This is a genomic window from Streptomyces sp. NPDC055243, assembly GCF_044544025.1.
In the GTDB taxonomy this organism is placed as follows: domain Bacteria; phylum Actinomycetota; class Actinomycetes; order Streptomycetales; family Streptomycetaceae; genus Streptomyces.
Genome location: NZ_JBITWR010000001.1, coordinates 783,937 through 896,614 on the forward strand (window position 1 = coordinate 783,937; position 112,678 = coordinate 896,614).

The window sequence follows — 112,678 nt, forward strand, 5'->3', positions numbered from 1 at the left end:
GCAGATCGGCGAGGTGTTCGCCGCGGTGGCGCCGGACGAGAGCAACAAGAGCGCGCTGCGCGAGGCCTTCATGCTCTGGTGGGACGTCCTGGGCGAGGCCGGCGCCCCTGATGCTCAGGGCCGCGTCGGGCGCCAACAGTTCATCACCGCCATGCGCTCCCATGTCGCCGCCGATGCCCAGACCGTCGAACGCCTGGTGACGCCCATCATCGACGCCCTCATGCGCGCCCTGGACACCGACAAGAGCGGCATGCTCACCGCTGATGAGTACGTCCGCATGTACGAGGCCCTCGGTATCGACCCGGCCACCTCCAGCGCGGCCTTCCAACGACTCGACCGCAACGGCAGCGGCACCATCACCCACGACGAATTCCGCACCGCCATCGAGGAGTTCTACCTCAGCACCGACACCGAGGCACCCGGCAACTGGCTGCTAGGCTCGCCACTGCCGAGCAGCTGATTGGTCCCGATCAGCACCCAAGCACCCATCTTCATGCCGCTGCGGTGGCCGTGCCGGATCGCCGCGTACAGCTCGACCTTCGATACCTACGGCATGACCAGGACCTTTCACCAGCCACATCCCGCTGCTGCCCTGACCAAGGAACCTGTTGACTCGGGCAGTTCCCAGTAGACGTGCCGCCGCGGGTCCGCACTGTTCAACACCCGGAATCCACGAACCCGTTCGCTTCCGTCTTCGACATCCTCCAGCTCCGCGACGAAGTATTGCTCAAGCGCCCCCTGCGGGAGCGCCGGGCACTCCTGGAGTACTGTTCGCGCGCAGTGCGCTTACGGCGCCGTGGACACTGTGCTCGGCTATCACCGGTCCCGGTCAGGCGAGGCAGTGACTGGTCTGGCCTGGGCCGCCATCGGCGTCGAGGGCGCGTCAGGAACACGTCTAGGCCCGCAGTTGCATTCCAGCCGATCATGTCCCACGCTGAGCCAGATCCGGGATGCCCTGGGGGCGCCGCAAATGGTGCGGCCCTCGTCCATGTCTCCGTTGGCGGCACGTATCCGCACCCAGACGTGAGCGATCGATACCCGACACTCCGCACGCTGCTTCCAGCTTGCCGAGCCTGGGGCAATCGGGGTGCGGACGCCGGGCGAGGTCGCCAGAGACCCGCCTCTTCGGACGGCGCCGAGAGTGCTCTCGGTGAACTACGCCCTCGACAAGGGACCACACGCGCGCCTATCGCGTGGCAATTGCGCAACCCCGCTCGCCCGGACAAGCGACTGTGGCGACTCTGTGGACCCTGGCTGTAAGCCCAACGGCAGAGGCGCCGGTGACTCACGAGGTGCCGGTCGGCGGGGGCGCTGGACTAGGTATGCCCTAGAAGTGTCTGCGGCCATTGTCTGCGCCGCTGTAGTCGTCGGTCGAGTGTGCGCCCCACCCGGGTTCCGCACCGGCAGTCAGTGGCAGGAGATGCCGGAGGGCGGACGTGGAGACGTGCGCAGAGGAATTAGCATGCGCCGAACGGGGACGCGGGGTGCGGTGCGGGTTCGCCAAGCTCGTGACGTGAGGCTCGAAGTGCCGGGCAGTGGAGCGCAGTTGGCGCGAGCGCGACCGTCGCCGCTTACGTGGCGGAGGTCACCGCAAAGGCGAGGCGGCCGGGTCGATGGCGCGACTGACGCCGGGTCGCGCACGGCGGAGGTCCCGTGCCGCCAGGGCGATCATCACGGCGGGGATGAGGATGTCGTTGGCCAGGATGCCGCCCGTGTTTCCGGCGGCGTGGTCGCCGTGGGCGAGCCACTGGTAGACGTGGCCGATCGCCGCTCCCCACAGGAACGCGGCGGCCGCGAGCCCGCTCGTGAGGCGTTCACGGGGTGACGCGGACGCGCCGCGGAAGCCCAGCAGGGCGAGGCCGAGGTTGGCAAAGGCGATCTCGAACTGGAACGGCGAGTGGGCGAAGCCGATCGTGTCGGCCATGCCGTCCGGGAACGCCAGGAACGAGAGCGTGATCCACAGGCTTCCGATGCCGAGGGCGCCGACGGACCACCAGCGCTGCCAGACCTCCGCCGCGGGCCTGCCGGGGTTGCGGCGGCAGCTCAGCAGTGACCCGAGGGCGGGCACCAGCATGAAGAGGAGCGGGAACGTGGTCTGAACCGCGTACGGGAGAGTGTCCATGCATTGAGTGTTGCATGGTTAATATTAACCATGCAAGTATCCGGTAGGGTGGGGCTCATGGACGAAGGACTGGCAGAGCTTCTGTACCGCGTGGTCATGCTGATGGGCGAGGCGGCCCGGCGCCGCTCCGGCCCCGAACAGCGCCTATCCCCAAGCCAGTTGCGACTGCTTGGCACCCTTGAGGAGATCCAGCCCGCCACCCAGCACCAGCTCGCCGAGGCGCTGAACCTGTCCGACCCGGCCATCAGCCGCGCGCTGCGCCCGCTGGAGGGGGAGGGGCACGTGACGATCAGCGTCGACCCCGCCCACCGGCGCCGGCGCCTGGTCTCCCTCACCCCGATGGGCCAGGCCGCCTTCCTCGCCGAGGGAAAGCCCCTCGAGGAAGAACTCCGCACAGCCCTCCTGAAGGCCGGCTTCCCCTATGAGCGCTATCTGGCAGACACCCTTCGGCTCGCCGCCCTACTGACACCCACTGAACCCCGGCGCAGATCCGCACCCCTCAACGAACGCTCGTGACGCCGAAGCGGCCACAGAGGGCGAGGCCGAGCGCCCCTCGCCAACCCCATGCTCTTGGCCGCCTCGACCTGGGCTGCCGCGATCTGCTCCTTGGTGGACTCGATGGCATCCGCCCCCCCCAGGGCGCGTCAGCAGGTCCGCGAGAGCCTGCTTGTGAGCAGGGTGCGTGATCGGTACGGCGTCGAGGGCGGTGTTTATCAGCCAGTCGAACAGCGCGATGGCGTCAGAACGCGACAGGCGGAGCTCGACGCTTGGCGTCGCCCTCAAGGGAACCCGGATTCCATGCGGGCATCTTGCCAGGTCAGCGGGCCACACCCAGGACCTGATCCGGCACCGGCAGTGCGAGAGCGCACGAAGTCGGAGACCGACCCACCCGCAGACCCAGGCCGCCGCAGAAAGACCCGATCATCGAACCCGTGGTCGACGACGTGGTGCACGTAGTCGTCTTTCAGGAGGCACGACGCGGTCGTTGTCCAGCTTGTGTGCGTCGTCAGGGTAGGGGTCGGCGGGGCCGCCTGGTCCGCCTGGTCCGCTACTGGCCCGGGAGAATTCGCTCGAGTCGCCCATCGTGGCGCGAGGTGCTGAGGTGCTGAGGTGCTGAGGTGCTGAGGTGATCGCGGGGGAGCGGCGTACGTGTAGAGGTTGCCTGGAGCGGAACGGAGCCTCCAGGCAACCGACTTGAGGCTCTAGAAGAACCCAAGCTTCTGAGGGCTGTATGAACAAAGAATGTTCTTCGTCTGCTGGTAGTGCTCCAGCATCATCTTGTGGGTCTCGCGCCCGATCCCGGACTGCTTGTAGCCACCGAACGCCGCGTGTGCGGGGTACGCGTGGTAACAGTTCGTCCAGACCCGGCCCGCCTGGATCGCGCGGCCCGCCCGGTAGGCGGTGTTCATGTCGCGCGTCCACACTCCGGCGCCCAGGCCGTACAGCGTGTCGTTCGCCGTCTTGATGGCGTCGTCGAAGTCGCTGAACGACGCGACCGAGACGACCGGGCCGAAGATCTCCTCCTGGAAGATCCGCATGCGGTTGTCGCCCTCGAAGATCGTCGGCTGGACGTAGTAGCCACCGGCCAACTCGCCGTCGTACGTGATGCGCTGGCCGCCCGTCAGGACCTTCGCGCCCTCCTGCTGGCCGATGTCCAGGTAGGAGAGGATCTTCTCCAGCTGGTCGTTGGAGGCCTGGGCGCCGATCATCGTGTCGGTGTCCAGCGGGTGCCCCGGCACGATCTGCTCCGTGCGGGCGACCGCCGCTTCCATGAACTCGCTGTAGTGACCCCGCTGGACCAGGGCACGCGACGGGCAGGTACAGACCTCGCCGTTGTTGAGGGCGAACATCGTGAAGCCCTCGAGTGCCTTGTCGCGGAAGTCGTCGTTGGCGGCCCACACGTCGTCGAAGAAGATGTTCGGCGACTTCCCGCCCAGCTCCAACGTCACCGGCTTGATGTTCTCCGAGGCGTACTGCATGATCAGCCGCCCCGTCGTGGTCTCACCGGTGAAGGCGACCTTGGCGACGCGCGCGCTGGAGGCGAGGGGCTTGCCCGCCTCGACCCCGAAGCCGTTGATGATGTTGACGACACCCGGCGGCAGCAGGTCGGACACCAGGCTCATCCAGTAGTGGATGGAGGCCGGGGTCTGCTCGGCGGGCTTGAGGACCACCGCGTTGCCCGCCGCGAGGGCCGGCGCGAGCTTCCATGTCGCCATCAGAATGGGGAAGTTCCACGGGATGATCTGCGCGACGACGCCCAACGGCTCATGGAAGTGGTACGCGATGGTGTCCTCGTCCACCTCGCTGAGCGACCCCTCCTGGGCGCGGAGGACCCCCGCGAAGTAGCGGAAGTGGTCGATGGCGAGCGGGATGTCGGCGGCCAGCGTCTCGCGTACCGGCTTGCCGTTCTCCCAGCTCTCGGCAACCGCGAGGCTCTCGAGGTTCGCCTCCATCCGGTCGGCGATCTTCCGCAGGACGTCCGCGCGGTCGGTGGGGGAGGTGCGGCCCCAGGCCGGTGCGGCGGCGTGCGCCGCGTCCAGGGCGCGCTCCACGTCCTCGGCCGTACCGCGGGCGATCTCGGTGAACGGCTGCCCGTTGATCGGGCTCGGGTTCTCGAAGTACTGGCCGCGGGCGGGCGGGACGTACTCGCCGCCGATGAAATGGTCGTAGCGGGCCTCGTAGGAGACAACTGCTCCGTCGGTACCGGGCGCTGCGTAACGGGTCATCTTGGTGGCCTCCCGGGGAAGGCTGCCCGCCGTTGGGCAGCTCTCGCCCGGAGAGTAGGAGCGCGGACGTTGCAGGTACGTTGCGGGAGCTGATCGGCGGTGGCTGATCGGAGGTTCGCAGGGGGCGGGTTCGGTCAATCTCGTCTGCGCCTGCCCCCCCGGGCGCCTGCGCCGGCACGCCGAGTTCGGCCCACACGCGTCGACCAGCAGCCCACCCGGCGGGTTCAGCTCGCCTACCCCGCGTCAGTCAGCTCCGCGTCCAGCTCGCGCAGCCGGGCCAGCACCGGCGGGGTCGCCCGTACCTGCGCCAGCGCCCGCCACACCACCAGGTCGTCCTCGCCCCACGGGGTGTGCGCCCAGTCGGCCAGGAGGTCGGGGTCGCGGCGAGCGATGAGCGCCGCCCGCAACTGATCGGCCAGCCTGCGCCGCAGCCGCGCCACGGCAGGTGCCTGCGAAGCGGGCAGGAGCGGACCCGCGTACGCGGCGGCGGCCGCGGCGACCGCCCCCGAACCGAGCCGCCGCTCGACGGCGTCGACGTCCGACTCGACGGGCAGCGCGAGCCGGTATGGGCGTGATCGCAGCAACTCCGGCCCCAGCAGTCGCCGCAGCCGGGCCAGCTCGGCCCGCAGCGTCACCGGGGTCACCGACTCGTCCTCGTACAGCGCGCACAGCAGCTCGTCGCCGGTCAGCCCCTCCGGGTGGCGGGCGAGCAGGACGAGGATCTCGCTGTGCCTACGGCTCAGCCGCACCTTGCGACCGCCGGTCAGGAGCAGCGCCTCATCACGGCCGAGCGCGGTGAGACCCACCGTGTCCCTGGTCTCCACCGGTGGCGACAGCAGGGCCAGTTGGGACTCCGCCGCCCGGGCGACCGCCTGCACGAAGGCCAGACTGTGCGGATGCGCGAGCCCGTCGCCCCCGGTGATGTCCACCGCCCCGAGCAGCCGCCCGGTCCGCGGATCGTGCACCGGCGCCGCCGCGCACGTCCACGGCTGGACGCGCCGGATGAAGTGCTCGGCGGCGAACACCTGTACCGGCCGGTCCAACGCCACCGCCGTGCCCGGAGCATTCGTGCCCATCGCGGACTCCGCCCACCGAGCGCCCGGCACGAAGTTCATCCGTCCCGCCTTCTGCCGGGTCGCGGAGTGGCCCTCGACCCAGAGCAGCCTGCCGTGCGCGTCGCACACCGCGAGGAGATGCTCGCCGTCCATCGCGAACGTGCCCATCAGCTCACGGAACAGCGGCATCACCCCGGCAAGCGGATGCTCGGCCCGATACGAACCGAGGTCCCCGTCGGTGAGTTCCACCGCCGCGCCGGTGTCCTCCGGGCTGACCCTGGCCCTGGCCGAACGGCGCCACGAGTCGGCCACGACGGAACGCACCGGTCGCGTGACCGTCCCCGCCTCGGTGAACCTCTCATGGGCACGCCGCAGCACCCGCACCCGCTCGGCCGGATCGGCACCGGCCTCCAGGGCCACCCATGGTTCGGTCAATTCGGCCTCCCGGGACGGCGATGCGGTGCTGCCATCGTCACCCCGTGAGCGTGCCCGAACAAGCGCCCCGACAAGCGCCCGGACACGCGCCACGGGATGAGGAGGCCGATGTCAGGTGGAATTGACCAGGCGGATGTAGCGCGTCCAGTCCCAGTGCGGCCCCGGATCGGTGTGGTTGCTCCCGGGCACTTCGACGTGCCCGATGATGTGCTTGCGGTCCTTGGGGATGCCGTACGTATCGCAGATGGCCGAGGTCAGCAGCGCCGACTGCTCGTACATCGCGTCGGTGAAGTACTCGGGCTGATCCACCCATCCTTCGTGCTCGATTCCGACGCTGCGGGTGTTGTAGTTCCAGTTGCCGGCGTGCCAGCCGACGTTCCGTTCGCGGACGCACTGGGCGATGTGGCCGTCCTGAGAGCGGACCACATAGTGGGCCGACACCTTCTTCGCCGAGTTCTGGAAGATGGCGAGCGTGTCGGCGTAGGTCTCCTGGGTGACGTGGACGATCACGTAGTCGACGGGGTAGGTGCTGGGGCGGTTGGCGGCCGTGTAGTTGGAGGTACTTGCCGGGACCCACTCGGCGAGCGGATAGTCGACCGCCCGAGGCCCGGCCGTGGCCCGGGTGGCGGGGAGGAGCGCGGCAGGGAGGGCGGCGAGGGCCGCTCCCTGCAACAGCCTGCGCCTGCTGGGGAATCGTCTTGCTCGATCCATGGCTGGCCTGCCTCTCGGTGGGGGGAACAGCTGGAGTTCTCAGTGGGGCAGCACCTTGGCCGTCTCGCGCAGCCGCGCGTGCAGCCCCCGGTGAGTTTCGCGCGCGGGCAGCCACTCCTTGCGGATCTTGGCCACGCACGTGTAGTTGGTGTCGCAGACGTTGGCGAGCGGCGACTCGACGGTCTGCGTCGCGAACTGGTAGGCGTCGAGCTCGCTGAAGCCGTAGTCCCGCACCAGCCACTGCACCAGGTCGAGTTGGGATATTCGGAACGCGTTCTCAAGGGGGCGTGCCGAGCCGGTGGAGATGATGTGGGTGTCGGACTCCAGGCGCGGCCAGGGCGTTGCGATCCCCTTCAGGAGTTCGACGATCACGACTGTGTTCATGGCGCATTCGACGGCGACTCCGCAGGTCTCTCCCTCGCCCTGCCGCGCGTGTCCGTCGCCCAGGCTGAGGAGAGCGCCCTCCACATTCACCCCCAGGTAGCAGGTGACCCCGGCTCGCATCTCGGGGGTGTCCATGTTGCCCCCGTGCGCGTCGGGCACGAGCGCTGAGCGCACCTCCAGATTGGCCGGTGCGACGCCGACCGTGCCGTGCATCGGGTCCATCGGCAGCGCGATCTCGAAGTCGCCGTCATGTGCGCTGAACTGTGCGGTGCGCCGGTCCCGGTCGAGTTGCCATATCCAGACGGTCTCGGGCAGCGGCGGCTGGAGCGATGCGGTGGTGTGGGTGGAGGTGAGCGCCCCGAAGAGAGGGACCGTGGTGGACGCCGCCCAGTCGCGGGCCGGTTCGATCGACACGAAGTGCACGGCGACGGTGTCGCCCGGCTCCGCGCCCTCGACATGGAAGGGACCGGTCTGCGGATTCAGGAACGGGAACTGGCAGACCTCGGACACCAGGTCCTTCTCGGAGCGCACATTCCCCGCGAAGCAGTCCTCCGTGTACAGGTCGAGGACCGTGCCGGGAGCGATCCGTGCCACGGGTGGCGCACCGCCGAACGTCCAGGCGAACTCACCCGGTTCGGGGCGCACGGTCAAGATCCGAGGCTGGTTCATGGCAGGCTGCTCCGCTCTGTCTCTTTGTCGCTGTGTGGGGAACTTGGGGAACCTTGTGCGGCCCGCAGACCCCGTGCGCAGCCCAGGATGGATTGCCCCCGACACCTGAATCCCCCGATCCGCGTGGACACGAAACCGCCGCCAGAGCGATGGTGTCCCGCCTCAAATACGTTACGGCGAGGGCTGGTTGAGCCGGAAGGGTGTGAACTGAATCTGTGTACAGCACCGTGAATGTGGATAACGCGGCCACCCTGAAGGGGACCGGGGCCCTTGAGGTGCGCACGCGCATGAACGCCCGCGCATGAGCGATCCGTACGCAGCCGCAGCCGCAGCCGCAGCCGCATTCGCATGTGCAGCCTGAGCAGCCTCAGCCCAACGCAGCCGCCCCCACAGCAGCCTGCTCCTCGGCCCGGGCGCGGGCGGCCGCAGCCTGGCCCGTGTCTCCGAGCCGGTCGGCCAGCCTGGCACGAGCTCGCCAGTTGTACGGGCAGATGGGACGCAGGTTGACGCGTTCGCTGAGCAGGGTGCGCGCCAGATCGTGCCGGCCGGAGCGGATGGCTGCTTCCACCAGCGTGCGCTGGATGGCGTCGCGCTGTGCGTGGCTGCCGCCGAAGGAGTTGAGGTGGTAGCGGATCGGGGCGAGCAGCTCGACCACGCGGTCGTACTGCCGCTGCCGATAGGCGATGAGGGCGCGGCACACCGGGATACCGATTTCGCGAGTCATCGCGTGGTTGGACACGGCGGGGTCGGTTCGGACGAGCCATTGCTCGCGGTCCTTCACCAGCCGTTCGGCGTCGGAGAGCCGCCCGGCCCCCGCGTACGCCATCACGGCATGGACGTCGTTGAAGGCGTAATAGGCGCCGTCCTCGCGCCCCGCCCATGCCTGGGCGAGCGCCGCCCAGCGTCCCTCGACGTCGATGTCGGTGAGGAGCAGCCGCCACAACAGGGCGGAGGCGTCCAGGAGTTCCATGGCGACCGCCTGCGACGCCTCGTTGTGGAGGGTGTTGTCGTAGACGCCGAGGACGCGCTCGATGCTCCCCGCCTCCAGCGCGTACAGGGCGTAGTGCCATGCGTTGTGCACGGAGAGATAGTTGCCGTCGGCCCAGTCTTCGGTCCGGGCGTCCAGATAGCGGATCCCCTCGCCGAACAGTCCCCGCATCTCGTACGTGTGGACGACCGCATGGATGCCCCACACGTCCCGCGGATGACGTTCGACCGCCCGCACTCCGATCTCCTCGGCGTGTCCGTAGTGCCCGGCCTCTTCAAGCCCGAAGGCGTACATCCCCAGCAGCGGGCCGAAGTGCGGATCGTCGCCGTCCCACGCGGAGAGCGCGCCGCCGACCCGGTCGCGCAGCCGCTGCGCATCGCCCGTGAAGAAGTCGATCTGGTGGCCGACGGCCAAGGCGAGGGCGTCGCGTGGGAACTCGGTGCTGACCTCGCCGAGGATCGCGCCGGCGCGCAGCATGTCCCCGTCCAGCCATGCCTCGGCAGCCGCCGCGTGCATCCTCTCGCGCGGCGAGAGCCCGGCAAGATCGACCGCGCCCCGGAACGCGCCGAAGGACCGCCGGGCCTTGGCCGCCTCCTTCTCCTCGGTACCGAGGAGAAGGAGATAGGCGCTGAAGACGTGTGCCATTACGGAATCAGGAGACGCGGCCACCATCGCCTGCGCCTCGTCGGCGACCTCCGCACGGAAGAACAACAGCGCGTCGAGCGCCCGCTCGTAGTGGCGTGCGGCTTCGCCGCTGGTGCCACTCAGGACGTGGGCCTGCCGGTCCATCTCCATCGCTGTCCCCTCGTCCGTCGGCTCTGTCCGCTCTGTCCAGTCTCGCGATTCTGCCCGCGCGACACGAGCGCGACGCTCGGTTCACCGGAACGACATATTGCCGCGATGCGCCCCGGCAGTTCGAGGCCCTGGGATCGTCACGGCGGCCGTGCCCGCGTGACCACCAGGACCAGCACAAGAGTGGCCGTCAGATGCACGGCAAGACAGCCCAGCAGGACCGGACCCGGGGAATGGCGGTCGATGAGTCGTCCGCGCAGGGGAGCGGTGACACCTTGGCCGATCGCCAAGCCGCTCACCGCAAGGCCTGCCGTGCCGTAGGAATGGTCCCGGCCGACCAGGAGCAGCAGGCTCAGGCCGGCCATGCTGGGCGGCAGTTTCGACGCCATGCCGATCGTGGCTAGGCGCCAGAAGCCGGGTACGTCCGCCAGGACCCGGTAGCTGGAGAGGAATCGACGCTGTGCGGCATCGGCTGGTTCGGTGAGGTGGGCGGCGCGGATCGATCTCGGCCGGCTCACTACCGGGGCATTCGGGCGCGCAGGGCTCGTACGGCCCAGTCCAGCACCGGCGCCAGACTCTCCGGCGCCGGCCACCCGTTGATCACCGCGAGCAACGTCAGATAGCGGTCCCTGCGGGGGTCGTCCATGGTCTCCAGGCGAGTCACCAGGCGTCGGCGGAGGGCGGTGTCATCGGGCAGTCCGAGGATGTGCGCGTAGTGCGCCGAGAGGCTCGCGACGACGGGCTCGGCTTCGGGCGATGCCGGATCGGTGCCTGCGTCCAGGGCCGGGGTGACCTGGGTGCGCACGGCAGCGGCGAGGACGCGTGGCAGGCCTGTGACGTCGTCCGGGGCGCGGTCGGCCGCCAGATCCCTGGCCATGCCCTGCATGGTGGAGCGGAACCCCGAATCCTGAAACAGCTCGGCCAGCTCCACCCATGCCTCGACCTGCTCGGCCTCGGGGGTGTCGGGCAGTTCCGGAGTGAGGGAGCGGGTGACCGCAGCGAAGGCGGGGTGGTCGCGGAGACCATCGAAAACAGTGCCCAGGAAGTCGTCGATCAGACGTCGGCGTTCGTCCTCGGAGAGCTTGGCCAGCTTGTGCATGAGATCCAACTCCTCAGGTGTGGACCCGCGCTTGGCCACCGCTGTCAGAACCGCGCGCCGCAGGCGCAGCACATGGATCTGCACTTCCAGCGCCTCTGCGTGCGCCGCGGCGACCTCGGGCAGCGAGACCTCCCGGTCCACCACCTTCCGGATGGTGGCGAGGTCAAGCCCCAGATCGCGAAGGGTGCGTACGAGATCGAGGCGGGCGACGGCATCGGCGCCGTACAGGCGGTAGCCGGCCGGGCTGCGGTCGGCGGGCGGCACGATCCCCGCGTCGGAGTAGAACCGGACGGTTTTGACCGTCAGTCCGGTCCGCCGCGCCAGATCACCGATCGAGTAGAGCGTGTCGCCGTTCATGCCCCTACCTTCACGTCTCCCCCTACTGGAGACTCAAGCCCCACCACCCACGGGGACGGGTCACAGGACCTATGACGCATCCATGGGCTTCAGCGCAGTGAGCAGATGCCGGATCGCGGGGGACAGCGGCCCTGGCCGCACGGCAAGGCTGACGGCCGATCGCGCGCCGAGGAGCGGCCGGAAGGCGACGCGGCGGGCCGAGGGGAGCCCGCCCACGAGGTCGAAGACCGTCCACGAGTCCGCGCCGCTCGCGGAGTCCGCGGCGATCGCCGCCAGAGTCCCCTGCAAGGTGGTGAAGTGCGGGCCGGTCGGCACGTCGATGCCGGAAGTCCGCAGCAACCCCGTCACCAGGTCATGAAAGGCAGGGTTGCGGTCCCGCGGCGCCAACCGCAGCGGCAGGTCGGCGAGATCGGCCGGTTGAAGACGGGGCAGAGCTGCCAGTGGGTGCGTCACGGGCAGCGCGACGATCAGTGGATCGTCCCAGACCCGCACCGCCGCCAGGCCCGGCAGCAGTCCGTCGCCCCGGACGAGCGCGGCATCCAACTCTCCGCTCCGTAGCGCGTCGATACGCCGCTCGCGAGCTTCCTGGACCAACCGGACCCGAAGCCTCGGCACCCGCTCAGCCAGCACGTCGAGAGCCGGATGCACGCGCTCCGCGAACGCCCGGGCGGTGCCCAGCCGCAGCACGCCCTCCCCACCGGAGACGATCTCGGCGGCCACATGGCTCACGTGAGCAGCGGCCGCGAGCGCGGCCCGCGCCTCCGGCAGCAGCCGCTCCCCGGCCGCCGTCAGACCCACTCGACGGGTGGTCCGGTCGAAGACGCGTACACCCAACTCCCGCTCGAGACGGGCGATCTGTTGGCTCACCGAGGCCTGCACGACGTGCAGCCGCCCGGCCGCCCGGCCGAAGCCGCCCTCGTCGACGACTGCCACGAAGTACTCGAGCTGCCGAAGCTCCACAGCCGTCGCCCCTCCCGTGTCCGGTGCCCATGTCCGTTCCGCACTTCACGCATTCATCAGCGCAAGTGATCACTGCCTTCATGAACGGCTTCTTGGACGTGCTGTGTTCCCGCGATGGACTGGTCCCTCGCGCACGCCCACCACAGAGCTCGAAGGAGTACGGCATGCCCCGCAATCCGCAAGCCCTGATCGTCCACGAACTAGACGCGGAGGAAGTGCCGCTGCCTGGGGGCGGCCGGTTCCGTTTGCTGGAGGACAGCCGGGCGACCGGCGGACTCCTGGGCGCCAACCGGCTCGTCCTGCCCGCCGGTTCCGACGGCACGCGTCCGCACCACCACCGCCTGTCCACAGAGATCTTCTACGTGCTCGACGGCACGATGGAGTTCCTTCTCGACGGCACCCTGACGGGGGTGGGCAAGGGCGGTCTGATCGTGGTGCCGCCCGGCACAGTGCACGCCTTCGGAGCGTCGGGCGACGGCTCGGCGGAGTTTTTCGCCGTGCTCACTCCGGGGATCGAACGGTTCGGCTACTTCCGGCAGCTGGGGCGCATTGCGCGGGGTGAGGCGGGGTGGGACAGCATGGACGAGCTCCATGACAGGTACGACGTGCATTTCGTCGGGGGACCGCAATGGCGCTGACAGGAAGGCGGCCGCAACGCGGCGGCATGCAAGGAGGCGGCTACAACGCGGCGGCGCACAAGGAAGCGGCCCACAAGGAAGCGGCCCACAAGGAAGCGGCCCACCAGGAGGCGGCCCACAAGGAAGCGGCCCACCAGGAGGCGGCCCACAAGAAGTCGGGCCCCAAGGAGGCAGCCGTCAGCTACCTAGCGTGCGCCGGGGGACCAGCAGACCCTACGCCGCCGCCCCCGCCGGATCATCGAGTACCGCCCGTACGACCGAGTGCGCCGCCCCCAGCAACGGACCATCGGAGCCCAGCCCGGAGACAGCGACATCGCACGTCGTACTGGCCGTGCGGCGCCCCAACTCGGCCTCCAGCGACGGCAGCAGCCACGGCGCGAGCCGCGACAGGGCTCCGCCGAGCACCACCGAGCGCGGGTCCAGCAGATTCACCGCACCGGTCAGCGCGATGCCCAGTGCGGCCCCGGCGTCGTGCAGCGCCCCTCGTACGTCCTCGTCGCCCTCAGCGGCGCGCTCCGCGAGCAGCCCGACGCGGTCCGTGCCCGGATCAAGGCCCGCCGCGCGCAGCACCGCCTCCTCGCCCGCGTACTGCTCCAGGCAGCCACGGCCGCCGCAGGGGCACGCCGGGCCGTCCGGCCACACCGGCACATGGCCCAACTCCCCGGCGAAGCCACGCGTCCCGCGCAGCAGCCGGCCGTCGACGACCAGCGCGGCGCCGATGCCGATCTCCGCCGAGACGTGGAGGAAGTCCTGCGGCACCGAGTCGCCGAGCCACAGCTCGGCCAGTGCGCCGAAGTTGGCCTCGTTGTCCACTGTCAGTGGCAGGCTGCCCGGCAGCAGAGTGCCGAGGTCGACGTCGTGCCAGCCGAGGTTGGGGGCACGGACCACCGTTCCTGTTCCGCGGGCGACGAGCCCGGGGACGGCGACGGCGAGTCCCGCCGGACGCAGCCCGGCCTGGTGGGCTTCGTTGCTCACCTGCCGTATCAGGGCGATGAGTTCCTTGACGACGGGCTCGGGGGCACGCCCCCGGTTGTCGCCCTGCCGCACGGCACGCGCGCGTACCTCTCCACGCAGGTCGACGGCGCAGACCGAGAGGTGATCGACACCCACTTCGGCGCCGATGCCGGCCGGTCCGCTTCCGCTGACCGCCAGTGCGGAACCCGGGCGCCCCACCTTGCCGGGACGCTCGGGGCCCAGCTCGTCCAGGAGCCCGGAGCGGATCAACTCGTCCACCAGGGTGGAGACGGCGGCCCGCGTCAGGCCGATCCGGGTGGCCACGGCGGCACGGGACAGCGGCCCGTGCGCCGCGACGGCGTGCAGGACGCGGGAGAGGTTGCGGCGGCGCATCCCCTGCTGGGTGTCGGGCAGCCGGGCTTCGGACGTGCCCTGGCGCGCGTCGTGCGGTGGTGCGGTCATGCCCCCGTCAGCCCCTGCTCTTGCGTCCTCATGGCCGTGTGTCCTCCTGGCCCGCGCTGCCGAGCAGCGGCGCCGCGTCGGAGACTACCCCGGCGATCCGGGCGAGAGCCGATTCGTCCCGCTCCACAGAGGGCAGCACGGGCCCCTCGGCCGTACCCCAGCGGCGCGCGACAGCTGCCGGGTCCTCGCCCGTGAGGAGGCCCGCGGCCTGTGCGGCGGCGCCGAGCGCGACCAGTTCCCGGGCCTCGGGCACCTGAACGGGGCGTCCGGAAAGGCGCCGCACGGTGTCCTGCCAGGCCGTGCCCCGTGCTCCGCCGCCGATGAGCAGGAGCGGGGCCGAACGGTCCGCGTCCGCGTCCAGGACCAGATCAAGGGCGCCGAGCAGCGAGTGCACGGCCCCGTCGTAGGCCGCCTGTAGGAGCTGACCCGGCGTCGTGTCGTGCCGCAGTCCGTGCAGCAGCCCCGACGCGTGTGGCAGGTCAGGGGTGCGCTCGCCGTCCAGATAGGGCAGCAGGGTGACGGCGCCGCCCGCCTCCACCGCCTCGCGATCCAGGCTCAGCAGGGCGGCCACCCGGTCCACTGCCAGGGTGCAGTTGAGGGTGCAGGCCAGCGGGAGCCAGTCGCCGCGTGCGTCGGCGAAGCCGGCCACCGTCCCCGTCGGATCCGCGGGGCGCCGCGTGGAGACCGCGTAGACGGTTCCCGACGTTCCCAGGCTCAGCACCGGGGTGCCGGGGCGCAGGCCGAGTCCGAGTGCCGCGGCCGCGTTGTCGCCGGTGCCGGGCGCGACCAGCGTGCCCTTGGAGAAGGGCAGTTCGCCGCTTCCGCGCACAGTGCCCGCGACCTCACCGGGGCGGACCACGCGCGGAAGGAGTTCGGGGTCCAGGCCGATCAAGCCCAGGACCTCTTCGTCGTACGCCTCCGTCCCTGATGCCCACCATCCCGTACCGGAGGCATCGCCCCGGTCGGTCGTGCCGGATCCCGTGAGGCGTTCGGTGAGGTAGTCGTGGGGGAGTCGCACGGCCGCGGTGGCGCGGGCCGCCTCGGGCTCGTGCTCGCTGAGCCAGGCCCACTTGGTCACCGTGAAGGAGGGCCCCGGCACGCTGCCGACGCGCTCGGCCCACGCCTTCGGTCCCCCCAGGCGGTCCACCAACGAGCGGGCCTGCGTCGCCGAACGGACGTCGTTCCACAGCAGCGCGGGCCGCACCGGCCTGGACTGCGCGTCCAGCGTGACGAGCCCGTGCTGCTGGCCGCCGACCGATACGGCTGCGGCCTCGCGCGCCGCGCTGCCGCACTGGTCCAGCGCCGCGCACAGGGCGTTCCACCACTCCTCGGGATCGCTCTCGCGGGCGCCCCCCGAGCTGACGCTGTGCGGGGCCTGACCACTGGCCACCACCCTGCCCGTGGCGGCGTCGACGACCAGAACCTTCGTGGACTGCGTGGAGCTGTCCACGCCGACGACGAGGGGGCCGTCGGCTGCTGGTGCTGAGGACATCGAGGGTCTCCGTTCCCGCGGCTCTTTCCGGGCACGCCCGGACTTCTTTCCGTCCGACCTTCCCAGGGATGCCTCCGGATACTAATTTGTTAAGCGCCATGACGAAATAGTCGCGGCAGCCGTACATCACGGGCACGCAGTCATGCCCGGGTCGGCCACGCAGTCGTGCACCAGTCATCCAGGGAGCCGCACATGACGTACCAGCCCACTCCTGAGGACAAGTTCACCTTCGGCCTGTGGACCGTCGGCTGGCAGGGAAGGGACCCGTTCGGGGACGCGACCAGGGCGGCCATCGACCCGGCCGACTCCGTGCGTCACCTGGCTGAACTGGGTGCCTACGGAGTGACCTTCCACGACGACGACCTGATCCCCTTCGGCGCCACGGACACCGAGCGCGATTCGCACGTCAAGCGCTTCCGCCAGGCGCTCGACGCGACGGGCCTCGTCGTCCCGATGGCGACCACGAACCTCTTCACGCACCCCGTCTTCAAGGACGGGGCGTTCACCGCCAACGACCGCGACGTGCGCCGTTACGCGCTGCGCAAGACGATCCGCAACATCGACCTCGCGGTGGAACTGGGCGCCCGTACCTACGTCGCGTGGGGCGGCAGGGAAGGCGCGGAGTCCGGTGCGGCGAAGGACGTACGCGTCGCTCTCGACCGCATGAAGGAAGCCTTCGACCTCCTGGGCGACTACGTGACGGAGCAGGGATACGACCTGCGCTTCGCGATCGAGCCCAAGCCGAACGAGCCGCGCGGCGACATCCTGCTGCCCACCGTCGGGCACGCCCTCGCCTTCATCGAGCGCCTGGAGCGTTCCGAACTCTTCGGCGTCAACCCCGAAGTAGGCCATGAGCAGATGGCCGGCCTCAACTTCCCGCACTCCATCGCCCAGGCCCTGTGGGCGGGCAAGCTCTTCCACATCGACCTCAACGGCCAGACCGGCATCAAGTACGACCAGGACCTGCGCTTCGGGGCGGGCGATCTGCGGAGCGCCTTCTGGCTGGTCGACCTCCTGGAGAGGGGTGGTTACGAAGGACCGCGGCACTTCGACTTCAAGCCTCCGCGTACGGAGGACTACGCGGGTGTGTGGGCCTCGGCGGCCGGCTGCATGCGCAACTACCTGATCCTTCGGGATCGTGCTGCCGCGTTCCGCGCCGACCCGGACGTCCAGGAGGCCCTGCGGGCATCCCGTCTGGACGAGCTGGCCCTGCCGACCGCGGAGGACGGCCTCTCCGGGCTGCTCGCCGACCGCGCGGCCTTCGAGGACTTCGACGTGACGGCCGCCGCGGACCGTGGCATGGCCTTCGAACACCTCGACCAGCTGGCCATGGACCACCTCCTGGGGGCGCGGGGCTGACCGGAGGCTCCACTCCGAAGGCATCAACTTCCGCACAGGGGTCGCATCCTGACCCTTTCGAGGCGACTCTTGACGGTATGGCCATGCCGCCCGTACCGCCGCCTCCCCCTCCGCCGGGCGACACGCCCCCTCCGGGCGATGGTGGCTTCGGCCCGCCCGGAGGAGGGTACGGTCCGCCTCCGGGCGGCGGGTACGGGCCGCCCCCGGACGGCGGGGGGTGGCCTCCTGCGGGTGGCGGTGTGCCCCCTGGCGGTGGCGGGTGGCCGCCTCAGCCGCCGCCGGGTGGGCCCTCCGGGCGGCGCGGCGGCCTGTTCGTCCTGCTCGCCGTGCTCGTCGCGATCGGAGTCGTCGCCGCAGTGGTCCTCGTGGTCAGCAGCGGTGACGGTTCCGGTGACAAGAAGGGCCCCTCGGGGGCCAGCGAGAGCTCGGAAGGCAAGCCCACCCCGTCGCTGAGCATCCCCTCGGAGCTTCCGTCCGAGCTTCCGACGGAGCTGCCCTCTGACCTGCCCAGCGGCCTGCCATCGGACTTCCCCAGCGATCTGCCCAGCGACCTGGACTCCCTGGTCCCCTCACGTGTGGACAGTGAAGTGCCCTACTACTTCTTGCAGGTGGGCGTCACCAGACCACTGTCCTGACCGGGGTGTCGAGCGTGGGGCCGACGGGCTCAGATGCCCTTCGGCAGCCGCACGTACGTCACCGTGGTCTCCACGTCGCTGTCCACGAGCCGGCCGTCCTTGTCGAACGCCTCTGCCCCGTCGGTCATCCCGAAGTCGTTGTCGTTGATCAGGGCGAGGGTGCGACTGTTCACGCGAGCCACGCCTTCGATCTTGTCCGGCACTCCGTCGATGGTGTCCAGGTCGACCAGGAGACGCTTCTTGAGAACGGGCACTCCGGAGGCCGCCGGATCGTCGAGCTGCTCCAGGGAGGGCTTGGTGGCGGCGTCGTCCCACCGCTCTCCGAGGATGTCGGAGCGGCGGTCGAGCTTCACCATCTGCAGCCGCGCGGCCTTGTCGGTGCGCTCCTCGACGAGGAGCCGGCCACGGCCGACGGCCACCACGGAGGAGATCTTCAGCTCGGACGTGTCGTCCTCGCCCGGGTCGACGACATCCACCGCGTCGAAGCGGTACGCGTACTCGGCGGTGACCGCCTGCTTCTTCGGTGAGAAACGCAGCAGCCGCGCCGTCCGCGATGCGTCCCCCGCGTCCTCGTCCGGGAGGGACAGCGGGCTCTGGACCGCCATCACCAGGTCGCCGCCCGGCAGTTGGGCGAGCCCTTCGAAGCCGCGGTTGCCCTTGCGGTGCAGCAGGACGCCGGGCAGCGCCTCGACGACCGGGTAGTCGGCGCCCGACAGCTTCAGGCCCTGGGGAACATAGCGCTTGAGTACCTTCCCGCGAGCGGAGACATGCACGAGTGAGGGCCCGTACTCGTCGACCAGCCAGAAGCTGCCGTCGTGCGCCCGCACGATGCCCTCGGTGTCCAGGCCGTTCGGGTCGTACGTCAGCGGGGTCTTCGCGTCGTAGGTGTAGGGCGCCTCGTCGCGCCCCTTCTGGTTGGGCAGTCCGGTGACGGGCTTGCCGGAGGACGTCGTCAGGGGGAGCGCGTCGATGACCTTCACGGTGTCACCGGAGACGCGGACCTTCACGATCGCCGGGTCGAAACCGGGCACGGGGAAAGTGCGCCGCTTCTTGCCGTCCACCTTGATCTGGCCGTTCGGGCCTCGGTCGGTGACCGTCCAGAACTCGCCCTTGCGGCCCGCCGGATAGATGTCGCTGCCGATGCCGCCGAGATCCACACCGCGGTCGTCGTTCACCGTCCCGGGCAGCAGGGAGTTGCTGAACCTGCCCAGAGGGACGTCGCCCAGGGTCGCCGTCGAGGTGATCCGGGGCGCCTTCTCCTTGCCGCCGGTCGGGGCCCCCGTGGCGGTCCCGGTCACCGCGATCGCGGTGAGCACGGCGATCGGCACACCTGCTGCGACGGAACGGCGGACGCGACGCTGACGGGCGGCGTGCGGGGACATGAGTGCCTCCTGGGGCGCAAGTGTTCGGTGACAGCGATCAGACTTCGCCGTCGCCACGAACACAGGGAGGCAGAGAGGTGAACGTGAGGGGGCGTGCTGACGGCGCCTCCCGCGAGGGGCAGGAGGCGCCGCCGTCACCCACAGGCCGGTCAGCGGTCGTTGGGCACCTGGCCCTTGTCCTCCCCCTTCGCCTGGATCACGCTGACGTACTCATTCACTCCGGGGCCCTGCGGGAAGGGGGAGGCCAGTCGCGGTCGGTACCCCCTGAACCGGTGTGATCCACAGTCGCGGATGACATGCTCGCGCTCAATCGCTGGTCAGGGGGAGTGCACGTGCCGGTGTTCCCGGCGCGTGTGTGAGCGGCGTGGACACGCCGGTGGCCGCCGTTCCGGCCAGGAGGTGCGCTGCGGTGGCGTGAACGCGTGGGGTGGCGCGCTCCGTAGGGGCGACGGTGCGGACACGCGGGGGTGCGGGCACGCGACGGTGCGGGCACGCGGGGATGCCCGCACCGGATCTGCCTGCCCCTACTCTCCGCTGGTCACCGCGGCCAGTGCCGTCGCGGGGTCGTGGGCCGCGGGGCCCGCCGGGGTCCAGCGGCCGCGCTCCTTGCGGTAGGGCCACCAGCGGCCGTCGGACCCGTGCCGCAGCTGGGCATCGCTCCCGACCACCGTCCAGCGATTGCGGGCGGCCCGAAGCTGTGGCCGCTCGTCGTCGTCCCAAGCCGCGTCCAGCGCCGCACGCGCGCGTGCCAGTGCGTCCGCCTCAGGAGTCCACTCCTCCTCCAGGACGGCCAGCGCGGCAGGACCTCCGAGCTCCCAGGCCCGTACGGCCAGCGCGAGCCCGTCCTTGCCGCGGCCAGCGGCGGTCGCGAGACGTCCGGCCACCGCCGCGGGAGCTATGACGGAGAGGCGCACGGCATCCTCGTCCAGCGTCAGTTCCTGCTCGACCGGCTTCTGCTCGTGCCCGGAGGAAAGCGCCTCGGCCAGCATCCGGTGCGCCTCCACGGCCGCCTGCGCCGCCAGGAACTCCAGCGCTGCCACATCGAGACCGGGCGCCGGCTCCGCCTCCGTGTCGAGTGAGGGCGGCAGGCCCGGCTCTGACGGCAGCGGAGGGAGGTCGGGCAGCGGAGGGAGGATGGCCCCCTCCGCGTACGCCTCGTCGGCGTCCACGCCCTCCTGGGCCCCCTCCTGCTCCTGCGCCGGCTCCTCCTCGGCCTCCGCCGGTGCCACGCTGCGTACTTGCAGCTCGTCCAGCAGCTCGCGCTCGGCACGGCCCCGCATCAGGAACAGCACGAACGGATCCTGGTCGAGCAGCCGGGCCACCTGATAGCAGAGCGCGGCGGTGTGGCCGCAGTGGTCCCACGCGTCGCAGTCGCACTCCGGCTCCAGGTCACCGATGCCGGGCAGGAGTTCGACCCCCGCTGCCGCCGCGTCCTCCACCAGATGCGGCGGCATCTCGCGGTCGAGCAGCGCCGCGATGTGGCCGGCCCGCTCCACGGCCATGCCCAGGAAGCGGTCCCACTCGTCCTCGCTGAGCTGCTGAAGCAGTACGTCGGAGCGGTGCGGCGTGCCGTCAGGGTCCTGGACGACCGCGGTGATCCGGCCAGGGCGTACCGAGACCGCGCCCACGGCCCCCGCGCGCGCCAGTCTGCGTCCGGCCTTCAGCTGCGCGAGGTCCAGCGCCGTGTCCTCCAGTGCCTTCAGCCAGGCCTGGCCCCACCAGCTCTGCGCGAACCCCCGCCCGTGCGCGGGCGGCAGTGCCGCGAAGGTGCGCTCGTGCTCGTCCGCGCCCTCCCCGTGACGGCCGTCCCCGTGTGTGTCGCCATTCGACTCGTTGTACATGTCGCTCATCGCGTCCCCCCTCGCAGCTCCACCAGATCCGACAGCTCGGCGTCGGTGAGTTCCGTCAGCGCCGCCTCGCCCGAACCGAGGACCGAGTCCGCCAACTCCCGCTTGCGCAGCAGCATGTCGGCGATGCGGTCCTCGATCGTCCCCTCCGCGATCAGCCGGTGCACCTGGACCGGCTGTGTCTGCCCGATGCGGTACGCCCGGTCGGTGGCCTGCGCCTCGACGGCGGGGTTCCACCAGCGGTCGTAGTGCACGACGTGCTCGGCCCGCGTCAGATTCAGTCCCGTGCCCGCGGCCTTCAACGACAGCAAGAAGACCGGGACTTCACCGTCCTGGAAGCGCTCCACCATCGCCTCGCGCGCCGCGATGGGCGTACCGCCGTGCAGGAACTGGGACGGGGTGCCGCGGGCTGCCAGGTGCTGCTCGATGAGGCGCGCCATCTGCACGTACTGCGTGAAGATGAGCACGCTCGCGTCCTCGGAAAGGATCGTGTCGAGCAGCTCGTCGAGGAGTTCCAGCTTCCCGGAACGGCCCTCGATCCGCGGCTCGTCCTCCTTGAGGTACTGCGCGGGATGGTTGCAGATCTGCTTGAGACCGGTGAGCAGCTTGACGATCAGACCGCGGCGGGAGAAGCCGTCGGCGCCGGCGATCTCCGCGAGCGTCTCGCGCACCACGGCTTCGTAGAGGCCCGTCTGCTCTGTGGTGAGCGACACGGCCCGGTCGGTCTCCGTCTTGGGCGGCAGCTCGGGCGCGATGCCCGGATCGGACTTGCGCCTGCGCAGCAGGAAGGGTCGCACGAGCTGGCCGAGTCGCTCGGCCGCTGCCGGGTCCTTGCCGCTCTCGACGGCCTGGGCGTAGCGGGTGCGGAAAGTGCCGAGCTTGCCGAGCAGGCCCGGTGTCGTCCAGTCGAGAATGGCCCACAGCTCGGAGAGATTGTTCTCCACGGGGGTGCCGGTGAGAGCCACGCGCGCGCGTGCCCCGATGGTGCGCAGCTGCTTGGCGGTGGCCGAGTAGGGGTTCTTGACGTGCTGGGCCTCGTCGGCGACGACCATCCCCCACGGCGTGTGGGCCAGGCTCTCCGCGTCGAGTCGCATCGTGCCGTACGTGGTGAGCACGAACTCCCCGTCGGCGAGGCCTTCCAGGCTGCGCCGGGCACCGTGGAAGCGGCGTACGGGCGTGCCGGGGGCGAACTTCTCGATCTCGCGCTGCCAGTTGCCCATGAGGGACGTGGGGCAGACGACCAGGGTGGGGCCCGCGGATTCGCGGTCCGACTGCCGGTGCAGATGCAGGGAGATGAGCGTGATCGTCTTGCCGAGACCCATGTCGTCCGCGAGGCAGCCGCCCAGGCCCAGGGAGGTCATCCGGGCCAGCCAGTTCAGGCCGCGCAGCTGGTAGTCGCGCAGGTTCGCGGCGAGAGCTTCGGGCTGTCCGACGGGCTCCATGCCCTCGGGGTCCGCGAGGCGCTCGCGGAGGGTGGCGAGCCAGCCCGTGGGCTCGACGTCCACGCGGCGCCCCGCCACTTCCGTGGTGCCCGTCAGAACGGCGCTCAGGGCATCGATCGGCGTGACCTTGTGGTCCTGGTGCGCGCGAGCGCGCCGGGCCTCTTCGGGGTCGATGAGAACCCACTGGTCGCGCAGGCGCACCACGGGGCGGTTGGCTTCGGCCAGACGGTCGAGCTCCTCGCGGGACAGCTGCTGACCACCCAGCGCGAACCGCCAGTTGAAGGTGAGCAGCGCGTCGGCGGAGAGGTAGGACGGCGTGTCCGACGACGGCTTGTCCGGGTCCTTGGCCTCGTCGTCGGGCGGGCCGATGACCGCGCGGGCGGTCAGGTTCCGTGCCAGCTCCCTGGGCCAGTGCACATCGACACCCGCGGTGGCGAGCATCCGGGCCCCCTCGCCCAGGAGCGAGGTGACCTCTTCGTCGGCGAGCTCGATCGCATCGGGCACGGTGGCCGAGAGCAACGGGGCGAGCGGCGGCCACGCGCGCGTGGCGCGACGCAGCGCGAGCAGGGCATCCATCCGGGACCGAGGCCCGAAGGCCTGCCCCGATGCGCCGGAACCGGCCCACACCTCGGCCGCGTCGGCGACGAGCGAGGGGTCGCTGACGCTGTGCATCTGCAGCACGGCGCGGAACGGCAGTCGGGTCCCCTCGGAGGTGTCCGACACCAGGCCGGGCACCTCGACGCGCAGCGAGATGCGTACGCCGGCGTCGTGTCCTGCGGCGACATCGGTGGCCCAGGGGCGCTGATCGGGGATGTGCTGGGGCTGCGGGGAGGCGAAGGCGGGCGCTCCCGCGGCCAGCGTCGCGGCGGGGGAGCGCGGCAGCGCGTCGGCCACCGCGTCCAGGAACTGGCGCAGCAGCCGCTCGGGTTCGGGCAGCCGCGGCGGTTCGGTGTCCGCCAGCGGGAGGGCGTGCGCGGCAGGGGGCATCGCGGCGGCGAGGTCGCGCAGGCGTCGCAGGTCGTCGGCGCCCAGCGGACCCGAGCGCCATGCGTCGTGATCACTCGGCGTCAGTCCGGGCAGCAGCAGGCCGCGTGCGGCGAGTTGCAGCGCGAGCACCCCCGCAGCTCCCCAGAACGCGGCCGTCGGATGACTTCCCGACGCGGCACGCGCGCGCGTCAGGACCGGCAGCGCGACCCGCACCGGGAGCATTACGGCCGACACGTCGTTGAGCTGTACTCCGTCGTCGCCGGGCACGGCGACGGTCAGCTCCTCGACGGTGCCCGCGGAGCAGGCGGGCGGTGCGTCCCCGTCGGGGCGCCAGAAGGCGACCCGGCCCATGCGTGCCGGGTCGGCGGATACGAACAGCACAGAGCAGCGGGACAGTTCGGAGAGCTCGGAAGGTGACGCGGCAAGGGGCCTCAGCACGGCGATGGCGCATTCCTCAAACTTGACTACTAGGGGCGGAGTCGCCGAGGGTACAGCACGCTCGGGGCAAGGTGTGAGTGATCAAGGAGTGATCCCGGTCACGCCCCTCCCGTGGTGTACTTAGCCCCCCTTCCAGACGGTGCTGACCCCCTTACAAGACGGGTGAAGGCGCCATGGTTGCCCCAGGTCACCGGCTCATACGTTGATTGGCGTCAGCCCGACCCAGTCAGAGACCGGAGACCTCACCATGTCCCAGGCCGCCGCCGTTGTCGCGGAGCGTTCCCCAGTCACCACCAAAAGACAGCCCGCCGGGAGCGACTTCGCGCCTCTCCTGCGCACCGTCAAGGAACAGGGGCTGCTGGGCCGCCGCACCGGCTGGTACGCCCGCACCATCGTGGTCAACACGGTGGCGCTGGCCGCCGTGGCGACGGGCATGTTCCTCATCGGAGGCTCCTGGTGGGTGCTGCTCCTCGCGCCCGTCCTGTCCGTGCTGTGCGCCCGGACGGCGTTCATAGGCCATGACGCGGGGCACTCCCAGATCACCGGTGACCGCCGGGTGAGCAATGCCATCGGCCTCATCCACGGCAACCTCCTCCTCGGCATGAGCTCTGCCTGGTGGAACGACAAGCACAACCGGCACCACGCCAACCCCAATCACCTGGAGAAGGACCCCGACGTCGCCGCGGACGTCCTTGTGTGGACCAGCAAGCAGGCCAAGGTCCGTGTGGGCTTCCGGCGCTGGATCACCCGCAACCAGGCCTGGCTGTTCTTCCCGCTGACGCTGCTCCAGGGCATCGCCATGAAGATCTACGGCTTCCAGGATCTGCGCCGCCAGGCCCCGCGCGAACGCGTCTTGGAGGGCCTCCTGCTGGTGGCCCACCTCGTCGGATACGTGACACTCCTGCTCGTCACCATGCCGGTGGGCCACGCCCTCGCCTTCGCGGCCATCCACCAGGCGCTCTTCGGCCTGCATCTCGGACTGGCCTTCGCGCCCAACCACAAGGGCATGGAGATGACCGACTCCGACGGAGAGCGCTGGGGCCACCTCAGCCGCCAGGTCCTGACCTCGCGCAACATCCGTGGCAGCGCGCTGACCGACTGGTTCCTGGGCGGACTGAACTACCAGATCGAGCACCACCTGTTCCCGAGCCTGCCTCGTCCCAGCCTGCGCCGCGTTCAGCCTCTGGTCCGCGCCCACTGCGCCGAACTGGGCATGCCGTACACAGAGGCCGGGTTCATCGACTCCTACCGGCAGGTACTGCGCCACATGTACGAGGTCGGCGAGCCGCTCAGGGTCGAGTAGTCGCTGACCCGCGGCGCTCCTCAGGGTTGCGTCAGGGTCGCTCCTCAGGGATCTATCAGGGGAGCAGACTGGAACCGTGGGCGGCCTGATGCCGTTTCTCAAGACAGAGAGCGGCAACAGCCGCGAAGGAGGCGTCGCACATGTCGAAGAACGCGAAGATCGCCGCAGGAGGTGTGGCGGTCGGCATCATCCTGTTGTTCTGGCTGCCCTGGTGGGCCGCCCTCCTGATCGTGCTGGGTGTCCCGGCGGCGGCCTATCTGACCCTCGATCCCGGGCAGCGGCGCAGGCTGCGCCGCGTCTCACGCAAGGAGCTGGGCCACTGACCCCGCCGCCGGAGTGACGGCGCTCGCCCTCGTGTGCCCCGCGCGTCAGGCGGGGCGCACGGCCATCTTGTCGAGCGCGTCGAGAAGCGAGGGGAGTTCGGGCCCGCGGCCCACCGGCAGCACTTCTCCAGGCTCTTCGTCGAGGAGCACGAACGCGATGTCGTCGGTCCTGGCGACCATGGACCAGCCAGGACCGTCGGCACGCAGGGTGCGGGCCTCTCCGGAGGCGAACGACGACCGCACGCGACCCAGGGGCGGCGGAGTGTCCACGTACGCCCGTGCTTCCGCCAGGACGCGTCGTACGCCGGTGAGATGGCCCTGATCGGCGTCGGCATCGGTCTCGGGGGCGTCGCTGTTCCGCGGGCCGGGGTCCTTGTCCCCCTGATCCGCGACGGCCTCGGCTCCGTCGGTCAAGAAGTCGGCGTCGTCGATCCGATCCCGCCAGGCCGCCCACTGGAGCGCGATCTCGTCGGCGCCGAGCCGTCGCTGAGCGGGACCCCAGGTGTCGGACTGAGGAGGCGAGAGCGGCTTCTCGTCCGCCTCCTCGGGCTCGGGATCGTGCGGCGCGGGCACGTTGGGTGCCGCCACGGCGACCGCGAGCGGCCAGCCGGGAAGCGCGGCGACCACCGTGCGCTCGTCGGGCGACAGGTCGTACTCCATGCCGCAGTCCCAGGAGGCGATCGCGACGGCCACAAGGGAGACGTCGTCGATGACGACGGTCCACCGGGCACCCGCACCGTCCTGACCGAGCACCAGACCGTACCCGTCGGCGAGCGGCGCGAGCCCCAGAGCCGCGCACGCCTCCGGATAGTCGTCACCGAGCACACTCGGGAACTTCGCGGGTGTCAGCAGCACCGCGGTCAGCACGTACAGCGCGTCGTCATCGGCGGCGACAGCGTCGTCCGTTCCGGCCATGCCAGCCTCCCCATCGCTTCATCCGTCGGCGCACCCTAACCACAGGTCCGCTTGATCGTCGAGGGGCGCGTGACCGGGACGTCAGGCGGCGGGCAGGCCGAGGAGCGTTCGTGCCACGTCCGTCGGCGACTCGTCGCGCTCCCGGGCGAGGGCGATGACCGCTCGACAGGCGAGCTCGCTGACGCCAAAAGACAGAGCCTCCGGTGACACCCAGCCCGTGGCCTCGTCCATGCGGTCCTGGTCGTCCTCGGCGCTCGCCGCCACGTAGACGGCTGCCGCCTCGAAGAGGTTGTGCGGACGCTTCTCCTTGCTGCGAACAGCTTCGTCCGTGCGCCACAGCTTGCGGATCTTGTCGAACATGTGGGCCACCTTCCCCCTGTGGTTGCCGCTGATGATCACTCATCTGTTGTACCCCAACGTAGAGTTGGAGCTCCAACGACAGAAGGGGGTCCGTGCGGTGAAGCGCTATGACCGGCTCAAGGAGATTCGGCGTCTGGACCCGGAGAAGGACGCCCTGGCGATCTACCGGCTCACCGCGACGTACGAATTCCCCTGGGACTACACCCGCGCTCTTGAGCTGGCGCTCTACCGCACGTACGCCGTGCCCAGCATCGGCCGGCTCCTCGCCGAGACGGCGGAACTGACGGATCGTACGCAAAAGCGGTACGACGACACGGCCCTGCTGCTCGACACCGTCGTAGAGCACGGCTTCGGCACGGACGAGGGCCGCACCGCCATCCGCCGCATCAACCAGATGCACCACAGCTACGACATCAGCAACGAAGACATGCGCTACGTCCTGTGCACGTTCGTCGTCATGCCCAAGCGCTGGATCGACGCCTACGGATGGCGCACGTTGTCACGCCATGAGACGACCGCTGCCGCCGTCTACTACCGCACCTTGGGGCGGCACATGGGGATCCAGGACATCCCGGACACCTACGAAGCCTTCGAGAAGTGTCTCGATGCCTACGAAGAGGCCCACTTCGCTTGGGACGAGGGGGCGCGCAAGGTCTCCGACGCGACCCTCGATCTCATGGCCTCCTGGTATCCCGGCCCGCTGGCGCCCCTGTTGCGCGCCTCGACTCTCGCCCTGCTCGACGAGCCCCTCCTGCGCGCCTTCCGCTACGAACCGCCGGGCGCCGTCACCCGCACGCTGGTCAGGCGCGCTGTGCGGTTGCGCGGCCGGGCCGTGCGCCTGATGCCGCCTCGTACCGCACCGCACTACGCCCGGCAGAACTGGGAGATCAAGGGCTACCCGAAGGGGTACCGCGTCGGTGAGCTCGGCACGTTCCCGGTGCCCGGCGTCCGGGGCTGCCCGGTGGCGCACACGGACGAAGCGGCCCCCTCCTCAGCGGAGTGAGCTCAACGTCGTCCGCAGCCAGGCGAGTTCGGCACGGCTCGTCGCACGCGCGACGGTGAGGATGCCGCGTCGGAACGGGTCGTCCAGTTCCTCGGCGCGCAGTGGACGCTCGCCGTCGTAGAAGAAGCTGGCCGGCTCCTCCAGAAAGGCCAGGCGGCGCTCGAGGACCGCGGCCTGGGCCGCCTTGTCGTCCACGTGGCGCAGAAAGGCGAGGACCGTGAACCAGCGGTTCTCGTCGGTGATGTCGGCCCGCTGCGGCTCCGTGAGCCTGCGGCGCAGCTCGCTCCTGCCCGCCGCGGTGAGGTTCAGGACGTGACGCGGGGCCGCCACGGAGCCCGGCTGCGTCTCGCGGGCCAGCAGGCCGGCCTTCTCCAGCCGTTTGATGGCGGGGTACAGCGTGCTCTCCGCGACCGGTCGTACGTGCCCGGTCAGCGCGGTGATGCGCTTGCGCAGCTCATAGCCGTGCAGGGGCGTGTCGTAGAGGAATCCGAGGATGGTCAGTTCGAGCATGGAGGGCATTCTGTCGCACCAGCGGTGTACCTCTGATCCGCCATACATCGTGACCGATGTATTCTTCTTCGGAGCACCGGCATACGAGTGGGGGAGCGACGATGCGACAGGCACGGTTCGACGCACAGGGCAGCTGTATCCGCTGGACGGAGAGTGAGGGATCGGACCCTGCCCGGGTGTATGTGCACGGGCTCGGGGCGGCGTCGGCGGTCTATCACGCGCATATCGCGGCCAGGCCCGAACTGGCCGGACGCCGATCGCTCTTCGTCGATCTGCCGGGCCACGGCATCAGCGACCGGCCGGCGGACTTCGGCTACTCCCTGGAGGAGCACGCGGACGCCCTGGCCGCGGCGCTGGACGAGGCCCAGCTGACCGGAGCGGAGATCGTCGCGCACAGCATGGGCGGCTCCGTGGCCATCGTGCTGGCGCACCGCCGCAGCGACCTGGTGTCACGGCTGGTCCTCACCGAGGCCAACCTCGACCCCAACCCCGCCGCGACGGAGGGCAGCAGCGGAATCGCGGCCTACGAAGAGGAGGATTTCGTGGCCGACGGGCACGCGCGCGTGCTCGAGAGGGTTGGCCCCCAGTGGGCGGCGACCATGCGGCTCGCCGATCCCCGCGCCCTGCACCGCAGCGCGACGTGCCTCGTGCGAGGGACGAAACCGACGATGCGCGCGATGCTCATGGACGCGCCCGTGGAGCGTGTCTTCTTGCAGGGCGCGCGGAGCGGCGAACTTGTGGGCGCAGACCAGCTGGTGGCGTCCGGGGTGCGGGTGGTGACCGTGCCGCAGGCGGGGCACAACGTCATGTTGGACAACCCGGAGGCGTTCGCCGCGGAAGTTGCCGGACGCCAGTGATCCGTCGGCCCGTTTGGTTGGGCTTGCGGCTCAGTCCTCCCGTACGGCCATTGCGAGGAACCGCGCGTCCTCGTCGACGTACGAAGTCATGCTCCATCCCGAAGCGGCGAGCAGCGGGCGGAGGTTCTCCTCGGCCCGCAGATCGTCCGGGGTGATCTGACGGCCCTGCCGCGCCGCGAGCGCCGCCCGGCCGATGGGGTGGAACAGGGCGAGGGTCCCTCCGGGACGCACCACGCGCCTCAACTCCCGCAGATTCTCGGCCGGATCGGGCAGATGGGAGATCAGGCCCGCGCCGAACACGGCATCGAGCGACGCGCCCCGCAACGGAAGCCGGGTCACGTCAGCGAGCAGGAGCCGCCCTTCGCGGTCCCTGCCCGCCCGCGTGGCGGTCTCCAGCATGGCGGGAGTCAGATCGACCCCGAGCACGACTCCGGAAGGCCCCACGACCTCCCTGAGCGCGGGCAGCGCCCGCCCGGTGCCGCACCCGGCGTCGAGGACACGACCGCCGGGGCGCAGGCCGAGCTCGGACGCGGCGGCCCGGTAGGCGGGCCCGTCGTCGGGGAACCGGCTGTCCCAGTCGGCCGCTCGGGCGGAGAAGAAGTCACGGACACGCGTGTGGTCATCGCTCATGTGGCCATGATTGCTCAACGACGTGCATGCGCGTTGGGGGCACACGTTCGAGCGTCATGCGATCGTTCAGGATCCTCTCTCTGTCAGATTCCAGCAGCTTTCGAACTGCGCCCCCGTTGTGCGCCCCTGCCCGGACTAGCGTCCCGGAGCCATGGGACACCTGGACCACGCCGCCTTCGGCTGGCTGACCCCCGTGCTGTCGTACGCGATGGCCTGTATAGGCGCCGCCCTCGGGCTGCGCTGCACCGTCCGTGCGCTCGGCGCCACGGGCACCTCGCGCCGCAACTGGCTCATCACCGCGGCCTCCGCCATCGGCACCGGCATCTGGACGATGCACTTCGTGGCCATGCTCGGCTTCGGGGTCACCGGCACCGAGATCCACTACAACGTGCCCCTGACGATCCTCAGTCTGATCGTCGCGATGGCCGTCGTCGGAGCCGGCGTCTTCGCCGTCGGCTACGGCCGTGACCGCGGGCGTGCGCTCGCGCTCGGCGGGCTGACCACCGGGCTCGGCGTCGCGAGCATGCACTACCTGGGCATGGCCGCGCTGCGACTGCACGGCGACGTGCGCTACGACCCGGTGCTGGTCGGTCTCTCCGTGGTCATCGCCGTCGTCGCGGCGACCGCGGCGCTGTGGGCGGCGCTCAACATCAAGTCGCCTCTCGCGGTCGCCGTCGCGTCGCTCGTCATGGGCGGGGCGGTGAGCAGCATGCACTACACCGGAATGCTGGCCGTGAGCGTGCGGGTCACCGAGTCCGGTGCGGCACTGCCCGGGGCCACGACCATGCAGTTCATCTTCCCCCTCGCGGTCGGCCTCGGGTCCTATCTCTTCCTGACCTCGGCGTTCGTCGCGCTCTCCCCGACCTCGGGGGAGCGTGAGGCCTCCGTGGCGGCCCAGCGACCGGTGCAGCGCGCCGCCCGATAACGGCGTACCCGGACCGGCCACGGCCGGGCGGGCACACGCCCCGACATCTTTCCGAGCGAGGAGGCCATGCGCACACCCCGTAGGACCCCCGACCCGGCCGACGGCACGGTGCCGCCGCAGCCCGGGGCCCCGGCACGTGGTCGCCGCGCACACGCGGGACCACCCGCCGACGAACGGCCCGACGCAAAGGCCCCACCGGAGCCCGCGCCGCCGACACCGTCCGCGCGCGGGCGGTCGAGGTGGCCACGCCCCCGCACCGTACGAGCCAAGATCGTGTGCCTGCTGATGGTGCCGGTCGTCTCCCTGCTCGCGCTGTGGGGGTACGCCACGGTCACCACGGCCCAGGACGTGGCGCACCTGCGTCAGTTGCAGCGTGCCGACGCCCAGGTGCGCGGTCCCGTCGACACGGCCATCGCCGCGCTGCAGGCCGAGCGAGTGGCGGCCGTGCGCTACGCGACCGAACCCACGCCCACCCGTGACAGCGCCCTCCAGAGGCAGGCGGGCCACACGGACCGCGCGCTGGCGAAACTGCGCCGCGGTGAGGGCCGGACGGTCGCCGACGGCGCGGATCTGCCCACCGGCGTGGAGTCCCGGCTCGAAACGTTCCTCCTCGCAGCCGAGGACCTGAGCACGGTGCGCGCCGACGTGCTCGACCGCCGCACGGGCTGGGACGCGACCTACGGCCAGTACACGAAGACCATTTCGGCTGCCTTCGGAGTCGGCGGCGCCCTCACCGGCATCCAGGACTCCGAACTCGGCTCCCACGCGCGCGTGCTGCTCGAATTCTCCAGGGCCGCCGAGATGCTGGCACGCGAGGACGTCGTCCTGTCCAGCGCCCGGCTCGACGGTTCCCTGGACGGCGAACGACTGCGCCAGTTCACCGGAGCCGTCGACACCCGGCGAACCCTGACCGACACGGCGGTGGCGGATCTTCGCGGACCCGAGCGAGCAGCCTGGCAGGACCTCGTGGAGGGGAGTGCGTACGCCGACGTGCGCGCCGTCGAGGACAAGGTGCTCGTCGCACCGCCCGGCCGCGAAGCCGCCGACGCGGCATCGGCCGCCAAGTGGGACAGCTCCCATGCGGCGGTGCGGGACGGACTTCGCGCGATCGACGCGGGCGCGAGCCGCAGCGCGGCCGACCGGGCCGACCCGTTCACCCGAGGGTTGCTCACCCCGGCAGGCGCCGCCGTACTGCTCGGCCTCGTGGCCGTCGCCGCCTCGCTGGTCATCTCCGTACGCATCGGGCGAGGCCTGGTCGTCGAGCTGGTGAGCCTGCGCAACGGAGCCCTGGAGATCGCCCGCCACAAACTCCCGCACGCCATGCGGAGGTTGCGGGCCGGCGAGGAGATCGACATTCACGCCGAAGCGCCACCCGGTCCACCCGCGGAGGACGAGACGGGGCAGGTCTACGAAGCGCTCGGCACGGTGCACAGGGCGGCCCTGCACGCCGCCATCGAACGCGCGGAACTCGCCAGCGGCATCTCAGGAGTCTTCGTCAACCTCGCCCGCAGGAGCCAGGTTCTCGTGCACCGTCAGCTCAGCCTCCTCGACAGCATGGAGCGAAGGTCGGACGACCCGAACGAACTCAGCGACCTTTTCCGGCTCGACCACCTCACCACCCGGATGAGGCGGCACGCCGAAAGTCTGATCATCCTCTCCGGCGCCGCACCGGGGCGCGCCTGGCGCATGCCCGTCTCCCTGACGAACGTCGTCCGAGCGGCCGTCTCCGAAGTCGAGGACTACGCGCGCGTGGAGGTACGGCAACTTCCCGCCGCCGCGGTCGTCGGCACGGCCGTCGCCGACCTCACCCACCTCCTGGCCGAACTCGTCGAGAACGCGGCCCAGTTCTCGCCGCCCCACACCAAGGTGCGGGTCAACGGCGAACCGGTAGGCAACGGCTACGCCCTGGAGATCGAGGACCGCGGCCTTGGAATGGGCGCGGAGACCCTGGCCGAGGCCAACCGCCGCATCGAGCAGTCCGAAGCGCTCGACCTGTTCGACAGCGACCAACTGGGACTCTTCGTGGTCAGCAGGCTCGCCGCGCGACACGGGGTCAAAGTGCACCTTCGCACGTCCCCCTACGGCGGGACCACCGCGGTCGTCCTCCTCCCCACAGCACTGCTGCAGAGCACCACACCGGAGAGCCCCGGAGCCCACACCATGGAACGTGACCGCAAGCAGGACGCGCACGCGCGCGTGCCCGACACCGCGCCGCTGAACGGAAACTCCGTTCCTGCCCCGACCGCCCGCCCCGCACTGTCCGCCTCGGCGGAACCTCCGGAGACCACGCCCCCAGGCGTCACCGCACTCCGCCTGCACAAACCCCCGGACACGGGACCCGACAGTGCCCCGGAGCCTTCGGACGACCTCCCGCGCCGCGTGCGCCAGGCCAGCCTGGCCCCCCAACTGCGCGAGCGGCACACCGACGACGCGGCCGGTTCCGTGAGCGTCCGCGCAGACACCGAACGCAGCCCCGAAGCGGTACGGGACCGCATGGCCGCCTACCGCGACGGCTGGACCCGAGGCGGCGGACGCCGACCGGGCATCGTCGGCGCGGTCCCCGACATTCCAGGGCCCGCACCGGCCAGTGACAGCACCGAAGGAGACCACGCATGATCCAGGATCAGAGCATCACCGCCGGCCGGTCCGGCGAACTCGACTGGCTGCTGGATGACTTGGTCTTGCGCGTCGGCGAGGTACGGCATGCCGTGGTGCTGTCGAACGACGGACTCGCCGTCGGCGCGTCGACCGCCCTCAGCCGCGAGGACGCCGAGCACCTCGCCGCGGTGGCCTCAGGATTCCACAGCCTCGCCAAGGGCGCGGGAAGGCACTTCGGGGCCGGAGGCGTGCGCCAGACCATGGTCGAGATGGACGACGGCTTCCTGTTCGTGGCCGCGGCGGGCGACGGCTCCTGCCTCGCCGTACTCAGCTCCGTGACGGCCGACATCGGCCTGGTCGCCTATGAGATGGCACGCCTGGTCAAGCGGGTGGGCGAGCATCTCTACACGCCACCGCGCTTCGCGGCGCAGCCACCGGCCGCCGGATGACACAGGGCGGTCGACACAGATGACCGAGGACAGGAGCGGCGTCCCGCGCGACGCCGGCAGCCAGTGGTACGACCACGAGGCCGGGCCCCTGGTCCGCCCCTACGCGATGACGGGCGGGCGGACCCAACCGGGCCCCGGCGGAGAGCACTTCGACCTGATCGCACTGGTCACGCTGGACGCGAACGCGCCCGGCCCCGGGGACGACACCGCGCTCGGACCGGAACACCGGTCGCTCATCGAGCTGTGCCGCACCGAGACCCAGTCGGTGGCCGAACTGGCGGCCGACGCCGATCTGCCCGTGGGCGTGGTCAGGGTGCTGCTCGGAGACCTGCTGGAAATGGGCTGCGTGAAGGTGAGCCGACCCGTGCCACCCGCACAGCTGCCCGACGAGAAGATCCTGCGAGAGGTGATCGATGGGCTCCGAGCGCTCTGACGTCGACGGCGGCGACACGACCGCCATGGCGTTGAAGATTCTGGTCGCGGGCGGCTTCGGGGTGGGCAAGACCACCCTCGTCGGCGCGGTCAGCGAAATCCGCCCGCTTCGTACCGAGGAACTGCTCAGCGAGGCGGGCCAGTCGGTGGACGACACCGGCGGAGTCGACCGCAAGACCACGACGACCGTCGCCATGGACTTCGGCCGCATCACCATCAGATCGGGCCTGTCGCTGTACCTCTTCGGTACGCCGGGGCAGGACCGTTTCTGGTTCCTGTGGGACGAGTTGTCCCAGGGCGCGCTCGGAGCCGTCGTCCTCGCGGACACCCGACGGCTCGAGGACTGCTTCCCCGCCGTCGACTACTTCGAGCACCGGCACATCCCGTTCGTCGTGGCCGTCAACTGCTTCGCGACCGCGCGTACGTACGGTGCGCACGAAGTGTCACGGGCCCTGGACCTCGACCGCGGAACCCCCGTGGTGCTGTGCGACGCACGGGACCGCGATTCGGGAAAGGAGGTGTTGATACGCCTGGTCGAGTACGCCGGGCGGATGCATACCGCCCGGCTGCTCGACACCGTGGGCTGAGGTCGGACGGTGGTCTGCGGCGTCAGTCGGAGACGGCGCCGCGCGCGACCACCTTGTCGATCCTGACGCGCACGAGGAGCTCGCCGGGCACGCCATTGCGCTCGCCGAACTCCTCGGCGCGCCCCTCACCCATGTAGCGGGCGCCGAGCCGTGTCGCCCAGTGCCGCACTTCGTCGAGATCCTCGCTCAGTCGGGCCTGTCCCTGCAGGACCACGAACGCGAACGGCGGCTTGTCGTCGTCCACGCACAGGGCGACACGCCCGTCCCGCGCCAGATTCCGCCCCTTGACGGTTTCCGCCCCGGTGTTGAACACCAACTCGTCCCCGTCCAAGAGGAACCAGATCGGTGCGATATGTGGGCTGCCGTCCGCTCGGACGGTCGACAGTTTGCCGGTGCGGGTGCCCTGGGAGACGAAAGCCCGCCACTGGTCCTCGGTCATCTTCTGTGCCATGTCCCCATCATGCTTGCCGGGGCGCCGCCGGTGGGGAAGGCTGGCAGGTCAGTTCCTCCAGCCAGGGGGAACAGAAGGCGGGGAGACGGGAACATGGTGCAGAACACGGGGCTCGGTTGGCTGCTCGACGACTTGACCAAGCGCATGGAGTCCGTGCGGCACGCGCTGGTGCTGTCCAACGACGGCCTGGTGACCGGCGCGAGCTCGGAACTGAAGCGGGAGGACGCGGAACATCTGGCCGCGGTCTCATCCGGTCTGCACAGCTTGGCCAAGGGCTCCGGACGCCACTTCCGGGCGGGTGCCGTGCGCCAGACGATGATCGAATTCGACGACGCGGTCCTGTTCGTCACCGCGGCCGGCGACGGCAGCTGCCTGTGCGTCCTCAGCTCCGCGGAGGCGGACATCGGTCAGGTCGCGTACGAGATGACACTCCTCGTCAATCGTGTCGGTGAGCATCTCGGCGTGGGCGCCCGACAGCCGGAGAGGACACCGGTCGTAGACCTCTGACCTGCTGGAACATCGAGGCTGCGAGAGTTATCCACAGGCTCGGCGCGGGTTGCGGTGATCGCGCTACGGTTTTCCCGAGAGCAAAGACGCCTCACGGGGGAGAACCACCATGACAGGTCACACGATCACGCAAGAAGCCGCCGACACGGCAGCGCAGACCACGGTCACGCAGAGCCGCGCGGCACGGGAACTGGGACTGAAACGCGGCGAGTTCGAGCTCGCCGTGATGCTGGGGCGCATCCGCACCGTCAGCGACACCGTGGGCGGGTGTCGCCGCGTCACACGCGAGGAGATCGAGCGTGTCCGTGCCGCGGAGGGCTTTCCCGAGGCATGGGTGGAGCGCATCAGAGCCGTGGGGACCACCGAGGGCGCGGCTCTCATGGACATTTCCACGGCCCGGTTCACCCGGCTGACCCGCGCGGGCTTCGTCACCCCGGTGAAGTTCTACCTCAACCGCTATCGAGCCGTGGTCTGGCTCTATCTGGCCGAGGAACTGACGCAGTTCGCCGAGGCCGAGGTCCACGCCGGTCTGCTCACCGGCCGAGCCCCGAGCACGATTCGCGCCCAACTGGAGGCGGGCGTCGATCTCAGGGCACGGAACTGGCGGGGCCGCCACGCGGGAGCGCTGTTGCGGCAGTCCGACGACCCCTGGGAGCGTGCCGCGGCCGTGGCCTCGCTGCTCGACCCGGTGCAGATCGCGGAGATCATCAAGGATCCGTACGAACGCGCCTATGTACGTAGGCTCGTGCCCGAGCCCTTCGGACAAGGCGCACCCGAGTCACCGGCGGTACGGATCATTCAGAAGATCACGACCGCGGACGACCCCGACGAGATCCGCTGGCTGCGGGCGAACCTCACCATCAGCCTCTCCCAGGCCCGGGGACACCGCCCGGCACCCAGGCCCGGGCCAAAGCCGGGGCCTGGCCCGGGGCCGGTGGACTCTGCGCCGGAGCCCGCTTCCGGTCCTCAGGCAGAACTCGATGCTCGGCCGAGCCCTCACCCCTCGCCCGATCGCGAGGCGACACGTACCGGACTCCCCGCCGCACTGCCCGAGGAAGAGCCGCGAGAGCAGGCATCGGAGCCGCGTGGCCTGCTCAAGTGGCTGCGCCGGAGGGGAACGTGACCGGGCAGACGGGCGAGGAGGTCGCCTACTCCGTCGCGTCGAGATCCTTCGCATAGTGCTCGATCGCGGGCCGGTAGCTGACGATGTCCGGGTCCTGGCTCGTGGAGGCGAGCACGGTCAGCAGGATCTCCATGGCGTCGTGTGCACGGCCGGTGTTGTAGAGCGCCATGGCCAGAAAGGTCTTGAGAGCGGCGTCGTCGGGGAATTCGGCCACCGCGTCACCCAAGGTCACGACGGCCTCCGGATACCGGCCGAGGACGCGATAGGTGCTGCCCAGACCGAGAAGGGCTCCCCGGCGGTCATCAGGAGAAAGGCCCGACCCCGCGCCTCCCTCGACCGCGCGTACGTAATGCGGCACCGCCTCGGCCTCCAGGCCGAGTGCGTCGTGCACCCACGCGGTCTGGTAAGCCACCTCCGGGTCCGTGGGGAACTGCTCGCACAGGGCGAGCAGTCGCTGCCGTGCCTCCTCGCGGCGACCGCCCTCGCGAAGTCGCACGGCCTCGGCGAGCAGGTGGTCGCGGTTCCCGGTCATGTCGTCATCCCTCATCGCTGCCCCATCACTCTCTCTGTTCTCTGCCCTGTCCGAAGCGATCGGAGGCACGAATGTCATCCTGCCTGGAGCGAACCCAACGAACCCAACGAACCCAACGAACCCAACGAACCGAACGAACCGAACGAACCCCCTCCGGACAACCCGGCGGGACCCGGCTGCTCCTGAAGGCCCGCGAACGGCTGCGGCAGCTACTGACGTCTCGGTGGCGGGCCCGTGGAACCCCGTGGCGTGAGCGTGGGCGTGGGGACCTGGTGAGGGGCGACGCGCTTGCCGGACAGGACCTCGTAGAGAGCACGGGCGACATCGGCGCCGAAGGCGTGGATGTCGTGGCTCATGGCGGAGAGTGTCGGGTGGGTCAGCTCGCACAGCTGCGAGTCGTCCCAGGCCAGGAGGGAGATGTCGGAGGGCACCCGCAGGCCCATCTCGGCGGCGACCGACAGCCCTGCGACGGCCATCAAGTCGTTGTCGTAGATGATCGCCGTGGGCCGCTCGGCCGCGGCGAGCAGCGAGCGCGTGGCCCGGGCCCCGGCCTCTCCGGAGAAGTCCGTGGCCAGCTGGCGCCCCTCCGGGAGCCCCAGGTCGGCCATGGCCGCGGTGAAGGCGGCGCCGCGCATCACGCTGTGCCCCAGCTCGGCCGCCCCGCCGACCCGGGCGATGGACCGGTGGCCCAGGGCGGCGAGATAGCGCACCGCCTCAGTGACGGCCGTGGTGTCGTCGGTCCACAGCGAGGTGAACGGCCCTGTCAGAGAAGGGTGGGCGACGGCGACCACGGGCATCCCGAGCTGAGAGAGCACGGGTACGCGCGGGTCGTGCTCACGGAAGTCGACCAGGACGGAGCCGGCGATCTGCCCGGACCGCCACCAGTGGCGCTGGAGCTCGATCTCCTCGTCCAGGCTCTTCACCAGGCGCAGGAGCAGGGCGCTCGACTGGTTGGACAGGACGCTTTCCAGGCCGGAGATGAACTCCATGTAGAAGGGTTCGAGGCCGAGTTGACGTGCGGGGCGGCTGATCGCGAGCCCGATCGTTCCCGTCCCTTGCTTGTTCAGCGCTCGCGCCGAGCGGTTCGGCTCCCAGCCCATCGACCGGGCGACCTCCATGATCCGGGCCCGCGTCGCCTCCGACACCCCTGGTTTGTCGTTGAACGCCAGCGATACGGCAGCCCGTGAAACCCCGGCGCGGGCGGCGACGTCCCGGATGGTCAGCCTCTGCTCACTCATGCGGGCTCCACCGCGAACAGGGCTGCCTCGACGGCGGCGAGGTTGTGTGTGCGATCAGAGGCCGGAGTCCAGCCGCTTACACCGATGGTCACGCTCTCACCGGGCAGCAGCGTCACAAGTCCTCGGTCCGCAATGGCCGTCGGCGCGAGTCGGTCGGCCTGAAGCAGCAGGTCACGCAGCAGCGTGCGGGCAGTTACCACGACATCGACCCTATCCTTGTGCCGGACCACGTCCACCTCATCGGCCTCATCGGCGGGAACGGGATACGCGACCTCCTTGTCCGCCCCGGCATCGGGCAGCAGCTCGTCGGGGACGTCCGCGCACGCGACCGAGCGCCCGGCGGCCGTACCGCGACGGTCGTCTCGGCCAGACCGGCCAGCAGTCGTTGAGCTGCCAGGCGACGGTGCCCGCGCAGCGCGGCCAGTGGGAGCGCCGGTGCTCGATGCCGGTGGCGATGGCGCCGGCTTGGTTGGGACCGCTGGCCTTGGCGCACAACCTAGACAGGAATTCTGGAGCTCGTCCATAGACCGGTCCAGTTTTCTACAACCAGTAAGCCAAAGGCATCAGTCCTAGATTGCTAAACCTTTACTTAAATTGACAGACATCTAGACGACGTTGTCTCCGGTGGGCAGAGTGTGCGCTCGACCGCGGGCCGCTCCGGTCTCGCATCCCCGACAGAGGGGCTTTCCCATGCGTAGAAAACGCGTCATCGCGATGCTCACCGCCGCACTCCTGGCGCTGTGCCTCACCCCCGACGCACAGGCGTTCCCCAGTAGTTCCAAGCAGCAGGTGATCAATTACCTGCGCTCCATCACGGGATCGGGGATCGTGTCCGGCCAGCACAACAAGGAACCCGCCGGCAACCCGGGCCAGTACACCCAGCAGGTCAAGGACGTCACCGGGCAGTACCCGGGCTTGTGGGGCGGGGATCTGATGTTCCGGGCCGAGGACGTCGCCAACCGACAGCGGATCGTCGATCAGGCGAAGACGGAGTGGGCCAACGGCTCGCTCGTGTCGCTGACCTGGCACGTCTGCCCGCCGACCATGGGCAGCTCCTGCGAGTTCGAGGGCGGCGTCAAATCACGCATCACCGACGCCCAGTTCTCCCAGGTCGTCACCGACGGCACGGCGCTGAACAACGCGTGGAAGCGCCGTCTGGACGAGGTCGTCCCCTACCTCCAGCAGTTGAAGGCGGCAGGAGTGCCCGTGCTGTTCCGGCCGCTGCACGAGATGAACGAACAGTGGAACTGGTGGGGTCACCGACCGGGTGCGAACGGTGGTGCACGGCTCTACCGCATCACCCACGACTACCTCGCGGGCAAGGGCCTGGACAATCTCATCTGGGTGTGGAACGTGCAGGACAACCCGGAGGGCGGCTGGTCCAGTTACTACCCGGGGGACAGCTACGTCGATGTCGCGTCGCTCGACGTCTGGTACAAGAACCACCCGAGCTCGTCCGACTACCAGCAGCTCCAGAGCATCGCGGGCAGCAAGCCGATCGCCCTGGCGGAGATGGGCAAGGTCCCCAATGCCGCACTGCTCAACAGCCAGACCCGCTGGTCGTACTTCATGATCTGGTCGGAGCAGCTGAAAGGGAACAACACCAACGCCGAGATCCAGGCCTGCTACTTCCACCCACGTGTTCTCAACCAGGGTGAGGTGAAGCTCCCGGTAGCCCGGAGCGGCGCCCCGACGTAGGGAACCACCTTCCTGCGTGCGGGACCGGGGCCGGATCTCCCGAGCCCCGTTCCCGCATCGCGCGCGCCCCCGCCCGGCGGAACGCCGAGCCGTCACCCGTTTCCCCTGCCCTGGGTGCCGACAGCGCTGCCGTTGAGTTGAATCCGAGAGGACTGATGCCTCCGGGAGCGAGCATGTCTGTGCCACATGGGCCGCACGAGCCACGGCCGACCGACTCACCCTCACAGCAGGGTCGCCTCCGGCGGACAGGGCAGTGGTGCGCCCGTCACTGCGTGATCGTCATCGTGGTGTGGCTGGCCGCCCTGGTTGGGCTACAGGTCCTGAACCACGCCTACGGCGGTGAGTACTCCGACGACTTCTCCCTGCCCGGCACCCAGTCGCAGGCGGGCCTCGACGTCCTTCAGACACACGAGCCCGCAGCCGGCGGTTACAGCGCCCAGGTCGTCCTGCACGACGCCGACAAGCCACTCAGCGACGAGAGCGACCAGGTGAGCTCGGCCGTCAGCAGCCTGCAGAAGCTTCCCCACGTGCTGTCCGCGCAGAGCCCGCTGCCCGCGCAGCAGCAGCCCGCCGGGACGCCGAACCTCGGGCCGCTGTCCTCCGACGGAAAGACGGGCTACATCACCGTCCGCTTCGACGTGCAGCCCTCCACCCTCGGCGACGGCTATCTGGACGGCGTCGACAAGGCGGTGCAGCCGCTGCGTGCCGCCGGTGTCGAAGTGGAGTACGGAGGTCCGCTTGGCGAGCTGGCCCGGCCGGAGCCGAACGACCTGACGAGCGAGGCCATCGGATTCGGTGTGGCGATCGTGGTCCTGCTGATCGGCTTCGGCAGTGTGCTGGCCGCGCTGCTGCCCCTGGTGACGGCACTGATCAGCGTGGTCTGCGGCCTGGCCTGCCTGGGCCTGCTCGCGTCGGCCTTCACCTTCGCCACGGTCTCCCCGACGTTGGCCACGATGATTGGAATCGGCGTCGGGATCGACTACGCCCTCTTCCTGGTCACCCGCCACCGGCAGAATCTCCTGGGCCAGGACCCGTTCACGGCGGCGGGACACGCGACGGCGACCAGCGGCCGGGCGGTACTCGTCTCCGGCTGCACGGTGATCATCGCCCTGTCCGGCCTGTGGGTCTCCGGGATCTCGTTCATCGGCAAGCTGGGCCTGGCCGCCGCGGTCACCGTCGTCACGGCGGTGCTCGGCGCGCTGACCCTGGTGCCCGCGCTGCTGGGACTGATCGGACGGCGGATCGACAAGCTCCGGGTGCGGACCCCGATCGCCGAGACGGACACCACGACGGGCGCGGCCTCCCAGGGCGGCTGGCACCGATACGCCCAGCGCGTGGAGCGACGTCCCTGGTGGTTCTTCATTGGCGGGGCCCTCGTGCTCGCCGTCCTGTCGGTCCCGGTCTTCTTCATCCAGCTCGGGCACATCGGCGACGGGGCGGACCCGAAGTCCTTCACCGACCGGCGCGCCTTCGATCTGATGTCGTCCGCCTTCGGACCCGGTTCGAACGGCCCGATGACCCTGGTCATCGACCAGAGCGAGGTGCCGCAGTCGGACAGGGCGGCGCTGGCCAGCCAGGCGCAGAAGGCGCTCACCGGCGTACCCGACGCGGCGGCGATCACCCCGCTCCAGGCCACGTCGGACGGCGACGTCCTGATCTCCACGGCCTATTCCGTGGCAGCTCCGCAGGACGAGCGGACCACCGACCTGCACGAGAATCTGAGCGACGACGTGCTGCCGCAAGCGGTTTCCGGGACGAAGGCGAGCACGTATGTCACCGGGACGACCGCCGCGCAGGCCGACTTCCTGGAGATCGTTTCCCAGAAGCTGCCACTGATCATCGCGGTGGTCGTGGCCCTGGCCTTCCTCGTCATCCTGGTCGTGTTCCGCGGGCTGCTCGTCGCGGTCAAGGCCGCGGTGCTCAACGTGCTGTCGATCGCCGCCTCGTACGGGGTCGTCGTGGCCGTCTTCCAGTGGGGATGGGGCGGCCCCGCACTCGGGGTCTCGGGGAAGGTGCCGATCGAGAGCTACGTACCGATGATGATGTTCGCGATCGTCTTCGGACTGAGCATGGACTACGAGATCTTCCTGCTCTCCCGGGTCCACGAGGCCTGGTTGCGCACCCGGGATGCCAGAGCGAGCGTCGCCCACGCACTGGAGATCACCGCACGCGTGATCACCTGCGCCGCACTGATCATGGTGAGTGTCTTCGCCGCGTTCATCCTCAGCGACAACATCGTCGTGAAGATGCTGGGGCTGGGCCTCGCCGCCAGCGTCCTCATCGACGCCACCGTGGTCCGCCTGCTGCTGGTGCCCGCGGCCATGACCCTCTTGGGCAAGTCGGCCTGGTGGGCGCCTCGTTGGATGGACCGGCTGCTCCCGCACATCGACGCCGAGGGCGAGAGCGAGGGCGAGCAGGCGCGCCCGGTCAGGAAGCCGGGCTGACACAATCGCTCACGGGCAGTGGGCCGCGAGCGGCGATGGTGAGCCAGGAGACTGCCGAGATCGGAGTGAACCATGAAGGCGGCCCGTTTCGAGCACTTCGGGGACCCGGAGGTCCTTGAGGTCGTGGATCTCCCCGACCCGCATCCGGGGCCCGGACAGATCCGGATCGCGGTGCGCGCGGCCGGCGTCAATCCGAGCGACGGGAAGAAGCGCAGGGGCCTGATGGATCAGGAGCTTCCGCAGACCATGGGCCACGAGGCGGCGGGCGTGGTCGACGAACTCGGCGAGGGCGTCGCGGACGTGGCCGTCGGCGATCGCGTGTTCGGCTTCTCCGCCACGGAAGCGGCCCAGGCCGAGCTGGTGGTGCTGTCCCACTACGCGCCGATCCCGCCCTCCCTCGACTTCGCCGGCGCGGCCGGGCTGCTGGCCGCCGTCGAAACGGCCACGCGCGCGCTCGACCGGCTCGGCGTCCAGAGCGGCAGCCAGCTGCTTGTCAGCGGAGCCTCCGGAAGCGTGGGCAGCGCCGTGGTCCAGCTCGCCGTGGTGCGGGGTGCGCGCGTGATCGGCACGGCGAGTCCCGCGAACCACGACTACCTCCGCTCCCTGGGAGCCGAGCCCGTCGCCTACGGAGAGGGTCTCGTCGAGCGGGTGCGTGCGCTCGCGCCCAAGGGCGTCGACAGGGCGCTCGACGTCGCCGGGAGCGGTGTCCTGCCCGACCTCATCGGCCTCGTGGGCGGCCCGGAGCACGTGGTGACGATCGCCGATTTCGCCGGTGCGCAGCAGTACGGGGTGACGTTCAGCCGCGGGGACGACGGCCGCGCGCTGCACGCGCTCGCCGATGTCGGCGGGCTGATCGAGGCCGGGCGCTTCTCGCTCCCGGTCGCGCGGACCTTCCCGCTCGCCGAGGTCGCGAAGGCGCACCGCGTCATGGAGGACGGTCAGGCGCGAGGGAAGCTCGTGCTGCTGGTCGGCTGACGGGACTGACGGGACTGGCGGGACTGGCGGGACTGACAGGACTGGCGAGGCTGACAGGGCTGGCCGGGCCGACGGGACCACGAGACCCCGTCGCTCCCGGCCCGCCTCCTCGCTCGACGATCCTTGCCGCTCCCGGCCCGCCGCTCACGAACCCCTCGTTCCCGGCCCGCCGCTCACGAACCCCTCGCTCCCGGCCCGCCGCTCACGGACCCGCCGCTCACGACCCCCTCGCTCACGCCCCAGTCGACGGGCGCCCGTCCATGTGCCGCTCCCCATAGGCCCGGAAGAGCCCCTCCTGTACGACCGAGACCAGCAGCCTGCCCTCGATGTCGTAGATACGGCCGCGCGCCAGACCGCGGCCGCCCGTGGCGATCGGGGACTCCTGGTCGTAGAGGAACCACTCGTCCGCGCGGAAGGGACGGTGGAACCACATGGCGTGGTCCAGCGAGGCCATGTCGAAGCCGCGTGGACCCCACAGCGGTTCCACCGGGATGCGCACGGCGTCCAGGAGCGTCATGTCGCTCGCGTACGTCAGCGCGCAGGTGTGGACGAGGGGATCGTCGCCGAGCGGGCCGACCGCGCGCATCCACACCGCGCTGCGCGGCTCGGCGTCCTTGATCTCCTCGGGCGTCCAGCGCAGCCGGTCCACGTAGCGGATGTCGAAGGGCTGGCGTCTGGCCATGCGCTCAAGAGCCTCGGGGAGCTCGCCCAGGTGCTCGGTGATCTCCTGGGCGACCGTCGGCAGCGACTCGGGGTCGGGGGCCGTGATGCGCGGCGGCAGCTGGTGCTCGAACGCGCCTTCCTCGGGCTGGTGGAAGGAAGCGGTGAGGTTGAAGATGGTGCGGCCCTGCTGGACCGCGGTGACCCGGCGCGTGGTGAACGAGCGCCCGTCCCGCACCCGCTCGACCTGGTACACGATCGGCACGCCCGGACGGCCGGGCCGCAGGAAGTAAGCGTGCAGCGAGTGCACCGGGCGCTCGCCCTCGGTGGTGCGCCCGGCCGCCACCAGGGCCTGCCCGGCGACCTGCCCGCCGAACACCCGCTGAAGGGACTCCTCAGGGCTGCGGCCACGGAAGATGTTGAGCTCGATCTGCTCCAGGTCCAGCAGGTCGACAAGACGGTCGGCGGGATTGTTCATGGCGGTTCCTCGACTCCTGTCCGGGGGAAGCTCGGTGCGCTCGGTGTCGGCGTCAGAGGTCAGAGCTGGCCGACGTCGGTGACCCGGACGACGGCGAGGCCTTCCTCGTCGGAGGCCGCGAGATCGACCTCCGCGCTGATACCCCAGTCATGGTCGCCGTTCGGGTCGGCGAACGTCTGCCGGACGCGCCACAGACCGTGCTCCGGGTCCTCCTCGATGAGCAGCAGCTTGGGGCCACGGGCGTCGGGACCGGTGCCGAGATCGTCGTACTCGTCCCAGTACTTGTCCATGGCCGCGCCCCACGCGTCCGCGTCCCAGCCGGAATCGGCGTCCAGTTCGCCCAGCTCGTCGACGTGGTCGAGGGCGGCGAGCTCGACGCGGCGGAAGAGCGCGTTGCGGACCAGGACGCGGAAGGCGCGGTGGTTGGTGGTGACCGGCTTGACCTGGTCGGCGCGCTCCTGGGCCTCCTCGGCGGTCATGACCTCGGGGTTGGCGAGCTGCTCCCACTCGTCCAGGAGGCTGGAGTCGACCTGACGGACCATCTCGCCGAGCCAGGCGATGAGGTCCTCCAGGTCCTCGGACTTCAGGTCGTCCGGGATGGTGTGCTCGAGCGCCTTGTACGCGCTCGCCAGATAGCGAAGGACGATGCCCTCGGTGCGGGCGAGTTCGTAGAAGGAGGTGAACTCCGTGAAGGTCAGCGCCCGTTCGTACATGTCACGGATCACGGACTTGGGGGAGAGCGGGTGGTCGCCGACCCACGGGTGGCTCGTCTTGTAGGTGTTGTACGCGTGGAAGAGGAGCTCCTCCATCGGCTTCGGGTACGTGATGTCCTGGAGCCGCTCCATGCGGTCCTCGTACTCGACGCCGTCCGCCTTCATCACGGCAACGGCCTCGCCGCGGGCCTTGTTCTGCTGGGCGGCCAGGATCTGGCGCGGGTCGTCGAGCGTGGACTCGACGACGGACACCATGTCGAGGGCGTACGAAGGGGACTCCGGGTCGAGCAGCTCGAAGGCGGCGAGGGCGAACGTCGACAGCGGCTGGTTGAGCGCGAAGTCCTGCTGGAGGTCGACCGTCAGACGCACGATGCGGCCCGAGGCGTCCGGCTCGTCGAGCTTCTCCACCACGCCGCCGTCCAGCAGCGAGCGGTAGATGGCGATGGCGCGGCGAATATGCCGCAGCTGCTGCTTGCGCGGCTCGTGGTTGTCCTCAAGCAGGTGACGCATCGCCTCGAAGGCATTGCCCGGACGGGCGATCACCGCGAGGAGCATGGTGTGCGTGACGCGGAAGCGGGAGGTCAGCGGCTCGGGCTCGGCGTTGATGAGCTTCTCGAACCCCTCCTCGGTCCATCCCACGAAGCCTTCTGGCGCCTTCTTGCGCACCACCTTGCGGCGCTTCTTGGGGTCGTCGCCCGCCTTGTTGAGCGCCTTCTCGTTCTCGATGACGTGCTCGGGCGCCTGGGCCACGACCAGGCCCGCCGTGTCGAACCCCGCGCGTCCCGCGCGGCCCGCGATCTGGTGGAACTCCCGGGCGCGCAGTGTCCGCACGCGCGTGCCGTCGTACTTGGTGAGGGCGGTGAACAGCACCGTACGGATCGGGACGTTGACGCCGACGCCGAGGGTGTCCGTGCCGCAGATGACCTTCAGGAGACCGGCCTGCGCCAGCTTCTCGACGAGGCGCCGGTACTTGGGCAGCATGCCCGCGTGGTGCACGCCGATCCCGTGGCGCACGTACCGCGAGAGGTTGCGGCCGAACTTGGTGGTGAAGCGGAAGCCGCCGATCAGGTCGGCGATCTTGTCCTTCTCCTCGCGCGTGCACATGTTGATGCTCATCAGCGACTGCGCGCGCTCGACGGCCTGTGCCTGCGTGAAGTGGACGATGTAGACCGGCGCCTGCTTGGTCTCCAGGAGCTCGGTGAGCGTCTCCGTGATGGGCGTCAGGCGGTACTCGTACGAGAGGGGCACGGGGCGGGTCGCGGAGCGGACCACGGAGGTGGGGCGTCCCGTGCGGCGCGTCAGGTCCTTCTCGAACATCGAGACGTCGCCGAGCGTGGCGGACATGAGGATGAACTGCGCCTGCGGAAGCTCGAGGATCGGGATCTGCCAGGCCCAGCCGCGGTCGCCCTCGGCATAGAAGTGGAACTCGTCCATCACGACCTGGCCGATGTCGGCGTTCTTGCCGTCCCGCAGCGCGATCGACGCGAGGACCTCGGCCGTGCAGCAGATGACGGGGGCGTCGGAGTTCACGGACGCGTCGCCGGTCAGCATGCCGACGTTCTCGGTGCCGAAGAGCTTGCACAGGTCGAAGAACTTCTCCGACACCAGCGCCTTGATCGGAGCCGTGTAGAAGGTGACCTTGTCCTGGGCCAGCGCAGTGAAGTGCGCACCTGCCGCGACCAGGCTCTTTCCGGAGCCGGTCGGCGTGGACAAGATCACGTTGGCTCCGGAGACCACCTCGATCAGCGCCTCCTCCTGAGCCGGATAGAGAGTGATCCCCGTGTCCTCGGCCCATGAGGAGAAGGCTTCGAAGAGGGCATCGGGGTCGGCATCCGGCGGCAGCTGATCAATAAGTGTCACACCCCCATCTTGCCTTCCTTCTCACCCGATGAGGGAACCGGCGGTCCGTACGAAGATCACGAACGCTACGCTGTGTCGCCAACGGGGCGTCAGTACAACGGAAATGAGGCGGGGAACAGCCATGATGGGTCCGGCACACTCACTGTCGGGGGCGGCGGCCTGGCTCGGCGTCGGAGCGGCCGCGGCGGCGGCGGGGCACACGATGCCCTGGCCGGTTCTCCTCGTCGGAGCCTTGATCTGCGCCGGAGCCGCGCTCGCACCCGACCTCGACCACAAGTCGGCGACCATCTCGCGGGCCTTCGGGCCGGTCTCCCGGGGCCTGTGCGAGATCGTCGACAAGCTCTCGGCCGCCGTCTACAAGGCGACGCGCAAGCAGGGCGACCCGCGCCGGGCCGGCGGGCACCGCACCCTCACGCACACCTGGCTGTGGGCGGTCCTCATCGGGGCGGGCGCCTCCGCCCTGGCCATCTTCGGGGGCCGCTGGGCGGTGCTCGCGCTGCTCTTCGTCCACATGGTGCTCGCCATCGAAGGCCTGCTGTGGCGGGCGTCGCGCGGGTCGAGCAGCGATGTCCTGGTGTGGCTGCTCGCCGCGACGAGCGCCTGGATCCTCGCCGGAGTCCTGGACAAGCCCGGCAACGGCGCGGACTGGCTGTTCACCGCGCCGGGCCAGGAGTACCTGTGGCTGGGCCTGCCGATCGTGCTCGGCGCCCTGGTGCACGACATCGGGGACGCGCTCACGGTCTCCGGCTGCCCGATCCTGTGGCCCATCCCCATCGGCCGCAAGCGCTGGTACCCCATCGGACCGCCGAAGCCGATGCGGTTCCGGGCGGGCAGCTGGATCGAGCTGAAGGTCCTTATGCCGGCCTTCATGCTGCTCGGGGGAGTGGGCGGCGCTGCCGCGCTCAACTTCATCTGAGGGGATGGGCGGGGACACGTGAGCATCCGACGGATGGGCTCTGCCCCCTACACGTACCCCGCAAGTCCGTCCGCCAGCTCCTCCGCGTCGCCGTCGCGGTACGCGGCCAGCGCCTGCTGCAGGGCGAAGGTGCCGCGGATCGTGGCGGCGCGTGCGCCTACCCCGGTGTCCGCCCGCGACCAGCCGCCCAGCGCGAGCACCCGGTCCAGCAGCTCCTCGCCGTAGTCGGCGTCGATGGCCGCGAGATCCTCCGCCGGATCGCCGAGCGCGGCCTCGTCCCAGTCGACCACTCCGCTGAGCCGCGGTCGTCCTCCAACGTCGTCCCACAGCACGTTCTCCCCGCCGAGGTCACCGTGCACCAGCGCCCCGGTGAGGTGGGGGAGGCCGTCGAGCGCCGCGAGCTGCCGCTCCGCGCGCAGCCGCCCGGCGCCGGACATGAGGCCGAACAGCTCCGCGCGGACATCCGCGGCGAACCTCCGCCACTCGCCCTCGGGCGCACGCGGCAGCGCACCCCGAGCCCTCTCGTCGGCGCCCGCCCGCGCGAGGGCGGTCAGCAGCGTGGCGTACTGCGCCGCCACCGAATCGGCCACCTCGGGGTGGTCGAGCACGCCGTCGGCCAGCGGTGCTCCGGGGACACGGCTGAGCACCAGGTACGGCGGCTCGTCCGTGCCGTGAGCGCCGCCGGCCAGCAGGGGCTCGGGTGTGCGGAAGCCGAGGCCGAGTCCGGCCAGCGCGCGCAGCGCGGTCGCCCGCGTGGTCAGCCGCGCGGCTGCCGCCTCGGTGCGGGCGAAGCGCACCACACGGTCCGAGCCGATCACCACATGGTGGAACTGCCCCTGCACCAGGGGCAGTTCGGCCACCTCGTCCCCCGGCAGCAGGCGGCCGAGCAGGGCCCGATGCGATACGCGGGGATCGAAGCCCGCAGGGCCAAGGCCCGCTGCCGGTGGCGGACTATCCATGCCAGGACCGCCACAGGGCCGCGTACGCACCGCCCGCACCCACCAGCTCGTCATGGCTGCCCAGCTCGCTGATCCGGCCCTTCTCGACCACCGCGATGACGTCCGCGTCGTGCGCGGTGTGCAGCCGGTGGGCGATGGCCACGACCGTGCGGCCGTCCAGGACGCGGGCGAGGGAGCGTTCCAGGTGGCGTGCCGCGCGCGGGTCGAGGAGGGACGTCGCCTCGTCGAGGACCAGCGTGTGCGGGTCGGCGAGGACCAGACGGGCAAGGGCGATCTGCTGGGCCTGCGCCGGGGTGAGGGCGAACCCGCCCGAGCCCACCTCGGTGTCCAGGCCTTCGCCCAGAGCCTCTGCCCAGCCGTCCGCGTCGACCGCGCCGAGCGCCGCCCACAGGTCGGCGTCCCGCGCCCCGGTCCTGGCGAGGAGGAGGTTGTCGCGCAGGGAGCCCACGAAGACGTGGTGCTCCTGGTTGACCAGCGCCACGTGGGAGCGGACCTCCTCCGCGGGCATGGCCGACAGCTCCGCCCCGCCCAGCGTCACGTGGCCGTCGCGCGGTGCGTAGATCCCGGCGAGCAGCCTGCCGAGGGTGGACTTGCCCGCGCCGGACGGGCCGACCAGGGCGACGCGCGAACCGGGCTCGACGGCGAGTGACACCTCCCGCAGGACGTCGACGCCCGCGCGGTAGCCGAAGTGCACGTCGTCGGCGAGGACATGGCGTCCCTCCGGCGTGACGGAGCCGTCGCCCGCGTCCGGTTCGATGTCCCGCACGCCCACCAGGCGGGCCAGCGAGACCTGGGCTACCTGTAGCTCGTCGTACCAGCGCAGGATGATCCCCAGCGGATCGACGAGCATCTGCGCGATCAGGGCGCCGGTGGCCAGCTGGCCGACGCCGATCCAGCCCTGGAGGACGAACACGCCGCCGATCATCAGGACGGAGCAGAGCACGATCGTGTGGGTGAACGTGATCACCGGGAAGAGGACCGAGCGGAGGTACAACGTGTGCCGTTCCCACGCCGTCCATTCCTTGATGCGGCGCTCGGACAGGTCCACGCGCCGCTGCCCGAGCCGGTGCGCCTCCACCGTGCGGCCCGCGTCGATGGTCTCGGCGAGTGCCGCGGCGACGGCGGCGTACCCCGCGGCCTCCGAACGGTAGGCGGAGGGCGCCCGCTTGAAGTACCAGCGGCAGCCGACGACCAGGAGCGGCACCGCGATGAGGAGAGCGGGCGCCAGCGGCGGCGCGGTCACGGCGAGACCGCCGACCAGGAGCGTGGCCCACACGACGCCGATCGCGAGCTGCGGCACAGCCTCCCGCATGGCGTTCGCCAGCCGGTCGACGTCCGTGGTGATCCGCGACAGCAGATCGCCCGTCCCGGCCCGTTCGAGCACGCCCGGTGGCAGCCCGACCGACCGGACGAGGAAGTCCTCGCGCAGATCGGCCAGCATCCTCTCACCGAGCATCGCGCCGCGCAGCCGCACCTGGTGGACGAAGAAGGCCTGCACGACCAGGGCGACGGTGAAGAGCCCGATGGTGCGTCCCAGATGGAGGTCGCGGGCGCTGTCCGAGACGTTCTCGACCAGATCGCCGAGGAGGTAGGGGCCGGCCATCGAGGCGATCACGGCGCAGGTGTTGACCGTGATGAGCAGGGCGAAGGCCCGGCGGTGCCGCTTGACCAGCTCGCGTACGTAGGCTCCCACCGTCGCGGGCGCGCCCACGGGCAGGGTGTCCGCGGTGGTCGGGGCCGCCGGGTCGTACTCCGGTGGCGCCAGGCCGATCATGCCGTCTCCTCGATGTCGATGTGGATGTCGGATCTGATGTCGGTCGGTGTCTGCGGCGCCTGTTCCTCGTCCGTCTCACGCGTCACCACCGCCCGGTAGCGCGGTTCGCTGTGCACCAGTTCGCGGTGCTCGCCCACCGCCACGACCTCGCCCTCGTGGAGGAAGACCACGCGCTCGGCCCGGTCGAGGAGAAGCGGCGACGACGTGAGGACCACGGTCGTACGTCCCTTGCGCAGACCCTTGATGCCCTCGGCGATCCGCGCCTCGGTGTGCGAGTCGACGGCGGACGTCGGCTCGTCGAGCACGAGGACGTCGGGGTCGGTGACCAACGAGCGTGCCAGCGCGAGCCGTTGGCGCTGCCCGCCCGACAGGGAGCGCCCGCGCTCGGTGACATGGGCGTCCATCGGGGCCTCGTCCACCGAGGCCTGCGCCAAGGCGTCCAGGACGTCCGCGCACTGCGCGGCCTCCAGGGCGTCGTCGGCGCTCACCGCTCCCGACGCGGGTACGTCGAGGAGCCCGCGCAGCGTGCCGGAGAGCAGCACCGGGTCCTTGTCCTGTACGAGGACGGCGGTACGGGCGGTGGCCAGCGGTACCTCGTCGAGCGGCACCCCGCCGAGCAGCACGGACGGCAGCTCCTCCGCGTCGTCGAACGCCGCGTGCCCGCCGAGGCGTTCGGCGAGCCGCCCCGCCTCGTCCGGGTCGCCGCACACGACGGCGGTCAGACGGCCCGAGGGGGCAAGGAGCCCGGTGACCGGGTCGTAGAGATCACCGGCGGGCGTCTCCACGGGGGCACGCCGTTCGTCACCCCCGACGTGACCTCCGAGGTCACCCCCGACATGCGTCGTGCGCTGGAGCGAGAGCACCCGGGCGGCGCGCTTGGCCGAGGGGCGCGAGAAGCTGTAGGCCATCGCGATCTCCTCGAAGTGCCGCAGCGGGTAGGTCAGCATCGTGACCGCGCTGTAGACGGTCACCAGCTCGCCGACGGTGATCCGGCCCTCACGGGCCAGGTTCACGCCGTGCCAGACGACCGCGATCAGCAGCAGTCCCGGCAGCAGCACCTGGACCGCCGAGATCACCGCCCACATCCGGGCGCTGCGCACGGCGGCCGTACGCACCTCCTGCGAGGCACTGCGGTAGCGGTCGAGGAAGAGTTCCTCGCCGCCGATGCCACGCAGCACCCGCAGGCCCGCCACGGTGTCCGAGGCGAGTTCGGTCGCACGCCCGGCCTTCTCCCGCTGGTGGTCGGCACGCCGGGTGGCGCGCGGCAGCAGCGGAAGAACCGCCAGCGCCAGTACCGGAACACCCACCGCGACGACGACGCCGAGAGCGGGCTGGTAGACGACGAGCCCCACGCAGACGAGAACGACCGTGAGCGCGGCCGCCGCGAACCGCGAGGCCGCCTCGACGAACCAGCCGATCTTCTCGACGTCACCGGTGGAGACCGCGACCACCTCACCGGCGGCGACGCGCCGCGTGAGGGCCGAGCCGAGCTGCGCGGTCTTGCGGGCCAGCAGCTGCTGGACGCGGGCGGCAGCGGTGATCCAGTTGGTGACCGCCGTGCGGTGCAGCATGGTGTCGCCCAGCGCGATGGCGATGCCGCACAGCGCCATCGCCGCGCCCGCCACGGCGAGCCGTTCCCCGGAGCGGTCGATCACGGCCTGTACGGAGAGGCCGACGAGGTAGGGGAGTACCGCGATGGAGCCGAAGTGCAGCAGGCCCCAGGCGAGCGATTTCAGCTGGCCGCCGAGCTGGTTCCGCCCGAGCCAGCGCAGGAAGTGAGGGCCCGAGCGGGCATCCGGCATGCCCGGGTCGGTGAACGGAAGATCGCGAATCTGCATGACGTGTGACGTCCCAGGGTCGGAGCGACGGACCGTCGGTTCGGCGGAGCGCGCCGGCGTGAACGGACGGTGGTGAACGGGGTGAACAACGTGAACGGCGTGCAGGGGGTGAACGGGCGGAAGCAACAAGCAAGAAATGACGAGCAAGAGGGGGACAAGCTGCGGTAACAGGCCGTGAAAGGTTCGCCTCGGACGGTGGCGCGAAGCAAACGATTTTCCGTCGGGAAGTAAAGATTCGGCCCCTTCTCCGCCCGGGGCCGGGTGCCGGGGCGGCTCACGTGAACCGGGTGCGACCATGGACGGATGCGTATAGCCGGTGCGGTGCGAGCGGTGGCCGCAGTCGCGGCCTGCGGTGTTCTTCTGACGTCCTGTGGCAGTTCGGACGACGGGGCGAAGGCCGGAGCGAAGAACGACGAGGGCGCGGGCCGGGCGAAGAAGGCCGAGGCGTCGGCGACGACCGACCTCAAGCGCATCCCCGACGTGGGCGACGGCCTCCAGAGCAAGATCCCCAAGAACTCCCGGCAGGTCGTGGCGGTCTACGGAGAGGGCGAGGACTCGGCGAAGTCCACCGTCGCCCTGTACACGAAGTCCGGATCGACGTGGGACAAGACCCGCGGCTGGGACGCGCACAACGGCAAGAAGGGCTGGACCACCGACCACCGCGAGAACGACAAGCGCAGCCCGGTCGGCGTCTTCACGCTCACCGACGCGGGCGGTGTCCTCGCCGATCCCGGCGCCGAACTGCCGTACACGCAGAGTGAGTCGATGCAGGCCCCGCACTACTGGCCCAAGACGCACTGGCACGACTTCGACTACGTCATCGCCATCGACTACAACCGCGCCAAGGGCACCCCGCCCAACGACCCGACGCGCCCCCAGGGCCAGTCCAAGGGCGGCAGCATCTGGCTGCACATGGACCACGGCAGCGGCACGTCGGGCTGCGTGAGCCTGCCGAAGCCGGGCATGGAGTATCTGCTCAAGAACCTCGACCCGAAGCAGCACCCGGTCGTGGTGATGGGCGACAAGGCGAACTTGAAGAACTAGCCCGGCGCGGCTCTCCACGCGTACGCGGCTCCCACACGCACACGGCTCCCCACACGACAGACATCGAGCAGGCACCCGGCACGGTGTACCGGGCTGCGCTGTTGGGATCCGCGCTGCCTTCTTGCGATTTGGAGCAAGATCCAAGATTTACGTCGATGTGATCTGGAGGTCTTTTGCGGAAGCAGGCACTCCGCCATAGTGACGCCTCGCGGAAAGAAATTTCCGTATGGCAGAAGTCAGTTGACGCCTCACTACAGGAGTGCCCGTGCCGCAGTCCGTACCGTCCCTACCGCGACGCGTAGCACGCACATTGCGAACCTCACTGTTCGCGCAGGTCGCCTGCGCGCTGGTGCTCGGAGTCCTCGTCGGAAGGCTCTGGCCCGACGTGGGCACCGCCGTCCAGCCGCTCGGCGACGGCTTCGTACGTCTGATCAAGGCGATGATCGCCCCGCTCGTCTTCTGCGTGGTCGTCGCCGGAATCACCAAGGCCGGAGACCTCAAGGCCTTCGGCCGCATCGGGGTCAAGGCCCTCATCTGGTTCGAGGTCGCGACCACGGTCGCCCTCGTCGTCGGCCTGCTCGCCGGGAACCTCGTCAGCCCCGGCACCGGCATGAACGTCGACCCCTCCACTCTCGACGCCTCGGCCGTCGACGAGAAGACCGGCGGCGGTGAACTGCCCTCGACCAGCGAGTTCATCCTGCACTCGCTGCCCGACAGCGCGATCGGCGCCTTCGCCGAGAACTCGCTGCTCCAAGTCCTCGTGCTGTCCTGCCTGGTGGGCGCGGCCCTGCTGCACCTGGGCAACACGAAGGTCCCCGCGATCCTGCCCGCCATCGAGCAGGGCCAGGAGATCGTCTTCGCGATCGTCGGCTTCATCATGAAGCTGGCGCCGCTCGCCGTCTTCGGCGCGACGGCGCACCTGGTGGGGGAGTACGGGCTCGGCGCCCTGTCGACCTACGGCAAGCTCATCGGCGTCTGTTACGCGGTCGCCCTGATCTTCCTCGTCCTGCTCGGCGTCGCCCTGAAGGTTCTGACGGGCCTGAGCCTGTGGAAGTTCGTCCGCTACACCCGCGAGGAGATGCTGCTCGCGCTCGGCACGGCCTCCAGTGAGGCCGTCATGCCGCGCATGATGCAGAAGCTGCGCCAGGCGGGCTGCCGCGACGACGCGGTGGGCCTGGTCCTGCCGACGGGGTACTCCTTCAACCTCGACGGCGCCTCGATCTACCTCTCCGTCGGTACGTTGTTCATCGCGCAGGCCGTGGGCGTGGACCTGAGCCTGGGCCAGCAGGTCACGGTCGTCCTGGTCCTGATGCTGACCAGCAAGGGCATGGCGGGCGTGCCCGGTTCGGCGTTCCTCGCGCTGTCCGCGACCGCCTCCGCGCTCGGGGTCATCCCGGCCGGTGCGGTCGCCCTGCTGCTCGGCGTGGACCGCATCATGGACGCCATGCGCGTCGCCACGAATTTGCTCGGCAACTGCGTCGCCGTCTTCGTGGTCTCGCGCTGGGAGGGTGCGCTGGAGACGGCGCGGGCCAAGAAGGTCCTCTCCGGAGAGATCGCCTTCGTGCCGGAGCAGACGGAGCAGGCGGAGTCGGCCGACGCGGCCGAGTCGGCGAAGGAGCCCGGCAGTGCCGACGTGAGCACCGCCGGGCCCGAACGGCCCAAGTCCCTTACATCTGAGGCCCTTACGCCTGCGGCTTCTCCGAGTCCACTCCCGGACGCTCCTTCTTCCACAGCCCGCGAGTGAAGTCCGGGATCGCCTGCGGCGCGCCCTTCGCCTTGATCGACAGATGGCTCAGGGGGACGGGCGACGTCCAGACCGCGGCGTCGTAGACGTCGAAGTCCGGCACGAGGCCGAGCTGCATGGTCTGCATCAGACGGAAGATCATGATGTAGTCCATGCCGCCGTGCCCGCCCGGCGGGTTGGAGTGCTCCTTCCACAGCCAGTGGTCGAAGTCCGCGGCGTACTTGCCGAAGTCGCCCCACTCGTCGTTCGTGTGGTCCGGCTCGATGTAGATGCGCTCGGGATAGTCCTCGAAGACGCCCTTGGTGCCGCCGAGGCTGTTGATGCGGCTGTACGGGTGGGGTGTGGAAACGTCGTGTTCGAGGCGAATCACCCGCCCCTTCGCCGTCTGGACCAGGCTGATGGTCCGGTCGCTCTCGATGTACGTCTCTTTCCAGCTCGGGTCGCCGGCGGGCATGTGTGCCTTGCGGTACTCGGCGAGACCGAGGGCGGGTGTGCCGAAGCTGGAGATGTGCGTGACGCGGTCGCCGCGGTTGATGTCCATGTAGTTGGAGACCGGGCCGAAGCCGTGGTTGGGGTAGAGGTCGCCGCGCAGCCGCGTGTGCCACAGGCGCCGCCACGGGCCTTCGTAGTAGTCCGGGTCGAACATCAGGCCGCGCAGGTCGTGGTTGTAGGCGCCCGCCCCGTGCAGCAGATCGCCGAACTTGCCCGCGTGCGCCATGCGCAGGACGCGCATCTCGTTCTTGCCGTAACAGCAGTTCTCCAACTGCATGCAGTGTCTGCGGGTCCGCTCCGAGAGGTCGACCAGTTCCCAGAGCTGGTCGAGCTGGAGGGAAACGGGACACTCCACGCCGACGTGCTTGCCGTTCAGCATCGCCGTCTTGGCCATGTCGAAGTGCCAGTCCCAGGGCGTCGCCACGTACACGAAGTCGACGTCCCCGCGCTTGCACAGGTTCTCGAAGTCGTGATCGCCCTTGGTGTACGTCGCCGGGGCGGGCTGGCCCGCCGCGGTGACCTTCTTCGCGGCGGCCGCGGTCTTGTCCTTGACCGGGTCGCAGAGCGCGACGACCTTCACTCCCGGGATCGCCAGGAAGAGGTCGATCATGCTGCCACCGCGATTGCCGAGCCCGACGATGCCGACGCGCACGGTGGAACGCCGCTCGAACGGTACGCCGATCATGGTCTTGCCCTTGCGGGGCGGTGCATCGGCGGCCGAGGCCGCGGCGGCGGGCGCGGTGGGCGCGCCCTGCGGGGCGTCGGCGTGGGCCGTGCCGCCGGTGAGGGCGCCGAGGCCGAGCCCGGCTCCGGCGAGGCCCGCGGTGCGGATCACGGCACGGCGGGAGGCGCCGTCGGCGGAGTCGTCAGGGTTCGGTATCGCGTGCTCGTCGTGCATCGGACCTCCGTGGCTTGGATGCCTGCGCTGGAACGGATGCCACCCTGATGGGGGGATGGGCGTGGCGCAAGGGACCGAAGTGGCCAGGGAGTTGGATTTATTTCGCGCCCCCGTCAGCGGGGCGTCGAGTCCGGCAGCTTTGGCACGGCGGCGCTCACGGACGCGTCGCGCGCTCCAGCTCCTGGAGCACGGAGTAATAGGAGCGGCCCGTGGCGTGGTCCATGCCCACCTCGCACATGCGGTTCGCCGAGAGATGCGCGTCGAAGGGACGGGCGGTGACCTCGGCCGCCTCCTTGCGGGTGGCCGACTCCGTCAGCTCCTTGTGCAGCATGCCGCGGTCACCGGCGAAGGCGCAGCAGCCCGCGTCGTCCGGGACCACCACCTCGTCCGCGCAGGCCTCGGCGACGGCGCGCAGCTGGGCCTCGTCCCCGAGGTGGCTCATCGAGCAGGTGGGGTGCAGAACGGCGGAGCCGACCGTGCGGTGCACGGTCAGGTGGGGGAGCAGCTCGTCCGCGGCCCAGACCAGGGAGTCGACCACGGTAAGTTCCCGGTGCAACTGCCGGTTGTCGGCGGTCAGGTAGGGCACGACCTCGTGCGCGATGCCGAGCGTGCAGGACGAGGCGTCCACCACCAGAGGCAGCCTGCCGCCCGCCGTCCAGCCCCAGGCCGCCTCGACGATGCGATTGGCCATCACCGCGTTGCCCTCGCCGTACCCCTTGGAGTGCCAGATCGTCGCGCAGCACGTGCCCGCGACGTCGTCCGGAATCCAGACGGGCCGTCCCGCGCGCGCGGAGACGGCGACCACCGCCTCGGGCAGGGAGCGGTCACCGGGGCTCCCGAAGATGCGGTTGACGCACGCCGGGTAGTAGACGGCGCTCGCGCCCACGCGCGTGGTGCGCGGCAGCTTGCGGGCGGCGGCTCCCGGGATGTCCGGCAGCCACTCGGGGACCAGATCGGGGCGGACGGCCTTGCGCGCGGCGCGCGTCACCGTGGTCAGGAGCCGGTCGCTGATCCGGCTCGCGGCGCCCACCGCGAGCCGGGCCGCGGCCTCGACCGCCTTGAAGTTCTTGGCGGTGAAGGCGGCCGTCCTCTCCTCGCGCGGCGAGTGCCGCGCGTGCCGGAAGTCCTTCATCAGAGCGCCCGTGTCGATGCCCACCGGACAGGCCAGCTTGCAGGTCGAGTCGCCGGCGCAGGTGTCCACGGCGTCGTATCCGTACGCCTCGACCAGGCCGTCCTCGACCGGCGAGCCGGGCTCCTGGCGCATCATCTCGCGGCGCAGCACGATCCGCTGGCGCGGAGTGGTCGTCAAGTCCTCGCTGGGGCAGGTCGGTTCGCAGAAGCCGCACTCGATGCAGGGGTCCGCGATCAGCTCCACCTTGGGGATCGTCTTCAGGCCGCGCAGGTGGGCCTTCGGATCGCGGTCGAGGACGATGCGCGGCGCGAGCACGCCGTCCGGGTCGATGACCTGTTTGGTGCGCCACATCAACTCCGTGGCCTTCGGGCCCCATTCGAGCTCCAGGAACGGGGCGATGTTGCGGCCCGTCGCGTGCTCGGCCTTGAGCGAGCCGTCGAAGCGCTCGACGGTCAGTCGGCAGAAGTCGTCCATGAACGCGGCATAGCGCTCCACGTCCGCCGGCAGTCCCGCGTCGAAGGCGAGCAGGAAGTGCAGATTGCCGTGCGCGGCATGTCCCGCGACGGCCGCGTCGAAGCCGTGCCGCGTCTGGAGCTCAAGGAGGGCCTGGCAGGCGTCGGCGAGCCGGGAGGGCGGCACCGCGAAGTCCTCGGTGATCAGCGTCGTCCCGGAGGGGCGCGAGCCGCCCACCGCCGTCACGAACGCTTTGCGGGCCTTCCAGTAGCCCCCGATCACCTTCGGGTCGCGGGTGAAGGCGTTGGTCACCGAGGCCACCGGCGCGACGAGTTCGAGCTCCTCGACGACCTTGGCGGCCGCCGCTTCGTACGCCTCCTGGCGCGCTTCGTCCGGCGCGCGGAACTCCACCAGGAGCGCGGCCGTCGACTTCGGGAGCCGCGCCCAGTCGGCGGGCACCCCCGCGATGCTGGTCGACGCACGCAGCGTGTTGCCGTCCATCAGCTCGACGGCCAGCGCGCCCGCCGCGTTGAACAGCGGGACGGCCGCCGCGGCGGCCGGCAGGGACGGGAAGAACAGCAGGCCCGTGGTCACCTGCCGGTCCAGCGGAAGCGTGTCGAAGACGACCTCGGAGATGAAGCCGAAGGTGCCCTCGGAGCCGACCATCAGGCCGCGCAGGATCTCCACGGGCGTCGAGCCGTCCAGGAACGCGTCCAGGCGGTAGCCGTTCGTGTTCTTGATCTCGTACTTGGCGCGGATGCGGGACGTGAGCTCCTGGTCCGCCTCGATCTCCCGCTTGATCGCCAGCAGGCCCTCGCACAGCGCCGGTTCGGCATGCGCCAGCTGCTCGTCGGCGTCCGGGTCCGCCGTGTCGACGACCGTGCCCGTCGGCAGGACGAAGGTGAGCGAGGCCACCGTGCGGTACGAGTTGCGGGTGGTGCCCGCCGTCATTCCGGACGCGTTGTTCGCGACGACCCCGCCGATCGTGCAGGCGATGGCGCTCGCCGGGTCGGGGCCGAGCACGCGCCCGTGCCGGGCGAGCGTGGCATTGGCCCGCAGGACGGTCGTGCCGGGGCCGATGCGCGCCCGCTCGCCGTCCCCGATGACCTCGACGCCCGCCCAGTGCCTGCGCACGTCTACCAGGATGTCCTCGCCCTGGGCCTGGCCGTTGAGCGAGGTGCCGGCCGCGCGGAAGACGACCTCGCGCATCCTGCCGTGCGCGTACGACAGGACGGCGGAGATGTCGTCGATGTCCTCGGCGACGACCACCACCTGGGGCACGAAGCGGTAGGGGCTGGCATCGGAGGCGTACCGCACGAGGTCGGAGATCTTCGTCAGGACCTTGTCCGCGCCGAGCAGCGCGGACAGCTCCGAGCGCAGCGGCTCGGGGGTGCCCGTGGCCCGCCGGTCCGGCACCCGGTCGTGCGCCGGTCCCTCGGGGCGCGAGGCGGGACGCAGGGCTTCCGGCGTGGGCTCCAGCAACGGCATGAGCTCTCCTCGGCGGGTCGGACGGTCGGGCGGTGCCGGACGGTCGGCCAAAGTCAGCAGCGGCGGACGTCCGGCACGTCGAACAGCGCGTTCAGCAGGCCGCCCAGCTGCTCGCGCTGCTCGGCGTCCAGTGGAGCCAGGATGTCCTCCGCGGCGGCCCGGCGCGCGCTGCGCAGCTCCCTGAGTGACTTGCGCCCCGCGTCCGTGAGCTCGATGCGGATCACCCGGCGGTTGGTGGGATCGGGGACGCGACGCACGAGATCACTGGCCTCCAGGCCGTCGACCAGGCTCGTCACGGCGCGCGGCACGACTTCGAGGCGCTGGGCGAGGTCGGCCATGCGGGGCGGGGTCTCGTAGTGCACGAGGGTGCGCAGCAGGCGCGACTGGGCCGGGGTGATGCCGATCGGCACCAGATAACGCTTCTGGATGCGGTGCAGCCTGCGGGTCAGCCGCAGCAGCTGTTCGGCGAGCAGGCCGTCGGCGTCCGGGGTGTTCATGCGGGAACATTATCAGGACCTTGTGCATTGTGAGTATAGGTAACAGTGAGCTATGCTCCATCAGTCATCGTCGGCTGAATGTCGACCGTCATCGCCGGCCCGCGCCGGCGGCCGTCACACCTCCCGTAGGAGCCCATGCGTCCCGACGAACCCAAGTGGACACCGCAGCCCCCGGCCCCCGGCCAAGAGGAACAGCCGCGGCAGATCCGCCGCATCCTGCGCCTCTTCCGCCCCTACCGCGCCCGCCTCGCGATCGTCGGCCTGCTGGTGGCCGCCGCGTCCCTGGTCTCGGTCGCCACCCCTTTCCTGCTGAAGGAAATCCTCGACACCGCCATTCCGCAGGGACGGACGGGCCTGCTGAGCCTGCTCGCCCTCGGGATGATCCTCAGCGCGGTCGTCACCAGCATCTTCGGCGTCCTGCAGACCCTGATCAGTACGACGGTCGGGCAGCGCGTCATGCACGACCTGCGCACCGCGGTCTACGGCCGCCTGCAGAGCATGTCGCTCGCCTTCTTCACCAGGACCCGCACCGGTGAGGTCCAGTCCCGCATCGCCAGCGACATCGGCGGCATGCAGGCGACGGTCACCTCCACCGCCACCTCCCTGGTCTCGAACCTCACCAGCGTGATCGCCACCATCGTCGCGATGCTCGCCCTGGACTGGCGGCTCACGGTCGTCTCGCTGCTCCTGCTGCCCGTCTTCGTGTGGATCAGCCGCCGCGTCGGCCGCGAGCGCAAGAAGATCGCCACGCAGCGCCAGAAGCAGATGGCCGCGATGGCCGCGACGGTCACCGAGTCGCTCTCCGTCAGCGGCATCCTGCTCGGCCGCACGATGGGCCGCGCCGACTCGCTCACCAAGTCCTTCGCCGACGAGTCCGAGCGCCTCGTCGACCTCGAGGTCCGGTCGAACATGGCCGGGCGCTGGCGCATGGCCGTCATCTCGATCGTCATGGCCGCCATGCCCGCCGTCATCTACTGGACCGCGGGCCTCGCCTTCCAGACGGGCGGCCCCACGGTCTCGATCGGCACGCTCGTCGCCTTCGTCTCGCTCCAGCAGGGCCTGTTCCGGCCCACCGTGAGCCTGCTCACCACCGGTGTGCAGATCCAGACCTCACTCGCGCTCTTCCAGCGCATCTTCGAGTATCTGGACCTGCCCATCGACATCACCGAACCCGAGCACCCGGTGCGCCTGGACAAGATCAAGGGCGAAGTCCGCTTCGAGGACGTCGAGTTCCGCTACGACGGAGACGACGGCCGGAGCCGCCCGATCCTCGACGGCATCGACATCACCGTCCCCGCCGGCGGCAGCCTGGCCGTCGTCGGCCCCACCGGCTCGGGAAAGTCGACCCTCAGCTATCTGGTGCCGCGGCTGTACGACGTGACGGGCGGCCGCGTGACGCTCGACGGCGTCGACGTGCGCGACCTGGACTTCGACACGCTGGCCCGCGCGATCGGCGTCGTCTCCCAGGAGACGTATCTGTTCCACGCCTCGGTCGCCGAGAACCTGCGCTTCGCCAAGCCCGACGCCACGGACGAGGAGCTGATCGCGGCCGCGGGCGCCGCCCAGATCCACGACCACATCGCGTCCCTGCCCGACGGGTACGACACGGTGGTCGGCGAGCGCGGCCACCGCTTCTCCGGAGGCGAGAAGCAGCGTCTGGCCATCGCCCGCACGATCCTGCGCGATCCGCCCGTGCTCATCCTGGACGAGGCGACCAGCGCCCTGGACACCCACACCGAGCACGCTGTGCAGGACGCCATCGACGCCCTGTCCGCCGACCGGACGACGCTCACGATCGCCCACCGGCTCTCCACGGTCCGCGGCGCCGACCAGATCGTGGTCCTGGACGCGGGCCGGACCGTCGAGCGCGGCACCCACGAGGAGCTCCTGGAGAGGGACGGCCGTTACGCCGCCCTGGTTCGGAGAGACGCCCAACTGGAGCCAGCAACATGAAGATATGCACGGAATGTCGGCATTTGCGGGATACCGTGCCCGCATGCTGCAGACCAAGACTCCGCGCCGGGGCACGATTCGACTGACGCGTCGGGGCCGGATCGCCCTGATCGCGACCGGAGCCGTCGCGGCGGTCACCGCCGTTGCGGTGCCGCTGCTGCTCCCGGACGACGACGCACGCCCCGAGTCCCTGACCATCCCGGAGGGCTGGCGCTCGGGCCAGGTGTACGGGGCCGTCGACAAGGCCCTCGGCGTGCCGGACGGCACCACGAAGAAAGCCATTCCCCAGGCCGCCCTCAGACTCCCCAGAGACGCGGGCGGAAACCCGGAGGGCTACCTCTTCCCGGCGACCTATCCCATCAGCAACCAGTCGACTCCCGCGTCCGTGCTCTCGTACATGGTGAACACGGCCACCAAGAAATTCAGCGGCGGCCAGGTCACGGCGGGCGCCGACCGCAACGCGGTGAACGTCTACCAGACCGTCACCATCGCCAGCATGATCGAGGCCGAGGCGGGCTCCAAGGCGGACATGGGCAAGGTGGCCCGCGTCATCTACAACCGCCTCGACCAGGGCATGCCGCTACAGATGGACTCCACGATCAACTACGCCCTGAACCGCTCGACGCTGAACACCCGCGACCGCGACACAAAGATCAACAGCCCGTACAACACCTACACGCGCATGGGTCTGCCCCCCACCCCGATCGGCAATCCCGGCGACGAGGCGATGCGCGCGGCGACCAGCCCGGCGCAGGGCGACTGGCTGTACTTCGTGACGGTGAAGCCGGGGGACACCCGCTTCACGTCGAGCTTCGAGGAGCAGCAGAAGAACGTGGCGGAGTTCAACAAGAACCAGAGCAAGAACAAGAACAAGAACAAGGACGAGGACAAGGGCGAGAGCGAGAAGAAGCAGGACGCCTAGCAGTCCGCCGGGTAAGGGCGCCGGTCACACCGTGACCGGCGCTCCCTCCTTCAGGAGCCGCTGGATGTCCCGCACCGCCGCCCGCCCCGCACGGTTCGCGCCGATCGTGCTGGCCGATGGGCCGTACCCCACCAGGTGGATGCGGGGGTCGGCGACGGCCCGGGTGCCCTCGAGTCGGATGCCGCCGCCCGCCTCACGCAGCCGCAGCGGCGCCAGGTGCTCGATCGCCGCCCGGAAGCCGGTGGCCCAGAGAATGACGTCGGCATCGACGCGCCGCCCGTCGTCCCACTCCACACCGCTCGGCGTGATGCGGTCGAACATCGGGAGCCGGTCGAGCACCCCGTCGGCCCGCGCCTGCCGGATGGCGTCGTTGACCGGAAGCCCGGTCACGGACACCACGCTCTGCGGCGCGAGTCCCTGGCGCACCCGCTCCTCGACCATGGCCACGGCCGAGCGGCCCCAGTTCTCGTCGAACGGACCCTCGCGGAAGACGGGCTCCCGCCGGGTGACCCAGGTGGTCTCGGCGGCGTAGGGGGCGATCTCCATCAGATGCTGGGTGCCCGAAGCCCCGCCGCCCACGACGATCACCCGCTGCCCCTTGAAGGCCTCGGGCCCCGGATAGACGGCCGTGTGCAACTGCCGCCCACGGAAGGTGTCCTGCCCCGGGTAGCGCGGCCAGAACGGCCGGTCCCACGTGCCCGTGGCGTTGATCAGCGTGCGGGTCGCCCAGGTCCCGGCCGACGTCTCGACCAGCAGCCGCCCGCCCTCGCCCTCGCGCACACGGCGTACGTCGACGGGGCGGTGCACCCGCAGGTCGAAGCGCTGCTCGTACTCCTCGAAGTACTCCCGGATGACCTCCGACGAGGGCCGCGATGGGTCGGCGCCGGTCAGCTCCATGCCGGGCAGGGAGTGCATGCCGTGCACTTTGCCGTAGGTGAGCGAGGGCCAGCGGAACTGCCAGGCGCCGCCGGGCCGGGGCGAATGGTCCAGGACGACGAAGTCCCGGTCCGGCTCGAAGCCGACCCTGCGCAGGTGATGGGCGCTTGACAGGCCCGCCTGCCCCGCGCCGATGACGACCGCGTCCACCTGTTGTGCCGCCTGTGCCGCGTCTGCCGCTTCGTGTGCGGCCGCGTCCCGCGCCCCGATGTCGTTCACGTTTCTACTAACTCCATCGGGGCCCGGGATCTTCCCGGACGCGGGCGCGAGTCAGCGCCCGCCCGCCACCAGGAGCGGCGCGCCGCCCGGCGCGGAGGCCGGACGCCCGTTCGCCGCGGGCACCCCGGACAGCTGGGATGCCGGAATCCGCGGCAGCAGCCCGCGCGCCGCCAGATCCGGGATCACGCCCTCGCCGAACCAGTACGCCTCTTCCAGGTGCGGATAGCCCGAAAGGACGAAGTGCTCGACGCCGAGCGCGTGATACTCCTCGATCCGGTCGGCGACGTCCGCGTGGCTGCCGACGAGCGCCGTGCCCGCGCCGCCCCGCACCAGACCGACGCCCGCCCACAGGTTCGGCGAGATCTCCAGGTCGTCGCGGGAACCGCCGTGCAGCGCCAGCATCCGCTGCTGGCCGACGGACTCGCTGCGGCCGAGCGCCTGCTGGGCGGCGGCGATGGTGTCCGGGTCGAGGTCGTCGAGCAGCCGGTTCGCGGTGGCCCACGCCTCGGCGGCGGAATCCCGCGAGATGGTGTGCAGCCGGATCCCGAACCGGACCGTGCGGCCCTGCTCCTCGGCGAGCCCGCGAATCCAGTCGATCTTCTGCTTGACCTGCTCCGGCGGCTCACCCCACGTCAGATACACGTCCGCGTGCCGGGCGGCCACCGGCCCGGCCGCCGCCGACGAACCGCCGAAGAAGACCTCCGGCAGCGGGTCCGGCGGCAGCGCGGTCAGACCGCCCTCCACGTCGTAGTGCTCGCCCTGGAAATCGAAGGGCTTGCCGCCCCACACGCCCCGTACGACGGACAGGAACTCGTCCGTACGGGCATAACGGCGATCGTGGTCCAGGTGGTCGCCGAAGCGCCGCTGCTCGGTCGAGTCGCCGCCCGTGACGACGTTCAGGAGCAGCCGCCCGCGCGTGATGCGCTGATACGTGGACGCCATCTGCGCGGCGAGCACGGGGGAGATGACGCCGGGACGGAACGCGACCAGGAACTTGAGCCGCTCCGTGTGCTGGGCCAGCGCGACCGTCGTCAGCCAGGCGTCCTCGCACCAGGTGCCGGTCGGGGTCAGCACCGCCTCGAAGCCCACCTGCTCGGCCGCTTTGGCGATCTGGATCAGATAGTCGATGTCGGGGGCCCGCACTCCGCTGACGGGGGTGACGCGGGAGCGTTTGACGCCGCCGTCGGTGTAGGCGTGCCGGTCGACGAGGGTACGGCCGTCGCCGCCGGTCGGCAGGAACCAGTTGAGGTGGACGGTCATCGTCAGGACTCCTTGTCGTACGTGCGCGGCTTGCTGGTCGAGGGCGGCAGGCTGCCGTTGAAGCGGGTGTCGACGAAGTCACCGAAGTCGATGCGGCGCGGAATGAGCTTCTGGTCGGTGAAGGTGTCCGCGATCTCCTGCTCGGAGGTGATCACGTTCTTGTCCACGGCCACCGGCACCCGCGTGCCGTTGCTGCGCTTGACCGCCGCGAGCGCGACCTCGTAGGGCAGCCCGGTGTCCTTCGCCCAGACCTTCGCCCACGTCTCCGGGTGGTCGTAGACCCAGGCCTGGGCCTTGCGCAGCCGCCTGAGGTAGTCGTCGATGGCCGCGGACTTCTTCTTGTCCTTGAGTGCGCCGGGCGCCGCCACCTGGAAGTTGAGGCCGTTCACCAGGCCGTCGCCGTCGGCCAGGACGCGGCCCTGCTTGCCCACGAGAACCTGCGAGGTGTACGGGTCCCAGACCGACCAGGCGTCCACCTTCCCGCTGGTGAACGCGGCCAGCGCGTCGGCCGGCTGAAGATACTTGACCTTGACGTCCTTGAAGTCGAGTCCCGCCTCCTTCAGAGACGCGATCAGCTGGTAGTGCGCCGACGAACCCTGCGCCACGGCGACGGACTTGCCCTTGAGGTCCCGGGGCTTCTTCAGCGGCGAGTCCTTCGGGACGAGGATCGCCTCGCCCGCCGCGGTGCCATGGGTGGCGGCCACCACGGAGATCTTCGAGTTCGCCCCGGCGGCGAAGACGGGCGGCGTGTTGCCGACGGCGCCGATGTCCACGGCCTTGGCGTTGACGGCCTCCAGAAGGGGCGGCCCGGAGGTGAAGGTGGACCAGCGGATCTTGTACTTCAGGTCGTCGAGCTCCCCGGCCGCACGCAGCACGGCCTCCGAACCGCCCTTCTGGTCACCGACGTTGAGGGTGAGCGAGCCCTTGCCGTCGGTTCCGCCGCCCGCGCCGGCGGACGAGGTGCTTGCGGAGGACGCGCCGGAGCAGGCGGTGAGCAGCAGGGCCAGGGGGAGAAGCAGGGCGGGGGCGGCGAGATGTCGTCGCATGGTGAGTCCGTTCGGTGTGTTCGTGCTGTGCACGGGGAGGGGGACTGCGGGTGGTTCAGGCGGGTGGTTCAGGCCGCGGCGGAGGCTTGGGTCTGGACCTGGGTCTTGGTCTCGGCTTCGGCTTCCGCAGAGTGGGGCGCGTCGACGCCCAGTCGCTGCAGCAGCTCGGCACGCAGCTCGGCGAAGCGCGGATCGGAGATGCCGCGCGGCCGGTCCAGGTCGATCTCGGTTTCGTACGCGATGACCCCGTCGTCCATGACGAGCACCCGGTCGGCGAGGAGCACGGCCTCCTCGACGTCGTGCGTCACGAGCAGGACCGCGCAGCCGCGCCGCTGCCACAGCTCGTCGACGAGCCGCTGGGCCTTGATGCGGGTGAGTGCGTCGAGCGCGCCGAACGGCTCGTCGAGCAGCAGCAGATCGGGCTCGCGCACCAGGGCCCGGGCCAGCGAGGCGCGCTGGGCCTCGCCACCGGAGAGCGTCTTGGGCCAGGCGTTCGTACGGTGCTTCAGCCCGACCTCCTCCAACGCCCGCTCGGCGACGCTCCGTTCGGGCTTTCCCTTCAGCCCGAGCAGTACGTTCCGCCACACGCGCTTCCAGGGCATGAGCCGCGGTGCCTGGAACGCGACGGCCTTGCGGCGCGGCACGAGGACCGTCCCCTCGATGTCTCGGTCGAGCCCGGCGAGGATGCGAAGGAGGGTCGACTTGCCGCAGCCGCTGCGCCCGAGCAGCGCCACGAACTCCCCGGGCCGCACGTCGAGATCGAGCCGGTCGATGACGGCACGCCCGTCGAAGGAGCGGGTCAGCCCTTCGACGCGTACGGCCGAAGTGGCCGTCCTGGCAGGGGTGTTGGCCGTTGGGTCGGCGGGGGTCACCGGCCGGTGAACGTCGGTCGCCATTGCAGCAGCAGCCTTTCGAGGGTGCGGACGATGAAGTCGGCGATGAGGCCGAGGAAGGCGTAGACGATCAGGCAGACGACGATCACGTCGGTCCGCAGGAAGTCACGCGCCTGGACCATCAGGAAACCGATGCCGGAGTCCGCGTTGATCTGCTCGGCGAAGACGAGGGCGAGCCAGGCGATACCGAGGGAGTACCGCAGACCGGTCATCGCACCCGGCAGCGCGCCCGGCAGGATGACGTGGCGCACGAGCCCCCACCGAGAGAGTCCGAGGGACTCCCCGGCCTCGATGAGCTGCGAGTCGACCCCGCGGATGCCCGCGTACACGTTCAGATAGAGCGGGAACGAGACGCCCAGCGTGATGATGGCGACCTTGGGCGCCTCACCGATGCCGAACCAGATGATGAACAGCGGGATGAGCCCGACGAAGGGCACGGTCCGCAGCATCTGCACGCTGGCGTCGACGAGATCCTCGCCGACGCGGAAGAGGCCCGAGACGAGCGCGAGCGCCGTCCCGACGACGGTGCCGAGCAGCAGCCCCACCGCGACGCGCTGGAGGGAGACCCCCATGGCGGAGGTCAGCGAACCGTCGCTGAGGAGATCGCGGGCGACACCGGCGATGGTGCCCGGCGAGGCGAGGATGTCTTTGGTCAACACCCCTGTGGAGCTGAGGAGTTGCCACAGGGTGAGGAGCGCGAGGGGGCCGGAGGTGCGGCGCAGCCAGCGGGGGATGCGGGTGCGGCGGGTGGAGGAAGGAACGATGGGGACGAGATCGGGCTGCGCCGACCGGGCGCCTTGGGCGCCATCGGCGTTGCCGACGTCCTGGGCGGGATCATCGGACTTGGATATACCCGAAATGTCGGATACGGAATCCGGCGGGGCATGGCTGATGCTCATGGGGCTCCACGGCAGGAGGGAGGGATGCCCGAAGCGGCTACGCGCGGGACGGCGAAATCAACCGCGCGAAGGCAGCAGGGCAGAGAAGTGCGAAGAGTGAAAAGCGGGCTGAGAGAACGTCAGCAGCCGCGGCGACACGCAGCAGAAGCCACCCGCAGCAGGTCGATGTGACCGCGCGTGGTGAGCAGAGCTGAACGCAACATGCCGCTGAACGTAGCCAGATCGTCTGCGTACGGTCAATGGCGTCTCGAAAGGCGGACGCCACGTATCAGTGAATGGGAGTGACGTGAGGGAGGATGGACCCATGTCCGATGCTTTCACCACACGTGTCCTGAACGTCACCACCGGCTCGTCCGAGAAGGTCTTCGACCTCACCGACGACTGCCAGAGCTTCCTGCGCGAGGCGGCGGCAGGCCGGGACGGCCTGCTCAACGTCTTCGTCCCGCACGCCACCGCGGGCATCGCGATCCTGGAGACGGGCGCGGGCAGCGACAACGACCTGCTGGCCGCGCTGCACACCCTGCTCCCGGCCGACGACCGCTGGCAGCACCGCCACGGCAGCCCCGGCCACGGCCGCGACCACGTCCTGCCGGCCCTGGTGCCTCCGCACGCGACGCTGCCGGTGGTGAGGGGGCAACTGGAGCTGGGGACCTGGCAGTCGGTGTGCTTGGTGGACACGAACCGGGACAACCCCGACCGTCAGGTGCGGTTGAGTTTCCTGGGCTGAGCGAGATCGCCTCCCAGGGCCTGGCGCCATCGCCCTCGCAATGACGGAGCCGACGTCTCCGGCGGCGAGCAGGGCGAACCCTGCGCGACCCACGTCCGTGCCGACGGCGCCGGCCACATCGTGAAGATGAGCCACAACGGCATCGAGTACGGCGTTTGGACAGGTCGGCGTGGGCCGACGGTTCAGCTCGACGCGGGTGTGCGCTGGGGATCTCGGGTCAGCGGCGGCCGGTGGACAGGGTGATGAGGAACTGGCCGCCGCCCGGCTCGATGTCGGCGGTCACCGGGAGCCCCGGTACCAGTCGGGAGAACCGGTCAACCAGCCAATCCGCCGCCTCTTGGGCGTCCCGCCTGGTCGGACAACGGCCCACCATCTCGCGGCCCCCCTTGCGCTCCAGCCTCCCGGCCACGGTGATCAGTGGCGCGGGTTCGACCACGTACAGGCGGTCAGGCCAGGCGATGACCACCTTGACCGCGCCCTTGCGGGTGTTGCACCCGCGGTGCGCGAGCCGCTCGGCGACCTTGGCCTTCCGGTCGGCGGTCCGGCTGTCGACGCTGGGCCCTCGCGGGTCGTTCACCGACTCGTCGGGGTCGACCGCCTCGTCACACACCCAGCATCGCCAGCCGTCGCGTTCGGCCACATCATCAAGGAGACTCATCCGAGCAAACTAGCCTGCCCGGCCGCCACCCCGCGCACCAGGGCCCGGCAAGTTCTGACCTGCGCATACGTCGGCTGCCCTGCTGCGTGCCGTCCTTCCGGTCACCCGGCACGTGAAGACGAGATCAGGTACCTTGACGGTCGCGTGCGGGGCGAATCTTGCCGGAGACGGAAGGGACGGGCTGTGCCTGACGAGCCGATCGATGTGGTGATCGCCGACGATCAGGAGTTGGTCCGAACCGGCTTCGAGATGATCCTCGATGCCCAGCCGGGTATCCGGGTCGTGGGTGTCGCCCGAGACGGTGTCGAGTGCGTGGAGCTGGCCCGACGGCTGTGCCCCGCGGTGGTGTTGGTCGACATCCGCATGCCGCGCATGGACGGCCTGGAGGTCACCCGCACCCTGGCGGGCGGGTCGCCCGGCGCATCCGCGATGAACGTCGTGGTGATCACCACCTTCGACCAGGACGACTACGTACGCGACGCTCTGCGCTACGGCGCCTGCGGCTTTCTGCTCAAGGACGCTCCGCCCGCGCTGCTCGTGGAGGCGGTACGGGCGGCCTCTCGCGGCGACGCGCTGGTCTCGCCCGCGGTCACCGTGCGGCTGCTGCGCGGCCTGCGGCACAGAGCCGGCGGTGAGGAGCAGCAGGCGGCCGCCGGGCTGAGCAGCCGGGAGACGGAGATCTCTCGGCTGGTGGCCGTGGGACGCACCAACCAGGAGATCGCCGAGGAACTGTTCCTGTCGCTGTCGTCGGTGAAGACATACCTGGCCCGGATCCAGGCCAAGGTCGAGGCCCGCAACCGCGTGGAGATCGCGGCCTGGGCATGGGAGAACGGTGTGGTCACCTCGCGGGAACCGCGGTCGTGAGAGGGCGCGGCAGTCCGGCCACCACCTCCCACTGACCGGAGCTCGTGGCCCCGGCCCGGAACGTGCCGTCGAGCGCCTCGACGCGTTCGCGAAGACCGATCAGGCCGAAGCCGCTGCGCCCGCCCGCCGGATGGTCCGCCTGGCGCTGACCCGCGCTGTTGGTCACCGCCACCCGTAACCACCCCGGATCGGCGTCCAGACGTACGGTCACCCGCTCGCTCGGGGCGTGCCGCAGCACGTTGGTGAGGGCCTCCCGGACCACCCGCAACACGGTCGCCTCGACCTCCGGGCTGAACCGGCTCGTGCGGACCGCGGCGCTCGCCTCGAGCCGGGCCGCCGGAGCGTCGGGCCGGCGCCGGGAGAACTCGCCGACGAAATCCCCGAGTTCGGCGAGGAGATCGCCCGGCCGCAGCGCCTGATGGTCGTCCTCGCGCAGCACCCGCACCAGCCGCCGCATCGACTCCAGGGTCTCCGTACCGGACCGGGCGATCGCCTCCAGGGCCGGCTCGACCCGATCGGGCGCGGTCGCGTGGACGGTCCTTGCCGCGTTGGCCTGCACGATGATGCCCGTCATGTGGTGGGCGATCAGGTCGTGCAGATCCCGTGCCAGAGCCAGCCGCTCGGCGTGCCGCACGTCCCTCACGGCACGCTGCCGGCGGGCCTCGGACGCGCGGACGACGCACCCCATGGCGATGCCGAGCGAGAGCAGGATCGTCACCATGTAGCTGCCCCCGACGAAGCCGTCCAGAGTCCGCGTGCGCAGTGTCTGCATCAGCATGCCGGCGGCCAGGGCGGCGACCGTCCACGCCATGGCACGGGTGCCGGGGACCTGGGCGAGCGTCTGGATGATCAGGAACAGCAGCGCGAACATCTCCAGATACCCGAAGTCCGTCCCGCTCACCGGCACGAACAGGCACACGCAGCTGAGCGTGAGGGAGATGGCGGCCGCCCCCACCGCCCGCGCCGGGAAAGGCAGCGGGTGGTGGGGGCCGGGCAGTGCGAGCGCGGCCAAGGGGCCGGTGACGAACACCGGCAGCCAACTGGTGGGTGCGATCGGCGGCTCGGTCACGAACAGGAGCACCAGGATGTCGGCCGCCCACAGCAGGGCCAGGGACATCACCGCGGCGGTGGAGACGACGCGGCGGACGCCGGGCAAGAACGGAGGTTTCCAGTCCACGCCACCAGCCTAGGGAGCCGGATGGCTCATGTGGTGTCGGCCGGATGACCGACACGGAACGCCGCACTCCGTACCCAGGGCTGACGCCGGGCCCCCGCGGGCCGGCCCAGCATGGTTCGAGGGCACGGGCGTTCCCCCGGCGCCTGTGCCCCGCCCGGCCCGTCGACGACGGTTCCTCCGGGCGGCAGCCCAGGGTCCCGACCGCTTCCCATCCTCGTCTCGCTCCTGACGTACGGAGACTGTTGTTCACATGGCTACTTTTCTGCACCGGCTCGGGCGCGGCGCGTTCAGGCGTCGCTGGCTGATCCTGTTGCTCTGGGCGGTCGTACTCGGCGTCGCGGGCGCCGCGGCGGCGGGCAGCGGCGGCAGCGGCAACTCGAACATCACCCTGCCCGGCATCGAGGCGCAGAAGGCGTACGACGTACTCGGTGAGAAGTACCCTGCGGCCAACGCCGACGGGGCGAGCGTCCGTGTCGTCGTCCGGGCACCCGACGGTCAGAAGCTGGCCGCCGACGAGCCGCGAGCCGAAGTCTCCTCACTGCTCAAGGACGTGCGCGCCTCTTCGCCGCGAGTCGCCTCGGTCGCCGACCCGTTCAGGGCCAGGACCATCAGCGCCGACGGAACCACCGGCTACGCCCAGGTCACGTACAAGACCAAGCCCGCCGAACTGACGGACGCGGATCACAGCCGCCTCGACGACGCCCTCGACGCGGCACGCGGCCAGGGCCTGACCGTGGAGGCCTCCGGCAGCGCGCTGGCACCCGCCGAGGCGAGCAGCTCCTCCGAAGCGATCGGGTTCGTGCTCGGCGCGTTGATCCTGATCGTCACCTTCGGCTCGTTCATCGCGGCCGGCATGCCGCTGCTGACCGCCCTGCTTGGTGTCGGCATCACCATGAGCGCCATCACCGCGCTCACCACGGCCCTCGACCTCAACAGCAGCACCTCGTCCCTCGCGACCATGCTGGGCATCGCGGTGGGCATCGACTACTCCCTGTTCATCGTCTCCCGCTACCGATCCGAGCGGGCCCTGGGCCACGACGCCCGCGAGGCGGCCGCCCGGGCGAACGGCACCGCGGGCTCCGCGGTGGTCTTCGCCGGTCTGACCGTCGTCATCGCCCTGGTCGGCCTGGCCGTGGTGAACCTGCCCATCCTCACGGCCATGGGCATGGCCGCCGCAGGTGCCGTCGTCGTCGCCGTCCTGGTCGCCGTCACGCTGGTCCCGGCCCTGCTCGCCTTCGCCCCCGAGCGCGTGCTCGGCCGCCCCTCCCGCAGGAAGTCCGCCGGTTCGAAGGACACCGGCACCAAGCCGCCGCTGGCGGAGCGCTGGGCGGCCTTCGTCCTGCGCCGCCCCTGGAAGGTCCTGCTCTGCGCGGTTCTCGGCCTCGGTGTGATCGCGCTGCCCGCGACCCGGCTCGAACTGGGTCTGCCCGACGACAGCACCAAGCCCGCCTCCACCACGGAGCGCAAGGCCTACGACATGCTCGCCGAGTCGTTCGGCCCCGGCTTCAACGGCCCGCTGACGCTCGTCGTCAGCGGCAGCGATCCGGCGGTCACGAAGAGCGCCGTCGGCCAACTCGACGTCAGGGTCAAGGACGTGAAGGACGTGGCCACCGTCGCCCCGGCCACGTACAACCCGGCCGGTGACACCGCGATGGTCACGCTCGTCCCCAAGAGCTCGCCCGCGAGCGAGGCGACCAAAGACCTCGTCCACACCATCCGCGACCAGGCCAAGGGGGTGCAGACCGACACCGGCGCACAGGCCATGGTCACCGGCACCACCGCGATGAACATCGACGTCGCCGCGAAGTTCGCCGACGCGATCATCCCCTACCTGGCGCTCGTCGTCGGCCTGGCCTTCCTGGTCCTGATCCTCGTCTTCCGCTCGATCCTGGTGCCGCTCAAGGCGGCGCTCGGCTTCCTGCTGTCCGTCCTGGCCTCTCTGGGCGCCGTGGTCGCGGTCTTCCAGTGGGGCTGGCTGGGGGACCTGTTCGGCCTGGAGACCACCGGCCCGATCATGAGCCTCATGCCGATCCTCCTGGTCGGTATCGTCTTCGGCCTCGCCATGGACTACCAGGTCTTCCTGGTCACCCGGATCCGGGAGGCGTACGTCCACGGAGCCGATCCGCGCCAGGCGATCACCGAGGGCTTCCGGCACAGCGGCAAGGTCGTCATCGCGGCCGCGCTGATCATGACGGGCGTCTTCGCCGGGTTCATCGGCGGCGACGACGCCATGATCAAGTCGCTCGGCTTCGGTCTGGCCATCGGGGTCGTCTTCGACGCGTTCGTGGTCCGCATGACCATCGTGCCCGCCGTCCTGGCCCTGCTCGGCCGGCGGGCCTGGGCGCTGCCCGGCTGGCTCGATCGACGCCTGCCGCACGTCGACGTCGAAGGAGAGAACCTCGACAGCACGGTCCCCGCGGTCCGCGAACCCGCCCACAGGGAAGCCGACAGCACTCCGGCCCGTTGAGTCCCCGATGCGCCCGCACACGGGGCGTCTTGGACCGTATTGGCGAACCCCGGATTATTAGCGAACCCCGGGCTGGAAATCCCGCAGGATCGCCTGGCCCGCCGCGCGGTGCTCGGCGGCAGCGGACGGGTCCGTTTCGGCGAGCAGGGCCGCGATTCCCTCGTGGGCCAGTGCTTCCTCGTGCCGGTAGCCCAGCTGTGGGGCCAGGTCCAGGGCCTGGCGGTGCAGGCGCAGGGCCTCGTCGGGGAGGCCGGCCAGACGGCAGGTTTCGGCGTAGCTGTTGAGGAAGCGGATCTTCCAGTGGTCCTCGAACAACTCCTCCAGGAGCGCGAACGCCTGGCGGTGGCTGGTCAGCGCCTCTTCGTGGCGGCCCATGCGGCGCAGCGCGACACCCAGGCAGTTCAGGCACCATGCCTCGTTGTTCAGATGCCCGTCCTCGCGGGACAGCGCCAGCGCCCGGTTCAGATGTTCCGCCGCCGCTTCCGGCTCGTCGTCGGCCACGGCCACGCCGAGGGTGATCCGTGCCGTCAGCGCGGGCGGCCACGCGGGGTCGGCGTGGGGGACGGCAAGCACCTCGCGGGCCCGCTGCGCCGCCTCCTCGCGGTGGCCCAGCTGCAGCATTGCCCAGGCCTCCGACGCGGCCGCACTGGCCGTGCCCGTCGGACTGTCGGCCTGCTCGTACAACTTGCCTGCCAGCCTGAAGAGTTCGAGCGGCTCCTCGACGTACCCCTCGTCCCACTTCAGATAGCCGCGACGCAGGGCCAGTTCGGCTTCCGAACCGAAGTCGCCCGCCTGGGACAGCCGCGTCTGTGCCGCCTCGTACGCGGCCTCCGCCTCCGCCATCCGTCCCGCGTTGTAGCGCGCGAAGCCCAAGTCGCTGTAAGCGTCGGCCAGTTGCAGCGGGTCGCCCAGACGCTCGGCGGCGGCCAGTGACCGTTCGAAGAGCACGTTGAGATGGGTCGTGCCGCAGCGTCGCGCGAAGTACGCCCGGAGGAAGCGCGGCAGCTCGCACACGTGCGCGTCCGCCCCCACGGCGTCCGCCGTCTCGAAGGCGGCCACCAGGTTCTCGTACTCCGAGACGAGCCAGGCGAACGCCGCGTTCTTGTCCGTGAAGTGGGGGAGGGCCGTCGGGGGCCGGCCCGCTGAAGCCGGGCGGCCGGGGGAGAGGAACGGCATCGCGGCATCGGCCGCGGCCGCCGCATGCACGTAGTAGTCGAGGAAGCGGCCCAGCGCACGTTGCCGCTCGGCCGGTGCGTCCAGCTCCGTCCCGGCCCGGCGCGCGTGCTGGTGCACCAGGTCGTGCAGGCGGTAGCGCCCCGCTGTCGACTCCTGTACGAGGTGCGCGTCGACCAGGTCCTCCAGCATCGCCCGCGCATCGCGCAGCGGCACGTCCGCCAGCGCCGCCGCCAGGTACGCGTCGAAGGAGCCGCCCGGCAGCAGGCCCAGCATGCGGAACAGGCGGGCCTGGGACCGGTCCAACTGCCGTACGGACATGGCGAACGCGGTGTCGAACTCGCTCGCCCCCTCGGCCAGCCGCTCGACGAGGATGCCCACCGTCCAGCCCGGCCGGTGCCGCAGCCGGGCCGCGGCAAGGCGCAGGGCGAGCGGCAGGTGGCCGCAGAGCCGCAGCACCTCGGCGGCGGAATCCGGGTCGCGGGCCAGGCGTCCCTCGGGACCGCTCGGATCGCCGCTCGCTCGGGCAAGCAGCTCCGCGCTCTCCTGCGGGCTCAGCACGTCGAGCGAGACCGGGGGCACCTCGTCCAGGCCGAGCAGCCGGTTGCGGCTGGTGACCAGGGCGACGGACGGACCGGCGCCGGGCAGCAGTGGGCGGACCTGGTCGGCATCGGCGGCGTTGTCGATGACCACCACGACCCGCCGGCTCGCCAGCTCCGAGCGCCAGCAGGCCGCCAGCTGCTCCACGCCCTCCCGAGGGACCTTCTCGGAGGGGACGTCGAGCGCGCCGAGCAGCATCCGCAGCGCCGAGTCGGGGTCGAGCGGTTCCCTGCCCTCGGTGAACCCGTGCAGGTCCACATAGAGCTGGGCGTCCGGGTAGTCGGCGGCGAGCCGGTGCGCGGCGTGCATCGCCAGACAGGTCTTGCCGACACCGGCCATGCCGTCGACGGCGACCACCCGGTGGCTCTCCACCGCGGCCAGCACGGCGGCGAGTTCGGCCTCGCGCCCCGTGAAGTCGGGCACGTCGCGCGGCAGATCGTTGCGGGGCTTCGGCCTGCCCTGGCGGCTGGACTTCGGGGGCGCGGGCAGCGGGCTGGAGGACCGTTCCCACAAGGGGCGCAGCGGACGGGGGTCGCGCTTGACGAGGCGGCAGAGCGCGATCACCGCGGGCCAGGGCGGCACGGTCTGACCGCCGAGGTAGCGCGACAGGGACGAGGAGCTGAGTCCGGCGTCCCGCGCCAGGGCCCGTACGCCGAGCCCGGACAGCTCCTGGAGCAGGCGCAGCCGGGCCGCCAACTCGTTCTGCGGGTCCGACTTCGCGGCTGTCCCGTGCAGTTCATCCATCAGGTTCCCCCCGGTGTCCCGTTGCGGCAGAAACCTACCGGGCCGCGTCGCCGCTGCTCAAGGCTGTTTCAGCTGTCCCACGGTGTCCCATCGCCGTGGTCGTGGCGAGCGGATCGGGCTGAGATGGACTCACACCCCGAGGGAACGGGGCACCGGCCCGAAAGGGCCCCGAACAGAGGAGCAACCGAAATGCAGTCTCGTATGCAGAACCCCGCGGTCGTCCTGTCCGACGCGATGCCGTCCATCCAGTCGCTCTTCAAGGCCGTGCACTCCGGCGGAGTGGACGGGCAGACCCTGGAACTGGTGCACCTGCGGGTCAGCCAGATCAACGGCTGCAGCGCCTGCGTCGACGGCGGCGCGAAGTCGGCCCGCAAGGCCGGGGTGAGCGACGAGCGCCTCGCCACGGTCGCCGCCTGGCGCGAGGCCCCGTACTTCACCGAGCCGGAGCGGGCGGCGCTCGAACTGGCCGAGGCCGCGACGCGCCTCGCCGACCGTCCCGACGCGGTGAACGACGAGGTGTGGGACGCCGCCGCCACCCACTTCGACGAGAAGCAGCTGGCCGCGCTCGTCCTCATGATCGGCGTCACCAACCTGTTCAACCGGCTCAACGCCTCGACCCGCCAGATCGCGGGCGCCTGGGGCTGACACGCCCGGCCCGCCGCCGCGTCCCACCGAGCCACGCACACGCCACGTACAAGCACGTACAAGCACGCACAGGAGGAGCCCCGCCATGACGAACACGCTGAAGCCCGCCAAGAGCACCACCACCGCGACCGCCGAGAAGTTCGACGGATTCACGGAGGAGGAGCGAGGCGCGATGAAGGCGCGCGCCCAGGAGCTGAAGGCGTCCTCACGCCGTGGATCGCGCGCCGACAAGGCGGCGGAGGAGGAGGCCGCCGTGGTCGCGAAGATTGCCGAGATGCGGGACGCGGACCGGGTCATGGCCGAGCGGATCCACGCGGTGATCAAGGAGAACGTGCCGGAGCTGGCCCCGAAGCTCTGGTACGGGATGCCCGCGTACGCCATGGACGGCAAGATCGTCTGCTTCTTCCAGAGCGCGCAGAAGTTCAGCGCGCGGTACGCCACCTTCGGCTTCAGCGACAAGGCGAACCTCGACGACGGGACCATGTGGCCGGCCTCGTACGCACTGAAGGAGCTGACCGCCGACGGCGAGGCGCGGATCGCGGCGCTCGTGAAGAGGGCGGTGAGTTGAGGGGAGGCCGGAGGGCCGCAAGCCCACAAAGGCATCAAGCCCTCAAGCTCACACAGCCCTCAAGCCCTCAGGGTGAAGTCGCGTACCGCGTACCGCGTGCCGACGTTCCCCGCGTGCCACTCGTGGTTGCCGCCCACCCAGTTCGAGAGCCCGGTCATGAAGCGGGCGACGCGCGGGTGGGTGGCGGAGAGGGCGGCGGCCTGCTCCTCGAAGAGGTGGACCAGGTCGTTGTGGACCTCGATCGCCCGCTGAAAGGCATCCTCGATGGAGCAGTCCTCCTCGGCGGCGATCACGGTCGGCAGGCTGTAGTGGAAGCGTTCGCTCTGCTGCTCCTTGCGCAACGAGTTCAGGTCGTTGCAGATGGTCGCGGCGTTCGAGGACAGGGCGACGGCGCGCTGTACGGCGGGCTCCGCGAAGAGCTGGGCGGGCAGTTCGTAGCCGCCGACGGCGTCGGTGATCGTCAGGCACGGGCGGAAGCTGTTGAACTGCCGCTGCACCAGGTACTCCCACACCGTGGGAGTGCGGTGCTGGGTGATGCAGTCGCCCTCCGCGTCGTAACCGAGGTAGAGGCTGGCGATGTCGTGCCGGTAGCGGTGCGCCTGGGCCGGAGTGGCCAGGGCACGCAGGTGGTCCATCGCCGACCGCATCGAGCGCAGGGCCGGGTGGGAGTCGAGGCCGGACCGCCAATCGGCTTCGTAGCGGGGGGTGTTGTGGGCGGGGTCGATCGCGGACCGGGCCACGGCGAGTGTCGCGCCGCGCCGGTCCGCGCGACCTCCGTACTCCGCTTCGCAGAAGTAGTCGTCCACGGCGTTCTCGCCGACCAGCAGGCGGGCGGCGGCCATGAGGTGGTCGATGCCCAGTGCGTCCGGCGACCAGCCGGGCGTTGATCTCGTGCGCCAGTGCGCGGTCGTCCCGTAGGGCGGGCGGGGAGTAGAGGCCCTCGATGCGTTGCGAGGGCGGGGGCTGGGCTGCTGACGCAGCCTCAGGAAGGGCTTCCGCTTCCGCCACTGGTTCCGCCACTGGTGCGAGGCGCAAGGACCCCGTCCCGATCCCGGACGGACCCGACAGCAGGCGTGTCAGCAGGCTGGGAGAGCCAAGGGCGTCCGCGGTGTCGTCGGTCGTACCGGAAAGGGGCGCCTTCATCCGCGACTCCGTCCACGGGGGGGATTGCCTCGACTCGGGTCGACTCGGATCGGTCTTCGACGCAGGGATAGCACGGCCCCGGTGCCGCAATCGTCGACCTCACGGCCGCGACCATCCCCTACTGGGAACTGCGGGCCAAGTCCTCGCTCGCCACCGGCATCGAGGAGCCCTTCCTGACCGCGTACCGAGAAGGCAGTTTCCACTACCTCCTCATCGCGGCCGACCGCGTCTGACCCGCCGAGGGCGCGGCCCGCGGGGCTCCCCGGGTGATCATCCGTGCCGTCGGGTGTGTCCGGCACGGTCCTGACCTCGGGCTTCGTAGCGTCGCTGCGTGACCGAAACCTCTCGTTCCCTCCCACGTCCCCCGACATCCCTGCTGAAGCGCACCGCGATCACCTGCGCTGCCACCGCGCTGGCACTGACCCTCGGCGCCCCGACCGGTCCTGCCACGGCCTCCGCCGCCGACCCGGCACCCGCGCCCGCCCCGCTCGGCGGAGTGCCGGTACAGCTCCTGGCCCTGAACGATCTGCACGGCAACCTGGACCCCGTCGAGGGCGCGGCCGGCCGCGTGCGGCGCGGGGGCGACGTCCAGGCGGGCGGGCTGCCCCAGTTGGCCACGCTCATGGACAAGGCCCGGACCGGACCGAACTCGCTCAACGTGGCGGCCGGCGACATGATCGGCGGCAGCCCGCTGCTGTCCGCCCTCTTCCACGACGAGCCGACGATCCACGCCCTGGAGAAACTGGGCCTCGACGTCGCTTCGGTGGGCAACCACGAGTTCGACGAGGGGCCCGGCGAGCTGGGCCGCATCGACCGGGGCGGCTGCCACCCGGAGGACGGCTGCGCCCCCGGCGGCGCCTACGACGGCACGGACTTCCCCTACCTCGCCGCCAACGTGACCCGCAAGGGCAGCGAGTCGCCGGTGCTGCGGCCCTACATGATCAAGGAGCTGCGCGACGGGCGGCGGATCGGGTTCATCGGGCTCGTCACCAAGGAGGCACCCCAGGCGATCAACGCCTCCCAGATCCGTGACCTGGAGTTCCACGAGGAACTCCCCGTCATCAAGCGCTACTCGAAGGAGCTCGCAGGGCACGGAGTCGACGCCCAGGTCCTCCTGATCCACGAGGGCGAGACCGTGAACGGGGTCGCCGGGGCCGGGAACTGCGACGCCGAAGGGCCCGGGTCCCGGCTGCGCGGCCGCATCAAGGGCATCGCGGAGAAGGCGCCGAGCGCGGTGGACCTCGTCGTCACCGGCCACTCGCACGACTCCTACGAGTGCACGGTCACCGACCCCGCCGGGCGGCCCCGACTGGTCACGCAGGCCGACTCCTTCGGCCGCTCCTTCACGGATCTGCGCTTCCGCCTCGACCAGGGCGGCGACGTCATCCGCCGCTCGGTGGTGGCGAAGAACCACGTCGTCCCCGTCGACACCCCGAAGGAGCCCGCGATGAACCGGCTCGTGGAGACCTGGCGGGGGCGCTCCGAGGCCGCGGCGAACCGGAGCGTCGGTTACATCTCCGCCGACGTGCCCGGCCGCGGCTCCCCCGAGTCCGAGACCCCGCTCGGCAGCCTGCTCACCGACGCGCAGGTGCGGGCCACCCGGGGCTACGAGGCCGACCTGGCCTTCCTCAACCCCGGTGGCATGCGCGCCGACCTGGTGCACAAGGGCGACGGGACGGTCACCTACGCCGACGCGTACCGCACCCAGCCCTTCGACAACCCCCTGTGGACGATGACGCTCACCGGCGAGCAGCTCATCACCGTCCTGCGGCAGCAGTTCACCGGCGCCAACGCCGACGAGCCGCGCTTCCTCCAGCTCTCCTCGGCCCTGCGCTACTCCGTCGACATGAGCCACCGGGGCGCCGACCGGCTGCTCACGGACACCGTGCGGGTGAAGGGCGAGGCGGTGCGGCCCACCGACACGTTCCGCGTGACCGTCAACGACTTCCTGGCCAACGGCGGGAACGGCTTCACGGAGTTCACCAAGGGCACCGACCGCGACGGCGGCGACGTGACCGACCTCGAGGCGCTGGTGGACTACCTGGACAAGAACTCCACCCGGGAGGCCCCGCTGGCTCCTCCGGCTCCCGGGCGCATCACCTTCGTCGGGAGGTAGGCGCGCGGTTCGTCGCGCCGCCCTGGTGAGCCGTGTCTCACCAGGGCGGCGCCTCTTGTTTATGCAACGAGTTGCATAGCAGGATCGGGGCATGGCACTGGAGCACGCGATCCTCGTCTCGCTGCTGGAGAAGCCGGGCTCCGGCTATGAGCTGGCCCGGCGGTTCGAGCGGTCCATCGGCTACTTCTGGACCGCCACCCACCAGCAGATCTACCGCGTGCTCAAGCGCATGGAGAGCGACGGCTGGATCGACGTCCGCGAAGTGCCGCAGCAGGCCAGGCCGGACAAGAAGGAGTACTCCGTCGCCGCCCTGGGGCAGACCGCGCTCTCCCAGTGGCTGCACGAGCCCATCGAACCCGAGAGCGTGCGCCACGAGCTCGCCGTGAAGATCCGCGGCGCGGCCTTCGACGACCCGGCCGCGCTGATCCGCGAGGTCGAGCGGCACCGCCAGGCGCACACCGACCGGCTCGCACGCTACCTCGCGGGGGAGCTGCGCGACTTCACCGGACCCGACGCGCCCACCACGCCCGAAGCCGGGCGCGAGCTCCAGCACGTCGTGCTGCGCGGCGGCATCGCGTACGAACGGATGACGCTCGCCTGGCTCGACGACGTGCTCGACACCCTCCACCGGCTCGGTCCCCAGGACTGAACCGGCCCAGGCTCCATGCCATTACCCCACCACCCCTCACCTCCCGAGCCGGAAAGGCGAACACTCATGGCCGACCAGCTGCTGTTCAACCCGCGCACCTACGACCCCAAGCAGTTCGACACCGAGACCCGCAGGCTGCTGCGCGCGACCGTCGACTGGTTCGAGGCCCGCGGCAAGCGACAGCTGATCGAGGACTACCGCACCCGCGCCTGGCTGGCCGACTTCCTCGAGTTCTCTGCCAAGGAGGGTCTCTTCGCGACCTTCCTCACCCCGGCGTCCGCGGCGAAGGACAAGCCGGACGCGCGCTGGGACACCGCCCGCATCGCCGCCCTCAACGAGATCTTCGGCTTCTACGGGCTCGACTACTGGTACGCCTGGCAGGTCACCATCCTCGGCCTCGGCCCGGTCTGGCAGAGCGAGAACGCCGCCGCCCGTACCCGCGCGGCGGAACTCCTCTCCCAGGGCGAGGTGTTCGCCTTCGGTCTGTCCGAGAAGACCCACGGCGCCGACATCTACTCGACCGACATGCTTCTGGAGCCCGATGGCGAGGGCGGCTTCCGGGCCAGCGGCTCCAAGTACTACATCGGCAACGGCAACGCGGCCGGGCTCGTCTCCGTCTTCGGCCGCCGCACCGACGTCGAGGGCCCCGACGGCTACGTCTTCTTCGCCGCCGACAGCCGCCACGAGGCGTACCACCTCGTCAAGAACGTCGTCGACTCCTCGAAGTACGTGAGCGAGTTCCGCCTGGAGAACTACCCCGTCGGCCCCGACGACGTGCTGCACACCGGCCGCGCCGCCTTCGACGCCGCCCTTAACACCGTCAACGTCGGCAAGTTCAACCTCTGCACCGCCTCGATCGGCATCTGCGAGCACGCGATGTACGAGGCCGTCACGCACGCCAGCAACCGCATCCTGTACGGCCGCCCGGTCACCGCCTTCCCGCACGTGCGCCGCGAGCTGACCGACGCCTACGTCCGCCTGGTCGGGATGAAGCTGTTCAGCGACCGCGCCGTCGACTACTTCCGCTCCGCGGGCCCCGACGACCGCCGCTACCTCCTCTTCAACCCCATGACGAAGATGAAGGTGACCACGGAGGGCGAGAAGGTCATCGACCTGATGTGGGACGTCATCGCCGCCAAGGGCTTCGAGAAGGACACCTACTTCGCCCAGGCCGCCGTCGAGATCCGCGGCCTGCCGAAGCTGGAGGGCACGGTCCACGTCAACCTGGCCCTGATCCTCAAGTTCATGGGCAACCACCTGCTGAACCCGGCCGAGTACGAGCCCGTGCCGACCCGCGTCGACGCGGCCGACGACGACTTCCTCTTCCGGCAGGGACCTGCCCGCGGTCTGGGCGCCATCCGCTTCCACGACTGGCGCACCGCCTACGACGCGTACGCGGCGGTGCCCAACGTCGCGCGCCTGCGCGAACAGGCCGACGCCCTCTGCGAGTTCGTCAAGACGGCAGCCCCCGACAAGGAGCAGAGCAGCGACCTCGACCTCCTCCTCGCCGTCGGCCAGCTGTTCGCGCTGGTCGTGCACGGCCAGCTGATCCTGGAGCAGGCGCGTTTGATCGGCCTCGACGAGGACGTGCTCGACGAGCTGTTCGCCGTTCTCGTACGCGACTTCTCCGCGCACGCCGTCGAGCTGCACGGCAAGGACTCCGCCACCGCCGAGCAGCAGAGCTGGGCGCTTGGCGCGGTGCGGCGCCCGGTCGTCGACGACGCGCGCTCGGCACGGGTGTGGGAGCGCGTCGAGGCGCTGGCCGGTGCGTACGAGATGGCGCCGTAGTACTCCTACGAGTTGGCGCCGCAGCACCTCGGAGCCGTGGCTACTTCCTGCCGATCAGTCGGCGGGGGGCGGTCACGGCTCCTTGCGTAGGCACCTCACCCGCGAGCGGCGCAGTCCGGGCAGACTCCCCGATACGTCACCTCGGCCTCGGAGATGGTGAAGCCGAAGCGCTCGGAGGCCGGAAGGGCGGCCAGGGGATCGCCGGCGGGGTGCACGTCACGGATGGCGCCGCAGCCCGAGCAGACCAGATGCTGGTGCGGGTGGTGGGCGTTGGGGTCGTACCGCTTCGCGCGGCCCGTGGACACCTCGATCACCTCGCCGAGGGAGACCAGCTCACCGAGGGTGTTGTAGACCGTGGCGCGAGAGATCTCCGGCAGCCGGGCGGTGGCGCGCGCGAGAACCTCGTCGGCGGTCAGGTGGACGTGTTCACCGTCGAGTACCTCGGCGACCACTCGGCGCTGAGCGGTCATCCTCCAGCCACGTCCGCGGAGCCGTTCCAGGAGATCGCTCATGCGTACCAGCCTAACTGTGCATCGTCTGACGACTGAATTCGTACGGACCCGTCTGTCGTATTGACTTGGACTTGGTCCATCGTAGGATCAGTTCCGGCCGACGGCCAAGGGACAGGGCAACAGCAGGGAACAGCACGTGACTTCAGGAGACGGGTCCGCTCGCCCCGGCATCCGGTGCGTTCGCCCCGACATCCAGTGCCCCGCTCGCGGAGAAACAGTCCAGCGGGCAGGCGGGCGTCCTCGGCCTGGAACTGATGCCCCAGCCGCCCCTCGGCGCCCCAGACCGTTCCGTCGTGCGCAGTTCCCGAGCACCGTGATCCGCCCCGTCCGGAAGGATTCCCATGACTGACAACCATGACGCGATCGTCACCGACCCCGAGCCGGAGGAGACCGGCGGTTGCCCGGTCGCGCACGGTCGCGCCCCGCACCCGACCCAGGGCGGTGGAAACCGCCAGTGGTGGCCGGAGCGGCTCAACCTGAAGATCCTCGCCAAGAACCCCGCCGTGGCCAACCCCCTGGGCGAGGAGTTCGACTACGCCGAGGCGTTCAAGAGCCTCGACCTGCCGGCCGTGAAACGCGACATCGCCGAGGTCCTCACCACCTCGCAGGACTGGTGGCCCGCCGACTTCGGCAACTACGGCCCCCTCATGATTCGCATGGCGTGGCACAGCGCGGGCACCTACCGCATCAGCGACGGCCGCGGCGGCGCCGGAGCCGGGCAGCAGCGCTTCGCCCCGCTCAACAGCTGGCCGGACAACGTCAGCCTCGACAAGGCCCGCCGACTGCTCTGGCCGGTGAAGAAGAAGTACGGCCAGAACCTCTCCTGGGCCGACCTCATGGTCCTCACCGGAAACGTCGCCCTGGAGACGATGGGCCTCAAGACCTTCGGCTTCGCCGGCGGCCGCGCCGACGTCTGGGAGCCCGACGAGGACGTGTACTGGGGCCCCGAGACCACCTGGCTCGACGACGAGCGCTACACCGGCGACCGCGAGCTGGAGAACCCGCTCGGCGCGGTCCAGATGGGCCTCATCTACGTCAACCCCGAGGGCCCCAACGGCAACCCGGACCCGGTCGCCGCGGCCCGCGACATCCGTGAGACGTTCCGCCGCATGGCGATGAACGACGAGGAGACCGTCGCGCTCATCGCCGGTGGTCACACCTTCGGCAAGACCCACGGCGCGGGACCGAGCGAGGCCATCGGCGACGACGTCGAGGCCGCGCCCATGGAGCAGCAGGGCTTCGGCTGGAAGAACTCGCACGGCACCGGTGTGGGCCCCGACGCCACCACCAGCGGTCTCGAGGTCATCTGGACCACCACCCCCACGCGGTGGGGCCACGACTTCTTCAAGCACCTCTTCGAGTACGACTACGAGCTCACCCAGAGCCCGGCGGGCGCGAACCAGTGGGTGGCGACGAACGCCGAGGCGATCATCCCCGACGCCTTCGACGCGTCGAAGAAGCGCCTCCCGATGATGCTCACCACCGACCTGTCGCTGCGCTTCGACCCGGTCTACGAGCAGATCTCGCGGCGTTTCTACGAGAACCCGGACCAGTTCGCGGACGCGTTCGCCCGCGCCTGGTACAAGCTGACGCACCGTGACATGGGCCCGATCGTGCGCTACCTCGGCCCGGAGGTGCCCGACGAGGTGCTGCTGTGGCAGGACCCGCTGCCGGCGGCCGAGGGCGAGCCGGTCGACGCCTCGGACATCGCATCCCTCAAGGAGCAGATCCTCGCCTCGGACCTCACCACCGCGCAGCTGGTCTCCGCGGCCTGGGCCGCGGCGTCCTCCTTCCGCGGCAGCGACAAGCGCGGTGGCGCCAACGGCGGTCGTATCCGCCTGGAGCCGCAGCGCAGCTGGGAGGTGAACAACCCGGACGACCTCGCGCAGGTGCTGCGTACGCTGGAGGGCATCCAGGCGTCGTTCAACTCCGGTGCCAAGAAGGTCTCGCTGGCCGACCTGGTCGTCCTCGGCGGCTCCGCCGCGGTCGAGAAGGCGGCCAAGGACGCAGGTGTCCAGGTCGAGGTGCCGTTCACGCCGGGCCGTGTCGACGCCGCGCAGGAGCAGACGGACGTCGAGTCGTTCGCCGCGCTCGAGCCGACCAACGACGGCTTCCGCAACTTCGTCGGCAAGGGCAACCGCCTGCCGGCCGAGTTCCTGCTGATCGACAAGGCGAACCTGCTGACCCTGAGCGCGCCCGAGCTGACGGTCCTCGTCGGCGGTCTGCGCGTCCTGGGCGCCAACCACGCCGGGTCGAAGCACGGCGTGTTCACGGACAGGCCGGGCACCCTGTCGAACGACTTCTTCGTCAACCTGCTCGACATGGGCACGACCTGGAAGTCGACGTCCGAGGCGCAGGACGAGTTCGAGGGCCGTGACGCGAGCGGCACGGTCAAGTGGACCGGCACCCGCGCCGACCTCGTCTTCGGCTCCAACTCCGAGCTGCGTGCGCTCGCCGAGGTCTACGCGAGCGATGACGCGAAGGAGAAGTTCGTGAAGGACTTCGTCGCGGCCTGGGACAAGGTCATGAACCTCGACCGGTTCGACCTGGTCTGAGTCTTCTGATCGCCACGTCAGGGTCGGCCCGCACGGGCCGACCCTGACGTCTTCTCAACTCGCGGCGGAAGCAGGAAGGCAGAACGCGTCGTCGTCGGAGCTCAGCTGTGCGTCCCGCATGCGTGCCCTTCGGCTGGAGTGCTGTGGCCGTGCACGGGCTCGGTGCCGGGCCGGTCGCGGAGCCGGAGGCTGATCAGTGCGGTGATCGTGAAGGCGGCGGCCTGGTAGAGCATGGCGTGCCGGAACGCGGTGTCCGCGTCGGCGGCGGGGGCGTAGTAGGCGAGTCCGGCCGCGGTCACTCCGATGGATCCGCCGAGCTGCTGCGCTGTGGGCAGCAGCCCGGAGACCGAACCGGCGGCGGGGCCGTGCACCTCGGCCAGGACCAGGGTGAACACCGACGCGGTGAAGGCGCCGAACGCGGCTCCGCCGATGGCCAGCACGGGCAGTGCCGCCTGACGTCCCTCCGCCGAGCCGACGAGCGGGGCCAGTGCCAGGCACATCCCGGCCAGCACCAGGGACGCGACCGTGAGCACCGTCGGCCCGTGTCGGCGGGTGAGAGCGGGTGCGGCTCTGCTGCCGACGACAGCGGCTGCGGCGAACGGCGCCGACGTCAGAGCGGCCGCCAGGGCCGAGTACCCGACGGCGGACTGGAGGTGAAGGAAGAGCAGGTAAGTGAAGGAGGGCACGCCCGTGTTGAACACGAACACCAGCAGCGTGCCCCTGCGCGCCGACCGGTCACGCAGCACCGACGGATGGATCAGCGGGTCGGGCCGGCGCGGGAGGCTCCGGACGAAGTGGCCGAGGGCGGCCACCGCCACGGCGAAACCGGCCCACGTCCACCAGGGCCAGCCCGCTTCCCGCCCCAGCGCCAGGGGCAGGACCAGCGCACCGGCTCCCACGGTGACCAGCAGCGCACCCAGCTTGTCGACGCGGAGTCCGTCCGCCCCGCGGGTGCGGGGCAGCGCGGTCGCTCCGGCCAGCGAGGCGAGCGCCACCGGCACGGTGAGGAGCATGACCGGTCGCCAGCCGAGGCCGAAGAGATCGGCACTGAGGACGAGGCCGCCGATCAGCGGTCCGGCCAGTGACGCGACGGCCATGGTGGCGCCGTACAGGCCGAAGGCGCGCGGCCGGCGTGTGGCGGGCACGGCGGCCTGGATGAGCGACAGGACCTGGGGGGCGACCAGACCGCTGCCCGCGCCCTGCACCAGCCGGGCCGTGATCAGCGACGCGGCGTCCGGGGCACACGCGGCGGCCAGTGACCCCGCGGTGAAGACCATGGTGCCCACCACGAACAGCCGGCGGTAGCCGTACCGGTCGCCCAGCCGTGCGGCGGGGATGAGCAGGCACGCGTACGTCAGGGTGTACCCGGCGAGGACCAGTTGCACGGCGCCAGGACCGGCGCTCAGGCCGGTCTGGATCGCCGGCGCGGCCACCTGGGCGACGGTGACGTTGAGCAGTTGCACGAACGTGGCGCTGAGCACCACCGGCAGCACGAGGCGTCCGCCGCTCACGGCAGCAGCGCCGCGGCGAGCTCATGGGGCCGGGCGGCGAACGGGCTGTGGCTGCCCGGGAGGGTGCGCACGGTGAACGGGTTGCCGGGCACGGCCCGGTCGGCTTCCGCGATCATGAGATCCTGCACGGCCGTCGGCAGCGCCCGATCGTCGGCGCAGCGCAGGAAGGTCCGCGGGACGCGCCCCCACCGTCCCGGAGTCACGATGACCGGGGTGGTGGGGATCGCCAGCGGCAGATCGGGGCTCAGCGCCGAGCGCCAGCGGTCGAAGCGGTCCCGGGGAGTGTCGTGGTAGTGGGTCTGCCGCAGTTCCTCTACGTAGGCGGGGTCCTGTGAAAGCGGGTTGATGCGCACGGCGCCCAGTTCCCCGGGGTCGCCGAGGTTGAGGCTCTGGCCTCGCGCCGTGGCGTTCTCGGGCGAGCCGAGATAGTCGAAGAACCGGGGCCGTCCGGCGGGCACGAAGGCGGAGAGATAGACGATCTCGTCGACGAGTTCGGGTGCGCGCTCGGCGGCCAGTGACGCGGGGCCGCCGCCCGCGCTGTGGGCGACGAGCACGACACGACGGTGGTGGCGGGCCTGGCGCAGCGTGTCCAGCACGGCCGCGGCGCAGTCGTCCATCGTCACGGTGGCGAGCGCGGACTTCTCGGTCAGCAGGCCCGGCTGGCCCGGCGTGAGGTATCCGCTGGGCAGGGGCGCGTCGAAGCCGTGTCCCGGCAGGTCGACGGCCATGCTCGCGGCACCGAGCCCGGCGAGTGCGCGCTGCGTCGCCGCCCACTGCCCGGAGCCGTGCCAGGCCCCGTGCACGAAGACGAAGACGGTGTCCGGGCAGGAGGAGGCGGTGGTGTCTGGGGAGGAGGAATCAGTCATGACCGCATTCCACGCGACCCGGCCTCTCTCATCCAGCGAAAGATCTGACAGGCTGGCCGACGATACCTGTGAGGTATGGCTGGGAGGCTGACATGGAGGCGCGGCACCTGAGGTACGCACTGACCCTCGCCGAGCACGAACACTTCGGACGGGCGGCCGGTGCGCTGGGGATCGCGCAGCCTCCGCTGTCCAAGCAGATCGCCGACCTCGAACGGGAAGTTGGCGCCCGCTTGTTCGATCGCACCCGCCGAGGGGTGTTTCCGACGGCTGCGGGCGCGGCCTTCCTCTCCCGGGCGCGCAGGGCGCTCGACGAGATCGCGGCGGCCTCGGTCGACGCCGCCAGGGCGGCACGCGGCGAGACGGGCCGACTGCGCCTGGGTTTCATCGCATCGGCGCTGCTCGAACCGCTGCCGGACGTTCTTGGCCGGTTCGGCCGTGAACGGCCCGACGTGCGGTTGGAACTGCACGAGATGGCGACCCACCGCAGCACGGCCGCGCTCGTCGCCGGCGAGCTGGACGTGGCGATCGGCCTCGGCCGGCCACGGGGCGTCGGAGCCGAGCAACTGGTCTCGGTGCCGATCGGGCACGACCACATGGTCGCGGTCGTGAGCAGCACGCACCCGTACGCGGGTCAGTCGTCGGTGGACGTGGACCAGTTGCGGCGACAGCCGCTGATCGTGGCGCCGGGCGAGGATGAGCCCGCCGTCGTCACCGGACTGCGGACCCTCCTGGGCAAGGACTCCCCGGCGCTCTCCGGCGCGACCGTCGCGAGGGACATCCACACCATCATCGGCCTCGCCGCCTGTGGGGTGGGCGTCGGCCTGGGGCCCTCTCGCATGCTGGCGGCCCCACGACGGGGCACGTGGTTCTGCGAGGTGACCCCGCGCACGCCGCTGCCCGATCTGGTCCTGTCCTTCAGCGCCCGGGACCGTTCCCCGGCGCTGAACGCCTTCCTCGACGTCATCCGCACGAACTGCCCCGATGTCGGTGCGGCGCTCGACCACCGGCTCGGCCCCCTCGGACCACAAGGGGAAAGCGATTGACGTCCTCTCAGCTCTCCATCAGGACCCGGGCGTCGACCGGCAGCCCCGTCGCGAAGGACTCGTTCGCGGCCAGGCCCGTGGCCAGGGAGAGCGCTCCGTCGCCCGCGTCCGCCGCGCGGCCGAGCGAGTCCGTATCGCCGGGCGCCCGCTCGCCGAAGAGATCGGCGAGCATCCGCACGTCTCCGCCGCCGTGCCCGCCTTCCTCCGTGGGCACCTTCACTTCCCGCGGCTCCTCCCAGAAGCGGCGCAGCAGCAGTTGCGTACGGCCTGCCTCGTCCCCGACCGCCGCGCCGTGCATGACGGCGCTCGCCCCCTCGGTCCGTACGTCGGGGCGTGTCCAGGTGGATTCCTCCACGAGGAGTTCGATGCGTCCCTCGCTTCCGTTGAAGGCGATCCGATAGCCCTCCCAGGGCGCGTACGCGGTGAGGTGGTACGTGAGGGTCGCGCCGGACGAGTAGCGCACCAGCACCGCCATGTCGTCCTCGATGCTCACTCCGGGCCCGAACACGTTCTGGTCGCGGTGGTAGCCGTCCTCCGCCTCCGCCTCCAGATACAGGGCGCTGAGCACGGACGAGTCGGCCAGGCGGATGGCGAAGGGGTCGCCCTCGGCGGCGGGGGAGCCGTGCGCGCGCGTGTAGTCGCGGGCCAGGCCGCGCCGGTTGCCCGCCTGATCGCCGTAGAAGAAGAGCCCGCCCTGCGCGTAGACGGTCTGCGGCTGCGCGCCCAGCCACCAGTTGACCAGGTCGAAGTGGTGGGTGGCCTTGTGCACCATCAGGCCGCCGGAGTTCGCCTTGTCGCGGTGCCAGCGGCGGAAGTAGTCCGCGCCGTGCCGCAGGTCGAGCAGCCACTCGAAGTGCACCGAGCCGACCTCGCCGATCTCACCCGCCGTGAGGAGCTCGCGCACGGCCGCATGCACGGGGTTGTAGCGGTAGTTGAAGGCTACGCGGACCTCGCGGCCCGTGCGGCGCCGGGCGTCCAGGATGCGGCGGGCGCGCTCGGCGCTCGTGGTCATCGGCTTCTCGGTGACCACGTCACAGCCCGCTTCGAGCGCCCGCACGATGTAGTGCTCGTGCAGGTGGTCGACGGTGCACACCACCACGAGGTCGACGCGCTCGCGGCGCAGCATCTCCTCGAAGTCGTCCGCGCGGTAGGCGGGTACGGGCGGTCGGCCGGGGCGGGCGGTCGCGATCCAGTCGTTGTGGACGGCCATGCGGTGCGCGTTGACGTCGCAGAAGCCGGCCAGCTCGATGCGGTCCGCGTAGGGACCGGCGAGCGCCTCGGTGAAGAGCTGGGCGCGGGCGCCGAGTCCCACTACGGCGCAGCGGCGACGGCGCGGGGCGTCGAGGGGCATGCGTGACTCCGTTCGCGGAGTTGGGGTGTGCGGATGACCGGATGTGGGCGTCGCGGGGGGAGGTGGTGAGCGTGCGGCAACGGTCGCCGTCCACATATTGAGTCGTTTCATTTTTCGGCTCCGAGGTCTTGTCCTGACATTCCCGCAGTGCCTAGGGTCGGCACCGGTGCAAGCGCTTTCTAAGCTCGTTCGAGGAGACCGTATGTCCTCCACCCCCACGCGTCTACGGGCCGCCGTCGTCGGCACCGGCGGCATCGTGACCGGCAGTCACCTGCCCGCCCTGCGGGCCCATTCCGACCGGATCGAGCTGAGAGCCGCCGTCGACGTCGACCCGGCCAGGCTCGACGCCTTCCGCACGGAGGCCGGGGCGCTGGGCGCGGACGTCGAGGGCTTCGCCGACTTCGGCGCGATGCTCGAAGCGGTCCGCCCCGACCTGGTCCTGATCGGCACCCCGCCGTCACTGCACCGGACCCAGACCGTGGCCGCGCTGAAGGCGGGCGCATGGGTGCTGTGCGAGAAGCCGCTGTGCCTCTCGCTCGCCGAGTACGACGAGATCGCCGCCGCCGAGGAGGCATCGGGAACGTACGCGTCGGTGGTCTTCCAGCACCGCTACGGCTCGGGCGCCGTTCACGCCCGCGAGCTGATCACCGGTGGCGAGCTCGGCGCGCCCCGCGTCGCGCACTGCCAGACCACCTGGCACCGCGACAGCGCCTACTACGCGGTGCCCTGGCGCGGCCGGTGGGCGAGCGAGGGCGGCGGCCCCACCATGGGCCACGGCATCCACCAGTTCGACCTGCTGCTGCATCTGCTCGGCGACTGGACCGAGGTGCGCGCCATGGCGGCCCGCCTCGTCCACGACACCGAGAGCGAGGACGTCTCGACCGCGCTGGTGCGCTTCGAGAACGGCGCGCTGGCCACCGTCGTCAACAGCGTCCTGTCCCCGGACGAGGTCAGCCGCATCCGCGTCGACTGCGCGGACGCGACGGTCGAACTCACCCACCTGTACGGGCACTCCAACGCCGACTGGGTCTACACCCCGGCCCCGCACGTCGACGCCGGACGCGCGGACGCCTGGCGCACTCCGGCCGCGGATGTGCCCAGCTCGCACGCCGCCCAGCTCGGTGCCCTCCTGGACGCGTACGACCAGGGAGTACGGCCGCCGGGCAGCGGCACCGACGCCCGGCGCACCCTCGAATTCGCCGCGGCGCTCTACAAGTCGGCGTTCACCGGACAGCCGGTGCTCGCGGGCGAGATCGCCGCCGGTGACCCCTACTACCCGGCCATGCACGGCAGCCACCCCGACTGGAGCCCCACGCGATGACGATTCAGGTCACCCACACCCACGGCGAGCGGATCACGGTCCGGTCGGGCGACGTCGAACTGCTCAGCTACGTCTACGCACCGGACCCGGACGCCTTCGAGGCCCGCAAGCCCTACATCCACCCCCTGCGCACCCTGGCCGGACACCAGGTCTCGGGGTACCGGCCAAGCGACCACCGCTGGCACAAGGGCCTGCAGATGACCGCCAGCCACCTGTCGGGGCAGAACTTCTGGGGCGGCAACTGCTACGTCCACGGCGAGGGCTATCTGCGCCTGCCGGAGCGCATCGGATCGATGCGGCACGACGGCTTTCCCGCCGTCGACGCCGAGGAGGACCGCTTGCACCTCACCGAAGAGCTCACCTGGATCGAGAACGGCGGCCAGGAATGGGCCAGGGAAGAGCGCGGCATCACCGTCCACTCGGTCGACGAGGAAGCCGGATCGTGGGCCCTGGACTGGTCGATCCGCCTGACCAACATCCGCGACGAGCCCCTGCGTTTCGGCTCGCCGACCACCGCGGGCCGCGACATGGCCGGGTATACGGGCCTGCAGTGGCGCGGACCGCGTGACTTCACCGGCGGCGACGCCTTCGGACCCGACGACGAGAAGGACGCGGCCGGTCTGATGGGCACCCAGGGCCCCTGGCTCGCCTTCACCGCCGAGCACGACGACATCGACGCGCACTCCACGCTGGTCTTCGCGCACGCCCCCGAGAACCTCGACGAGGCGAGCGCGATCCACGAATCGCACTGGTTCGTCCGCTCCGAACCCATCCCCACCGTCGCCTTCTCCTGGGCGTTCTTCGACGAGTTCACGCTGGTGCCCGGCGCGTCCTTCACCTACCGCTACCGCGTCGTGGTCGCCGACGGTGCCTGGGACCGCGACCGTGTCGCCACCCACCTGAAGGGACTGACATGGTGAGCCTTCCGCACCCGCTGCCCGGAGCCGTCGGCCTCTCGCACCTGACCGCGTACGACTGGGAGGCCGCCGACGGAGTGTGCGGCGGCAGCCCGCATCTGCACCTGGTGTGCACCGAGGCCTATGTCGTCACCGGCGGCCGCGGCGCCGTCCAGACCCTCAGCCCCGACGGCTTCCGCGAGGTCCCCCTGGAAGCGGGCGCCGTCGCGTGGTTCACGCCCGGCACCGTGCACCGCATGGTCCAGGGCGGCGACCTGCGGATCACGGTCCTGATGCAGAACAGCGGCCTGCCCGAAGCCGGGGACGCCGTCTTCACCTTCCCGCCCGACGTGCTCGCCGACCCCGAGCGGTACGCCGCCGCGGCGAAACTCCCCGCGAAGGAGGGCCCGGAGGCGGAAGCCGCCGCCCGCAAGCGCCGTGACCTGGCCGTCGAGGGCTATCTGCCGCTGCGCGATGCGCTCGAAGCCGGGGACAACGGCCCCTACCTGGAGTTCCAGCAGGCCGCGGCCGGGCTCGTGCGGGACAAGGTCCCCACCTGGCGCGAGCTGTGGCGGGCCGGCGCCCTCGCCACCGCCGAGCGCACGGGAGCACAGCTGGACGCGCTGGAGTCCGGCAGCCCCGACTACCTGGCCGGCTCGGGCTCGTACGACAGCCGACCTTCCCGCATCGGCGGCTACGGCATGTGCGGGCGCCGTGACGAGTACGAACTGCCGGGCACCACGCTCCCGTACCACGGCGAGTAACCGACCCCGTCACACGGACACCCGTCAGCGAACCGTCGACACACCAGAGAGGAGAGGTGTCATCGGCATGCCCGGAAACAGGACGAAGTGGTCCTGCGCGACGGCCGCGGTGCTCACGCTCAGCGTGCTGCTCACCGGCTGCGGCGGCTCGGACGAATCGAGCGGCGGCGGCACGACCGTGCTGCGCTACACCTGGTGGGGCAACCCCGACCGGGCGGCCCGTACCCAGGAAGCCGTCGCGCTGTTCGAGAAGGAGCACCCCGGGGTCGAGGTGCAGACCTCGTTCGCCGGCTACGAGGCGTACAAGCAGAAGCTCGCCACCCAGGCGGCGGGCGGCGACGCCCCCGACGTGATGCAGCTCGACTACCGGCAGATCGACCAGTACGCCTCCGGCGGCATCCTCCTCGACCTCGGCAAGCGGAAGAAGGCCCTGCGCACCGACGAGATCGACCCCGGTCTCCTCGCCACCGGCGTCGTGGACGGCACCCAGTACGCGATCCCGCAGGGCCGCGGCACCGAGACGGTGGTGTACGACGCCAAGCAGTGGAAGGCGGCCGGGGTGAGGCTCCCGCGCAAGGGCTGGACCTGGGACGACTGGGCCGACGCCATGCGGGAGTTGGCGAAGAAGGCGGGCAAGCCGGGGTCCATCGACCCCGGCCAGAGCGAGGACTGCTTCGAGGTGTGGCTGCGCGGGCGGGGCAAGGCCCTCTACACCAAGGACCGCGAGCTGGGCTTCACGGCCGACGACCTGACGCGCTGGTGGACCTTCACCGACAAGCTGCGGCGCGAGGGCGCGGTGTCCTCCGCCGAGCAGACCACGCAGCTCGACGGCTCGGTGGAGAACCAGCCGCTGGCGCGCGGCACGGCGGTCGCCGACTTCAACTGGGACGCCCCCGCCAGCGGCTACACCGCGATCGTGGGCGAAGGACTGACGCTCGCCCCGATGCCGTCGGGCGCGGACGGAACCCCCGGCCAGTACTTCAAGCCCTCGATGTTCATGGGCGCAGCGGCCGGCACCCGACACCCCGAGGAATCGGCCCAGTTCATCGACTTCATGATCAATGACGAGAAGGCGGCGGCGATTCTCGGCGCCTCCCGCGGCATCCCCGTCAACGAGCCGATCCGCGACGACCTCGGCCCCGAACTCAAGGACTTCGACAGAACAGTCGCCGACTACCAGGACTCGGTCGACGGCACCCTCAAGACGCCGCCGAAGGCCCCGCCCACCGGCGACAACTCCCTGCAGACCACCTTCCAGCGCGACTACGACCAGGTGTCGTTCGAGCAGATGACACCCCGCGAGGCCGCGGAGGACTTCATCACCGAGGCGAAGGCGGAGCTGAGGTCATGACCACCACCGACATACCCGTGAAGGCCGTGCGGGCCAAGAGCCCCGCGCCACCGCACAAGCGGCGCGGCAGGCTCCGCCGCGAGGGCGCCGCCTGGGTGTTCCTCTCGCCCTGGGTGCTCGGCGCCGTCGTCCTGACGCTCCTGCCGATGGCCGTCTCGCTGTATCTGTCCTTCACCGACTACGACCTGTTCAACGCCCCGCGCTGGGTGGGCCTGCGCAACTACGTCCAGATGTTCACCGAGGACCCGCGCTACTGGCGCTCGGTCGGCGCGACCCTGATGTACGTCGTGATCGCCGTGCCGCTGCAGCTGGCGCTCGCGCTCGCCGTCGCGCTCGCCCTGAAGTCCATGAAGCGCGGCAAGTCCTTCTACCGTTCCGCCTTCTACGCCCCTTCGCTGCTCGGCGCGTCCATGTCGATCGCCCTGGTGTGGCGGGCGGTCTTCAACGACGGCGGCACCGTCGACAACCTCCTCTCCGACATCGGCATCCACACCGGCGGCTGGGTCAACAAGCCCGGCTGGGCGCTGCTCGCCGTGGCACTCCTGACGGTCTGGCAGTTCGGTGCCCCCATGGTGATCTTCCTTGCCGGTCTCCAGCAGATCCCCGTCGAGCTCTACGAAGCGGCGTCGGTGGACGGGGCGAGCCGCAGGCGGCAGTTCGTCTCCATCACCCTGCCGATGCTGTCGCCGGTCCTCTTCTTCAACCTCGTACTCCAGACCATCCAGGCCTTCCAGGTCTTCACCCCCGCCTTCGCGGTCAGCGGCGGCAAGGGCGGCCCCGCCGACTCCACCCTCTTCTACACGCTCTACCTCTACGACCGCGGCTTCGTCGCCTCCCACATGGGCTACGCCTCCGCCATGGCCTGGGTCCTGCTGCTCGCCATCGGAGCCGTCACCGCGGTGCTCTTCCGCACCTCGCGCTCCTGGGTCTTCTACGCGAACGAGGGGGAGCGATGACCACCACCGCAACCACCGTGGGCCGTCGGTCCCTTCCCTGGCGCCGGGTGGCGCTGCACGCCGGATGCCTGGCCGCGCTCCTGGTGATGCTGTACCCGCTGGCCTGGCTCGTCGCCACGTCGCTCAAGCCCGCCGACGAGGTGATCGCCAGCCTGAACCTGCTGCCGAGCAAGCTGGAGTGGTCGAACTACTCGACCGCCCTCGACGGCGTGGACGACGTGTCCGTCGGACGGCTGCTCGCCAACTCCCTGCTGATCGCGGGCGGCGCGGTCCTGGGCAACGTACTGAGCTGCTCGCTCGCGGCCTACGCGTTCGCGCGGCTGCGCTTCCGCTTCCGGGGGCCGCTGTTCGCCTTCATGATCGCGACGATCATGCTGCCCCACCACGCGGTCCTGATCCCGCAGTACATCATCTTCAACCAGCTCGGCATGGTGAACACCTACTGGCCGCTGATCCTGCCGAAGTTCCTCGCCACCGAGGCCTTCTTCGTCTTCCTCGTCGTGCAGTTCATGCGCGGGCTGCCGCGCGAGCTGGAGGAGGCCGCCAGGATCGACGGCTGCGGCCCGTTCCGCAGCTTCTTCCTGGTCGTCCTGCCGCTCACCAGGCCCGCGCTGATCACCACCGCGATCTTCACCTTCATCTGGACCTGGAACGACTTCTTCACCCAGCTGATCTATCTCTTCTCGCCGGAGAAGTTCACGCTGACACTGGCCCTGCGGTCGTTCGTGGACGCCTCCAGCCAGTCGGCGTTCGGCCCGATGTTCGCCATGTCGGTGATCGCGCTCCTCCCGATCGTGCTGTTCTTCCTCGCCTTCCAGCGCTTCCTGGTCGAGGGCATGGCCAACTCCGGGGTCAAGGGATGAGCGCGCGGACCCGCGAGCCGGGCGAGATCTTCGGGCCACGGATGACCCTGTTCGCGGACGTACTGGCCATCGGCGTGATCACGGCGTTCGCCTGTCTGCCGCTGATCACCGCTCCGGCGGCGTTCTCCACCGCGTGCACCATCGTGCGCGGCACCAGGGACGCCCAACCCGCCACGGCGGGGCGGTACATGGCGCTGCTGCGTGAGCGGTTCCGTCCCGGTGACCTCGCCGCGGGCGCGGTCGCACTCGCCGGCGTGCTGCTGTTCGCGGCGGATCTGGCGCTTGCCGGGGCGGGTCTTCCGGGTGCCCGTGTCTTCGCCGTGACGGCCGCGGTGATCGGGGCCTGCGCCGTGATCGTGGGGCTGCGCGCCTGCGCCCGCCCCGAAGCGCTCGGCGACTGGCGCGCCGCGGTGCGCGGGGCCGCCGGTGACGCGGCGCGGGACGTGGGCGGCAGCCTGCTGGTCCTGCTCGCCCTGGCGGCGGCCGCGCTGTGCGCCTGGATGATGCTGCCGCTCGCGTTCCTCGTGCCGGGGCCACTGGCCCTCGCGCTCACCGCCATCGACGTACGCAACCACGTACGCATGCCCCAAGGGGAGACAGCGTGATAGCCCGCAGGACCTTCCTCGCCACCTCCGCCACGGCCACCGCCGCGGGGATCGGTGGCCTCTCCGGTCAGACGGCGGTCGCGGCCGAACAGCCGCGACAGGACGCGGACTTCGTCGCCTTCCTCACCGAGGCCGCCGACGCGCGCGCCGCCGCCGTCCTCGACGGGTACGACGACCACCTCACGGAGCTGCGCGACCTGGGCAAGGCCCGCGCCGCCGCCCGCAGCCTGCGCACCCTCACCTCCGTCCACGTGCACGCCGCGTCCGCGTACCACCACGACGGCGCGCTCCTGGGCCCGCTGCACGAGCTCGCGGACACGCTCGCCGAGGAACAGTTCGACGACGGGCTGTGGGACCAGGGCGCCGTCCACTCACCGCCCGACACCGCCTTCTCCATCGTCGACCTCAACATCGCTTACGCCCTGCTCGACAAGGACGCCGATCGGTCCACCGCCAAGCTGCGGGCCACGGTCGAGCGCATCCTGCGCAAGGCAGGCCCCGGCCTCGCGCACGGCGGCGTGCACACCGCCAACCACCGCTGGCTGGTGTGCTCCGCGCTATCGCGTATCCACCGGCGCTGGCCCGACGCCTCCTACCTCCGCCGCATCGACGCCTGGCTGGCGGAGGGCATCGACCAGCTGGCGGGCGGCGAGTACAGCGAACGCAGCCCCACGTACTCGGCGGTCGTGACCAACCCGGCCCTGCTGACCATCGCCCGCTTCCACGACCGGCGCGACCTGTACGCCCACGTACGGGGCAACCTCACCGCCTCGCTCTACGTCACCGAGCCCAACGGCGAGGTGGAGTCCGTCCATTCGCGCCGCCAGGACCAGGCGACACTGCGCTACTTGCCGGAGTTCTGGCTCCAGTACCGGGAGCTGGCGATCCGCGACGGCAACGGGACCTTCGCGGCGGTCGCCGCGCTGCTGCGGGAGCGCGGCGCCGGGCAGACCTTCGGCGAGACCCCGCTGGGGGACCGGCTCGCCGAGGTCCTCGACCGCCCCGAGCTGGCCCGTGAGCTGCCTGCGGGCAAGGAGCTTCCCACCGACTTCGAGCACCACGACGACAGCTGCCGCCTGGTGCGGGTGCGCCGCGGCGAGCGGACGGCGAGCGTCTTCGGCGGCACGGACCTGCCCGAGGTGCACGCCATCTCGTCGGGCCTCTCCACCAACCCCACGTTCTTCAAGATGCGCAAGGGCGCCGCGATCCTCGACTCGCTGCGGCTCGCCCCGCAGTTCTTCTCGCTCGGCCCCTTCCGGTCCGAGGGCCTGCAGCGGCGGGGCGACGCGTGGCGGCTGCACACGGAGGTCCGGGCCGCGTTCCACCAGCCGCTGCCCCGGCGCCACCGGCGGAGGGACGGGCTCTACCCGCTCACCGACGACGGGCGCTTCTGGTCGGCGATGGACTTCCCGCACCGGCCCAAGGAGTACCGGACCCTTCGCACCGAGATCCTGGTGCGCGAGACGGACGGCGGCGGCTGGGAGCTGTCCTTCGACGTGTCGGGGTCCGCGGTGCCGCTGGCCCTCGAACTGTGCTTCCGGCGGGGCGGTGAGCTGTCGGGGGAGGGGCTTGAGCCGGTCGCCGGTGCCGACGACACCTACCAGCTCGTCAGGGGCGAGGCGGTCTACACGGTCGGCGAGGACCGGATCACCTTCGGCCCGGGCAACGGGAAGGGCGGCAAGCAGCCGCCCGTGGTCGATCCGGGGGAGCGCTACACCTGGATGAAGGGCTCCCTCACCCCGGACGGCATCCGGGTCCTGATCACCGGCCGTTCGCCGCTGACATATCGGATGACGCTGCGTTGACGTGCGCGTGGTCCGGGCGGCGGGCGAAGAAGACGAACTCCCTGCCCGGCCGGTCCGGGGCGTCGCGGACCTCGTCCACCACGTAGCCGTGCGCGGTCAGCGAGGCGGTCACTTCGTCGCGCTCACGGAAGCGCAGGGTGGAGTCGGAGGCGAGCCGCTCGCCCGTCGCGCTGAGGATAGGGATGGGCACGCAACCGGCGGAACCGTGCTGAACGCAGACAGCACGGCCCCGCCGCCCCGGCCTGAGCTGCGCGAGCGCACTGTCCGCCCCCGTCGCTCGTTGACCGGGCATGAGCGACTTCGAGCAGTGGATGGCCACCGGCGCGTCGACGCCCGGCCCCGGCGAGGAACGCCTCGACCAGCTACGCAAGGGCGACGGGATCGACGGCCTGGACGACGACGAACAGGCGGTGTGGGTGCTGCGCGTCCTCGTCGAATACACCCGCGAGCCCCTCGGCCGGCAGGCCCGCGTCCTCGTCGGCCGCGCCGGCCCCGAGTGCGTTGGCCCCGCGACCGGCGTCGGCCGCCTCAACAACTCGATCGTCGCCGTCATGGACCAGGCGCAGGGCCTCGCCGACATCACCCGCAGGCCGGTGAAGGTGATCCACGGCGTGGACGGCGAGCCGGACCGCTTCCTGCCCACCCTGGCCAAACATGCCCCTGGCCTGCGCGGCATCGACTCCTTCGTGTGGGCAGTCATCCCCGAGCTGCTGGCGGCCCCTGCGGCAACCTGATCAGACCTGTTGGATCTATCGGACCTAACCGGCTTCTGCCTGGTCTTCCTCGCCGAGCTCCTCTGCCTGGCGGACCGGCCCGAACCGCGCTTCGGTCTCCTGTAGGAGCCGGTCGGCGAGGGCGAAGTCGCCCAGCTCGACCGCGAGGGCGGCGCGCACGAACGCGGTGAGCGGAATGCTGCCGGTGCGCACCTCGAACGACCTGAGCACCCCGCCCGCGTACGCGGCGGCGTGCCGGCACTTCGCCTGGAGGCAGTAGCCCTCGGTGGCCAGGGCGAGCCGCTTGAAGGCGGCGTTCTTCTCCTCGGTGTGCTGGGCGGGACAGCCGAGGTGGTCCAGCGTGACCCGCAGATGGGCGGCGTTCTTCGCAAGCTCCGGGATGGTCAGCCGCCCGCCGCCGGGCGTGACGTAGCGCCCGGTGGTCACCGGGGCGTACGGGTGGATCAGCGGCAACTTCACCTCCGTTGCGTGCAGGACGGGCAGCCCGTCGTACTTGGTGTACGGGCCGGCGGCGCCGCGGTGCTCGATCGTCATCAGGTGCTCGTCTCCCTCGCGCGGTCGACGACGAGCTCGTGCTCCTGGTCCTCGTCGTCCTGGTGGTCGTCGGTGGGCCAGACACCGAACGGGCCGGGCAGGCCGGGGGACAGTAACGCCGAGCTGGGCGGCGCCGCCCTTGAGCCAGTGGTGGGCACGGATCACGGGCGCGATTCTCCTGCGGGTCGGCGGGCGGTACGGGCCCATGGTGGCCTCTGCTGCGGACGCGTGCGGCACGTTCCGGCCGCTCGCCGTTCGGGACAACCATCTGCGACGGAACAGCCTGGATCTAGGCCATCGACGAAACACGGTCACACCCGGGAAACGGGTGACGGTACCGTCCGCTGACCGACCCACTTACCCGCACGTAGGGCCGGCAACAGGCAGGTGCTTGGCCGAGTTTTCCCTTACCCGTGCCGACGTGCCTGACGAAGATCCTCGGTGACGCCGCTGGGCAACCGGGGGGAAACCATGCTGCGCATCCACTTCACCGGCCGAGACCTGCAGAGCGTGCGCCTGGCGCAGCGCCCCGACCCGCTGTGGGAGATCGTCTGCAGTTTGTGCCGTCTCCAGACCCGCGAGGGTGCCATCGCCTTCGATCCATGGCGGCGGGCGGCCAGCGACCAGACCCGCCGGAGCGGGGCAGTACGAGAGGCAGCGATGGCACTGCGCACTCTGGTGCCGCACGCCGCCTACTTCCCGGACTTCCTCACCCCTTCTGTCACGCCCGCTCCCTATGATCTGCAATCCGGTCTTGACCGAGTCCTTGCGACGCCGCGCCACCGTTTGCGCCACGAACTGACCCTGCTGGCAACAAGCGGCGGAAGACCCCAGTTCGGCGCGGAGCTGGCACGAGGTGACACCACGGCGCTGAAGGCCTTGGGCGAGAACCTACGCACCTACCACCAGCGACTCATCGCGCCCCTGTGGAACCGTATAGACACGGCTGCGACTGCGGATACGGCGCTGCGAACCCGCGCCTTGACGAACGGTGGAATCCAGGCTCTGTTCGGCAGCCTGCGGCCCATGGCGGCTTGGCAGGCGCCCGTGCTGACGGTCGACTATCCACTCGAGCGCGATCTCCACCTGGAAGGCAGAGGGCTGCTGCTTGTGCCGTCGTACTTCTGCTGGAAGCGACCGATAACCCTTGCCGAAGACCATCTTCAGCCCGTACTGATCTACCCGATCGACAAGACACCGCCTCCGACGGATGCTTCCGTCACGTCGTTGACGCGCCTGCTGGGCTCTGCCCGCGCCGCGCTGCTGTACGAGCTGGCCGAACTTGCCTGCGCCTCTACATCCGAGCTCGCCGATGCCACAGAGTTATCCCTGCCAAGTACCAGTCAGCAACTGGCCATCCTGCGAGACGCAGGTCTTATCGCATCTCAGCGCGACGGAAAGCGCGTCCTGCACACCGCAACACCGCTGGGTCGACGTCTGCTCAACGGCCGCTGAAGTCAACGCCATCAGTGCCGGCGCCCTATGCGCTCCGACGTTTTGGCTGGAGCCAAAACCACACGCGCTCGGTGCAGCAACCACCCCAGACTGCTGGTGCCGCTCGACCGGTCGGCAACCGCTGTTGGAGGGGGAAACATGCCCGTACGTCATCTCGCGGTATCGGTAGCCATGGCTGCCGTGGCATCCATCGGATTCACGGCGCCCGCGGCGAACGCCACCACGGAAGGTTCCATCCAGGTGAAGGGCGGATGCGGCGACCGAAAGGACGTGTATACCAGCGGGGCGGAAGCACACTGGACGATCTCGTGCAGCAGCACCTCGGTCTACGTCCGAGGCTGGCTGAAGGACACTGCCTCTGACGGCCAATGCGCTGAGGTCTACGCGTTCTTCCCCAAGACCGGAAACACGCTGTACAGCCCGAAAGCGTGCCCCAAGGGCGAGGTCCAAAATATCAACCTCGGAGACCTCGGGAACACGGCGAACGTCTACCTGCGCGAAATAGGCTGATCGACTCCGCCCAGCCTGACAGACGTCTGACTACGAAAGCGGCTCGGGCAGAGGCATCACCGTCAGACGATGCCTTGTCTGAGCCGCGCGAAGCACCTTCCACAACGGCCAACGGCCTCCTCCGTGAAAGACCGGAAGAACAAGAAAGGTGTAGCCGTGCGTACAAGAATTTCAGCTCTGGCTGCCGGCGCGGCCGCCCTCACGCTGTTGGCTGGTGCCGCCGGCTCTGCGCAGGCGAGCCCCAGTGCGACGATCCAGCGGTGCAAGGCGGGCCAGGTATGCGTGTATGACAGCGACAGCCCGAGGGACCCGGCCGTTGCCACATACGGGAACTGGGACGGCAACAGCGGCGCGGACGTGATCTTCAACAACGGCCAAAGCGACCCCGGAGCCGATCACATCCGCTGGCGTGGATACACAGCGAGAGGTGACGCACACGGATGCCTGCACTTCCAGGAAACCAACCGCACCGACGCCCTCGGATGGCCAGCCGGAACCCCCGGGGTCATGATGGCCGGGGACCCCAACAGCACGCTGAAAGTGCATGTCACCTCCTTGCGGTGGGGCGGGGAATGTAGGTCCACCGAGAAGGTATTCGAGTACGGCAGCACCGAATGACGGCGCGGAGTTCCCTGGCGGTGCGGTCGTCTTCACCGAAGCGCAGTTCTCCGGCCGCACGGTCGACTTCTTCGGTGCCGTCGGCACCGTGCGGCCGAACGATCTGGTGACTACGGACGGAGGGTCTTTGCCGCCCGATGTCATGAGCGTGCCAGATGCGTGGCGGCCGCCGGTGCCCTGAGCCCCGGCCCGCCGCCCGTCCCTGGCATCAAGGAGCCCGCCCGCGAAAGAAAGACTCGATCGTCGTCGGGGACCTGGCGGAGGGTCAGCGTTGACGATGCGCGGACTTCTTGCGACGCGGTAGGCGCAGTTCGGCAACCTAGCGGCTTACTGATGCCACGGATATCCCCAGCTCTTCCCCGATGTCTTTCACCGTGCGCGAGGTATCGGGCCACAACTCCTTCAATCGTGCCTCCGCCTCCGCGTCCAGCAGGTGGCGAGGGCCTGCGGAACGCTTGGGGGGCTGGCTTTTTTCACGAGAACGAGCAGCAGATGTTCACCACTTCGGAAGGCACTTTCGCTGCTCGCGGAATAGAACAAGGCCATGGCATTTCTCTGATCATTTCGGGGCGTTGGACAGGGCATGAAGATCATTTCCGTGCTGGTGGCCGCTCCTATTACGGCCGTGCTGCCCTTGGCTCTCCCGGGTCAGAGCACCGGCGCTCCCGAACCCCTCGCGCGCGATCCGGGTGAAGACCCGCGAGAATCACGGGCCTCGGGGAACGCTGGCACAGCCGTTGCGCTGAGAACGATCAAGGCCGGGTTGGTGGCGCGCGCCGCCTGACCGCGCTCCGGTGATCACCCGATAAAGGCGGTGCGGAAAATGTCGGGTGACCAGGGCCGGTGTCGCCACATGATGGCGGCATGGATGACACGACCTTGGTATCAAGTTTCCTCCGCGACGGCTTCGTGAAACTGGAAGGCGCTGTCGCGCCGCGCGTGGCCGCGGACTGCGCGCGGCTGCTGTGGCGAGAGACGGGCTGCGACCCGGACGACCCGTCGACGTGGACGCAGCCCGTGCACTGGGTGGCCGGCATGGCTCAGGGACCGTTCGCCGCCGCACCCAACTCACCGTCCCTGCACCGCGCGTACGACCTGCTCGTCGGCGCGGGACGCTGGGAGCCGCGCTACTCGCTGGGCACGTTCCCGCTGCGCTTCCCGCACGAGGAGGAGCCGGACGACGCGGGCTGGCACATCGAGGGGAGCTATCTGCCGGAGGGCGAGAGCTGGTACTTCACGAATCTGCGCTCCCAGGGCCGGGCGCTGCTGATGCTGTTCCTGTTCAGCGAGGTCGGTGAACAGGACGCTCCGACCCGGATCCGGGTCGGCTCGCACCTCGACGTGCCGAAGGTGCTTGAGAAGTACGGGGAGGACGGGGCGAGCGGGCTGGCCCTCGCCCCCGATCTGGTGGCGGCGTCCGACCACCGGCCACTCGCCCTTGCCACCGGGTCCCCTGGCGACGTCTTCCTGTGCCATCCGTTCCTGGTGCACGCGGCGCAACCGCACCATGGGGTGCGGCCGCGCTTTATGGCCCAGCCGCCGCTGATGCCGGCCGCACCGTACGAACTGGAACGGGCCGACGGCGCTTACTCACCCGTGGAGATTGCGATCCGCCGGGGCCTGGGACAGAACACCCCCGGTCCGGACGGCGGCGGCACCGACCGCAGCGCCGGATAGGCGTGCTTCACGACCATCGCTGTCAAGGCGGTGGTGAAATGGGGAAGGACAAGGGAACGGCATGTTGGAGCGGCTGAACCAGGCCATCGGAGCACATCGAGCGCCAGTTGGACCGGGCCATCGACGTAGCCGAGCTGGCGCGCATCGCGGCGACCTCGGAGCACCACCTGCGCCGGATGTTCTCCGCTCGCGGGAATGCCGCTGCCGGAGTACATCCGGCGCCGCCGGCTCACCCTCGCGGGCGCCGAAGTACTCGCGGGGCGCGACACGCTGCTGGAGATCGCGGTGCGTTATGGCTACAGCTCCGGTGAGGCGTTCGCGCGGGCGTTCCGTGCCATGCACGGCATCGGACCGGGCGAGGCCCGGCGTACCGGCGCCGCACTCATCTCCCAGTCCCAGATGGCCATCCGCCTCACCATCGAAGGGAGCAGCAGTGTGCGATACCGCGTCGTAGACAAGGCGGACTTCACTGTCGTCGGGCTCAAGACCCGGGTACCGCTGGTGCATACGGGGACAAACCAGGCGATCATGGACTTTGTCCGTGGGATCGATCCGCGGAACCTGGAGCGCCTGGAGAAGCTGTCGCGGCCATGGCCCCAGTATCGAGCGTCGAGGCACAACGGTCAGCACAGCCGTCCAGCTTCGCTGTCTGGCTCGCCTCCCCTATCGCTGAGAGGTTCGCGAGAGGGTTCACTGGCAGCGTGGCACCAGGCGGCGACCGCCAGAGGGCACGGGAACGGTTGGCGGAGGAAGTTCCGTTCGGGACCAGCCGGATCATCACGATCCGTTGACACCGCAGTTCAAGCGGGCGGCGTCGCCCCGGTGCGGAGACAAGACCCTCCGCGCAGGCCGACAGTACGGGTGCGAGACTTTGCCGCCGGCGCTCGACGCGTCAGAGTGATCGGGGCTGCTGTCGCAGGGGGCGGCTCGCCTGGTGCAGGCTCTTGAGCGCCTGGCCGTAGGAGGCGATGAGCGAGGTCTGGAGGTAGGCCACGCCCAGTTCGTCGCAGTAGCGGTGGACCAGGAGTTGAGCCTTGCGCAGGTTCGGCGACGGCATGCTGGGAAACAGGTGATGCTCGATCTGGTAGTTCAGTCCTCCGAGGACCACGTCCGTGAACCAGCTTCCGCGCACGTTGCGGGAGGTGAGGACCTGGCGGCGCAGGAAGTCGGGCCGGTCGTTGCCGGTGAACGTGGGCATGCCCTTGTGGTTCGGGGCGAAGATGGCGCCCAGGTAGAGCCCGAACAGGCACTGGTGCACCACGACGAACACCACTGCCTTGCCCGGGGAGAGCATGACAAACAGGGCTCCGAAGTACAGCAGGAAGTGCGCGGTGAGCAGCGTCCCCTCGAGCCTGCGCTGCTTCAGGGACCGGTCCGCGAGGGCGCGTACCCCTGCGACGTGCAGGTTGAAGCCCTCCAGGGCCAGCAGGGGGAAGAACAGATAGGCCTGCGCCTTCCCGATCAGGCGGGGCAGGCCGCTGGCCGCGCGGGCCTGCGCCTGACTCCAGACCAGGATGTCGGGGGCGACATCGGGATCGAGCTCCTCGTGGTTGGGGTTCGCGTGGTGGCGCGAGTGCTTGTCCTGCCACCAGCCGTAGCCCATGCCGATCCCCAGGTTGCCGGCGAGGCGCCCGATCAGCGCGCTCACCGGGGTCCTTCGGAACACCTGGCGGTGGCCGACGTCGTGCGTGACGAGTGCGATCTGTCCGAAGACCAGAGCGAGGAAAGCTGCGACAGCGAGCGTCCACCAGCTGTCACCGATGGCCACGAAGGCCAGCCAGCCCCCGGCGAAGGCTGAGGCCACCAAGGCCATCCGCACGCCGTAGTAGAAGGGGCGGCGCCGCATCAGTCCGGCGTGCTTGATCTCCTTCGACAGCCGGGCGTAGTCACTGCCCCCGCGTCGAACCGGTGTGCCCACGGCTGTGCCCGCCCGCAGCGGTGTCTGCGTGCTCATCGGCGGGCCTGTTGTTGCGCCGACGACGAGCGGAGGGTGACCGGCATGATGCCTCTTTTCCCGCCAGGTGCCCGATCGCTGCGCGTGGACGTCGGGCAAGACCGTCACACGAGGATCTGGGGCAGGCGGTAGCGGTGTGATCTGTCACGCGGCCGTGGCGACGTGTCGTAGAGATCGGACCCGCACAGTCGTGGCGCATTGCTTGCGAGCGCCGTCATCGCGACCGAGTGCGGAGCCAGTACGTCTTCCGGGATTCCAGGAAGAGCAGCCAAGGGCTAGGGCATCTTGCATCCAGAGTACCCATCGTCGTGTTCACATCACGTAAGGGGAGTGGCGGCGACGAGACCCGCTCTCCGATCACCTGCGATGTTCGCGGTTCGGCGGTCCTGGCCAATCCTCCAGCTGCCCCCCCCGGTGGGCGCCGGTAACGGCGGTCCCAACGGTCCTGCCGGTGACTTCCGCCCACACGTAGTGCGGGATGAACCCGCGCAGCGTTCCGTGCCGCATCCGGGCGAGGATCGAGGACGGCTCACCCCGCTTCAGCGCCGCGGTGACGTTCACCGCGTGTGCGGGGAATGGACGCAGACAGCTGTGGCTGAGGCCCTCTGGCGAGTCGCCGCTGCCGCCACAGCCGTCCCCACGCCCACAGAGGCCTGTGGGCGTGGGCAGGGAACAGTCGGCTGCTGTGGATGTTGCTGAACCCACCGTCTCTCATGGGGTTCGAATATCTAACCGTCACTTAGACGGAAATCTATCGCGGTCAGAGTAGACATTGGGTGGTGGTGTGGTTATGGTTTCTCTCGTAGCCGAGATCGAGCAAGGCCCGGCAGAGACGAACTGCCGGGCAGCAGTACCCGCAGTTGCAGTGCGCAGGACGGTGCGGTGGTGGAGTTCCGAAGCCAGAGCGGTTGCAGGACGGTGACGGGGCTGACGACCGGACCGGGTGGCCCGCAGTGATCAGGGGCCGCCGCGAGCAGGACCGCAGTACGAGCAAGTGCAGTTCGCGGTACCCAGCAGTGAAGTAAGTGAGCAGCACCTCGGTGAAGGCGTCGGCTGTGGACGCGCGTGCCGGGAGGTTCGGCAGTGGGGTTCTAAGCCAGAGCAGATGCAGGAGCGGCGACGGGGCTGGCTGCCGGAGCGTGACGCTGACACAGGTCACCAGCAGTTCGCAGTACAAGCAGTTCCGTGGAGTAGCTGAACAAGAGGGAAGAACGGAGGAGCCAGGCGCCATCAGGATCGCCCGGGCGGATTCACTGGGCCCGGGTACCGCAGGACATCGATAGTGAGGTGGTCTCCGGTCAAGCAACCGCGATCCCCGCAACCCCGACGGCTTCCAGGTCGGGTCAGCGGAAACAGAAGGCCGGCGCAGCACTAGGGCCGGTAGATGGTGTAGCAGTTCCTTCGGGGCTCGGGTGCCAATACGGCACCCGGGCCCCTCCACGCGTTCCACAGAGAGGTGCAATGACAGCAGACGACTCTTTCGGCCGTCTCGATGACGACGACTACCCCGCCTACACCATGGGCCGGGCCGCCGACATGCTCGGCACCACCCAAGGCTTTCTACGCGCCATCGGCGAAGCCCGCCTCATCACCCCGCTGCGCTCCGCCGGCGGCCACCGACGCTACTCCCGCTACCAACTGCGCATCGCCGCCCGCGCCCGGGAACTGGTCGACCAGGGCACCCCCATCGAGGCCGCCTGCCGCATCGTCATCCTCGAAGACCAACTCGAAGAAGCCCAGCGCATCAACGCCGAACACCGCCGCGCCACCGAACCGGCGAACCCCACGGCCGCGGCCTGAGACGGCTGAGACCTACGGCATCCCCACAGTTCGTCTTCCGCTGGCCACGTGCTCGCGCCACATCGAGCAGGAACTGCGAGCGATGTGGGCCGAGTCGCGCTTCCAGGTCTCGCCGAAGACGGGGAACCGACGAAATGCGGCTCGCGAGGCGGCGGAATACACGAGGCGGGTGAGCGGGCCGGGCGACCGACGCGGTTCTGAGCGCGCGTTCGAGATGGTCGCAGAACGAGGCGGGGCTGCACCTGTGGCACAAGTGCGCCCGCGCGGAGTGAAATCCGCGGGGTCCCCGCCGATCGCTGAACTCCCCAAGGCCGGCCCCCGACCCTCAGCCCTTGCCGAAGTGCACCGCGGGGAAGGCGCCCGCTGCCCTGAGGATTTTGGAGAAGCCGCCGGCCAGTTCGGTGAGGCGTGCGGTGGCGGCCGGGCCTATGTGGTCGTACGGGGCGGCGTCGAGGCGGTCGGTGAGCACCTCGGTCTCGCCGCGCAGGGCCGTGCCCTCCTGCGTGAGGTCGCCTGCCTCGTCCAGCAGGCCGCGCTCGCGCAACTGGTCCCGGGCGGTGTCCCATTGCTGTGCGGACCACCCGCGGGTCCGCATGAACAGCGCCGATGTCGGTGCCATGCCGGTGGCGTTGTGCAGGACCAGCGCCTCGATGCCGGACAGGCCGACGATCGCCAAGGCGGCGAGGTGACCGTCACCCCGGTGTTCGCGCAGAAGCGTCGCCGCGTGCCACAGGGCCAGGTGCGGCTCCTCGGGTACGGGGAGATCGGCGTTGGCGGCGTACAACGGCCGCGCCTCCCGCCGGCAGGCTTCGGTGGCGTGCAGCGCCAGTTCGGCCGCCTCGGTCATTTCCGTGGATGCGAGGGCCTCCTTGCCGAGCAGCCGCTGCAGCGTCCGGTCCGCGCCGCGCAGCCGTGCCGTGAGCACCTTCTGCGGTGTGGTGACGGTCCACGCGGCGGGGATGTACCGCCGTACGTGCTCATGGTTGAAGTTGAAGAACGTCGCTGTGACGGTGCCCGCGTCGACAGTGCCGAGAGGTGCGGCGCGGCCCGCGAGGTAGACCATGGGGCCGCGCTCAAGACCTAGTGCCGTGAGTTCTTCCTCGGGCTCCGGCGCGAAGTACATGGCCGCGTGCAGAGGGCTGACGGCGTTGTGACAGTGGCGGCCTGCGCTCGCCTCGATGGACGTCATGCTGTCGCTCCGGGTTCGTCGGTGGGTTCGTGGTGGGGGCAGTCGGTCAGTCCGGCCGCAGTCTGGGTGAGGTGCTGGGTCAGGACCTCGGCCGCGGTGTCGGCGTCGCGGGCGAGCGCGGCCTCCTCAAGCCGGCGATGCTCCAGGGCGCCGTCCCGGTCGGGGTTGCGGTGTGCCGACCAGCGGCGGGCCAGCTCGCTCGCTGTCCACAGCCGGTCGAAGGTCTCCAGCAGGACGGGGTTGGCGCACCCCTCAAGGAGGGTGCGGTGGAAGACCCGGTGGGCTTCGGCCCATGTGCTGCTGTAGTGCTCGCCCTCCTCCGGGACGAAGGCCGGGGTGCGGGTCAGGCGGTGGTGAGCGGCCCGCACCCGGGCTTCCCAGTCGACGTCGCCGCGTTCGACGGACATGCGCAGCATGACCGGTTCGATGGTCCGGCGGGCCTCTGCGATCTCCTGCCAGCGGCCGTCGGAGTAGGCGGGGACGGCGAAGCCACGGTTGGGCAGCCGGTCGGCGAGGCCCTCGCCGACCACCCGCACGAGCGCCTCACGCACGACGGCCAGGCTCACGCCCTGCTCTTTTGCGAGGTCCTGGGGTTTGAGGGCATCACCAGGGGCGTGGTCTCCGCGCATGATCGCGTCCCGCAGGTGTGCGTAGACCTGCTCGGAGAGCATCTGCTTCCCCGATGAGGGTGAGGTGTGAGTCATCTGGGTCATGCCCACACAATAGACGATCTGAGTAATAATCGATTATCGATGCTATGGTCGATCTCGGTGGTGAGGGGAAGCGTGACCACGTCGCCCCCTGACGCCGCCACGGCGGAACTCCGTCGGCCGCATCACCGCCACCCCCACAGCGCACCTGAGAGGCACAACACCATGAGTTCCAACGACCCCTTTGCCCGTCTCCCCGAGGCGGCCTCTTTCACCGTTGTCAGCACCACCGTCACCGACGGCAGCCCCTGGTCGATCGAGCAGTACTCCGGCCTCTCCGGCGTTCCCGGCGGGAAGGACGTCTCTCCGCAACTTTCTTGGAGCGGCGCCCCGGAAGGCACCAGGAGCTACGCCGTCACGGTCTACGACCCCGACGCCCCCACCGGGTCCGGGTTCTGGCACTGGGCGGTCGCCGACATCCCCGCCACCGTCACCGAGCTGCCCGAAGGTGCCGGCGACGACACCGGCTTGGGCCTGCCCGGGGGCGCCTTCCAACTGCCCAACGATGCCCGTGCGGCCCGATTCATCGGCGCCGCCCCGCCGGCCGGACACGGCCCGCACCGCTACTTCACCGTGGTGCATGCCCTCGACGTCGAGTCCATCAACGTCCCCGCCGACGCCACCCCGGCCGCCCTCGGCTTCACCATGGCCGGGCACATCCTTGGCCGCGCGGTCCTGACAGCCACCGCTGAGACTTTCGCCTGAAGAACAGCCATAAGGCCCGCGCCGAGCGCGACCAGGCCCTCCTCCTGGTCAACGTCCGGTGGGAAGCGTTGAGGACTGCGGCGAACCGGCTGGCCACTCCGTCGCTGAGCCGAACGGGTGACGGGTGATGGGCGCTCAGGGCTTCAAGATCATCCATTGCCCCTTTGGCGCATATCTCGGTCACACCCCATCTCTGTGCGTGTTCC

General features: G+C 70.3%; 97 protein-coding genes and 4 pseudogenes (1 of these 101 cut by a window edge). 51 read left to right on the plus strand and 50 right to left on the minus strand.

The features are described from left to right. Positions 1–460, plus strand: the 3' portion of a protein-coding gene (locus tag ACIGXX_RS03385) for an EF-hand domain-containing protein (RefSeq protein WP_399972273.1). It extends 92 nt beyond the left edge of the window; only the last 460 of its 552 coding nucleotides appear in the window; its start codon lies off the left edge, out of view; it ends in the stop codon at positions 458–460. Positions 461–1,585: 1,125 nt separating this feature from the next. Here the strand turns inward: ACIGXX_RS03385 and ACIGXX_RS03390 are convergent. Continuing rightward, positions 1,586–2,122: a DUF6790 family protein gene (locus ACIGXX_RS03390; RefSeq protein ID WP_366464090.1), complete on the minus strand. Its 537-nt coding sequence runs from the start codon at positions 2,120–2,122 to the stop codon at positions 1,586–1,588. 57 nt (positions 2,123–2,179) lie between these two features. On the opposite strand from ACIGXX_RS03390, the gene ACIGXX_RS03395 reads away from it, so the two are divergent. Beyond that, complete coding sequence (locus ACIGXX_RS03395) at positions 2,180–2,638, plus strand: MarR family winged helix-turn-helix transcriptional regulator (RefSeq protein WP_399972276.1); 459 nt, start codon at positions 2,180–2,182, stop codon at positions 2,636–2,638. Positions 2,639–3,324: 686 nt separating this feature from the next. Here the strand turns inward: ACIGXX_RS03395 and ACIGXX_RS03400 are convergent. From ACIGXX_RS03400 to ACIGXX_RS03435, 8 genes are all read right to left on the minus strand, one after another. Then, positions 3,325–4,848 (minus strand): aldehyde dehydrogenase family protein, encoded by a 1,524-nt coding sequence (locus ACIGXX_RS03400; protein WP_399972279.1) that lies wholly within the window; start codon positions 4,846–4,848, stop codon positions 3,325–3,327. A gap of 233 nt (positions 4,849–5,081) precedes the next feature. Further along, the gene (locus ACIGXX_RS03405; RefSeq protein WP_399972282.1) at positions 5,082–6,338 is read right to left on the minus strand and encodes a GAF domain-containing protein; all 1,257 of its coding nucleotides are present in this window, start codon (positions 6,336–6,338) and stop codon (positions 5,082–5,084) included. Positions 6,339–6,449: 111 nt separating this feature from the next. Then, positions 6,450–7,049, minus strand: a complete 600-nt coding sequence (locus ACIGXX_RS03410; protein WP_399972285.1) for an N-acetylmuramoyl-L-alanine amidase — start codon at positions 7,047–7,049, stop codon at positions 6,450–6,452. A 39-nt stretch (positions 7,050–7,088) separates the two neighbouring features. After that, entirely contained in the window at positions 7,089–8,102 is a 1,014-nt protein-coding gene (locus ACIGXX_RS03415) for an acetamidase/formamidase family protein (protein ID WP_399972288.1), read from the minus strand. Positions 8,103–8,469: 367 nt separating this feature from the next. Beyond that, positions 8,470–9,885: a tetratricopeptide repeat protein gene (locus ACIGXX_RS03420; protein WP_399972291.1), complete on the minus strand. Its 1,416-nt coding sequence runs from the start codon at positions 9,883–9,885 to the stop codon at positions 8,470–8,472. Positions 9,886–10,022: 137 nt separating this feature from the next. Beyond that, entirely contained in the window at positions 10,023–10,400 is a 378-nt protein-coding gene (locus ACIGXX_RS03425) for a hypothetical protein (RefSeq protein ID WP_399972294.1), read from the minus strand. Then, positions 10,400–11,338 (minus strand): MerR family transcriptional regulator, encoded by a 939-nt coding sequence (locus ACIGXX_RS03430; RefSeq protein ID WP_399972297.1) that lies wholly within the window; start codon positions 11,336–11,338, stop codon positions 10,400–10,402. Before ACIGXX_RS03430 ends, ACIGXX_RS03425 begins: the two co-directional genes overlap by 1 nt. 69 nt (positions 11,339–11,407) lie before the next feature. Continuing rightward, positions 11,408–12,298, minus strand: coding sequence for a LysR family transcriptional regulator (locus ACIGXX_RS03435; protein ID WP_399972300.1), 891 nt, complete (start codon positions 12,296–12,298; stop codon positions 11,408–11,410). A gap of 164 nt (positions 12,299–12,462) precedes the next feature. Between ACIGXX_RS03435 and ACIGXX_RS03440 the strand changes: the two genes are divergently transcribed. Further along, complete coding sequence (locus ACIGXX_RS03440) at positions 12,463–12,936, plus strand: cupin domain-containing protein (RefSeq protein WP_399972303.1); 474 nt, start codon at positions 12,463–12,465, stop codon at positions 12,934–12,936. A gap of 213 nt (positions 12,937–13,149) precedes the next feature. Here the strand turns inward: ACIGXX_RS03440 and ACIGXX_RS03445 are convergent, their stop codons facing one another. Continuing rightward, on the minus strand, positions 13,150–14,352 hold the full coding sequence (locus ACIGXX_RS03445; protein ID WP_399972306.1) for an ROK family protein: 1,203 nt from the start codon (positions 14,350–14,352) through the stop codon (positions 13,150–13,152). Between the two features lie 28 nt (positions 14,353–14,380). Continuing rightward, complete coding sequence (xylB, locus tag ACIGXX_RS03450) at positions 14,381–15,844, minus strand: xylulokinase (protein ID WP_399972309.1); 1,464 nt, start codon at positions 15,842–15,844, stop codon at positions 14,381–14,383. A gap of 192 nt (positions 15,845–16,036) precedes the next feature. Between xylB and xylA the strand changes: the two genes are divergently transcribed. After that, positions 16,037–17,203 carry a xylose isomerase gene (gene xylA / locus ACIGXX_RS03455; protein ID WP_361464943.1) on the plus strand — a complete coding sequence of 389 codons (1,167 nt, stop codon included), beginning with the start codon at positions 16,037–16,039 and terminating at the stop codon, positions 17,201–17,203. Positions 17,204–17,442: 239 nt separating this feature from the next. Next, complete coding sequence (locus ACIGXX_RS03460; RefSeq protein WP_399972313.1) at positions 17,443–17,838, plus strand: hypothetical protein; 396 nt, start codon at positions 17,443–17,445, stop codon at positions 17,836–17,838. A 29-nt stretch (positions 17,839–17,867) separates the two neighbouring features. On the opposite strand, the gene ACIGXX_RS03465 is transcribed toward ACIGXX_RS03460, so the two are convergent. The 3 genes from ACIGXX_RS03465 to ACIGXX_RS03475 form a co-directional block, all read right to left on the minus strand. Continuing rightward, the gene (locus ACIGXX_RS03465) at positions 17,868–19,220 is read right to left on the minus strand and encodes an esterase-like activity of phytase family protein (protein WP_399972316.1); all 1,353 of its coding nucleotides are present in this window, start codon (positions 19,218–19,220) and stop codon (positions 17,868–17,870) included. Between the two features lie 524 nt (positions 19,221–19,744). Next, on the minus strand, positions 19,745–21,070 hold the full coding sequence (locus ACIGXX_RS03470; RefSeq protein WP_383824024.1) for an SWF or SNF family helicase: 1,326 nt from the start codon (positions 21,068–21,070) through the stop codon (positions 19,745–19,747). Beyond that, positions 21,067–23,874 carry a DEAD/DEAH box helicase gene (locus ACIGXX_RS03475; protein WP_399972829.1) on the minus strand — a complete coding sequence of 936 codons (2,808 nt, stop codon included), beginning with the start codon at positions 23,872–23,874 and terminating at the stop codon, positions 21,067–21,069. The genes ACIGXX_RS03470 and ACIGXX_RS03475 overlap by 4 nt, the downstream gene beginning before the upstream one ends. Before the next feature lie 307 nt (positions 23,875–24,181). On the opposite strand from ACIGXX_RS03475, the gene ACIGXX_RS03480 reads away from it, so the two are divergent. Next, positions 24,182–25,237, plus strand: a complete 1,056-nt coding sequence (locus ACIGXX_RS03480) for an acyl-CoA desaturase (protein ID WP_361464930.1) — start codon at positions 24,182–24,184, stop codon at positions 25,235–25,237. A gap of 140 nt (positions 25,238–25,377) precedes the next feature. Next, positions 25,378–25,560, plus strand: a complete 183-nt coding sequence (locus ACIGXX_RS03485) for a hypothetical protein (protein ID WP_361464928.1) — start codon at positions 25,378–25,380, stop codon at positions 25,558–25,560. A gap of 45 nt (positions 25,561–25,605) precedes the next feature. Here ACIGXX_RS03485 and ACIGXX_RS03490 read toward each other — a convergent pair whose 3' ends face one another. Then, the gene (locus tag ACIGXX_RS03490; RefSeq protein WP_399972321.1) at positions 25,606–26,475 is read right to left on the minus strand and encodes a hypothetical protein; all 870 of its coding nucleotides are present in this window, start codon (positions 26,473–26,475) and stop codon (positions 25,606–25,608) included. A gap of 81 nt (positions 26,476–26,556) precedes the next feature. Then, positions 26,557–26,835, minus strand: coding sequence for a hypothetical protein (locus ACIGXX_RS03495; protein WP_361464923.1), 279 nt, complete (start codon positions 26,833–26,835; stop codon positions 26,557–26,559). 97 nt (positions 26,836–26,932) lie between these two features. On the opposite strand from ACIGXX_RS03495, the gene ACIGXX_RS03500 reads away from it, so the two are divergent. Next, positions 26,933–27,838, plus strand: a complete 906-nt coding sequence (locus ACIGXX_RS03500; protein WP_361464920.1) for an oxygenase MpaB family protein — start codon at positions 26,933–26,935, stop codon at positions 27,836–27,838. Here ACIGXX_RS03500 and ACIGXX_RS03505 read toward each other — a convergent pair. Continuing rightward, positions 27,827–28,348 carry a PadR family transcriptional regulator gene (locus ACIGXX_RS03505; RefSeq protein ID WP_366462594.1) on the minus strand — a complete coding sequence of 174 codons (522 nt, stop codon included), beginning with the start codon at positions 28,346–28,348 and terminating at the stop codon, positions 27,827–27,829. The genes ACIGXX_RS03500 and ACIGXX_RS03505 overlap by 12 nt on opposite strands. 101 nt (positions 28,349–28,449) lie before the next feature. Between ACIGXX_RS03505 and ACIGXX_RS03510 the strand changes: the two genes are divergently transcribed. Further along, positions 28,450–29,205, plus strand: coding sequence for an alpha/beta fold hydrolase (locus ACIGXX_RS03510; RefSeq protein WP_399972327.1), 756 nt, complete (start codon positions 28,450–28,452; stop codon positions 29,203–29,205). A gap of 30 nt (positions 29,206–29,235) precedes the next feature. Here the strand turns inward: ACIGXX_RS03510 and ACIGXX_RS03515 are convergent, their stop codons facing one another. Further along, positions 29,236–29,835 (minus strand): class I SAM-dependent methyltransferase, encoded by a 600-nt coding sequence (locus ACIGXX_RS03515; protein ID WP_361464913.1) that lies wholly within the window; start codon positions 29,833–29,835, stop codon positions 29,236–29,238. Positions 29,836–29,986: 151 nt separating this feature from the next. Between ACIGXX_RS03515 and ACIGXX_RS03520 the strand changes: the two genes are divergently transcribed. The 5 genes from ACIGXX_RS03520 to ACIGXX_RS03540 all read left to right on the plus strand — a co-directional run bounded on the left by ACIGXX_RS03520 (position 29,987) and on the right by ACIGXX_RS03540 (position 34,826). Beyond that, positions 29,987–30,760 (plus strand): MHYT domain-containing protein, encoded by a 774-nt coding sequence (locus tag ACIGXX_RS03520; RefSeq protein WP_366462592.1) that lies wholly within the window; start codon positions 29,987–29,989, stop codon positions 30,758–30,760. Between the two features lie 66 nt (positions 30,761–30,826). Next, complete coding sequence (locus ACIGXX_RS03525; protein WP_399972331.1) at positions 30,827–33,376, plus strand: nitrate- and nitrite sensing domain-containing protein; 2,550 nt, start codon at positions 30,827–30,829, stop codon at positions 33,374–33,376. Continuing rightward, on the plus strand, positions 33,373–33,807 hold the full coding sequence (locus tag ACIGXX_RS03530) for a roadblock/LC7 domain-containing protein (RefSeq protein ID WP_351156340.1): 435 nt from the start codon (positions 33,373–33,375) through the stop codon (positions 33,805–33,807). The genes ACIGXX_RS03525 and ACIGXX_RS03530 overlap by 4 nt, the downstream gene beginning before the upstream one ends. Positions 33,808–33,826: 19 nt before the next feature. Beyond that, positions 33,827–34,240 carry a DUF742 domain-containing protein gene (locus ACIGXX_RS03535; RefSeq protein ID WP_351156337.1) on the plus strand — a complete coding sequence of 138 codons (414 nt, stop codon included), beginning with the start codon at positions 33,827–33,829 and terminating at the stop codon, positions 34,238–34,240. After that, positions 34,221–34,826 (plus strand): ATP/GTP-binding protein, encoded by a 606-nt coding sequence (locus tag ACIGXX_RS03540; protein WP_351156335.1) that lies wholly within the window; start codon positions 34,221–34,223, stop codon positions 34,824–34,826. Before ACIGXX_RS03535 ends, ACIGXX_RS03540 begins: the two co-directional genes overlap by 20 nt. 22 nt (positions 34,827–34,848) lie before the next feature. On the opposite strand, the gene ACIGXX_RS03545 is transcribed toward ACIGXX_RS03540, so the two are convergent. Further along, on the minus strand, positions 34,849–35,277 hold the full coding sequence (locus ACIGXX_RS03545; RefSeq protein ID WP_366462590.1) for a PPOX class F420-dependent oxidoreductase: 429 nt from the start codon (positions 35,275–35,277) through the stop codon (positions 34,849–34,851). A 93-nt stretch (positions 35,278–35,370) separates the two neighbouring features. Between ACIGXX_RS03545 and ACIGXX_RS03550 the strand changes: the two genes are divergently transcribed. Together ACIGXX_RS03550 and ACIGXX_RS03555 are read left to right on the plus strand one after the other, a co-directional pair. Next, positions 35,371–35,784, plus strand: coding sequence for a roadblock/LC7 domain-containing protein (locus ACIGXX_RS03550; protein ID WP_351156330.1), 414 nt, complete (start codon positions 35,371–35,373; stop codon positions 35,782–35,784). A gap of 109 nt (positions 35,785–35,893) precedes the next feature. After that, complete coding sequence (locus ACIGXX_RS03555; protein WP_399972336.1) at positions 35,894–36,907, plus strand: DUF6397 family protein; 1,014 nt, start codon at positions 35,894–35,896, stop codon at positions 36,905–36,907. A 25-nt stretch (positions 36,908–36,932) separates the two neighbouring features. On the opposite strand, the gene ACIGXX_RS03560 is transcribed toward ACIGXX_RS03555, so the two are convergent. The 3 genes and pseudogenes from ACIGXX_RS03560 to ACIGXX_RS03570 form a co-directional block, all read right to left on the minus strand. Further along, positions 36,933–37,439 (minus strand): tetratricopeptide repeat protein, encoded by a 507-nt coding sequence (locus ACIGXX_RS03560; RefSeq protein ID WP_351156324.1) that lies wholly within the window; start codon positions 37,437–37,439, stop codon positions 36,933–36,935. A gap of 209 nt (positions 37,440–37,648) precedes the next feature. After that, complete coding sequence (locus ACIGXX_RS03565) at positions 37,649–38,677, minus strand: LacI family DNA-binding transcriptional regulator (protein ID WP_351156321.1); 1,029 nt, start codon at positions 38,675–38,677, stop codon at positions 37,649–37,651. Next, a pseudogene (locus tag ACIGXX_RS03570) lies at positions 38,674–39,148 on the minus strand (glycoside hydrolase family 2 protein); the annotation flags it as partial. The gene ACIGXX_RS03565 and the pseudogene ACIGXX_RS03570, both read right to left, overlap by 4 nt. A 219-nt stretch (positions 39,149–39,367) precedes the next feature. On the opposite strand from ACIGXX_RS03570, the gene ACIGXX_RS03575 reads away from it, so the two are divergent. From ACIGXX_RS03575 to ACIGXX_RS03585, 3 genes are all read left to right on the plus strand, one after another. Further along, positions 39,368–40,375 (plus strand): glycosyl hydrolase, encoded by a 1,008-nt coding sequence (locus tag ACIGXX_RS03575; protein ID WP_351156318.1) that lies wholly within the window; start codon positions 39,368–39,370, stop codon positions 40,373–40,375. A 173-nt stretch (positions 40,376–40,548) separates the two neighbouring features. Further along, the gene (locus ACIGXX_RS03580; RefSeq protein WP_399972341.1) at positions 40,549–42,819 is read left to right on the plus strand and encodes an MMPL family transporter; all 2,271 of its coding nucleotides are present in this window, start codon (positions 40,549–40,551) and stop codon (positions 42,817–42,819) included. A gap of 72 nt (positions 42,820–42,891) precedes the next feature. Beyond that, on the plus strand, positions 42,892–43,794 hold the full coding sequence (locus ACIGXX_RS03585) for an NADP-dependent oxidoreductase (protein WP_399972344.1): 903 nt from the start codon (positions 42,892–42,894) through the stop codon (positions 43,792–43,794). Positions 43,795–44,026: 232 nt separating this feature from the next. Here ACIGXX_RS03585 and ACIGXX_RS03590 read toward each other — a convergent pair whose 3' ends face one another. Next, a complete protein-coding gene (locus ACIGXX_RS03590) occupies positions 44,027–44,932 on the minus strand; it encodes an acyl-CoA thioesterase II (protein ID WP_351156313.1) in 906 nt (301 codons plus the stop codon). Between the two features lie 59 nt (positions 44,933–44,991). Beyond that, the gene (locus tag ACIGXX_RS03595; RefSeq protein ID WP_361464889.1) at positions 44,992–47,505 is read right to left on the minus strand and encodes a DUF3516 domain-containing protein; all 2,514 of its coding nucleotides are present in this window, start codon (positions 47,503–47,505) and stop codon (positions 44,992–44,994) included. Between the two features lie 121 nt (positions 47,506–47,626). Here ACIGXX_RS03595 and ACIGXX_RS03600 point away from each other — a divergent pair, with 121 nt between their 5' ends. Next, positions 47,627–48,421, plus strand: a complete 795-nt coding sequence (locus ACIGXX_RS03600; RefSeq protein ID WP_351156307.1) for a metal-dependent hydrolase — start codon at positions 47,627–47,629, stop codon at positions 48,419–48,421. Between the two features lie 47 nt (positions 48,422–48,468). Here the strand turns inward: ACIGXX_RS03600 and vph are convergent, their stop codons facing one another. The 3 genes from vph to ACIGXX_RS03615 are packed head-to-tail and all read right to left on the minus strand — an operon-like array spanning position 48,469 to position 52,992. Next, a complete protein-coding gene (gene vph / locus ACIGXX_RS03605) occupies positions 48,469–49,380 on the minus strand; it encodes a viomycin phosphotransferase (RefSeq protein ID WP_361464884.1) in 912 nt (303 codons plus the stop codon). Then, positions 49,373–51,154: an ABC transporter ATP-binding protein gene (locus tag ACIGXX_RS03610; RefSeq protein ID WP_351156302.1), complete on the minus strand. Its 1,782-nt coding sequence runs from the start codon at positions 51,152–51,154 to the stop codon at positions 49,373–49,375. The genes vph and ACIGXX_RS03610 overlap by 8 nt, the downstream gene beginning before the upstream one ends. After that, positions 51,151–52,992 carry an ABC transporter transmembrane domain-containing protein gene (locus tag ACIGXX_RS03615; protein WP_399972351.1) on the minus strand — a complete coding sequence of 614 codons (1,842 nt, stop codon included), beginning with the start codon at positions 52,990–52,992 and terminating at the stop codon, positions 51,151–51,153. The genes ACIGXX_RS03610 and ACIGXX_RS03615 overlap by 4 nt, the downstream gene beginning before the upstream one ends. 303 nt (positions 52,993–53,295) lie before the next feature. Here ACIGXX_RS03615 and ACIGXX_RS03620 point away from each other — a divergent pair, with 303 nt between their 5' ends. Together ACIGXX_RS03620 and ACIGXX_RS03625 are read left to right on the plus strand one after the other, a co-directional pair. After that, complete coding sequence (locus tag ACIGXX_RS03620; protein ID WP_399972354.1) at positions 53,296–54,036, plus strand: L,D-transpeptidase family protein; 741 nt, start codon at positions 53,296–53,298, stop codon at positions 54,034–54,036. A gap of 265 nt (positions 54,037–54,301) precedes the next feature. Then, positions 54,302–55,780, plus strand: coding sequence for a cation:dicarboxylate symporter family transporter (locus ACIGXX_RS03625; protein ID WP_399972357.1), 1,479 nt, complete (start codon positions 54,302–54,304; stop codon positions 55,778–55,780). Here ACIGXX_RS03625 and ACIGXX_RS03630 read toward each other — a convergent pair. The 3 genes from ACIGXX_RS03630 to ACIGXX_RS03640 form a co-directional block, all read right to left on the minus strand. Further along, positions 55,719–57,170 carry a Gfo/Idh/MocA family protein gene (locus ACIGXX_RS03630; protein ID WP_399972361.1) on the minus strand — a complete coding sequence of 484 codons (1,452 nt, stop codon included), beginning with the start codon at positions 57,168–57,170 and terminating at the stop codon, positions 55,719–55,721. The two genes, ACIGXX_RS03625 and ACIGXX_RS03630, sit on opposite strands and share 62 nt — an antisense overlap. A gap of 154 nt (positions 57,171–57,324) precedes the next feature. Beyond that, positions 57,325–60,243: an FAD-binding and (Fe-S)-binding domain-containing protein gene (locus ACIGXX_RS03635; RefSeq protein ID WP_399972364.1), complete on the minus strand. Its 2,919-nt coding sequence runs from the start codon at positions 60,241–60,243 to the stop codon at positions 57,325–57,327. A 53-nt stretch (positions 60,244–60,296) separates the two neighbouring features. Next, entirely contained in the window at positions 60,297–60,740 is a 444-nt protein-coding gene (locus ACIGXX_RS03640; RefSeq protein WP_361464867.1) for a MarR family transcriptional regulator, read from the minus strand. Positions 60,741–60,875: 135 nt separating this feature from the next. On the opposite strand from ACIGXX_RS03640, the gene ACIGXX_RS03645 reads away from it, so the two are divergent. Together ACIGXX_RS03645 and mltG are read left to right on the plus strand one after the other, a co-directional pair. Continuing rightward, the gene (locus tag ACIGXX_RS03645) at positions 60,876–62,693 is read left to right on the plus strand and encodes an ABC transporter ATP-binding protein (protein WP_383824073.1); all 1,818 of its coding nucleotides are present in this window, start codon (positions 60,876–60,878) and stop codon (positions 62,691–62,693) included. A 46-nt stretch (positions 62,694–62,739) separates the two neighbouring features. Next, positions 62,740–63,615 (plus strand): endolytic transglycosylase MltG, encoded by an 876-nt coding sequence (gene mltG / locus ACIGXX_RS03650; RefSeq protein ID WP_383824444.1) that lies wholly within the window; start codon positions 62,740–62,742, stop codon positions 63,613–63,615. A 24-nt stretch (positions 63,616–63,639) separates the two neighbouring features. Here the strand turns inward: mltG and ACIGXX_RS03655 are convergent, their stop codons facing one another. The 6 genes from ACIGXX_RS03655 to ACIGXX_RS03680 form a co-directional block, all read right to left on the minus strand. Beyond that, complete coding sequence (locus tag ACIGXX_RS03655; protein ID WP_366462598.1) at positions 63,640–64,761, minus strand: NAD(P)-binding domain-containing protein; 1,122 nt, start codon at positions 64,759–64,761, stop codon at positions 63,640–63,642. 60 nt (positions 64,762–64,821) lie between these two features. Beyond that, the gene (locus ACIGXX_RS03660) at positions 64,822–66,030 is read right to left on the minus strand and encodes an LLM class flavin-dependent oxidoreductase (RefSeq protein WP_351156285.1); all 1,209 of its coding nucleotides are present in this window, start codon (positions 66,028–66,030) and stop codon (positions 64,822–64,824) included. 2 nt (positions 66,031–66,032) lie between these two features. Then, positions 66,033–67,076 (minus strand): ABC transporter substrate-binding protein, encoded by a 1,044-nt coding sequence (locus tag ACIGXX_RS03665; protein ID WP_399972368.1) that lies wholly within the window; start codon positions 67,074–67,076, stop codon positions 66,033–66,035. A 68-nt stretch (positions 67,077–67,144) separates the two neighbouring features. Further along, a complete protein-coding gene (locus ACIGXX_RS03670) occupies positions 67,145–67,972 on the minus strand; it encodes an ABC transporter ATP-binding protein (RefSeq protein WP_351156280.1) in 828 nt (275 codons plus the stop codon). Further along, positions 67,945–68,868: an ABC transporter permease gene (locus tag ACIGXX_RS03675; RefSeq protein ID WP_351156278.1), complete on the minus strand. Its 924-nt coding sequence runs from the start codon at positions 68,866–68,868 to the stop codon at positions 67,945–67,947. Before ACIGXX_RS03675 ends, ACIGXX_RS03670 begins: the two co-directional genes overlap by 28 nt. Before the next feature lie 119 nt (positions 68,869–68,987). Beyond that, positions 68,988–69,071, minus strand: coding sequence for a putative leader peptide (locus tag ACIGXX_RS03680; protein WP_349817350.1), 84 nt, complete (start codon positions 69,069–69,071; stop codon positions 68,988–68,990). Between the two features lie 101 nt (positions 69,072–69,172). Here ACIGXX_RS03680 and ACIGXX_RS03685 point away from each other — a divergent pair, with 101 nt between their 5' ends. Next, positions 69,173–69,595 carry a secondary thiamine-phosphate synthase enzyme YjbQ gene (locus ACIGXX_RS03685; RefSeq protein ID WP_351156276.1) on the plus strand — a complete coding sequence of 141 codons (423 nt, stop codon included), beginning with the start codon at positions 69,173–69,175 and terminating at the stop codon, positions 69,593–69,595. Positions 69,596–69,812: 217 nt separating this feature from the next. On the opposite strand, the gene ACIGXX_RS03690 is transcribed toward ACIGXX_RS03685, so the two are convergent. Next, positions 69,813–70,253 carry a hypothetical protein gene (locus ACIGXX_RS03690; RefSeq protein WP_361464849.1) on the minus strand — a complete coding sequence of 147 codons (441 nt, stop codon included), beginning with the start codon at positions 70,251–70,253 and terminating at the stop codon, positions 69,813–69,815. Between the two features lie 183 nt (positions 70,254–70,436). On the opposite strand from ACIGXX_RS03690, the gene ACIGXX_RS03695 reads away from it, so the two are divergent. Next, positions 70,437–71,117: a response regulator transcription factor gene (locus ACIGXX_RS03695; protein WP_361464847.1), complete on the plus strand. Its 681-nt coding sequence runs from the start codon at positions 70,437–70,439 to the stop codon at positions 71,115–71,117. Here ACIGXX_RS03695 and ACIGXX_RS03700 read toward each other — a convergent pair. After that, a complete protein-coding gene (locus tag ACIGXX_RS03700) occupies positions 71,092–72,294 on the minus strand; it encodes a histidine kinase (protein WP_361464844.1) in 1,203 nt (400 codons plus the stop codon). The two genes, ACIGXX_RS03695 and ACIGXX_RS03700, sit on opposite strands and share 26 nt — an antisense overlap. A 250-nt stretch (positions 72,295–72,544) precedes the next feature. On the opposite strand from ACIGXX_RS03700, the gene ACIGXX_RS03705 reads away from it, so the two are divergent. Beyond that, positions 72,545–74,761, plus strand: a complete 2,217-nt coding sequence (locus ACIGXX_RS03705) for an MMPL family transporter (RefSeq protein ID WP_399972375.1) — start codon at positions 72,545–72,547, stop codon at positions 74,759–74,761. Between the two features lie 57 nt (positions 74,762–74,818). Here the strand turns inward: ACIGXX_RS03705 and ACIGXX_RS03710 are convergent, their stop codons facing one another. After that, on the minus strand, positions 74,819–77,278 hold the full coding sequence (locus tag ACIGXX_RS03710) for a tetratricopeptide repeat protein (RefSeq protein ID WP_399972377.1): 2,460 nt from the start codon (positions 77,276–77,278) through the stop codon (positions 74,819–74,821). A 189-nt stretch (positions 77,279–77,467) separates the two neighbouring features. Between ACIGXX_RS03710 and ACIGXX_RS03715 the strand changes: the two genes are divergently transcribed. Both ACIGXX_RS03715 and ACIGXX_RS03720 read left to right on the plus strand, forming a co-directional pair. Further along, on the plus strand, positions 77,468–77,923 hold the full coding sequence (locus ACIGXX_RS03715; RefSeq protein ID WP_351156262.1) for a carboxymuconolactone decarboxylase family protein: 456 nt from the start codon (positions 77,468–77,470) through the stop codon (positions 77,921–77,923). An 85-nt stretch (positions 77,924–78,008) separates the two neighbouring features. Then, on the plus strand, positions 78,009–78,491 hold the full coding sequence (locus ACIGXX_RS03720; RefSeq protein WP_399972381.1) for an iron chaperone: 483 nt from the start codon (positions 78,009–78,011) through the stop codon (positions 78,489–78,491). Between the two features lie 59 nt (positions 78,492–78,550). Here ACIGXX_RS03720 and ACIGXX_RS03725 read toward each other — a convergent pair whose 3' ends face one another. Next, complete coding sequence (locus ACIGXX_RS03725) at positions 78,551–79,333, minus strand: cyclase (protein ID WP_399972384.1); 783 nt, start codon at positions 79,331–79,333, stop codon at positions 78,551–78,553. Positions 79,334–79,720: 387 nt separating this feature from the next. Between ACIGXX_RS03725 and ACIGXX_RS03730 the strand changes: the two are divergent. From ACIGXX_RS03730 to ACIGXX_RS03745, 4 genes and pseudogenes are all read left to right on the plus strand, one after another. Further along, a pseudogene (locus ACIGXX_RS03730) lies at positions 79,721–79,867 on the plus strand (SAM-dependent methyltransferase); the annotation flags it as partial. A gap of 98 nt (positions 79,868–79,965) precedes the next feature. After that, the gene (locus tag ACIGXX_RS03735) at positions 79,966–81,750 is read left to right on the plus strand and encodes a bifunctional metallophosphatase/5'-nucleotidase (RefSeq protein WP_399972387.1); all 1,785 of its coding nucleotides are present in this window, start codon (positions 79,966–79,968) and stop codon (positions 81,748–81,750) included. Between the two features lie 91 nt (positions 81,751–81,841). Next, a complete protein-coding gene (locus ACIGXX_RS03740) occupies positions 81,842–82,399 on the plus strand; it encodes a PadR family transcriptional regulator (protein WP_366462573.1) in 558 nt (185 codons plus the stop codon). A gap of 66 nt (positions 82,400–82,465) precedes the next feature. Then, positions 82,466–84,187 (plus strand): acyl-CoA dehydrogenase family protein, encoded by a 1,722-nt coding sequence (locus tag ACIGXX_RS03745; RefSeq protein ID WP_399972390.1) that lies wholly within the window; start codon positions 82,466–82,468, stop codon positions 84,185–84,187. A gap of 95 nt (positions 84,188–84,282) precedes the next feature. Here ACIGXX_RS03745 and ACIGXX_RS03750 read toward each other — a convergent pair whose 3' ends face one another. Continuing rightward, positions 84,283–84,699, minus strand: a complete 417-nt coding sequence (locus ACIGXX_RS03750) for a Fur family transcriptional regulator (RefSeq protein WP_361464825.1) — start codon at positions 84,697–84,699, stop codon at positions 84,283–84,285. A gap of 341 nt (positions 84,700–85,040) precedes the next feature. Between ACIGXX_RS03750 and katG the strand changes: the two genes are divergently transcribed. Next, the gene (gene katG / locus ACIGXX_RS03755) at positions 85,041–87,254 is read left to right on the plus strand and encodes a catalase/peroxidase HPI (protein ID WP_383824109.1); all 2,214 of its coding nucleotides are present in this window, start codon (positions 85,041–85,043) and stop codon (positions 87,252–87,254) included. 101 nt (positions 87,255–87,355) lie between these two features. Here katG and ACIGXX_RS03760 read toward each other — a convergent pair whose 3' ends face one another. Both ACIGXX_RS03760 and ACIGXX_RS03765 read right to left on the minus strand, forming a co-directional pair. After that, the gene (locus ACIGXX_RS03760) at positions 87,356–88,765 is read right to left on the minus strand and encodes an MFS transporter (RefSeq protein ID WP_383824113.1); all 1,410 of its coding nucleotides are present in this window, start codon (positions 88,763–88,765) and stop codon (positions 87,356–87,358) included. After that, on the minus strand, positions 88,762–89,631 hold the full coding sequence (locus tag ACIGXX_RS03765; RefSeq protein ID WP_383824116.1) for an alpha/beta hydrolase: 870 nt from the start codon (positions 89,629–89,631) through the stop codon (positions 88,762–88,764). The genes ACIGXX_RS03760 and ACIGXX_RS03765 overlap by 4 nt, the downstream gene beginning before the upstream one ends. A gap of 92 nt (positions 89,632–89,723) precedes the next feature. Between ACIGXX_RS03765 and ACIGXX_RS03770 the strand changes: the two genes are divergently transcribed. Further along, positions 89,724–90,674, plus strand: coding sequence for a LysR family transcriptional regulator (locus tag ACIGXX_RS03770; protein WP_351156238.1), 951 nt, complete (start codon positions 89,724–89,726; stop codon positions 90,672–90,674). A 7-nt stretch (positions 90,675–90,681) separates the two neighbouring features. Here the strand turns inward: ACIGXX_RS03770 and ACIGXX_RS03775 are convergent, their stop codons facing one another. Beyond that, positions 90,682–92,025 (minus strand): Gfo/Idh/MocA family protein, encoded by a 1,344-nt coding sequence (locus tag ACIGXX_RS03775; protein WP_399972396.1) that lies wholly within the window; start codon positions 92,023–92,025, stop codon positions 90,682–90,684. Positions 92,026–92,227: 202 nt separating this feature from the next. Between ACIGXX_RS03775 and ACIGXX_RS03780 the strand changes: the two genes are divergently transcribed. The 8 genes from ACIGXX_RS03780 to ACIGXX_RS03815 all read left to right on the plus strand — a co-directional run bounded on the left by ACIGXX_RS03780 (position 92,228) and on the right by ACIGXX_RS03815 (position 100,586). After that, on the plus strand, positions 92,228–93,346 hold the full coding sequence (locus tag ACIGXX_RS03780; protein WP_399972399.1) for a Gfo/Idh/MocA family protein: 1,119 nt from the start codon (positions 92,228–92,230) through the stop codon (positions 93,344–93,346). After that, complete coding sequence (locus ACIGXX_RS03785; protein ID WP_399972402.1) at positions 93,343–94,266, plus strand: PmoA family protein; 924 nt, start codon at positions 93,343–93,345, stop codon at positions 94,264–94,266. The genes ACIGXX_RS03780 and ACIGXX_RS03785 overlap by 4 nt, the downstream gene beginning before the upstream one ends. Beyond that, on the plus strand, positions 94,260–95,006 hold the full coding sequence (locus ACIGXX_RS03790; protein WP_399972405.1) for a cupin domain-containing protein: 747 nt from the start codon (positions 94,260–94,262) through the stop codon (positions 95,004–95,006). Before ACIGXX_RS03785 ends, ACIGXX_RS03790 begins: the two co-directional genes overlap by 7 nt. 67 nt (positions 95,007–95,073) lie before the next feature. Further along, positions 95,074–96,357 (plus strand): ABC transporter substrate-binding protein, encoded by a 1,284-nt coding sequence (locus tag ACIGXX_RS03795; protein WP_399972408.1) that lies wholly within the window; start codon positions 95,074–95,076, stop codon positions 96,355–96,357. Next, complete coding sequence (locus tag ACIGXX_RS03800) at positions 96,354–97,313, plus strand: sugar ABC transporter permease (RefSeq protein ID WP_351156224.1); 960 nt, start codon at positions 96,354–96,356, stop codon at positions 97,311–97,313. Before ACIGXX_RS03795 ends, ACIGXX_RS03800 begins: the two co-directional genes overlap by 4 nt. Continuing rightward, a complete protein-coding gene (locus tag ACIGXX_RS03805; protein ID WP_351156222.1) occupies positions 97,310–98,176 on the plus strand; it encodes a carbohydrate ABC transporter permease in 867 nt (288 codons plus the stop codon). The genes ACIGXX_RS03800 and ACIGXX_RS03805 overlap by 4 nt, the downstream gene beginning before the upstream one ends. Next, entirely contained in the window at positions 98,173–98,781 is a 609-nt protein-coding gene (locus ACIGXX_RS03810; protein ID WP_399972411.1) for a hypothetical protein, read from the plus strand. The genes ACIGXX_RS03805 and ACIGXX_RS03810 overlap by 4 nt, the downstream gene beginning before the upstream one ends. Beyond that, positions 98,778–100,586: a hypothetical protein gene (locus ACIGXX_RS03815; RefSeq protein ID WP_399972414.1), complete on the plus strand. Its 1,809-nt coding sequence runs from the start codon at positions 98,778–98,780 to the stop codon at positions 100,584–100,586. The genes ACIGXX_RS03810 and ACIGXX_RS03815 overlap by 4 nt, the downstream gene beginning before the upstream one ends. Here ACIGXX_RS03815 and ACIGXX_RS03820 read toward each other — a convergent pair. Further along, a pseudogene (locus tag ACIGXX_RS03820) lies at positions 100,543–100,749 on the minus strand (hypothetical protein); the annotation flags it as partial. The gene ACIGXX_RS03815 and the pseudogene ACIGXX_RS03820 overlap by 44 nt on opposite strands. Before the next feature lie 127 nt (positions 100,750–100,876). Here ACIGXX_RS03820 and ACIGXX_RS03825 point away from each other — a divergent pair. Further along, positions 100,877–101,320: a hypothetical protein gene (locus ACIGXX_RS03825; protein ID WP_399972417.1), complete on the plus strand. Its 444-nt coding sequence runs from the start codon at positions 100,877–100,879 to the stop codon at positions 101,318–101,320. A 24-nt stretch (positions 101,321–101,344) separates the two neighbouring features. Here ACIGXX_RS03825 and ACIGXX_RS03830 read toward each other — a convergent pair whose 3' ends face one another. Both ACIGXX_RS03830 and ACIGXX_RS03835 read right to left on the minus strand, forming a co-directional pair. Then, entirely contained in the window at positions 101,345–101,854 is a 510-nt protein-coding gene (locus ACIGXX_RS03830; protein ID WP_361464796.1) for a DUF6420 family protein, read from the minus strand. Next, entirely contained in the window at positions 101,854–102,012 is a 159-nt protein-coding gene (locus ACIGXX_RS03835) for a hypothetical protein (RefSeq protein WP_399972420.1), read from the minus strand. The genes ACIGXX_RS03830 and ACIGXX_RS03835 overlap by 1 nt, the downstream gene beginning before the upstream one ends. 313 nt (positions 102,013–102,325) lie before the next feature. On the opposite strand from ACIGXX_RS03835, the gene ACIGXX_RS03840 reads away from it, so the two are divergent. From ACIGXX_RS03840 to ACIGXX_RS03860, 5 genes and pseudogenes are all read left to right on the plus strand, one after another. Then, on the plus strand, positions 102,326–103,309 hold the full coding sequence (locus ACIGXX_RS03840) for an ArsR/SmtB family transcription factor (RefSeq protein WP_399972423.1): 984 nt from the start codon (positions 102,326–102,328) through the stop codon (positions 103,307–103,309). A gap of 138 nt (positions 103,310–103,447) precedes the next feature. Further along, positions 103,448–103,819 carry a hypothetical protein gene (locus tag ACIGXX_RS03845; protein ID WP_351156202.1) on the plus strand — a complete coding sequence of 124 codons (372 nt, stop codon included), beginning with the start codon at positions 103,448–103,450 and terminating at the stop codon, positions 103,817–103,819. A 123-nt stretch (positions 103,820–103,942) separates the two neighbouring features. Next, complete coding sequence (locus ACIGXX_RS03850; protein WP_351156199.1) at positions 103,943–104,437, plus strand: hypothetical protein; 495 nt, start codon at positions 103,943–103,945, stop codon at positions 104,435–104,437. Between the two features lie 864 nt (positions 104,438–105,301). Next, the gene (locus ACIGXX_RS03855; RefSeq protein ID WP_351156196.1) at positions 105,302–106,114 is read left to right on the plus strand and encodes a phytanoyl-CoA dioxygenase family protein; all 813 of its coding nucleotides are present in this window, start codon (positions 105,302–105,304) and stop codon (positions 106,112–106,114) included. Between the two features lie 61 nt (positions 106,115–106,175). Next, positions 106,176–106,714: pseudogene (locus tag ACIGXX_RS03860) on the plus strand (helix-turn-helix domain-containing protein); the annotation flags it as partial. A 292-nt stretch (positions 106,715–107,006) separates the two neighbouring features. Here ACIGXX_RS03860 and ACIGXX_RS03865 read toward each other — a convergent pair. After that, entirely contained in the window at positions 107,007–108,068 is a 1,062-nt protein-coding gene (locus tag ACIGXX_RS03865) for an acyl-CoA desaturase (RefSeq protein ID WP_351156193.1), read from the minus strand. A 1,461-nt stretch (positions 108,069–109,529) separates the two neighbouring features. On the opposite strand from ACIGXX_RS03865, the gene ACIGXX_RS03870 reads away from it, so the two are divergent. Then, a complete protein-coding gene (locus ACIGXX_RS03870; RefSeq protein WP_351156191.1) occupies positions 109,530–109,868 on the plus strand; it encodes a MerR family transcriptional regulator in 339 nt (112 codons plus the stop codon). Positions 109,869–110,193: 325 nt separating this feature from the next. On the opposite strand, the gene ACIGXX_RS03875 is transcribed toward ACIGXX_RS03870, so the two are convergent. Further along, a complete protein-coding gene (locus tag ACIGXX_RS03875; protein WP_399972429.1) occupies positions 110,194–111,057 on the minus strand; it encodes a hypothetical protein in 864 nt (287 codons plus the stop codon). Then, positions 111,054–111,770 (minus strand): GntR family transcriptional regulator, encoded by a 717-nt coding sequence (locus ACIGXX_RS03880; protein WP_351156186.1) that lies wholly within the window; start codon positions 111,768–111,770, stop codon positions 111,054–111,056. The genes ACIGXX_RS03875 and ACIGXX_RS03880 overlap by 4 nt, the downstream gene beginning before the upstream one ends. Before the next feature lie 162 nt (positions 111,771–111,932). Here ACIGXX_RS03880 and ACIGXX_RS03885 point away from each other — a divergent pair, with 162 nt between their 5' ends. Next, on the plus strand, positions 111,933–112,472 hold the full coding sequence (locus tag ACIGXX_RS03885) for a YbhB/YbcL family Raf kinase inhibitor-like protein (protein WP_351156183.1): 540 nt from the start codon (positions 111,933–111,935) through the stop codon (positions 112,470–112,472). Positions 112,473–112,678 lie beyond the last annotated feature (206 nt).

Excerpts from the sequence above, each read along its gene's own strand:
- ACIGXX_RS03525 (WP_399972331.1), top strand. The coding sequence starts at position 30,827 with ATGCGCACACCCCGTAGGACCCCCGACCCGGCCGACGGCACGGTGCCG.
- ACIGXX_RS03870 (WP_351156191.1), top strand. The coding sequence starts at position 109,530 with ATGACAGCAGACGACTCTTTCGGCCGTCTCGATGACGACGACTACCCC.
- ACIGXX_RS03445 (WP_399972306.1), bottom strand. The coding sequence starts at position 14,352 with ATGACCGCACCACCGCACGACGCGCGCCAGGGCACGTCCGAAGCCCGG.
- ACIGXX_RS03640 (WP_361464867.1), bottom strand. The coding sequence starts at position 60,740 with ATGAACACCCCGGACGCCGACGGCCTGCTCGCCGAACAGCTGCTGCGG.
- ACIGXX_RS03485 (WP_361464928.1), top strand. The coding sequence starts at position 25,378 with ATGTCGAAGAACGCGAAGATCGCCGCAGGAGGTGTGGCGGTCGGCATC.
- ACIGXX_RS03750 (WP_361464825.1), bottom strand. The coding sequence starts at position 84,699 with ATGAGCGATCTCCTGGAACGGCTCCGCGGACGTGGCTGGAGGATGACC.
- ACIGXX_RS03785 (WP_399972402.1), top strand. The coding sequence starts at position 93,343 with ATGACGATTCAGGTCACCCACACCCACGGCGAGCGGATCACGGTCCGG.
- ACIGXX_RS03705 (WP_399972375.1), top strand. The coding sequence starts at position 72,545 with ATGGCTACTTTTCTGCACCGGCTCGGGCGCGGCGCGTTCAGGCGTCGC.
- ACIGXX_RS03415 (WP_399972288.1), bottom strand. The coding sequence starts at position 8,102 with ATGAACCAGCCTCGGATCTTGACCGTGCGCCCCGAACCGGGTGAGTTC.
- ACIGXX_RS03710 (WP_399972377.1), bottom strand. The coding sequence starts at position 77,278 with ATGGATGAACTGCACGGGACAGCCGCGAAGTCGGACCCGCAGAACGAG.
- ACIGXX_RS03580 (WP_399972341.1), top strand. The coding sequence starts at position 40,549 with ATGTCTGTGCCACATGGGCCGCACGAGCCACGGCCGACCGACTCACCC.
- ACIGXX_RS03745 (WP_399972390.1), top strand. The coding sequence starts at position 82,466 with ATGGCCGACCAGCTGCTGTTCAACCCGCGCACCTACGACCCCAAGCAG.
- ACIGXX_RS03420 (WP_399972291.1), bottom strand. The coding sequence starts at position 9,885 with ATGGAGATGGACCGGCAGGCCCACGTCCTGAGTGGCACCAGCGGCGAA.
- ACIGXX_RS03780 (WP_399972399.1), top strand. The coding sequence starts at position 92,228 with ATGTCCTCCACCCCCACGCGTCTACGGGCCGCCGTCGTCGGCACCGGC.
- xylA (WP_361464943.1), top strand. The coding sequence starts at position 16,037 with ATGACGTACCAGCCCACTCCTGAGGACAAGTTCACCTTCGGCCTGTGG.
- ACIGXX_RS03630 (WP_399972361.1), bottom strand. The coding sequence starts at position 57,170 with ATGCACGACGAGCACGCGATACCGAACCCTGACGACTCCGCCGACGGC.
- ACIGXX_RS03520 (WP_366462592.1), top strand. The coding sequence starts at position 29,987 with ATGGGACACCTGGACCACGCCGCCTTCGGCTGGCTGACCCCCGTGCTG.
- ACIGXX_RS03465 (WP_399972316.1), bottom strand. The coding sequence starts at position 19,220 with ATGTCCCCGCACGCCGCCCGTCAGCGTCGCGTCCGCCGTTCCGTCGCA.
- ACIGXX_RS03845 (WP_351156202.1), top strand. The coding sequence starts at position 103,448 with ATGCCCGTACGTCATCTCGCGGTATCGGTAGCCATGGCTGCCGTGGCA.
- ACIGXX_RS03885 (WP_351156183.1), top strand. The coding sequence starts at position 111,933 with ATGAGTTCCAACGACCCCTTTGCCCGTCTCCCCGAGGCGGCCTCTTTC.
- ACIGXX_RS03680 (WP_349817350.1), bottom strand. The coding sequence starts at position 69,071 with ATGTTGCGTTCAGCTCTGCTCACCACGCGCGGTCACATCGACCTGCTG.
- ACIGXX_RS03715 (WP_351156262.1), top strand. The coding sequence starts at position 77,468 with ATGCAGTCTCGTATGCAGAACCCCGCGGTCGTCCTGTCCGACGCGATG.
- ACIGXX_RS03825 (WP_399972417.1), top strand. The coding sequence starts at position 100,877 with ATGAGCGACTTCGAGCAGTGGATGGCCACCGGCGCGTCGACGCCCGGC.
- ACIGXX_RS03645 (WP_383824073.1), top strand. The coding sequence starts at position 60,876 with ATGCGTCCCGACGAACCCAAGTGGACACCGCAGCCCCCGGCCCCCGGC.
- ACIGXX_RS03495 (WP_361464923.1), bottom strand. The coding sequence starts at position 26,835 with ATGTTCGACAAGATCCGCAAGCTGTGGCGCACGGACGAAGCTGTTCGC.
- ACIGXX_RS03620 (WP_399972354.1), top strand. The coding sequence starts at position 53,296 with ATGCGTATAGCCGGTGCGGTGCGAGCGGTGGCCGCAGTCGCGGCCTGC.
- ACIGXX_RS03740 (WP_366462573.1), top strand. The coding sequence starts at position 81,842 with ATGGCACTGGAGCACGCGATCCTCGTCTCGCTGCTGGAGAAGCCGGGC.
- ACIGXX_RS03535 (WP_351156337.1), top strand. The coding sequence starts at position 33,827 with ATGACCGAGGACAGGAGCGGCGTCCCGCGCGACGCCGGCAGCCAGTGG.
- ACIGXX_RS03635 (WP_399972364.1), bottom strand. The coding sequence starts at position 60,243 with ATGCCGTTGCTGGAGCCCACGCCGGAAGCCCTGCGTCCCGCCTCGCGC.
- ACIGXX_RS03660 (WP_351156285.1), bottom strand. The coding sequence starts at position 66,030 with ATGACCGTCCACCTCAACTGGTTCCTGCCGACCGGCGGCGACGGCCGT.
- ACIGXX_RS03600 (WP_351156307.1), top strand. The coding sequence starts at position 47,627 with ATGATGGGTCCGGCACACTCACTGTCGGGGGCGGCGGCCTGGCTCGGC.
- ACIGXX_RS03530 (WP_351156340.1), top strand. The coding sequence starts at position 33,373 with ATGATCCAGGATCAGAGCATCACCGCCGGCCGGTCCGGCGAACTCGAC.
- ACIGXX_RS03610 (WP_351156302.1), bottom strand. The coding sequence starts at position 51,154 with ATGATCGGCCTGGCGCCACCGGAGTACGACCCGGCGGCCCCGACCACC.
- ACIGXX_RS03855 (WP_351156196.1), top strand. The coding sequence starts at position 105,302 with ATGGATGACACGACCTTGGTATCAAGTTTCCTCCGCGACGGCTTCGTG.
- ACIGXX_RS03400 (WP_399972279.1), bottom strand. The coding sequence starts at position 4,848 with ATGACCCGTTACGCAGCGCCCGGTACCGACGGAGCAGTTGTCTCCTAC.
- ACIGXX_RS03665 (WP_399972368.1), bottom strand. The coding sequence starts at position 67,076 with ATGCGACGACATCTCGCCGCCCCCGCCCTGCTTCTCCCCCTGGCCCTG.
- ACIGXX_RS03575 (WP_351156318.1), top strand. The coding sequence starts at position 39,368 with ATGCGTAGAAAACGCGTCATCGCGATGCTCACCGCCGCACTCCTGGCG.
- ACIGXX_RS03810 (WP_399972411.1), top strand. The coding sequence starts at position 98,173 with ATGAGCGCGCGGACCCGCGAGCCGGGCGAGATCTTCGGGCCACGGATG.
- ACIGXX_RS03540 (WP_351156335.1), top strand. The coding sequence starts at position 34,221 with ATGGGCTCCGAGCGCTCTGACGTCGACGGCGGCGACACGACCGCCATG.
- ACIGXX_RS03510 (WP_399972327.1), top strand. The coding sequence starts at position 28,450 with ATGCGACAGGCACGGTTCGACGCACAGGGCAGCTGTATCCGCTGGACG.
- ACIGXX_RS03590 (WP_351156313.1), bottom strand. The coding sequence starts at position 44,932 with ATGAACAATCCCGCCGACCGTCTTGTCGACCTGCTGGACCTGGAGCAG.
- ACIGXX_RS03670 (WP_351156280.1), bottom strand. The coding sequence starts at position 67,972 with ATGGCGACCGACGTTCACCGGCCGGTGACCCCCGCCGACCCAACGGCC.
- ACIGXX_RS03555 (WP_399972336.1), top strand. The coding sequence starts at position 35,894 with ATGACAGGTCACACGATCACGCAAGAAGCCGCCGACACGGCAGCGCAG.
- ACIGXX_RS03840 (WP_399972423.1), top strand. The coding sequence starts at position 102,326 with ATGCTGCGCATCCACTTCACCGGCCGAGACCTGCAGAGCGTGCGCCTG.
- ACIGXX_RS03690 (WP_361464849.1), bottom strand. The coding sequence starts at position 70,253 with ATGAGTCTCCTTGATGATGTGGCCGAACGCGACGGCTGGCGATGCTGG.
- ACIGXX_RS03430 (WP_399972297.1), bottom strand. The coding sequence starts at position 11,338 with ATGAACGGCGACACGCTCTACTCGATCGGTGATCTGGCGCGGCGGACC.
- ACIGXX_RS03585 (WP_399972344.1), top strand. The coding sequence starts at position 42,892 with ATGAAGGCGGCCCGTTTCGAGCACTTCGGGGACCCGGAGGTCCTTGAG.
- ACIGXX_RS03720 (WP_399972381.1), top strand. The coding sequence starts at position 78,009 with ATGACGAACACGCTGAAGCCCGCCAAGAGCACCACCACCGCGACCGCC.
- ACIGXX_RS03490 (WP_399972321.1), bottom strand. The coding sequence starts at position 26,475 with ATGGCCGGAACGGACGACGCTGTCGCCGCCGATGACGACGCGCTGTAC.
- ACIGXX_RS03440 (WP_399972303.1), top strand. The coding sequence starts at position 12,463 with ATGCCCCGCAATCCGCAAGCCCTGATCGTCCACGAACTAGACGCGGAG.
- ACIGXX_RS03685 (WP_351156276.1), top strand. The coding sequence starts at position 69,173 with ATGTCCGATGCTTTCACCACACGTGTCCTGAACGTCACCACCGGCTCG.
- ACIGXX_RS03875 (WP_399972429.1), bottom strand. The coding sequence starts at position 111,057 with ATGACGTCCATCGAGGCGAGCGCAGGCCGCCACTGTCACAACGCCGTC.
- ACIGXX_RS03615 (WP_399972351.1), bottom strand. The coding sequence starts at position 52,992 with ATGCAGATTCGCGATCTTCCGTTCACCGACCCGGGCATGCCGGATGCC.
- ACIGXX_RS03765 (WP_383824116.1), bottom strand. The coding sequence starts at position 89,631 with ATGACTGATTCCTCCTCCCCAGACACCACCGCCTCCTCCTGCCCGGAC.
- ACIGXX_RS03505 (WP_366462594.1), bottom strand. The coding sequence starts at position 28,348 with ATGCTCGAACTGACCATCCTCGGATTCCTCTACGACACGCCCCTGCAC.
- ACIGXX_RS03800 (WP_351156224.1), top strand. The coding sequence starts at position 96,354 with ATGACCACCACCGACATACCCGTGAAGGCCGTGCGGGCCAAGAGCCCC.
- ACIGXX_RS03865 (WP_351156193.1), bottom strand. The coding sequence starts at position 108,068 with ATGAGCACGCAGACACCGCTGCGGGCGGGCACAGCCGTGGGCACACCG.
- ACIGXX_RS03390 (WP_366464090.1), bottom strand. The coding sequence starts at position 2,122 with ATGGACACTCTCCCGTACGCGGTTCAGACCACGTTCCCGCTCCTCTTC.
- katG (WP_383824109.1), top strand. The coding sequence starts at position 85,041 with ATGACTGACAACCATGACGCGATCGTCACCGACCCCGAGCCGGAGGAG.
- ACIGXX_RS03770 (WP_351156238.1), top strand. The coding sequence starts at position 89,724 with ATGGAGGCGCGGCACCTGAGGTACGCACTGACCCTCGCCGAGCACGAA.
- ACIGXX_RS03395 (WP_399972276.1), top strand. The coding sequence starts at position 2,180 with ATGGACGAAGGACTGGCAGAGCTTCTGTACCGCGTGGTCATGCTGATG.
- ACIGXX_RS03880 (WP_351156186.1), bottom strand. The coding sequence starts at position 111,770 with ATGACCCAGATGACTCACACCTCACCCTCATCGGGGAAGCAGATGCTC.
- vph (WP_361464884.1), bottom strand. The coding sequence starts at position 49,380 with ATGGATAGTCCGCCACCGGCAGCGGGCCTTGGCCCTGCGGGCTTCGAT.
- ACIGXX_RS03565 (WP_351156321.1), bottom strand. The coding sequence starts at position 38,677 with ATGAGTGAGCAGAGGCTGACCATCCGGGACGTCGCCGCCCGCGCCGGG.
- ACIGXX_RS03550 (WP_351156330.1), top strand. The coding sequence starts at position 35,371 with ATGGTGCAGAACACGGGGCTCGGTTGGCTGCTCGACGACTTGACCAAG.
- ACIGXX_RS03775 (WP_399972396.1), bottom strand. The coding sequence starts at position 92,025 with ATGCCCCTCGACGCCCCGCGCCGTCGCCGCTGCGCCGTAGTGGGACTC.
- ACIGXX_RS03795 (WP_399972408.1), top strand. The coding sequence starts at position 95,074 with ATGCCCGGAAACAGGACGAAGTGGTCCTGCGCGACGGCCGCGGTGCTC.
- ACIGXX_RS03410 (WP_399972285.1), bottom strand. The coding sequence starts at position 7,049 with ATGGATCGAGCAAGACGATTCCCCAGCAGGCGCAGGCTGTTGCAGGGA.
- ACIGXX_RS03545 (WP_366462590.1), bottom strand. The coding sequence starts at position 35,277 with ATGGCACAGAAGATGACCGAGGACCAGTGGCGGGCTTTCGTCTCCCAG.
- ACIGXX_RS03725 (WP_399972384.1), bottom strand. The coding sequence starts at position 79,333 with ATGGCCGCCGCCCGCCTGCTGGTCGGCGAGAACGCCGTGGACGACTAC.
- ACIGXX_RS03480 (WP_361464930.1), top strand. The coding sequence starts at position 24,182 with ATGTCCCAGGCCGCCGCCGTTGTCGCGGAGCGTTCCCCAGTCACCACC.
- xylB (WP_399972309.1), bottom strand. The coding sequence starts at position 15,844 with ATGTCCTCAGCACCAGCAGCCGACGGCCCCCTCGTCGTCGGCGTGGAC.
- ACIGXX_RS03470 (WP_383824024.1), bottom strand. The coding sequence starts at position 21,070 with ATGAGCGACATGTACAACGAGTCGAATGGCGACACACACGGGGACGGC.
- ACIGXX_RS03790 (WP_399972405.1), top strand. The coding sequence starts at position 94,260 with ATGGTGAGCCTTCCGCACCCGCTGCCCGGAGCCGTCGGCCTCTCGCAC.
- ACIGXX_RS03560 (WP_351156324.1), bottom strand. The coding sequence starts at position 37,439 with ATGACCGGGAACCGCGACCACCTGCTCGCCGAGGCCGTGCGACTTCGC.
- ACIGXX_RS03830 (WP_361464796.1), bottom strand. The coding sequence starts at position 101,854 with ATGACGATCGAGCACCGCGGCGCCGCCGGCCCGTACACCAAGTACGAC.
- ACIGXX_RS03515 (WP_361464913.1), bottom strand. The coding sequence starts at position 29,835 with ATGAGCGATGACCACACGCGTGTCCGTGACTTCTTCTCCGCCCGAGCG.
- ACIGXX_RS03805 (WP_351156222.1), top strand. The coding sequence starts at position 97,310 with ATGACCACCACCGCAACCACCGTGGGCCGTCGGTCCCTTCCCTGGCGC.
- ACIGXX_RS03675 (WP_351156278.1), bottom strand. The coding sequence starts at position 68,868 with ATGAGCATCAGCCATGCCCCGCCGGATTCCGTATCCGACATTTCGGGT.